At 71.4% G+C, this 111145-nt stretch carries 122 protein-coding genes (2 of these 122 running past the window's edge); 39 read left to right on the top strand and 83 right to left on the bottom strand.

All coding sequences use genetic code 11. The features are described from left to right. The 3 genes from E0H26_RS12070 to E0H26_RS12060 form a co-directional block, all read right to left on the bottom strand. Positions 1–2643: the 5' portion of an ATP-dependent helicase gene (locus E0H26_RS12070; protein ID WP_131303687.1), read on the bottom strand. 879 nt of this gene lie to the left of the window's left edge; only the first 2643 of its 3522 coding nucleotides appear in the window; the start codon lies at positions 2641–2643; its stop codon lies beyond the left edge, outside the window. A 143-nt stretch (positions 2644–2786) separates the two neighbouring features. Next, on the bottom strand, positions 2787–3332 hold the full coding sequence (locus tag E0H26_RS12065; RefSeq protein WP_131303686.1) for an LOG family protein: 546 nt from the start codon (positions 3330–3332) through the stop codon (positions 2787–2789). A gap of 4 nt (positions 3333–3336) precedes the next feature. Then, positions 3337–4173, bottom strand: a complete 837-nt coding sequence (locus E0H26_RS12060; protein ID WP_131303685.1) for an LOG family protein — start codon at positions 4171–4173, stop codon at positions 3337–3339. Positions 4174–4313: 140 nt separating this feature from the next. Here E0H26_RS12060 and E0H26_RS29270 point away from each other — a divergent pair, with 140 nt between their 5' ends. Further along, positions 4314–4466: a hypothetical protein gene (locus E0H26_RS29270; protein WP_165521823.1), complete on the top strand. Its 153-nt coding sequence runs from the start codon at positions 4314–4316 to the stop codon at positions 4464–4466. Between the two features lie 69 nt (positions 4467–4535). Here E0H26_RS29270 and dapE read toward each other — a convergent pair whose 3' ends face one another. Next, positions 4536–5609, bottom strand: a complete 1074-nt coding sequence (dapE, locus tag E0H26_RS12055) for a succinyl-diaminopimelate desuccinylase (RefSeq protein ID WP_131303684.1) — start codon at positions 5607–5609, stop codon at positions 4536–4538. 135 nt (positions 5610–5744) lie between these two features. On the opposite strand from dapE, the gene dapD reads away from it, so the two are divergent. Then, on the top strand, positions 5745–6704 hold the full coding sequence (gene dapD / locus E0H26_RS12050; protein WP_131303683.1) for a 2,3,4,5-tetrahydropyridine-2,6-dicarboxylate N-succinyltransferase: 960 nt from the start codon (positions 5745–5747) through the stop codon (positions 6702–6704). Positions 6705–6817: 113 nt separating this feature from the next. On the opposite strand, the gene E0H26_RS12045 is transcribed toward dapD, so the two are convergent. Further along, complete coding sequence (locus E0H26_RS12045) at positions 6818–10147, bottom strand: S8 family serine peptidase (protein WP_131303682.1); 3330 nt, start codon at positions 10145–10147, stop codon at positions 6818–6820. A gap of 126 nt (positions 10148–10273) precedes the next feature. Here E0H26_RS12045 and E0H26_RS12040 point away from each other — a divergent pair, with 126 nt between their 5' ends. Together E0H26_RS12040 and E0H26_RS12035 are read left to right on the top strand one after the other, a co-directional pair. Then, a complete protein-coding gene (locus E0H26_RS12040; RefSeq protein ID WP_131303681.1) occupies positions 10274–10831 on the top strand; it encodes a sugar O-acetyltransferase in 558 nt (185 codons plus the stop codon). Positions 10832–10935: 104 nt separating this feature from the next. Then, positions 10936–13548, top strand: a complete 2613-nt coding sequence (locus tag E0H26_RS12035; RefSeq protein ID WP_131303680.1) for a hypothetical protein — start codon at positions 10936–10938, stop codon at positions 13546–13548. On the opposite strand, the gene E0H26_RS12030 is transcribed toward E0H26_RS12035, so the two are convergent. The 3 genes from E0H26_RS12030 to E0H26_RS12020 all read right to left on the bottom strand — a co-directional run bounded on the left by E0H26_RS12030 (position 13525) and on the right by E0H26_RS12020 (position 15916). Further along, positions 13525–14172 carry a nucleoside/nucleotide kinase family protein gene (locus E0H26_RS12030; protein ID WP_131303679.1) on the bottom strand — a complete coding sequence of 216 codons (648 nt, stop codon included), beginning with the start codon at positions 14170–14172 and terminating at the stop codon, positions 13525–13527. The two genes, E0H26_RS12035 and E0H26_RS12030, sit on opposite strands and share 24 nt — an antisense overlap. Position 14173: 1 nt before the next feature. After that, positions 14174–14821 carry an SIMPL domain-containing protein gene (locus tag E0H26_RS12025; RefSeq protein WP_131303678.1) on the bottom strand — a complete coding sequence of 216 codons (648 nt, stop codon included), beginning with the start codon at positions 14819–14821 and terminating at the stop codon, positions 14174–14176. A 78-nt stretch (positions 14822–14899) separates the two neighbouring features. After that, on the bottom strand, positions 14900–15916 hold the full coding sequence (locus tag E0H26_RS12020; RefSeq protein WP_131303677.1) for a prephenate dehydrogenase: 1017 nt from the start codon (positions 15914–15916) through the stop codon (positions 14900–14902). Between the two features lie 241 nt (positions 15917–16157). On the opposite strand from E0H26_RS12020, the gene E0H26_RS12015 reads away from it, so the two are divergent. Further along, on the top strand, positions 16158–18002 hold the full coding sequence (locus E0H26_RS12015) for a M48 family metallopeptidase (RefSeq protein ID WP_131303676.1): 1845 nt from the start codon (positions 16158–16160) through the stop codon (positions 18000–18002). 173 nt (positions 18003–18175) lie between these two features. Here the strand turns inward: E0H26_RS12015 and dapC are convergent, their stop codons facing one another. Continuing rightward, positions 18176–19285 carry a succinyldiaminopimelate transaminase gene (dapC, locus tag E0H26_RS12010; protein ID WP_131303766.1) on the bottom strand — a complete coding sequence of 370 codons (1110 nt, stop codon included), beginning with the start codon at positions 19283–19285 and terminating at the stop codon, positions 18176–18178. Next, on the bottom strand, positions 19282–19608 hold the full coding sequence (fdxA, locus tag E0H26_RS29850; RefSeq protein WP_091422126.1) for a ferredoxin: 327 nt from the start codon (positions 19606–19608) through the stop codon (positions 19282–19284). Before fdxA ends, dapC begins: the two co-directional genes overlap by 4 nt. A 79-nt stretch (positions 19609–19687) precedes the next feature. Here fdxA and E0H26_RS12000 point away from each other — a divergent pair, with 79 nt between their 5' ends. Next, complete coding sequence (locus E0H26_RS12000) at positions 19688–20662, top strand: GNAT family N-acetyltransferase (protein ID WP_131303675.1); 975 nt, start codon at positions 19688–19690, stop codon at positions 20660–20662. A 61-nt stretch (positions 20663–20723) separates the two neighbouring features. Here the strand turns inward: E0H26_RS12000 and E0H26_RS11995 are convergent, their stop codons facing one another. The 3 genes from E0H26_RS11995 to mshB all read right to left on the bottom strand — a co-directional run bounded on the left by E0H26_RS11995 (position 20724) and on the right by mshB (position 22648). Beyond that, positions 20724–21188: a hypothetical protein gene (locus E0H26_RS11995; protein WP_131303674.1), complete on the bottom strand. Its 465-nt coding sequence runs from the start codon at positions 21186–21188 to the stop codon at positions 20724–20726. 78 nt (positions 21189–21266) lie between these two features. After that, the gene (locus tag E0H26_RS11990; RefSeq protein ID WP_131303765.1) at positions 21267–21707 is read right to left on the bottom strand and encodes a hypothetical protein; all 441 of its coding nucleotides are present in this window, start codon (positions 21705–21707) and stop codon (positions 21267–21269) included. Positions 21708–21721: 14 nt separating this feature from the next. Next, positions 21722–22648: an N-acetyl-1-D-myo-inositol-2-amino-2-deoxy-alpha-D-glucopyranoside deacetylase gene (gene mshB / locus E0H26_RS11985; protein ID WP_131303673.1), complete on the bottom strand. Its 927-nt coding sequence runs from the start codon at positions 22646–22648 to the stop codon at positions 21722–21724. Between the two features lie 86 nt (positions 22649–22734). On the opposite strand from mshB, the gene E0H26_RS11980 reads away from it, so the two are divergent. Next, positions 22735–24882 (top strand): S9 family peptidase, encoded by a 2148-nt coding sequence (locus E0H26_RS11980; RefSeq protein ID WP_131303672.1) that lies wholly within the window; start codon positions 22735–22737, stop codon positions 24880–24882. Between the two features lie 11 nt (positions 24883–24893). Here the strand turns inward: E0H26_RS11980 and E0H26_RS11975 are convergent, their stop codons facing one another. The 5 genes from E0H26_RS11975 to E0H26_RS11955 form a co-directional block, all read right to left on the bottom strand. Further along, a complete protein-coding gene (locus E0H26_RS11975; RefSeq protein ID WP_131303671.1) occupies positions 24894–26636 on the bottom strand; it encodes an ABC transporter substrate-binding protein in 1743 nt (580 codons plus the stop codon). 127 nt (positions 26637–26763) lie between these two features. Next, entirely contained in the window at positions 26764–27750 is a 987-nt protein-coding gene (locus E0H26_RS11970; RefSeq protein ID WP_131303670.1) for an ABC transporter permease, read from the bottom strand. A gap of 5 nt (positions 27751–27755) precedes the next feature. Further along, a complete protein-coding gene (locus tag E0H26_RS11965; protein ID WP_131303669.1) occupies positions 27756–28757 on the bottom strand; it encodes an ABC transporter permease in 1002 nt (333 codons plus the stop codon). Beyond that, on the bottom strand, positions 28754–29749 hold the full coding sequence (locus E0H26_RS11960; RefSeq protein ID WP_131303668.1) for an ABC transporter ATP-binding protein: 996 nt from the start codon (positions 29747–29749) through the stop codon (positions 28754–28756). Before E0H26_RS11960 ends, E0H26_RS11965 begins: the two co-directional genes overlap by 4 nt. Then, on the bottom strand, positions 29746–30780 hold the full coding sequence (locus E0H26_RS11955) for an ABC transporter ATP-binding protein (protein ID WP_131303667.1): 1035 nt from the start codon (positions 30778–30780) through the stop codon (positions 29746–29748). The genes E0H26_RS11960 and E0H26_RS11955 overlap by 4 nt, the downstream gene beginning before the upstream one ends. 132 nt (positions 30781–30912) lie before the next feature. On the opposite strand from E0H26_RS11955, the gene E0H26_RS11950 reads away from it, so the two are divergent. The 6 genes from E0H26_RS11950 to E0H26_RS11925 all read left to right on the top strand — a co-directional run bounded on the left by E0H26_RS11950 (position 30913) and on the right by E0H26_RS11925 (position 38479). Continuing rightward, entirely contained in the window at positions 30913–31461 is a 549-nt protein-coding gene (locus tag E0H26_RS11950) for a Uma2 family endonuclease (protein WP_131303666.1), read from the top strand. 32 nt (positions 31462–31493) lie between these two features. After that, complete coding sequence (locus tag E0H26_RS11945; protein ID WP_131303665.1) at positions 31494–32930, top strand: TldD/PmbA family protein; 1437 nt, start codon at positions 31494–31496, stop codon at positions 32928–32930. Then, a complete protein-coding gene (locus tag E0H26_RS11940; RefSeq protein ID WP_131303664.1) occupies positions 32927–34366 on the top strand; it encodes a TldD/PmbA family protein in 1440 nt (479 codons plus the stop codon). Before E0H26_RS11945 ends, E0H26_RS11940 begins: the two co-directional genes overlap by 4 nt. A gap of 270 nt (positions 34367–34636) precedes the next feature. Continuing rightward, positions 34637–35443, top strand: a complete 807-nt coding sequence (locus E0H26_RS11935) for a hypothetical protein (protein WP_131303663.1) — start codon at positions 34637–34639, stop codon at positions 35441–35443. Between the two features lie 11 nt (positions 35444–35454). Continuing rightward, a complete protein-coding gene (locus tag E0H26_RS11930; RefSeq protein WP_131303662.1) occupies positions 35455–37407 on the top strand; it encodes a fumarate reductase/succinate dehydrogenase flavoprotein subunit in 1953 nt (650 codons plus the stop codon). A gap of 4 nt (positions 37408–37411) precedes the next feature. Continuing rightward, the gene (locus E0H26_RS11925) at positions 37412–38479 is read left to right on the top strand and encodes a succinate dehydrogenase/fumarate reductase iron-sulfur subunit (protein ID WP_131303661.1); all 1068 of its coding nucleotides are present in this window, start codon (positions 37412–37414) and stop codon (positions 38477–38479) included. A 339-nt stretch (positions 38480–38818) separates the two neighbouring features. Here E0H26_RS11925 and E0H26_RS11920 read toward each other — a convergent pair whose 3' ends face one another. Further along, on the bottom strand, positions 38819–39256 hold the full coding sequence (locus E0H26_RS11920) for a (deoxy)nucleoside triphosphate pyrophosphohydrolase (protein WP_131303660.1): 438 nt from the start codon (positions 39254–39256) through the stop codon (positions 38819–38821). A 182-nt stretch (positions 39257–39438) separates the two neighbouring features. On the opposite strand from E0H26_RS11920, the gene E0H26_RS11915 reads away from it, so the two are divergent. The 3 genes from E0H26_RS11915 to E0H26_RS11900 all read left to right on the top strand — a co-directional run bounded on the left by E0H26_RS11915 (position 39439) and on the right by E0H26_RS11900 (position 41349). Next, positions 39439–39744 (top strand): pterin dehydratase, encoded by a 306-nt coding sequence (locus E0H26_RS11915; protein WP_131303659.1) that lies wholly within the window; start codon positions 39439–39441, stop codon positions 39742–39744. Between the two features lie 138 nt (positions 39745–39882). Beyond that, a complete protein-coding gene (locus E0H26_RS11910) occupies positions 39883–40245 on the top strand; it encodes a PH domain-containing protein (protein WP_013735804.1) in 363 nt (120 codons plus the stop codon). Between the two features lie 369 nt (positions 40246–40614). Continuing rightward, positions 40615–41349: a class I SAM-dependent methyltransferase gene (locus tag E0H26_RS11900; protein WP_131303658.1), complete on the top strand. Its 735-nt coding sequence runs from the start codon at positions 40615–40617 to the stop codon at positions 41347–41349. A 119-nt stretch (positions 41350–41468) separates the two neighbouring features. On the opposite strand, the gene E0H26_RS11895 is transcribed toward E0H26_RS11900, so the two are convergent. Then, positions 41469–41939, bottom strand: a complete 471-nt coding sequence (locus tag E0H26_RS11895) for a hemerythrin domain-containing protein (RefSeq protein ID WP_131303657.1) — start codon at positions 41937–41939, stop codon at positions 41469–41471. A 153-nt stretch (positions 41940–42092) separates the two neighbouring features. On the opposite strand from E0H26_RS11895, the gene E0H26_RS11890 reads away from it, so the two are divergent. After that, positions 42093–42812: a SanA/YdcF family protein gene (locus E0H26_RS11890; protein WP_165521821.1), complete on the top strand. Its 720-nt coding sequence runs from the start codon at positions 42093–42095 to the stop codon at positions 42810–42812. Positions 42813–42853: 41 nt separating this feature from the next. Here the strand turns inward: E0H26_RS11890 and E0H26_RS11885 are convergent, their stop codons facing one another. The 3 genes from E0H26_RS11885 to E0H26_RS11875 form a co-directional block, all read right to left on the bottom strand. Continuing rightward, the gene (locus E0H26_RS11885; RefSeq protein ID WP_131303656.1) at positions 42854–43369 is read right to left on the bottom strand and encodes an SRPBCC family protein; all 516 of its coding nucleotides are present in this window, start codon (positions 43367–43369) and stop codon (positions 42854–42856) included. A gap of 67 nt (positions 43370–43436) precedes the next feature. Continuing rightward, entirely contained in the window at positions 43437–44522 is a 1086-nt protein-coding gene (gene ychF, locus E0H26_RS11880) for a redox-regulated ATPase YchF (RefSeq protein ID WP_131303655.1), read from the bottom strand. Positions 44523–44741: 219 nt separating this feature from the next. Then, positions 44742–45227: a hypothetical protein gene (locus E0H26_RS11875; protein WP_131303654.1), complete on the bottom strand. Its 486-nt coding sequence runs from the start codon at positions 45225–45227 to the stop codon at positions 44742–44744. A gap of 295 nt (positions 45228–45522) precedes the next feature. Here E0H26_RS11875 and E0H26_RS11870 point away from each other — a divergent pair, with 295 nt between their 5' ends. The 3 genes from E0H26_RS11870 (at position 45523) to E0H26_RS11860 (ending at position 48735) form a co-directional block, all read left to right on the top strand. Continuing rightward, entirely contained in the window at positions 45523–47064 is a 1542-nt protein-coding gene (locus tag E0H26_RS11870) for a DNA-3-methyladenine glycosylase 2 family protein (protein ID WP_131303653.1), read from the top strand. A 29-nt stretch (positions 47065–47093) separates the two neighbouring features. Then, on the top strand, positions 47094–47594 hold the full coding sequence (locus E0H26_RS11865) for a methylated-DNA--[protein]-cysteine S-methyltransferase (protein ID WP_131303763.1): 501 nt from the start codon (positions 47094–47096) through the stop codon (positions 47592–47594). A 337-nt stretch (positions 47595–47931) separates the two neighbouring features. Continuing rightward, the gene (locus tag E0H26_RS11860; RefSeq protein ID WP_131303652.1) at positions 47932–48735 is read left to right on the top strand and encodes a tyrosine-type recombinase/integrase; all 804 of its coding nucleotides are present in this window, start codon (positions 47932–47934) and stop codon (positions 48733–48735) included. A gap of 55 nt (positions 48736–48790) precedes the next feature. Here E0H26_RS11860 and E0H26_RS11855 read toward each other — a convergent pair whose 3' ends face one another. The 3 genes from E0H26_RS11855 to E0H26_RS11845 all read right to left on the bottom strand — a co-directional run bounded on the left by E0H26_RS11855 (position 48791) and on the right by E0H26_RS11845 (position 50159). Beyond that, the gene (locus E0H26_RS11855; protein ID WP_131303651.1) at positions 48791–49087 is read right to left on the bottom strand and encodes a hypothetical protein; all 297 of its coding nucleotides are present in this window, start codon (positions 49085–49087) and stop codon (positions 48791–48793) included. Positions 49088–49477: 390 nt separating this feature from the next. Beyond that, entirely contained in the window at positions 49478–49885 is a 408-nt protein-coding gene (locus E0H26_RS11850; RefSeq protein WP_131303650.1) for a GntR family transcriptional regulator, read from the bottom strand. A gap of 52 nt (positions 49886–49937) precedes the next feature. Next, on the bottom strand, positions 49938–50159 hold the full coding sequence (locus tag E0H26_RS11845) for a FadR/GntR family transcriptional regulator (protein WP_131303649.1): 222 nt from the start codon (positions 50157–50159) through the stop codon (positions 49938–49940). A 202-nt stretch (positions 50160–50361) separates the two neighbouring features. Here E0H26_RS11845 and E0H26_RS11840 point away from each other — a divergent pair, with 202 nt between their 5' ends. Genes E0H26_RS11840 through E0H26_RS11830 form a run of 3 tightly spaced genes read left to right on the top strand, consistent with a single transcriptional unit; the run spans position 50362 to position 50931 of the window. Then, the gene (locus E0H26_RS11840; protein ID WP_131303648.1) at positions 50362–50556 is read left to right on the top strand and encodes a hypothetical protein; all 195 of its coding nucleotides are present in this window, start codon (positions 50362–50364) and stop codon (positions 50554–50556) included. Next, positions 50553–50738 (top strand): hypothetical protein, encoded by a 186-nt coding sequence (locus tag E0H26_RS11835; protein WP_131303647.1) that lies wholly within the window; start codon positions 50553–50555, stop codon positions 50736–50738. Before E0H26_RS11840 ends, E0H26_RS11835 begins: the two co-directional genes overlap by 4 nt. Then, positions 50731–50931 (top strand): hypothetical protein, encoded by a 201-nt coding sequence (locus E0H26_RS11830; protein WP_131303646.1) that lies wholly within the window; start codon positions 50731–50733, stop codon positions 50929–50931. Before E0H26_RS11835 ends, E0H26_RS11830 begins: the two co-directional genes overlap by 8 nt. Positions 50932–50990: 59 nt before the next feature. On the opposite strand, the gene E0H26_RS11825 is transcribed toward E0H26_RS11830, so the two are convergent. Beyond that, the gene (locus E0H26_RS11825; RefSeq protein ID WP_131303645.1) at positions 50991–51227 is read right to left on the bottom strand and encodes a MerR family transcriptional regulator; all 237 of its coding nucleotides are present in this window, start codon (positions 51225–51227) and stop codon (positions 50991–50993) included. A 105-nt stretch (positions 51228–51332) separates the two neighbouring features. On the opposite strand from E0H26_RS11825, the gene E0H26_RS11820 reads away from it, so the two are divergent. From E0H26_RS11820 to E0H26_RS11805, 5 genes are all read left to right on the top strand, one after another. Beyond that, complete coding sequence (locus tag E0H26_RS11820; protein ID WP_131303644.1) at positions 51333–52409, top strand: DUF2637 domain-containing protein; 1077 nt, start codon at positions 51333–51335, stop codon at positions 52407–52409. Between the two features lie 67 nt (positions 52410–52476). Next, entirely contained in the window at positions 52477–52647 is a 171-nt protein-coding gene (locus E0H26_RS29265; RefSeq protein ID WP_165521820.1) for a hypothetical protein, read from the top strand. Position 52648: 1 nt separating this feature from the next. Continuing rightward, on the top strand, positions 52649–53023 hold the full coding sequence (locus E0H26_RS11815) for a hypothetical protein (protein WP_131303643.1): 375 nt from the start codon (positions 52649–52651) through the stop codon (positions 53021–53023). A 12-nt stretch (positions 53024–53035) separates the two neighbouring features. Continuing rightward, complete coding sequence (locus E0H26_RS11810) at positions 53036–54964, top strand: FtsK/SpoIIIE domain-containing protein (protein WP_131303642.1); 1929 nt, start codon at positions 53036–53038, stop codon at positions 54962–54964. Between the two features lie 149 nt (positions 54965–55113). After that, on the top strand, positions 55114–55332 hold the full coding sequence (locus E0H26_RS11805) for a hypothetical protein (RefSeq protein WP_131303641.1): 219 nt from the start codon (positions 55114–55116) through the stop codon (positions 55330–55332). An 88-nt stretch (positions 55333–55420) separates the two neighbouring features. Here E0H26_RS11805 and E0H26_RS11800 read toward each other — a convergent pair whose 3' ends face one another. Continuing rightward, positions 55421–55618 carry a helix-turn-helix domain-containing protein gene (locus E0H26_RS11800; RefSeq protein WP_131303640.1) on the bottom strand — a complete coding sequence of 66 codons (198 nt, stop codon included), beginning with the start codon at positions 55616–55618 and terminating at the stop codon, positions 55421–55423. 141 nt (positions 55619–55759) lie between these two features. Here E0H26_RS11800 and E0H26_RS11795 point away from each other — a divergent pair, with 141 nt between their 5' ends. After that, positions 55760–56059: a hypothetical protein gene (locus E0H26_RS11795; RefSeq protein ID WP_131303639.1), complete on the top strand. Its 300-nt coding sequence runs from the start codon at positions 55760–55762 to the stop codon at positions 56057–56059. A 184-nt stretch (positions 56060–56243) separates the two neighbouring features. Here E0H26_RS11795 and E0H26_RS11790 read toward each other — a convergent pair whose 3' ends face one another. Genes E0H26_RS11790 through E0H26_RS11760 form a run of 7 tightly spaced genes read right to left on the bottom strand, consistent with a single transcriptional unit; the run spans position 56244 to position 63501 of the window. Then, positions 56244–56483, bottom strand: coding sequence for a hypothetical protein (locus E0H26_RS11790; protein WP_131303638.1), 240 nt, complete (start codon positions 56481–56483; stop codon positions 56244–56246). An 11-nt stretch (positions 56484–56494) separates the two neighbouring features. After that, entirely contained in the window at positions 56495–56809 is a 315-nt protein-coding gene (locus tag E0H26_RS11785) for a hypothetical protein (protein ID WP_131303637.1), read from the bottom strand. 9 nt (positions 56810–56818) lie between these two features. After that, positions 56819–57196: a hypothetical protein gene (locus E0H26_RS11780; protein ID WP_131303636.1), complete on the bottom strand. Its 378-nt coding sequence runs from the start codon at positions 57194–57196 to the stop codon at positions 56819–56821. Positions 57197–57201: 5 nt separating this feature from the next. Next, positions 57202–58134 (bottom strand): peptidoglycan-binding domain-containing protein, encoded by a 933-nt coding sequence (locus tag E0H26_RS11775; protein ID WP_131303635.1) that lies wholly within the window; start codon positions 58132–58134, stop codon positions 57202–57204. A 7-nt stretch (positions 58135–58141) separates the two neighbouring features. Beyond that, positions 58142–58648, bottom strand: a complete 507-nt coding sequence (locus E0H26_RS11770) for a hypothetical protein (protein ID WP_131303634.1) — start codon at positions 58646–58648, stop codon at positions 58142–58144. 9 nt (positions 58649–58657) lie between these two features. Further along, positions 58658–61474 (bottom strand): hypothetical protein, encoded by a 2817-nt coding sequence (locus E0H26_RS11765; RefSeq protein WP_131303633.1) that lies wholly within the window; start codon positions 61472–61474, stop codon positions 58658–58660. Beyond that, positions 61471–63501, bottom strand: coding sequence for a phage tail tape measure protein (locus E0H26_RS11760; protein ID WP_131303632.1), 2031 nt, complete (start codon positions 63499–63501; stop codon positions 61471–61473). The genes E0H26_RS11765 and E0H26_RS11760 overlap by 4 nt, the downstream gene beginning before the upstream one ends. Positions 63502–63595: 94 nt before the next feature. On the opposite strand from E0H26_RS11760, the gene E0H26_RS11755 reads away from it, so the two are divergent. Further along, on the top strand, positions 63596–63928 hold the full coding sequence (locus tag E0H26_RS11755) for a hypothetical protein (RefSeq protein WP_240742116.1): 333 nt from the start codon (positions 63596–63598) through the stop codon (positions 63926–63928). A 169-nt stretch (positions 63929–64097) separates the two neighbouring features. Here E0H26_RS11755 and E0H26_RS11745 read toward each other — a convergent pair whose 3' ends face one another. Genes E0H26_RS11745 through E0H26_RS11675 form a run of 15 tightly spaced genes read right to left on the bottom strand, consistent with a single transcriptional unit; the run spans position 64098 to position 74605 of the window. Continuing rightward, the gene (locus E0H26_RS11745; protein ID WP_131303631.1) at positions 64098–64685 is read right to left on the bottom strand and encodes a DUF7426 family protein; all 588 of its coding nucleotides are present in this window, start codon (positions 64683–64685) and stop codon (positions 64098–64100) included. Next, positions 64685–65440: a phage tail tube protein gene (locus E0H26_RS11740; RefSeq protein WP_131303630.1), complete on the bottom strand. Its 756-nt coding sequence runs from the start codon at positions 65438–65440 to the stop codon at positions 64685–64687. Before E0H26_RS11740 ends, E0H26_RS11745 begins: the two co-directional genes overlap by 1 nt. A gap of 10 nt (positions 65441–65450) precedes the next feature. Then, positions 65451–65900, bottom strand: a complete 450-nt coding sequence (locus tag E0H26_RS11735; RefSeq protein WP_240742115.1) for a minor capsid protein — start codon at positions 65898–65900, stop codon at positions 65451–65453. Beyond that, positions 65900–66256: a hypothetical protein gene (locus tag E0H26_RS11730; RefSeq protein ID WP_131303628.1), complete on the bottom strand. Its 357-nt coding sequence runs from the start codon at positions 66254–66256 to the stop codon at positions 65900–65902. Before E0H26_RS11730 ends, E0H26_RS11735 begins: the two co-directional genes overlap by 1 nt. Before the next feature lie 3 nt (positions 66257–66259). Then, complete coding sequence (locus E0H26_RS11725) at positions 66260–66601, bottom strand: hypothetical protein (protein WP_131303627.1); 342 nt, start codon at positions 66599–66601, stop codon at positions 66260–66262. A gap of 4 nt (positions 66602–66605) precedes the next feature. Continuing rightward, positions 66606–66998, bottom strand: a complete 393-nt coding sequence (locus tag E0H26_RS11720; protein WP_131303626.1) for a hypothetical protein — start codon at positions 66996–66998, stop codon at positions 66606–66608. 58 nt (positions 66999–67056) lie between these two features. Then, entirely contained in the window at positions 67057–67260 is a 204-nt protein-coding gene (locus tag E0H26_RS11715; RefSeq protein ID WP_131303625.1) for a hypothetical protein, read from the bottom strand. Positions 67261–67263: 3 nt separating this feature from the next. Further along, complete coding sequence (locus E0H26_RS11710) at positions 67264–67635, bottom strand: hypothetical protein (protein ID WP_131303624.1); 372 nt, start codon at positions 67633–67635, stop codon at positions 67264–67266. Between the two features lies 1 nt (position 67636). Next, on the bottom strand, positions 67637–68638 hold the full coding sequence (locus E0H26_RS11705) for a major capsid protein (RefSeq protein WP_131303623.1): 1002 nt from the start codon (positions 68636–68638) through the stop codon (positions 67637–67639). 21 nt (positions 68639–68659) lie between these two features. Next, positions 68660–69400 carry a hypothetical protein gene (locus E0H26_RS11700; protein WP_131303622.1) on the bottom strand — a complete coding sequence of 247 codons (741 nt, stop codon included), beginning with the start codon at positions 69398–69400 and terminating at the stop codon, positions 68660–68662. Positions 69401–69455: 55 nt separating this feature from the next. After that, positions 69456–69662 carry a hypothetical protein gene (locus E0H26_RS11695; protein WP_131303621.1) on the bottom strand — a complete coding sequence of 69 codons (207 nt, stop codon included), beginning with the start codon at positions 69660–69662 and terminating at the stop codon, positions 69456–69458. Then, the gene (locus tag E0H26_RS11690; RefSeq protein ID WP_131303620.1) at positions 69659–71227 is read right to left on the bottom strand and encodes a phage minor capsid protein; all 1569 of its coding nucleotides are present in this window, start codon (positions 71225–71227) and stop codon (positions 69659–69661) included. The genes E0H26_RS11695 and E0H26_RS11690 overlap by 4 nt, the downstream gene beginning before the upstream one ends. Positions 71228–71230: 3 nt before the next feature. After that, a complete protein-coding gene (locus tag E0H26_RS11685) occupies positions 71231–72796 on the bottom strand; it encodes a phage capsid protein (RefSeq protein WP_131303619.1) in 1566 nt (521 codons plus the stop codon). An 11-nt stretch (positions 72797–72807) separates the two neighbouring features. After that, positions 72808–74094, bottom strand: a complete 1287-nt coding sequence (locus E0H26_RS11680; protein ID WP_131303618.1) for a PBSX family phage terminase large subunit — start codon at positions 74092–74094, stop codon at positions 72808–72810. Beyond that, the gene (locus tag E0H26_RS11675; protein WP_131303617.1) at positions 74084–74605 is read right to left on the bottom strand and encodes a helix-turn-helix domain-containing protein; all 522 of its coding nucleotides are present in this window, start codon (positions 74603–74605) and stop codon (positions 74084–74086) included. Before E0H26_RS11675 ends, E0H26_RS11680 begins: the two co-directional genes overlap by 11 nt. A gap of 98 nt (positions 74606–74703) precedes the next feature. Between E0H26_RS11675 and E0H26_RS11670 the strand changes: the two genes are divergently transcribed. Beyond that, complete coding sequence (locus E0H26_RS11670; RefSeq protein WP_131303616.1) at positions 74704–74937, top strand: hypothetical protein; 234 nt, start codon at positions 74704–74706, stop codon at positions 74935–74937. A gap of 158 nt (positions 74938–75095) precedes the next feature. Here the strand turns inward: E0H26_RS11670 and E0H26_RS11665 are convergent, their stop codons facing one another. From E0H26_RS11665 to E0H26_RS11560, 25 genes are all read right to left on the bottom strand, one after another. Beyond that, entirely contained in the window at positions 75096–75323 is a 228-nt protein-coding gene (locus tag E0H26_RS11665; RefSeq protein ID WP_131303615.1) for a hypothetical protein, read from the bottom strand. Next, the gene (locus tag E0H26_RS11660; RefSeq protein WP_131303614.1) at positions 75320–76297 is read right to left on the bottom strand and encodes a tyrosine-type recombinase/integrase; all 978 of its coding nucleotides are present in this window, start codon (positions 76295–76297) and stop codon (positions 75320–75322) included. The genes E0H26_RS11665 and E0H26_RS11660 overlap by 4 nt, the downstream gene beginning before the upstream one ends. Further along, positions 76294–76482 carry a hypothetical protein gene (locus E0H26_RS11655; protein WP_131303613.1) on the bottom strand — a complete coding sequence of 63 codons (189 nt, stop codon included), beginning with the start codon at positions 76480–76482 and terminating at the stop codon, positions 76294–76296. The genes E0H26_RS11660 and E0H26_RS11655 overlap by 4 nt, the downstream gene beginning before the upstream one ends. Before the next feature lie 41 nt (positions 76483–76523). Next, positions 76524–76685 carry a hypothetical protein gene (locus tag E0H26_RS29260; RefSeq protein WP_165521819.1) on the bottom strand — a complete coding sequence of 54 codons (162 nt, stop codon included), beginning with the start codon at positions 76683–76685 and terminating at the stop codon, positions 76524–76526. A gap of 64 nt (positions 76686–76749) precedes the next feature. Further along, positions 76750–77121, bottom strand: coding sequence for a hypothetical protein (locus E0H26_RS11650; RefSeq protein ID WP_131303612.1), 372 nt, complete (start codon positions 77119–77121; stop codon positions 76750–76752). A gap of 25 nt (positions 77122–77146) precedes the next feature. Beyond that, positions 77147–77320 (bottom strand): hypothetical protein, encoded by a 174-nt coding sequence (locus E0H26_RS29255; RefSeq protein ID WP_165521818.1) that lies wholly within the window; start codon positions 77318–77320, stop codon positions 77147–77149. Further along, positions 77317–77967, bottom strand: a complete 651-nt coding sequence (locus tag E0H26_RS11645) for a hypothetical protein (RefSeq protein WP_131303611.1) — start codon at positions 77965–77967, stop codon at positions 77317–77319. The genes E0H26_RS29255 and E0H26_RS11645 overlap by 4 nt, the downstream gene beginning before the upstream one ends. A 56-nt stretch (positions 77968–78023) precedes the next feature. Next, complete coding sequence (locus E0H26_RS11640) at positions 78024–82727, bottom strand: DNA polymerase (RefSeq protein ID WP_131303610.1); 4704 nt, start codon at positions 82725–82727, stop codon at positions 78024–78026. Next, on the bottom strand, positions 82724–83092 hold the full coding sequence (locus tag E0H26_RS11635; protein WP_131303609.1) for a hypothetical protein: 369 nt from the start codon (positions 83090–83092) through the stop codon (positions 82724–82726). Before E0H26_RS11635 ends, E0H26_RS11640 begins: the two co-directional genes overlap by 4 nt. After that, entirely contained in the window at positions 83089–83583 is a 495-nt protein-coding gene (locus E0H26_RS11630) for a hypothetical protein (protein WP_131303608.1), read from the bottom strand. The genes E0H26_RS11635 and E0H26_RS11630 overlap by 4 nt, the downstream gene beginning before the upstream one ends. After that, positions 83583–85361, bottom strand: a complete 1779-nt coding sequence (locus E0H26_RS11625) for a DEAD/DEAH box helicase (RefSeq protein ID WP_131303607.1) — start codon at positions 85359–85361, stop codon at positions 83583–83585. Before E0H26_RS11625 ends, E0H26_RS11630 begins: the two co-directional genes overlap by 1 nt. Before the next feature lie 97 nt (positions 85362–85458). Beyond that, a complete protein-coding gene (locus tag E0H26_RS11620; protein WP_131303606.1) occupies positions 85459–86319 on the bottom strand; it encodes a hypothetical protein in 861 nt (286 codons plus the stop codon). A gap of 14 nt (positions 86320–86333) precedes the next feature. After that, entirely contained in the window at positions 86334–87134 is an 801-nt protein-coding gene (locus tag E0H26_RS11615; protein WP_131303605.1) for a hypothetical protein, read from the bottom strand. After that, complete coding sequence (locus tag E0H26_RS11610; RefSeq protein WP_131303604.1) at positions 87131–87394, bottom strand: hypothetical protein; 264 nt, start codon at positions 87392–87394, stop codon at positions 87131–87133. Before E0H26_RS11610 ends, E0H26_RS11615 begins: the two co-directional genes overlap by 4 nt. Then, positions 87391–87717, bottom strand: coding sequence for a hypothetical protein (locus E0H26_RS11605; RefSeq protein ID WP_131303603.1), 327 nt, complete (start codon positions 87715–87717; stop codon positions 87391–87393). Before E0H26_RS11605 ends, E0H26_RS11610 begins: the two co-directional genes overlap by 4 nt. After that, positions 87714–88025, bottom strand: coding sequence for a hypothetical protein (locus E0H26_RS11600; protein ID WP_131303602.1), 312 nt, complete (start codon positions 88023–88025; stop codon positions 87714–87716). Before E0H26_RS11600 ends, E0H26_RS11605 begins: the two co-directional genes overlap by 4 nt. Further along, positions 88022–88525, bottom strand: coding sequence for a hypothetical protein (locus tag E0H26_RS11595; protein ID WP_131303601.1), 504 nt, complete (start codon positions 88523–88525; stop codon positions 88022–88024). The genes E0H26_RS11600 and E0H26_RS11595 overlap by 4 nt, the downstream gene beginning before the upstream one ends. After that, complete coding sequence (locus E0H26_RS11590; RefSeq protein WP_131303600.1) at positions 88525–88887, bottom strand: hypothetical protein; 363 nt, start codon at positions 88885–88887, stop codon at positions 88525–88527. Before E0H26_RS11590 ends, E0H26_RS11595 begins: the two co-directional genes overlap by 1 nt. Further along, positions 88884–89342 (bottom strand): hypothetical protein, encoded by a 459-nt coding sequence (locus E0H26_RS11585; RefSeq protein ID WP_131303599.1) that lies wholly within the window; start codon positions 89340–89342, stop codon positions 88884–88886. The genes E0H26_RS11590 and E0H26_RS11585 overlap by 4 nt, the downstream gene beginning before the upstream one ends. Continuing rightward, the gene (locus E0H26_RS29250) at positions 89339–89500 is read right to left on the bottom strand and encodes a hypothetical protein (protein WP_165521817.1); all 162 of its coding nucleotides are present in this window, start codon (positions 89498–89500) and stop codon (positions 89339–89341) included. The genes E0H26_RS11585 and E0H26_RS29250 overlap by 4 nt, the downstream gene beginning before the upstream one ends. Next, positions 89497–89997 (bottom strand): hypothetical protein, encoded by a 501-nt coding sequence (locus E0H26_RS11575; protein WP_131303598.1) that lies wholly within the window; start codon positions 89995–89997, stop codon positions 89497–89499. The genes E0H26_RS29250 and E0H26_RS11575 overlap by 4 nt, the downstream gene beginning before the upstream one ends. Position 89998: 1 nt before the next feature. After that, positions 89999–90250 (bottom strand): hypothetical protein, encoded by a 252-nt coding sequence (locus E0H26_RS11570; protein ID WP_420812828.1) that lies wholly within the window; start codon positions 90248–90250, stop codon positions 89999–90001. A 2-nt stretch (positions 90251–90252) separates the two neighbouring features. After that, positions 90253–90888: a coiled-coil domain-containing protein gene (locus tag E0H26_RS11565; protein ID WP_131303597.1), complete on the bottom strand. Its 636-nt coding sequence runs from the start codon at positions 90886–90888 to the stop codon at positions 90253–90255. 95 nt (positions 90889–90983) lie between these two features. Continuing rightward, complete coding sequence (locus E0H26_RS30285) at positions 90984–91115, bottom strand: hypothetical protein (RefSeq protein WP_276320385.1); 132 nt, start codon at positions 91113–91115, stop codon at positions 90984–90986. Positions 91116–91255: 140 nt separating this feature from the next. Continuing rightward, the gene (locus E0H26_RS11560; RefSeq protein WP_131303596.1) at positions 91256–91453 is read right to left on the bottom strand and encodes a MerR family transcriptional regulator; all 198 of its coding nucleotides are present in this window, start codon (positions 91451–91453) and stop codon (positions 91256–91258) included. Between the two features lie 102 nt (positions 91454–91555). Between E0H26_RS11560 and E0H26_RS11555 the strand changes: the two genes are divergently transcribed. Genes E0H26_RS11555 through valS form a run of 4 tightly spaced genes read left to right on the top strand, consistent with a single transcriptional unit; the run spans position 91556 to position 98154 of the window. Next, the gene (locus E0H26_RS11555) at positions 91556–91849 is read left to right on the top strand and encodes a hypothetical protein (RefSeq protein ID WP_131303595.1); all 294 of its coding nucleotides are present in this window, start codon (positions 91556–91558) and stop codon (positions 91847–91849) included. Then, a complete protein-coding gene (locus tag E0H26_RS11550) occupies positions 91849–93693 on the top strand; it encodes an ABC transporter ATP-binding protein (RefSeq protein ID WP_240742113.1) in 1845 nt (614 codons plus the stop codon). The genes E0H26_RS11555 and E0H26_RS11550 overlap by 1 nt, the downstream gene beginning before the upstream one ends. Continuing rightward, positions 93690–95546, top strand: coding sequence for an ABC transporter ATP-binding protein (locus E0H26_RS11545; protein ID WP_131303594.1), 1857 nt, complete (start codon positions 93690–93692; stop codon positions 95544–95546). The genes E0H26_RS11550 and E0H26_RS11545 overlap by 4 nt, the downstream gene beginning before the upstream one ends. Before the next feature lie 43 nt (positions 95547–95589). Beyond that, entirely contained in the window at positions 95590–98154 is a 2565-nt protein-coding gene (valS, locus tag E0H26_RS11540) for a valine--tRNA ligase (protein ID WP_131303593.1), read from the top strand. Positions 98155–98331: 177 nt separating this feature from the next. Here valS and E0H26_RS11535 read toward each other — a convergent pair whose 3' ends face one another. The 4 genes from E0H26_RS11535 to E0H26_RS11520 are packed head-to-tail and all read right to left on the bottom strand — an operon-like array spanning position 98332 to position 101774. Beyond that, on the bottom strand, positions 98332–99042 hold the full coding sequence (locus tag E0H26_RS11535) for an ABC transporter permease (RefSeq protein WP_131303592.1): 711 nt from the start codon (positions 99040–99042) through the stop codon (positions 98332–98334). Next, positions 99042–99989: an ABC transporter ATP-binding protein gene (locus tag E0H26_RS11530; protein WP_131303591.1), complete on the bottom strand. Its 948-nt coding sequence runs from the start codon at positions 99987–99989 to the stop codon at positions 99042–99044. The genes E0H26_RS11535 and E0H26_RS11530 overlap by 1 nt, the downstream gene beginning before the upstream one ends. Beyond that, positions 99986–100867, bottom strand: a complete 882-nt coding sequence (locus E0H26_RS11525) for an ABC transporter permease (RefSeq protein WP_131303590.1) — start codon at positions 100865–100867, stop codon at positions 99986–99988. Before E0H26_RS11525 ends, E0H26_RS11530 begins: the two co-directional genes overlap by 4 nt. After that, positions 100860–101774, bottom strand: coding sequence for an ABC transporter ATP-binding protein (locus tag E0H26_RS11520; RefSeq protein ID WP_131303589.1), 915 nt, complete (start codon positions 101772–101774; stop codon positions 100860–100862). The genes E0H26_RS11525 and E0H26_RS11520 overlap by 8 nt, the downstream gene beginning before the upstream one ends. Before the next feature lie 213 nt (positions 101775–101987). Between E0H26_RS11520 and E0H26_RS11515 the strand changes: the two genes are divergently transcribed. From E0H26_RS11515 to galT, 3 genes are all read left to right on the top strand, one after another. Next, a complete protein-coding gene (locus E0H26_RS11515; protein ID WP_131303588.1) occupies positions 101988–103559 on the top strand; it encodes a glycosyltransferase family 2 protein in 1572 nt (523 codons plus the stop codon). Positions 103560–103647: 88 nt separating this feature from the next. Next, positions 103648–105177, top strand: a complete 1530-nt coding sequence (cysC, locus tag E0H26_RS11510; RefSeq protein WP_131303587.1) for an adenylyl-sulfate kinase — start codon at positions 103648–103650, stop codon at positions 105175–105177. A 52-nt stretch (positions 105178–105229) separates the two neighbouring features. Further along, positions 105230–106306, top strand: a complete 1077-nt coding sequence (gene galT, locus E0H26_RS11505; RefSeq protein ID WP_131303759.1) for a galactose-1-phosphate uridylyltransferase — start codon at positions 105230–105232, stop codon at positions 106304–106306. 537 nt (positions 106307–106843) lie between these two features. On the opposite strand, the gene E0H26_RS11500 is transcribed toward galT, so the two are convergent. Together E0H26_RS11500 and E0H26_RS11495 are read right to left on the bottom strand one after the other, a co-directional pair. Next, entirely contained in the window at positions 106844–108061 is a 1218-nt protein-coding gene (locus tag E0H26_RS11500; RefSeq protein WP_131303586.1) for an NADP-dependent isocitrate dehydrogenase, read from the bottom strand. A 238-nt stretch (positions 108062–108299) separates the two neighbouring features. Continuing rightward, positions 108300–108698 (bottom strand): VOC family protein, encoded by a 399-nt coding sequence (locus E0H26_RS11495; protein WP_131303585.1) that lies wholly within the window; start codon positions 108696–108698, stop codon positions 108300–108302. 84 nt (positions 108699–108782) lie between these two features. Between E0H26_RS11495 and E0H26_RS11490 the strand changes: the two genes are divergently transcribed. Beyond that, the gene (locus E0H26_RS11490; protein ID WP_131303584.1) at positions 108783–109565 is read left to right on the top strand and encodes a TetR/AcrR family transcriptional regulator; all 783 of its coding nucleotides are present in this window, start codon (positions 108783–108785) and stop codon (positions 109563–109565) included. Between the two features lie 76 nt (positions 109566–109641). Here the strand turns inward: E0H26_RS11490 and E0H26_RS11485 are convergent, their stop codons facing one another. Both E0H26_RS11485 and E0H26_RS11480 read right to left on the bottom strand, forming a co-directional pair. Continuing rightward, a complete protein-coding gene (locus tag E0H26_RS11485) occupies positions 109642–110592 on the bottom strand; it encodes a malate dehydrogenase (RefSeq protein WP_131303583.1) in 951 nt (316 codons plus the stop codon). Positions 110593–110768: 176 nt separating this feature from the next. Continuing rightward, positions 110769–111145 carry the 3' end of a bifunctional methylenetetrahydrofolate dehydrogenase/methenyltetrahydrofolate cyclohydrolase gene (locus E0H26_RS11480; RefSeq protein WP_131303582.1) on the bottom strand. Its footprint extends 484 nt past the window's final position, so only the last 377 of its 861 coding nucleotides appear in the window; its start codon lies beyond the right edge, outside the window; the stop codon is at positions 110769–110771.

Raw genomic sequence — 111145 nt, 5'->3', positions numbered from 1 at the left:
TCCGGCGGCGCCCAGCCGGGCCAGCTCGGCCGCCGCGGCCCGCCGCCGGGCAAGCGGCGCGGCGGAGTCGACCAGGGCGGTACGCAGCTCCGCCACCAGTGCGGGCAGGGTGAGCGCCCGTGGCGGCCGGCTCACCGGCAAGGTACGCGGCCCGACCGGCTCGACGTCGGACTCCCCCAGCTCCGCCGACCCGGCGCTGGGCTCCTGGCCCGTTGGCCCATCCCGCAGCCCCTGGCCCATTGGGCCAACCGCCGCGCCCGCCGGGCCGGTCGGCGGCTGGTCCAGCGGGTCGGGTCCCGGTCCCCCGCCGGTCGCCGCACCGTCGGTGGGGGTGTCGGTGGGCCCGAGTTCGTAGAGGAAGCGGCTGGGCTGCTCCTCGTGGTCGTCCCCGCCGACCGCCGCCGACGCGACCGCACTGACCAGCAACCGGCGCCGGGCCCGGGTCACCGCGACGTGGAACAGCCGCCGCTCCTCGTCCAGCAGGGCGGAGGTCTGCCCGACCAGGATGGCCGCCGTGCCTGCCGTGTCGGCCCGGCCGGCCAGCACGTCCACCAGTCGCTCCGAGCCGAGCAGGCTGCCGCGCAGCCGCAGGTCGGGCCAGACACCTTCCTGCACACCGGCGACGGCCACCAGATCCCACTCCAGCCCCTTCGCCGCGTGCGCGGTGAGCAGCCGGACCGCGTCGCCCCGATCGGCGGTCGGCGCGAGGGTGTCGGCGGGTAGCTCCTGGCCGAGCACGTGGTCGAGGAAGACCTCGGTACGCGCGCCGGGCAGCCGGTCGGTGAACCGGGCGGCGGCGTCGAAGAGGACCATCACCGCGTCCAGGTCACGGTCGGCCGCCTCGGCCCGGCGACGCCGGGCGAGATCACCCTCACCGGCCACCGCCGGCCCCCGGGTCAACGCCGCCGACCACAACTCGGCGAGGCCACTGGCCCGCCACACCGCCCAGAGCACGTCCTCGACGGTGGCGCCCGGCCGGGCCGCCGTCTCCCGGGCCACGGCCAACAGCCCCGCCACGGTCTGCGCCGGCTCGGCCCAGCGCCGCTCGACACCGGCCAACTCGGCCGGATCGCGCAAGGTCTCGACGATCAACTCGCCGGAGGGGCGACGGTCGCCCCTGGCCAGGGCAAGGGCCCGCAGGCCCTGCCGCAGCCGCCGCTCCGCCAGCGGATCGGCACCACCGAGCGGCGAGTGCAGCAGCGCGACCGCGGCCTCCTCGTCGAGCCGGTCCGGCTCCAGCGCGCACCGCAGCAGGAGCAGCAGCGGCGCGACCGCCGGTTGCAGGTGCAACGGCAGATCCTCGCCGTGCACCACGGTCGGCACGCCGGCCGCGTGCAGGGCCCGACGCAGCGTGGGCAACTGCCGGCCGGTGGAACGCACCAGCACCGCCATCCGCGCCCAGGGCAGCCCGCCGAGCAGATGCGCCTCGCGGAGCGCGTGCGCCAGCCAGGCCGCCTCACTGGTGGCCGACCGGAAGGTACGGACCTCCACCGCGCCCGGCGGCGCGTCCGGCAGCGGGCGCATCCGGCGGTGCGCCGCCGGGCCACGCAGCCGCCGCGCCAGTCGGGCGGAAGCGGACAGCAGCCGCTGCCCGCAGCGGTAACTGGTGGTCAGCAGCACCTGCGCGGCCGGCGCGCCGGAAGCGGTCCGGAAGCGGTGCGGGAAGGTGGTCACGCCACTCGGGTCGGCGCCCCGGAAGGCGTACGTGGACGAGTCGGGATCGGCGAACGCGACCAGGGGCAGGCCGCCACCCGCGACCGTCTCCAGCAGATCGAGCTGGGCGGGATCGGTGTCGGCCAGTTCGTCGACGTAGACGTACGCCAGTCGGCGCCGCTCCACGGCCAGCAGCTCCGGATCGTCCCGCAGCATCCCGGTGGCGGCCCGGACCAGCTCCGCCGGGTCGTACGCGACCGAACCCCGGTTGGCCACGTCCCGCAGGGCCAGCACGGCGACGTACTCGCGCAGGAACCGCGCGGCGGCGGGCCAGTCGGCCCGACCCAACCGCTCGCCGAGCCGGGCCAGCTGGACCGGCCCCACCCCGCGCTCGGCCGCCCGCATCAGCAGGTCGCGTAGCTGGGCCGCGAAGGCCCGGGTGCGCAGCGCCGGACGCAGATCCGCCGGCCAGCCGACCGGGTCGTCGCCGGGCTCCTCGCCGACCACGTCCAGCAGCTCACGGATGATCAGATCCTGCTCCGGGCCGGTGAGCAGTCGGGGCGACGGCTCACCCCGCTCGGCGGCGGCGCGGCGCAACAACCCGAAGGCGTACGCCGGGAAGGTCCGGACCAGCGGCTCGCGCAGCACCCGCTGGCCGTCGGCGGCGATCCGGGCCTCGATGCGGTGCCGCAGGTCGGCGGCGCCCCGCCGGCTGAAGGTGAGGACCAGGATCCGTTCCGGATCGACTCCCTCGGCGACCCTGCTGGTGACCGCCTCGACCAGGGCGTGCGTCTTTCCCGTGCCCGGTCCACCGAGGACCAGCATCGGCCCGTTGGTGTGCGCGACCACCTCCGCCTGCCCGGCATCGGACCCAGCTGGACTCGGGGCCGGGTCGGCATCCGAGGAAGCCTCGCCCGGGGAAAACCCGTCGGGCGGGCCGTCTCCCTCGGTCGGCCCGGCGGGCCGACGCACCAGTCGGTACGCCTGCATCCCGACATCCCATCACGGCCCTGCGACACCCCCGGCCGCGCCACACCCTCGCCGAGCCCCAGCTCACGTCGAAATCCCGGCCCAGCACCGCGCCGGCCGCGCCACCGCTGCCGAACCGAAAGCGATCGTTGGCGGGCGAGCGGTCAGGGGAGGCGGGATTCGAGGACGTCGAGGGCGGTGGGGACGGTGTCGGCGAGCTGGAGCAGGTTGAAGCCGGCGGGCTTGAGGAAGGTCTCGGCGGTCAGCTGGCGTAGCCAGTCCAGCAGCGGGCCGTAGAAGCCGTCGGTATCCACCAGGACCATCGGTTTCTGGTGCAGCGCCAGCGTGGCGGTGGTCCAGACCTCGAAGAGCTCGTCGAGCGTGCCCAGGCCGCCGGGCAGCGTGAGGAAGGCGTCCGATTTCTCGATCATGAGGATCTTCCGGCTGGCCATCGAGTCGGTGACCACCAGCTCGTCGGAGCCGAGGTCGGCCACCTCCAGGTCGACCAGCGCCTGCGGGATCACGCCGACGGTACGGCCGCCCGCCGATCGGGCGCCGTCCACCAGCGCGCCCATCATCCCGACGCAGCCCCCGCCGCTGACCAGGGTGTGCCCGCGCCGGGCGATCTCCGCGCCGGTGGCCGCCGCGAGGTCCAGCCAACGCTGGTCGAGCGTGCGGGAGGAGGCACAGAACACGCAGATCGCCGCCACCTGCTCAGCGCTCCGACTCGCTGGCGGCTGCCTGCTGGTCGGCGGCGGTACGAGCCACGGCGTCCTCGCGTACCGCCTCCTGCTCGGAGCTGAGCGCGGCCTCGGCCTCCACGATGTGCCGCACCGCCGCCGCGACGTCGTCGGTGACGCAGATCAGCTCCAGGTCGACCGGCCCGATCTTGCCTTCGGCGGCCATGGTGTCGCGCAACCAGTCGAGCAGGCCCTGCCAGTAGTCGACGCCCATCAGCACCACCGGGAACCGGGTGACCTTGCCGGTCTGCACCAGGGTGAGCGCCTCGAACAGCTCGTCCATGGTGCCGAAGCCGCCGGGCAGGACGACGAACGCCTGGGCGTACTTGACGAACATGGTCTTGCGGGCGAAGAAGTAGCGGAAGTCGATCGCCAGGTCGACCCAGTCGTTGATGCCCTGCTCGAAGGGCAGCTCGATGCCGAGGCCGACGGAGCGGCCACCGGCCTCGCTCGCGCCCCGGTTGGCCGCCTCCATCACACCCGGGCCACCACCGGTGATGACCGCGTAGCCGGCCCGGGCCAGTGCCGCACCCAGCGCCTCAGCGAGCTGGCACTCCGGGCTGTCCGATTTGCTCCGGGCGGAGCCGAAGACGCTGACCGCTGGCGGCAGGTCAGCGAGGGTGTCGAAGCCCTCGACGAACTCGGAGAGGATGCGCAGCGCCCGCCAGGAGTCCTTGGTCCGCCAGTCGGCCCGCGCCCGCGAGTCCAGCAGCCCCTGGTCTGCGGTACTGGCGGGAATCGCCTGCCGGCGCATCGTGACGGCGCCGCGATGCCGCTCCTGTCCTGGTTCGCGGTGGTTGCTCTGCCTCATGGGAGCCACCGTAGTGGAGTGGCGCCGCAGAACTCGGCAAACACTTCGTGATCTTGTGCAACCAAATCGCTTTCCCGTACGTCTTACTATTCATATACCGGGTATGCCCGGGCACGCGGCTTCGGGGGAGGAGACAACGCGTGATCACCAACAACGAACGAATCCGGATCCGACGACAGATGCAGCGGCGCATCCGTGACGTGGTGGCCGAGCGCCGCCGCGCTCGGCTGCTTGAGAACACCCCTGAGCCCGCCGCCGAACCCGCCGCCGACTCCCAGCTCACCGCCGCCTGACCGGATCGGCCGCCGCCTTCCGGTCGGGCCGCTGGGCACGAAGCGAGCCAGGCGCTGAATCCGGGCCGCTCAGACAGCGGCCAGCCAGCGGTGCAGGGTGGCGGCACCGTCGCGGATCTTGCCGATCTCGACGTGCTCGTCCGGGTGGTGGGCCAGGTTCGGGTCACCCGGACCGAAGTTGAGTGCCGGAATGCCCAGCGCCGCGAAGCGGGCCACGTCCGTCCAACCCAGCTTGCCGATCGGCGCGGCACCCACCGCCGCCAGGAACTCCTGCGCCGGCGCGGCGTCCAGGCCGGGCAGGGCGCCGGCCGCGCAGTCGGTCACCACCAGCTCGTAGCCGGCAAGGACCTCGCGCAGGTGTGCCTCCGCCTCGGCCGGCGTACGGTCCGGCGCGAAGCGGTAGTTCACCTCGATCTCGCACCGGTCCGGCACCACGTTGCCGGCGACCCCACCGTGGATCCGCACCGCGTTCATGCCCTCGCGGTAATCGCAACCGTCGATGGTCACCCGTCGAGCCTGGTACTCGGAGAGTCGACGCAGCACCTCGGCGGCGCCGTGCACGGCATTGACCCCGTGCCAGGAACGCGCCGAGTGGGCCCGGATCCCGGTGGTCACCACCGACGCCCGCATGGTGCCCTGACAGCCGGCCTCCACCACGCCGTACGTCGGCTCCAGCAGCACCGCGAAGTCGGCTTCCAGCCACTGCGGGTGCGCCTCGGACACCAGGCTGAGGCCGTTGTACCTGGACTCGATCTCCTCCGCCTCGTAGAAGAAGTACGTCACGTCGTAGCGCGGGTCGGGCAGCGTCGCGGCCAGGTGCAGCGCGAAGGCCACCCCGGACTTCATGTCCGAGGTGCCGCAGCCGTACATCAGGTCGCCGCGCAGGGTCGACGGGAAGTTGTTGTTCAGCGGGACCGTGTCCAGGTGCCCGGCCAGCACCACCCGGGAGGCCCGACCCAGCTCGGTACGGGCCATCACCGTGTTCCCGTGCCGGTAGGTGGCCAGGTGTGGCACCGCCCGCAGCACCTCCTCGACGCAGTCGGCGATCGCCTTCTCGTTGAGGGACACGGACTCGATGTCGACCAGGGCGCGAGTCAACGCCACCGGATCGGCGAGGACCTCGGGGGTGAGCGGGTTCTCCATGGTCCGCACGGTACCGTCAAAACCGGTGATCGCGAGACGCGAGCCCGCTCGCCCTTCGGCGAAGCGCGAGGCGTGAGCTTGCGAGCCCGCAGTCGCGAGCAGCAGCCAACGCAGCATGGAACGAGAGGTGAGCACGTGACGTCGACAGAATCCGCGTGGGGCATCGGCCTGGCCACCGTCACCGCCGATGACCAGGTGCTCGACACCTGGTACCCGACCGGCAAGCTGGGCTTGGGCGAGCTGCCGCTGGTGCCCGGCGAGGACGAGGCCGACGTGCTGGATCTGCCGCCGGGCGCGCTCGGTGACCGGGCGCTGCCAGGTCTGCGTACCGTCGCGGTGGTCACCGTGATCGGCTCGCTGGACGACCCGATCAAGGACGCGGGCGACGCGTACCTGCGGCTGCACCTGCTCTCCCACCGGCTGGTCCGGCCCAACGAGCTCAACCTCGACGGCATCTTCGGCAAGCTGGCCAACGTGGCCTGGACGTCTGCCGGGCCGTGCCCGCCCGAGCGGGTGGACGAGCTGCGGGTGATCGAACGGGCCGCCGGCCGCCACCTGGCCGTGTACGGGGTGGACAAGTTCCCCCGGATGACCGACTACGTGGTGCCCTCGGGCGTACGCATCGCCGACGCCGACCGGGTCCGGCTCGGTGCCCACCTGGCCGCCGGCACCACCGTCATGCACGAGGGCTTCGTCAACTTCAACGCCGGCACCCTCGGCACCTCCATGGTCGAGGGCCGGATCGTGCAGGGCGTGGTGGTCGGCGACGGCTCGGACATCGGCGGCGGCGCCTCCATCATGGGCACCCTCTCCGGCGGCGGCACCGACAAGGTGCGCATCGGCGAGCGCAGCCTGATCGGGGCGAACGCCGGGGTCGGCATCTCGCTCGGCGACGACTGCGTGGTGGAGGCGGGCTGCTACATCACCGCCGCGTCGAAGATCAGTCTGCCGGACGGCCGGGTGGTCAAGGCCCGTGAGCTGTCCGGCGTCGACGGGCTGCTGTTCTGGCGCAACTCGGTCACCGGAGCGCTGGAGGCCCGCCCGCGTACCGGCCGGGGCATCGAACTCAACGCCGCCCTGCACGCCAACGACTGAGCCGCAAGGAAGGGCACCTTATTAACGCCTCCGGTATAGGAAGGGCCCCTTCCTAACATTCGAGGTGCCCCCGGTGGGCCCGGCGCCAGCCGTGCCGGGCCCACCGGTACGGCTCACCGCAGGCGGTACGCCTGGATGGTCCGCTGGGTCACCGTGTTGCCGGCGCTGTCCTCGGCGCTGGCACGCAGCGACACGTGACCGGCGCCGCGCGGGTGCTGCACGGTGGCCTGCCAGCCGCTACCGGCCTTGTGCACCTTGGCCCGCTGCCAGGTCTTCCCGCCGTTGTAGGAAACCTCGACGGTGAGCGACCTGGTCCGTGCCGCCGGGGCGCCGTCCTGGCGCTCCACCTGCACCGGGATGACGAAGCTCCGGCCGCCCGGTGCGGAGTTGGCCGCGTCCAACCGGGGCGCGAACCTGATCACACTGACCGGCAGCCGTACCGGATCGTCGCCCCGGACGTGCCGGGACCGGAAGGTCCACGCGGTGCTGACCTCCGTGCTCAGGTCGGTGAAGCTGCGCTTGACCGACGTCTCCAGCCGGTACGTCGCCGCGCCGGCCGGCACCTCGAACTGTGCCCATCCGTGCTCGGGGCGCTCCCCGACCAGCTTGCCGTTGCGGTACAACGCGGTACGCGAGGTGTCCGCCAGCGAGACACCCGCGTGGCCCGCCCCGTCGCTGTGCATCGGCACGGCCAGCGTGATCAGGTCACCCTGGCGGGTCACCCCGTCCTCCGGCCAGCGTGGCGTCGGGAACGACGGCCCGTAGGGTGCGCCGTTCCAGGTCTCCTGGTAGTGCCGGCCGGCCCGGTACGCCGTCGGCTCGGACCAGAACGCGGCCACCAGGTCCAGCCACGGCCGGTCCTCGACCGGCTTGCCGAACGCCAGCTCGGTGCCCCAGCGCACCTGCCTGGTGTTGTAGTACTCGACCCGCTGTCCCGGTACGCCGACCTGAAGGATGGCTGCCCAGCCGCCCAGGTCGGGTTCGAAGCTGGGGAAGACGAGCCGTTCGGCGAGCATGCCCGGATAGCCGCCGTGGAACCGTTGGGTGACCTTGGCCAGGTCACTGCTGCGGTAGTGCTTGACCAGGCCGTTGGGCAGCCGGCCAGGGAAATTCTCGGCCAGACCGTAGAAGTACGGACTGCTGGCCGCCTCCCGGTCGGCGAACTGGCTGGCCACCGAGCCGACGAAACGATCCGCCGGTACGGGCTGGCCGAGCTGGCCGATGGCGAGACCACTGAAGTCCTCGGCAAGCGCGCCGAAGCCGGCGATACCGAGGTCACCGAGCAGGTAGGTCGCCTCGGCGACGACCAGCACCGGCGTCGCCGAACGGTCCGGCACCGACAGTCGTACCGGGCCCGCCTTGCGCCCGTCGATGATCACCTCGGCGTCCCCGTCCACCTCCAGCTCCGGGCCGACCAGCATCGTCACGCTCTCGGTCGCCCCATCCAGCAGGTAGCTGGCCAGTCCGTACCGGCCCTTGGGTACCCGGACCTCGACGGTGCCCGACGGGTCGTACACGTAGATCTCGTTGAAGTCCGCCAACCCGAGCAGGAAGGTGGCGTAGTCGTCCGGTGCCGTGCCAGCGCGATCCAGGTGCCGCACGGTCAGGTCGTAGCTCTCCACCTCCTTGTGGACCGCCAGCGGGGTGGTCGCCACCGTGTCACCGGAGCGGGCGTACACCCGGCCGGTGTAGTGACCGTCCGGGCTGTCGACGCTGGTGTCGGCCGTGACGGTGACCGACGCCGTGCCGCCGGCCGGCACCACCACCTGCTCGGCGCCGAGCGCGAACATGCCGGCCGGCGCCGGTTCCGCGTCAGGGCCGGTGGCTTGCAGGGTGAGATCCAGGGTGACCGCCGTGCTGCCGGTGTTGCGCCAGCTCAGCTCCCGGGTGACCGGTTCGTCGTCGTCATGCGGCCAGAGCGTACGGCCGAACGAGACGCTCACCGGCTCGCTGACGATCGACTGGTTGATCGCCCGCGCCACGTCCACCCGGCCGGCTCCCTGCTGGTACGCGGTCAGCTCGGGGTGCGGCTGGGCCGACGCCATCAGGATGGACTTGAGCTGCTCCGCGGTCGCGTCACCACGCTGCTGGGCGACGAGGGCCGCCGCCCCGGCGACGTGCGGCGCGGACATCGAGGTGCCGGAGAGCGAGACGTACTGCTCCCCGACCGGCTCGCCGAGCAGGGTGCCCGCGCCCCGGGCCGCGACGATGTCCACCCCGGGCGCGGTGATCTCCGGCTTCAGTGCGTCGTCGCCGGTGCGCGGGCCCTGGCTGGAGAAGTCGGCGAGTTCGTCGTCCCGGTCCACCGCCCCGACGGCGAGCGCGGCGTCCGCGCTGGCCGGCGAGCCGACGCTGCCGGCCCGGCCGCTGTTGCCGGCCGAGATGACGAAGAGGGCGCCGGTCTGCTCGGTGAGCGTGTTGACCGCCTCCTCCAGCGGGTCGATCTCCGGGGTGTCCATCCCGCCGAGGCTCAGGTTGACCACGTCGGCCTGCTGGTCGACAGCGGCCCACTGCATGCCGGCCAGGATGGCCGACTCGGTGCAGCCGTACTCCTCGCAGACCTTGCCGGACAGCAGCGTCGCGTCCGGTGCCACGCCCCGCTGCCGGCCACCGGAGGCGGCACCGCTGCCAGCGATGATCGACGCGACGTGGGTGCCGTGTCCCACGATGTCGCCCGGGTTCGCCTCCTCGGTGAAGTTGTGGGCCTGCGCGACCCGCCCGGCCAGGTCCGGATGCGCGGCGTCGACGCCGGTGTCCAGCACCGCCACGCGTACTCCTTGGCCGGTGTAGCCGGCCTGGTGGGCGGCGGGCGCCCCGATCTGCGGCACGCTGTGCTCCAGCGTCAGCTGTCGCCTGCCGTCGAGCCAGATCCGCTCGACACCCCCCGCCACGTCGAGCCGGGCACCAGCGCCGGCCAATGTTGCCCAGAGTTGACCGGCCTCCCGCTTGTCGGCCCTGGCCGCGACACCACCGATGGCGGTCAGGTCACGGGTGACGGTCACGCCGTCGGGTGCGGCGGTGCGGCGTGCCGCGCCCGCCGGGTAGGTCATCAGCAGCGGAAGGTGGTCGCGGCGGGCGTCGTCGTAGCCGGCGGCGATCAGCCCGGCCACGTCGAACAGCCGCCGGTCGACCCGGCCGTCGCGGATCAGCGGCAGGGCGTCCTGCGGCACCACCCAGAGGTGGTCCTGCTGCCGCTGGGTGATGAAACGGATGTCGGACCGGCCCTCGGCCGGACGTACGCTCGCCGCGCCGGACGCGCTGACGGTGACCCGGTCACCGGTGATCAGCGTGACGGTCGACTGGCCCACCGCCGCCGGTCGAGCGTTGAGCTGGGCGGACTGCGGCGCGGTTGCTGGGGACGGGGCGGCCGTGGCGGCGCCCGGTAGCCCGAGCACCAGCGCCAACCCCAGTCCGATGGCGGTCAGTTTGCTCCTTCGTTGCAACTGATCCTCCTCTTGAGGCGTCTATATCGATGTAGGACACATCGATACTCCTAGACTTGCATACTGAGTATGTAAAAGGAGTCCAGAATTCGACGAATCTGAGTCCGGGTACGGCATGATCGGCGGATGGGATCCATGAAGGAGCGGATGCTCGCGGGCGAGCCGCATCTCGCCGACGACCCGGAACTCGTCGCCGACCACCGCCGCGCCCTGCGGCTGATGGAGCAGTTCAACACCAGCGCCGCCGACGAGCCCGAAGCCCGGCTGGCCGCCCTGCGTGAGCTGCTCGGCGAACTCGGCGACGAGACCGGGATCCGGCCGCCCTTCTACTGCGACTACGGCTACAACATCCAGATCGGACCGCGCAGCTTCGTCAACTACCACGCGGTCTTTCTGGATGTCGCGCCGATCACCCTCGGCGCCGACGTGCAGGTAGGGCCGAACGTGCAGTTGCTCACCCCGACCCATCCGGTCGATCCGGAGCAGCGTCGGGCCAAGTGGGAGGCGGCCAAGCCGATCACCATCGGTGACAACGTCTGGCTGGGTGGCGGCGCGATCGTCCTCGCAGGAGTAACCGTGGGTGACAACACGGTCGTCGGCGCCGGCGCCGTGGTGACCCGGGACCTGCCGGCCAACGTCGTGGCCGTCGGTAACCCCGCTCGCCCGGTACGCCAGATCAACTAACCCCCCAACCCTTCCTCACCTGCAAAAACTCCGCCCCGGCGGGTGGCACTCGATCCCAAAGTCGAGCACTCTGGGTATCAGAGCTATCACCGGGAGGTGTCACTGTGGCCGGTCGGATTCTCGAACTCCGCGTACATGGAGTGTCCAACACGCCGCCCGCCGACACCCTCGGACTGGCGTCGTCCCCCGGTGGCGAGGACCCTCCGCCACGGCTGGTCGCCGGCGGCCCGGTCACCGGCTTCTACCGCTCCGCGACGGCCTCACCACTCGACCCGGTCGCGGTCGAGGCGTACAGCTGGGGGCAGTTGACCTCAGGTGCCCGGACGGCACGGGACGTGGAGCGGGCGCTGTGGACGCTGTTGCTGCCGTTCACACTGGCCAACGTGGCGCTGCACGCGCGCCCCGGCATCCCGCCGGACCCCAACACCGAACGACTGGCCAGCCGGTCCGGTATCACCGCCTGGCTGATCCGGCTGTTCTGCCTCAGCCTGACCTGCATGCCGGTGCTCGCGCTGACCACTGTCGGCGTCGACCTCATCGCCTGGCAGTGCGTGGACTCGGCCTGTCTGAACCGGCTGCCCGGACGGTGGGATTTCCTCGCCAACGCCTGGTGGCAGCAGAGCGGCCGGGCCTTCGCGGTCGGCCTGACCGTGCCGCTGGCCCTGATCGCGGTGCTCGGCATCGTCGCCTGGCGGACGTACCAGTACGAGGCGGTGATGCCCGCCGACCCGATGGACCCACCGGTGCACCACACACCAGGCCCGGTCGACGCCGACCTACCGGCGGCACAGCCGGTGCCGGAACCAGCGCCGGTACCCGAGCCGACCGGACCGCTCGCCAACCCGTTGCAGGATCCCACCTTCTGGTGGGGTGAAGGACAGCTCCGGCGGGCCGCCGTACTGCACCTGTGCACCGGCACGGTGGTCGCGGCGGCCATTCCACTCGGCACCGTCATCGTGCTGCACCCACCGTACGGAGTCCGTGCGGTGCTCGCCTGGACCAGCGTGGCGGTTCTCGTCGCAGTGCTGGTGATCACGTTGGTGGCACTCGCCCGGCCCAACCTGACCCGGCGCGACGGTGCCACCCCCCTCGGCCGGTGGAGCATCGCGGTCATCATGCTCACCGGGACCGGGCTGGCCGGCACCATCCTGGTGTTGATCCTGCCCGACGGCGGCACCCCGCTCGCCGCGCTGCGCCCGCCACCCGGCTGCATCGACGTCCCCACGCTGCCCGGCTGCCTGGAGGACCGTTCGCTGCCCGGCTTCGACCGGATCGCCGCGTGGTTCGTCACCGGTCAACTGCTGCTGCTCATCGCCATCGGTGGCACCGCCCGCTCCGGCCGCCGGGGTGGCACCACACCGGCCGCCGCCGGGGTGCTGTTGGCCATCGGAGCAGCCTGGTGCCACGGCTGGCTGCCCGCCGTCCCGCCCGCGCCGTTGCCGGTCTGGCAGCTCGCACTGGGGCTACTGCCGCTCGCCGCGACCGGCCTGCTGCTGCCCCGGACCCGCACCGCCGCAGATCAGCAACCGCTCGGCCCGTACACCGACCTGACCTGGCGCGGCCAGGCCCCGGCCGTGATCGCCGGCTTCGGCTGGCTGCTCTGCATGGCCTACTGCGTCGGACTGCTCTACTGGGTCACCAACCGGCTCAACGGCGGTGACACCAGTGGTCGCACGCTGGTCACCCCACCGACGCCGGTGACCTGGGGCGGTCTCCTCTTCGGTGCCGCGCTGCTGATCCTGACCGTGGTCGTGGTCCGGGCCATCGTGCTGTTCCGCCGGCTCCGCCGCGTGGAGTACGTCGAACTGACGACCAGCGGGCCGCTGTCCGCGCACGACCTGCGCCGGGCCCGGGACGTCAGCACCCACCGGGCGCTGCATCGGCTGGTCGGCGAACACGCGCTGGGTCTGATCGGCTGGTACGCCGCCGCGCTGCTGGTCCTGGCCATCCTCGGCTGCGTCGCCGCCCTCTCCCCGGCCGCCGTGCATCCGCAGCCGGTCGCCGGCAGCGCCGTCCTGGTCAAGCTCCTCGCCGACGTGGGCGACGCACTGCTCGGTTGGCTGCCGGTGGCGATCGCCGCCATCGGGCTGCTGGTCTACCGCAACAACACCGTCCGGCGGTCGGTCGGCGTGGTCTGGGACGTGGGCACCTTCTGGCCCCGCGCCGCGCACCCGCTCGCCCCACCGAGCTACGCCGAGCGCGCCGTACCCGAGCTGCTCACCCGCACCGCCGGCCTGCTCGCGTTGGCCGAACACGATCCCCGCCGGATGGAGGGCATCATCCTGTCCGGGCACAGCCAGGGCACCGTGATCTGCACCGCCGTCCTGCTCCAGCTGCCGGAACGCTGGCGACGGCAGATCTGGTTCTTCTCGTACGGCTGCCAGCTGACCCGGCTCTACGGCCGGATCTTCCCCGCGTACTTCGGGCCGGACCGGCTGCCGGTGCTGACCGAGGCGATGTCCCGCCCGTCCGGCGCGACCGGCTGGACGAACTTCTGGCGGGACACCGATCCCCTCGGCTGGCCGGTCAGCGCGGGAGAACGCGACGTCCCGGTGACCGACCCCGAGGCGCTGCATCCCAGCGACGGGGAGGTGGCCGATCCACCGATCCGCAGTCACAGCGGCTACCCGGAGGCTGCCGAGTTCCAGCGGGAACGATCCCGGGTCGCCTGGCTGCTCCGGCGGGCGGTGCCGTCACCCCGGCGGCGGCTCAGCTAGGCGTACCACCAGGTCGGCCCGGTGGGCGGTGCCGGCCACCAGCGCGGCGTTGACCTCGTCGCTGCCCAGCGCCCAGGCGTGCGCCTCCTCCGTGGAGCGCCCGTACTCGACGTGCCGGGCGACCAGCCGACGCTGCCGCAGCCCGGCGTCCAGGTCGAGGAACCAGGCCTGGTGCAGCAACGCGCGCACCTCTTCCCAGGGCCATTCCGGAATCAGCAGGTAGTTGCCCTCGGTGACCACCAGTCGGACCTCCGGCGGCACCTCGATCGCCCCGGCGATCGGCTCCTCCAGATCCCGGCGGAACTCCGGCGCCCAGACCGAGGTCGGCTCCTTGCGCCGTAGGCGACGCAGCAGCGAGACGTAGCCGTTGGCGTCGAAGGTGTCGATGGCGCCCTTGCGCATGGCCCGCCCGAGCCGGTGCAGCTCGGCCTGGGCGAAGTGGAAACCGTCCATCGGCACCAGCCGGGCGGCCGGACCGACCGCCGCCACCACCTGTGCGGCCAGGGTGGACTTGCCGGCGCCCGGAGCACCGGTGATGCCGAGCAACTGGCGGGGGCCGGCCGCGGCCAGCGTACGGGCCCGCTCCAGCAACTGCTCGACGGGCAACACCTCGGCCGTGGGCATGTCAGGACAGGACCGGCCTGGTGATCGCGAACCGGGCTCGTACGGCCGCGTGCACCCCCTGCGGCTGCGGGTCGAACTCCAGCACCGGGGCCCCACCGCCGGCGGCACCCCCGGCGTCGAACGCCATCCGGGCCATCATCGGCTGCGCGGTGCCGCCCTCGTCGGCCAGTTCGATCAGGTCGGTCACCTGGGCACCGAGCGCCTCGGCGTACTCGCGGGCCCGTTGCAGCGCGTCGGTGATCGCGTCGTGCCGGGCCTCGCGGTAGGTCGGGCTGTCCGGCCGCAGCGACCACCAGGGACCGGCCACCTCGACCTGATCCTGATCGGCCAGCCGCAGCATCAGCTCGCCGAGCGTGGTGAAATCACTGACCGTCACCGTGGTCACCACCGAGCCGTGCCAGGCCACCACCCGCTCGCCGGAACGCCGCGTCTCGGGCCACACCCGCAGGTCACCGGTCTCCCGGCGATCGATCGACGACTCGGCCGAATCCAGCAGCACCCGGACCGCGGCGGCCCGCTCGGCCAGCCGGCTCAGCACGGCCTCCCGATCGCGGTCCCGGGCGAGCGCGGTGACCGAGAACCGTGCGATCTCCGGATCGGCCTCGCGGTAGCTCTCACCGCGTACCGTCACCACCGGTCCGTCCACCATGCCCTCACCCTAGCGGCGAGGCCCCCGCCACGCCCACCGATGCGGGCGCACGAGCAGCCGGGGCGCCCGCCCGCAGGGTCAGTCGGACTGCGGACGGTGCGCGACGTAGGAGACGGTTTCGCCAGCCGTCCGGCAGCCGCTCAGATGTCCACCGGCCGCCCCCAGCGCAGACAGCCAGGCCACCTCGTCGGCGGGCTCGCCGGTGGCCGGGAACGACCGGATCTGCTCGTCGTAGCGCCGACCGGCCAACGCCTGGCGAGCGGCGGCGGCCTCGGCGTACCGGGCGGTGAGCAGGTCGGGCTCGTCGGCCCGCAGGGCAGCGGAGAGCTCGTCGAGATACCCGGCCACCTCGGCCAGCGCGGCCACCACCTCGTCCCGGTTGCCGCGCAGCATGTTCGTCGTACGCTGCGGCGGGGTGCCGGCGACCCGGGTGCCGTCCCGGAAGCTCCCGGCGGCCAGGGTGAGGACCGCGTCGCGCAATGAGGACCGCTCGGCCGCGCCGGCCAACGCCCCGGCGAGCAGATGCGGTACGTGCGAGGCGAGCGCGACCACCGCGTCGTGCCGGTCCGCCGCCATCGGCACCACGCGGGCCGCGAAGACCTCGGTGATCAGGGCCACCAGCCGACGGAACGCGGCCAGCCCGTCCGGGGCGGGGCAGAGCACCCAGGCGGCGCCGGTGAACAGCTCCGGTACCGCCGCGGTCAGCCCGGCCCGGTCGGTGCCGGCCATCGGGTGGCCCGGAACGAAGCGGTGGGTGAGGCCCTGCGCCGCGGCGAACGCGGCCAACTGCGCCTTGGTGCTCCCCACGTCGGTGAGCAGGCAGTCCTCGCCGGTCAGGGCAGCGACCTCGACCAGCGTCGCCGGCAGGGTGGGCAGCGGCCCGCCGAGGAAGACCACCGCCCGGTCGGCCACCGCGTCGGCCAACAGATCGGCCATCGGTACGCCGAGCGACCGAGCCTGCCGGCGGGTCGCCTCGTCCGGGTCCCAGCCGATCACGTCCAGTCCGGCGGCGTGCAGCCGGAGCAGCACCGAGCCGCCGATCAAACCGGTGCCGAGCACCGCCGCTCGCAGCCGTGCGCCGGTCCTGACCACCATCGCGTACCTCGGCGTCCCGTGTCGGGCGCGGGCCCGGCCGGCCCCGCGCACAGTCGGGCCGAGGATATCGCCCGGACCGGTGCCACCGGGTCCGCCGCCGTGGGCCGGCAGGGCCGGCGGTGCACCGGTCGCGGCCGGTCCGAGGTTGGGCCGGACGGGGGATGTCCCGGTCAGATGATCTACCCGTAGCGTGCCTCCGCCACCGCCATGCTGGGCGGATTCTCACGGGGAGGACACAATCATGGCCGCGACGTACCGGGCCCTCGCCTCGGTGCTCATGTTGATCGGTTTCTACGTGGTCGCGCTGCTCCAGCTCGCCGCCGTCGGCGGGCTGTTCTACTTCATCGCCAGCAAGACCAACGGTTTGGCGGCCACCAAGCTGCTGCTGCCGCTGATCGTCGCGCTGGGCGCGGTAGCCGTCGGACTCTGGAAGGCGATCCGGACCAAGCACGAGCCGGCGCCCGGCCTGGTGCTCGACGAACGGGAGGCGCCGCAGCTCTGGTCCACCGTCCGTGAGCTGGCCACCGCCGTCGGCACCCGGGCACCGGACGAGATTCGGCTGGTGCCCGAGGTGAACGCGGCGGTCGGTGAGCAGAGCCGGCTGCTCGGCCTGGTCGGTGGCCGGCGCACCCTGTACGTCGGGATGCCGCTGCTGCTGGGTCTGCGGGTCGACCAGCTCCGCTCGGTGCTGGCCCACGAACTGGGCCACTACTCGGGCAAGCACACCCGCCTCGGCGAGGTGGCCTACCGGGGCCGGGTGGCGATCGGCAGCACGATCGAGCGGATCAAGCCACGCAACCCGGTCGGGCTGATCTTCAAGGGCTACGCCAAGCTGTACCTGATGGTCGACAACGCCGCCTCGCGGCGCCAGGAACTTGAGGCGGACCGCGCCTCGGTCCAGCTCGCCGGCCACGAGGCGGCCACCTCCGCGCTGCGCAGCCTGCCCGCGCTCGACGCCGCCTGGAACTTCTACATGGGCGCGTACGTCGAGTCCGGTTGGCAGGCCGGGCTGGCTCCGGACGACCTGTTCGGCGGCTTCGGGCACCTGCTCCAGGGGCGGCGGGAGCAGATCGAGCAGCTTCGGCAGGAGGCGCCCGAACGGGAGGCGTCGCGCTGGGACACCCACCCGCCGATCGGCATCCGGATCGACGCGATGGCGCAGCTACCGGCCGGGGCCGGCTTGGCGGACGACCGCCCGGCAGCGATCATGCTCACCGACGTTCTGGCCGCCGGCCGGCGGCTCCAGAGCGTCGTGGTCGAGCAGGGCGACCGTCAGGTGCTGCCCTGGTCCGAGTTCACCCACGCGTCGATCGCCGCCAGCCTGCAACGGCAGGTCGACGGGATCTACCGGGCGGCCGGGCGGTTCGCCGGCACCCCCGAGCCGGGGCTGCCGACCATCCTCGACCTGGTGCGGCAGCGCCGGCTCGGCGAGTTCGCCGAGCAGTTCTTCGACAACGCCACCCGCAAGGAGGCGGCGGTCCGGTTCGCCGGACCGATGGAACTGTTGCTGAACAACGCCGCCGTGCGCGCCGGCCAGGCCCGCTGGCTGCTGTCCTGGACCGGTCCGGCGCAGTTCGTCGGCGCCGACGGCGCACCGCTGGACCTCGCCGAGGTCGCCAAGCTCGCGGTCGACCCGCAGACCCTGCACGAGGCACTGGCCCGGCTGACCGAACTCGGCATCGACCCCGCTCTGGCGACCGTCGTACAGGCCCGCGCCAGCGCCGACAACGCCGGAGTGATCGGCGCGATCGGCAACGTGAAGATCGACGGTACGGAACACGACCTGCTGATCCTCGACCGTGGCCTGATCCTGGTCGGCAATCCGGGCAAGGCCGGCAACGGGGAGAAGCGGCTCACTGCCCTGCTGGAGTCGACGCCGATCGCCGAGTTGGCCGGCCAGCACCGGTTCCTCCCGTACGAGGAGCTGACCTCGGTGACGGTGACCAGGGAGATCCCGCTCAAGGCCGAACTGACCCTGCACGACGGCCACGTTCTCGCCATGCAGGAGCTGTACGGCAGCGTCCTGCTGGAGCGCCGCAGCCGGGACAACCTGCTGCGCGTCTTCGCCCGCATCAACGAGGACTGACCTGCCGCCCGGCTGTCAGCGCAGCCGGAGTGATCCGCCGTTCCACCCCGTCGATCCCGGGACGACCGCCGTCCGGTGGTCATCAGCAAGAGCCCGGAATCGGCGGGGTGGGGCGCACCTGTGGATCTCGCCCGGCTCGACCTGGCGGGCGCGACGGCGCCATCGCCCGTCGGTCAGGGCTGGGCGAGCCGGGCGGCGACGGACGCGATCCGCTCGTCGGACTCGGTGAGCGCCGCCCGGACGTACCGGCGGGCGCCCGGACCGTAGAAGACCCCGGCGGCCACCAGGATGCCCCGCCGGGCCAGCCAGTCGACGGTGTCCCAGCAGTCCTCGTCCCGGGTCAGCCAGAGATAGAGCCCCGCCTCGGAGTGCTCCACCCGGAAACCGGCACCGGTGAAGGCCGCCCGCAGCGTGTCGCGCCGCGCGCGGTAACGCTCCCGCTGCTCGTCGGCGTGCCGTTCGTCGTGCAGGGCCGCCACCATGGCCGCCTGCACCGGCGCCGGCACGATCATCCCCGCATGCTTGCGGATCTTGAGCAGCTCCGCCACCAGGGCGGGATCACCGGCGACGAACCCCGCCCGGTAGCCGGCGAGGTTGGAACGCTTGGACAGCGAGTGCACCGCCAGGACCGAGTCGTACGACCCGCCGCAGACCTCCGGCGACAGCACCGACACCGGTTCCGCCGCCCAGCCCAGCGGCAGGTAGCACTCGTCGCTGGCGACCACCGCACCGCGCTCCCGGGCCCACTCCACCACCTTGCGCAGGTGGCTGGCGGGCAACACCCGGCCGGTCGGGTTACCGGGTGAATTCACCCAGACGAGGCGTACCCGGGAGGTGGGCCCGACGGCGGTCAGCGAGTCGGTGCGTACGGTGGTGGCGCCGGCCAGCCGGGCGCCGTCCTCGTAGGTCGGGTAGGCGATCGACGGCACCACCACGACGTCGCCCGGCCCCACCCCGAGCAGGGTGGGCAGCCAGGCGACCAACTCCTTCGAGCCGATCGTCGGCAGTACCCCGAGCCCGTCCACCCCGGCGCCGCAGGCTCGGGCCACCCAGGCCGCGATCGCCTCCCGCAGCGCGGGTGTGCCGGCCGTCAGCGGATATCCCGGGGCGTCGGCCGCCTCGGCCAGAGCCCGGCGGATCACCTCCGGCACCGGGTCGACCGGCGTACCCATGGAGAGGTTGATCAGGCCGCCCGGGTGCGCCGCGGCCAGCACGGCCGCGGCGTCCAGGGTGTCCCAGGTGAAATCGGGTAGCCGTGACGAGACCGGCGCGGGCCGGTTCAGTGCCCCTCGCCGCGCGGCGGCTGCGCGGCGACGAAGGTCGCGTCCTTCTCCACCTTGCCGATCTTCGAGGCGCCACCGGGCGAGCCCAGCTCCTCGAAGAACTCGTAGTTGGCGCCGGTGTAGTCCTTCCACTGCTCCGGAACGTCGTCCTCGTAGAAGATCGCCTCTACCGGGCAGACAGGCTCACAGGCACCACAGTCGACGCACTCGTCGGGGTGGATGTAGAGCATCCGGTTGCCCTCGTAAATGCAGTCGACCGGGCATTCCTCGATGCATGCCTTGTCGAGCACATCCACGCACGGCTCGGCGATGATGTAGGTCACCGGTCTTCTCCTCCGCAAGACACGCCGCGATCACCCGCGACGCTAAGAGCCTAGTATCTCGCTGGGGAGGAGGTCGATCGTGCTCCGAGAGCAGGATTTAGGACACCGGATCGTGGTCCGCCGCGTGGTGGGGTTCCGCGCCGGTCGCCCGGTCTTCTCCGATGCCCTCGGCGAGCTGGTCGAATTGACCGAGACCCATCTCACGTTGACCACCCGCACCGGGCGGTTGCGCGTGCCGATGGCGCAGGTGCACCGGGCGAAGCGGGTACCGGCGACCCGCCGGCCGGCCGCCGACGCCGTGGTCGAGCTGGAACTGGCCGCCGACGAGGCGTGGCCCGCTCCCGTCCGCGCCCGGCTCGGTGACTGGCTGCTGCGCGCCGCCGACGGCTGGACCGGCCGCGCCAACTCCGCCCTGCCGGTCGGTGACCCGGACCGGCCGCTGCCGGCCGCGCTGGACGCGGTCGAGCGCTGGTACGCCGACCGGGGGCAGCCGGCACTTGTCAACACTCCCCTGCCGCTGGCCGCGCCGGTCGGCGCCGAACTCGACAAACGCGGTTGGGACAGCCGCCCCACGGTACTGGTGCAGACCGCCCCGCTGACCGCCCTCCAGACCCCCACTGCGGGCCCGGCCGGTGGGGCGGCACCGGCGGCGGACGTGGTCGAGCTGGACGGCGGTCCCTCCGACGAGTGGCTCGCGGTGGCGGCCGGCCGCAAGGGCGGGCTGCCGGAGGCCGCCCGACACGTGCTCACCGCCGTGGACCAGGTCCGCTTCGCCCACGCGTACGCCGACGGCACGCTGGTGGCGGTCGGTCGGGGCACCGTGACCGGGCACGGCCGCTGGCTGGGGCTGTCGTTGATCGAAGTGCTGCCCGCCGCCCGTGGTCAGGGTCACGCCACCGCCGTGGTCCGGGCGCTGGGGCGGTGGGCCGACGCGACGGGCGCCACCGACGCCTTCCTCCAGGTCGAGCAGCACAACGCGCCCGCTGTGGCGCTCTACCGCAAGCTGGGCTTCGTCACCCACCACACCTACCGGACCCGGGTCGCCCCGGGCTGACCCGACCGCACGGCAGCCGCCGGGCCCAGGGAGGCCCCGGTCGGGGTACGGGTCGACGGCGTCAGCGACGGACGATGCGCCGTGGCTTGGCGGCGCCGCTCTCCGCGTACCGTTGCAGGCTCCGCGAGCGGTAGTCCCGGCCCAGCGTGGTGAGCAGCAGGTGACCCAGAATCGCGCCGGCGCTGGCCGCCACGAGGTAGAGCAGGATCTGCCAGAAGAAGGTGGCGCTGCCGCCACCGAACGGGTTCTGGCCGACCAGCAGCGGCCCGACCAGCATGGTCAACGCGAGGGCGACACCGATCGCGGCGGCCACCTCGGCGCCCCACTGTGCCGGCGGGCGGGCCTGCCCCCAGGCGACGGCGGTCCCGGCCAGGATCACCCCGATCACCACGAACATCCCGAGGGTCACCCGATCCGCCGCCGCCTCGTCACCGTCGAAGCCGAACCGGATCACCAACCGGGCGACCACGTTGACCGCGAACAGGCCGATCGTGAGTGCTCCGACCGCGCGCCACCGCTGACCCATCGCACGCCTCCCGCCGTACCGCCCGCCCCGATGGCGGGTCTCCTGGCAGGAATATCTACCACTCGTGACGGGGCCGCGTCAGTACCGGCCGGGTGTCAACGGCCCCGCCACGATCGACCGGAACCCCATCACCGCGAAAGCCATCACGCCCGCCACCACCAGGGTGAGCCCGACCCAGTCGCCGGCCAGCAGGACGTCGCCCTCGGTGGTCCGGTCGGCGGCAGCCACCATGATCACCACCCAGGGCAGTGCCGGCAGGGCCACCGCCCAACGCCGGCCCACCGTCTCGATGGCGAACCAGCTCAGCGCGATGTTCGCGACCACGGCCACCAGCGCCGCGACCCCGACCAGGTATCCCCCGATCCGCAACGGGGCGAGCAGCAGCTCCAGCATCGCGGTGGCCGCCCCGGCGACGACGGCGACCGTCCCGCCGGCCACCCGCAGTCCGACGTCCAGAAACCGCCGCGCCCGGGCTGGCCGGGGCGGCTGCGGCAGCTGCTCCTGCGGGGCGACCGACATCGCGGCGGGCGACGTCACCGGTGGCCGGCCGCGCTGACCGATGACAGGTGCGGGCTCTCGCCGACGCCCAGCCCGGCGAACAGGTCCGACTCCCAACCGTACGGGCCGCTGCCCGGCCCTTTCGTGCCCACCGCGAGGGTGAAGTACTCCACGCCCATGAACTCGGCACCGAAGTTGCCGGCGATCGAGTAGAGCCATGAGGTGGCGGGGATCTGGGTGGCGTGGGCCCGCATCGCGGCCTCCTTCGCCGCGTGCTGCTCGGTGGCGTCGATCCGCGCCGCGATCTCCTTGTCCGGAGTGCAGAACGGCAGCTCCGTCGCGTCGGAGATGCCGGCGAAGGGGTTGTCCGACGCCTCCTCGAAGTGCGTCATGCCCGCCTCCAGGACGCTCTGCGGCATCGCCGTCCAGTAGACCTTCGCCGGGGCGAGGCCCTCCCGCGCGGCCAACTCGACGGCGCGCATCGTCACCCGGTGCGCCTGGATGTGGTCCGGGTGGCCGTAGAAGCCGTTCTCGTCGTACGTGATGACCACCTGGGGGCGTACCTCACGGATGGTCGCCAGCAGGTACCCGGCGGCCTCGTCGAGATCGGCCTGCCAGAACGCGCGGGGATGCTGGTTGGTGGACAGGCCCATCATGCCCGAGTCGCGGTAGCGTCCGGCGCCGCCGAGGAAGCGGTGGTCGGTGACGCCGAGTTCGGCACAGGCCGCCGCCAGCTCGGCGACCCGGTACCCACCGAGCTGGTCTGCCTCGGCGGCGGCGAGACCGGCCAGCTCCGGTACGTGGATCTCACCCTCCTCGCCCAGCGTGCAGGTGACCAGGGTGACGTGGGCACCGGTGGCCGCGTAGTGGGCCATGGTCGAGCCGGTGCCGATGGACTCGTCGTCGGGGTGCGCGTGGACCAGCAGAAGGCGGCGGTCAGGCAGCGTCGTCACGACGGTCACTCTAACCGGCGGTTTGTCCGCACCGGCCCCGACGCGTCCGCGTAGGTCGGTCACATCGCACTGCGTGCCGGCCTACGATCTGGCCTGTGGACTTTCCCGAGCTGGCCGCCCGCACCCGCCGGTTCAGCCACGGGGCGCCGCGCGCCGTCACCGTGGCCGACGACGGTGCCCGGGTGGTCTTCCTCCGCTCCGGTGGCCCGGAGGACCCGGCCGACGCGCTCTGGCAGTTGGACGTCGCCACCGGCGAGGAGCACCTGGTCGCCTGCCCGGTCACCCTGCTCGGCGCGGACGCCGACCCGGCCGCGCTGAGCCCCGGGGAGCGGGCCAGCCGCGAACGGCTGCGGCTGACCGCCTCCGGCATCGGCTCGTACGCTCTCGACGCCGCCGGGCGGGTGGCGGTGTTCGCGCTGGCCGGCCGGCTGTTCCGGGCCGACCTGGTGCACGGCGACGTGATCGAGGTGCCGGCCGTCGGGCCGGTCCTGGATCCCCGACCCGACCCCACCGGCCAGCGGCTGGCGTACGTGACCGACGCGGCCGAGGGCGTACGCCGGGGGCAACTGCGCGTGGTCGACGCCGACGGCACCGACAACATCCTCGCCGGCGAGGACTCCGGGGTGGTCTGGGGACTGGCCGAGCACATCGCGGCCGAGGAGTTCCGGCGGCACCGGGGCTACTGGTGGGCGCCGGACGGGCGGTCGGTGCTGGCCGCCCGGGTCGACGAGTCCCGGCTGCCGCACTGGCACCTGCACGATCCGGCGCAGCCGGCCAGCCCGCCGGTGAGCGTCGCGTACCCGGTGGCCGGCGGCCCGAACGCGGAGGTCAGCCTGCACCTGCTCGACCTCGACGACGGTTGGGTCGACGTGCACTGGGACCGGGAAACCTATCCGTACCTGACCGCGGTGCACTGGACCGAGGGCGCTCCGCTGATCACCGTGTTACGCCGCGCCCAGCAGCACGGGCTGGTGCTCGCCGTCGACCCGCGTACCGGCGAGACCCAGGTGCACGCCGAGCTGGCCGACCCACGCTGGGTGGAGCCGATCCCGGGTACGCCCGCGCACCTGCCCGACGGGCGGGTGCTGGTCGGCGGCGAACTGGCCCACGACGGGTACGACGCCCGCTGCCTCTTCGCCGACGGCACCCTGCTCACCCCGCCCTCGCTGTACGTACGCCGGGTGGTCGGCCGGCTGGCCACGGCGAGCGGCCCGGCGGACCTGCTGGTGGAGGCCAGCGACGGTGAGCCGAGCGAGCAGCACCTGTTCCGGGTCCGCACCAGCATCGGCGGTGGGGTGGACGCCCGCCGGCTGACCAACGACTCGGGCTGGCACACCGCCGCGGTCGGCGGCGACGTGCTCGTCGTCGGCACCGCCTCACTCGACCACGCCGGGATCCGGTGGACGGTACGCCAGGCCGACCGGGAGGTGGGCCCGCTCCGGTCGCTGGCCGCCACCCCGAGCTACTCCCCGCTGCCGCTGCTGGAACGGGTGACCGACCGACGGCTGCCCTCGGCGGTGCTCTACCCCGACAACCACGTCACCGGCCGGCGGCTGCCGGTGCTGCTGGACATCTACGGCGGGCCGGGCCACCAGGAGGTGGTCGCCGCGCGGGCGGCCTGGCTGGAACGGCAGTGGTGGGCCGACGCCGGCTTCGCGGTGGTGGTCGTCGACAACCGGGGTACGCCGGGCGTCGCACCGTCGTACGAGAAGGCCATCCACCGACGGCTGGCGGATGTGATCCTGGCCGACCAGGTGGAGGCGCTCAACGCGCTCGCCGACAAGCATCCGGATCTGGACCTGGATCGGGTGGCGGTGCGCGGCTGGTCGTTCGGCGGCTGGCTGGCCGGCCTGGCGGTGCTGCGCCACCCGGAGCTGTTCCGGTGCGGCATCGCCGGTGCGCCGGTCAGCGACTGGGCCCTGTACGACACCGCGTACTCCGAGCGCTATCTGGGCCTGCCCGACGACGGCACGGACGTGTACGCCCACCATTCGCTGATCGAGCTGGCCGCCGAGCCGGTCCTCGACCCGGCCGAGGCCCGGCCGCTGCTGCTGGTGCACGGCATGGTCGACGACAACGTGGTGGCCGCACACACGCTGCGACTGTCGGCGGCGCTGCTGGCCACCGGCCGCCCGCACTCGGTGCTGCCGCTGCCCGGCGCGACCCACCTGGCCGCCGGGGGCCTCGCCGAACGCCTCCTCCGTCTGGAACTCGCCTTCCTCCGCACCCACCTGGAGATGTGAGGAGGGGCACCTCAGGGCTTGACGTGGGCGTTGACGAAGGAGGGGTAGCCGAAGACGCTGGAGACGAAGACGCCACCCACCTTCGAGCCGTGGACCAGGTACGCCACGTCGACGTAGAGGGGCACCACGGGTGCGTGCTCACGCATGATCCGTTCGTCGAGTTCGGCCCACTCGGCGGCCTGCTCGGCCGGGGGCAGGGCGAGGATCCGATCGAACTCGGCGTTGATCGCCGGGTCGTCGAAGTACGCCTGGTTGCTGTTGCCCGTGGCCTTGATGCTGCGTCCGTCGTAGAGCACCGGCAGGATCGAGGCGCCGCTCGGCCAGTCGGCGGCCCAGGAGCCGAGGTACAGGTCCCAGGGATTGTCCTTCCTCTTGATCTCATCGAGCTTGGCGTCGGCCGGGATGTTCCGGATCGTGATCCTGAAGCCGGCCCGCTCCAGGTTCCCCTTGAGCTGTGTCGCCTGCCGCTGCTCGGCCGAGCTGTCGGCCGCGCCGAGAACCAGTTCGGGAGTCTGCCCGCCGAGCAGTTCCCGGGCCTTGTCCAGATCGCCGTTCGGGCCCGCCGGATAGGCGTCGTACGGCTGGTGGCCGATCGTCGCGGACGGCATGAGCGTGCTCATCGGCGCGGCCACGTGCTGCCCGCCGAGCACCTTGACCAGGCCCTGACGGTCGATGGCGTAGTTGAGCGCCTGACGTACCCGCAGGTCGGTGACCCGCTGGTTGTTGATCAACAACTGGTTGGCGCTGGGCGTCGGCGAGAGGACCGTCCTGGACCGCAACCCGGCGTCGCCCGCGACCCGGGAGACCAGCGAGGCGGGCACGTAGTCCCACGACAGGGCACTCTGGTCGGTGCCGTTGTCGGCGATCACCCGGTTCACCGCCGCGTCCGGGGTCGAGCCGAAGGTCCACACGAAGCGGTCCGGGTACTGGTGACGGACCGGGTCGGTGGCGGCGTCCCAGTGCTCGTTGCGTTCCAGCACCACCTCGACGCCCGCCTGATAGCGGCTCACCCGGTACGGACCGGAGGAGAAGGGCGCGTGGCCGAGGTTGATTCCGGTGTCCCGGTCCGGCGGCAGCGGCGCGGTGGTCGGCAACGACACCGCGAACGGCAGGTCACAGCGCGGCTTGGCGAACTCGAAGCGCAGGGTCTTCTCGTCCGGCGTGCTCAGGCCCGGTGGCAGCGCGTTGCGGTTGGCCCGGAAGTCCCACGCGGTGTCGTACTGCGGGGTGTCGGCGAGCCATTCCTGGAGGTAGGTGGGGCCGCCGGTGAGGTCCGGGTCGAACGAGCGGGCGATGCCGTACCCGATCTCCTTCGCGGTGACCGGGCGCCCGTCCTCGAACTTCACCCCGTCCTTGATGGTGAATTCCCAGACCTTGCAGTCGTCGTTGACATCGGTGCCCGGCGTCTCGGCGAGATCGCCGACCAGGACCAGGTTGCCCTCGCCGTCGTCCTTCCAGGTGGTCAGGAAGCGGGCGAACAGCGGCGAGACCATCAGGCCGACGAACGAGTACGTCCGCTGCGGGTCCAGATGGGAGATCGGTGTCTCCCTGATGACGGTGACGGTGCCGCCGGCCCGCGCACCCGCCACCGCCGGTGCCGGCCCCAGCGAGTCCTTCGGGTCGGTGGCGATGACACCGGTCTGCTGCCGGCCAGTGTCCACCGTGGCGCTCTCACCGGTGTTCTCCGAGCACGCGCCGAGCGTCGCCACCAGCGCGACCGCGACACCCATCGCAGTCGCCACGTGTGGTCTCATCTGCTACCTCCGCCATCCAGATGCCGCCGGCCCGGCACCACCGTCCCGAGGATCGTAGAGAAGAAAAGCTTCGATGTGAGGGCTGGCGAACGATAAATTCCACCGCCACCGGCCCGACGTGCCACGCTCAGCCGAGCCGCACGCGCGGGTCGATGACCGCGTACAGCAGGTCCACCAGCAGGTTCGCCAGCACCACGAAGACCGCCGCGACCAGCACCGTGGCCATGATGGTCGGCAGATCACCGGCGCGTACCGCGTCGACCGCCGTCCGACCCAACCCCTGGATGCCGAAGGTCGTCTCGGTGATCACCGTGCCGCCGAGCGCCGCGCCGACGTCCAACCCGGCGACGGTGACCACCGGCGTGATGGCCGCGCGCAGCGCGTGTCGCCCGTACACCCGGGTCCGGCCCAGGCCCTTGGCCCGCGCGGTACGGACGAAGTCCTCGCTCAGCGTCTCCAGCATCTGCGCCCGGAACAGCCGGGCGTAGATCGCGGAGAACAGGAACGCCAGTGAGCACCAGGCGAGTACCAGGCCGCTGGCCCAACGCAGCGGATCCGCCGACAACGGTGTGTAGCCCGGCACCGGCAACCAGCGCAGCGTGTAGACGAAGACCAGCAGCAGCACCGCGCCGACGAAGTAGAGCTGCAACGAGGCGCCGGTCAGTGAGAAGCCGATCGCCGCGCGGTCCCACCAACTGCCGGGCCGCAGCGCGGAGACCATGCCCAGGCCCACCCCGAGCAGCAGCCACAGGATCGCCGCCGGGATGACGATGCTCAGCGTCACCGGCAGGACCCGGGCCAGGGTGTCGGTGACCGCCTCGTTGTTCACGTACGACCAGCCCAGGCAGGGGGCGTCACACCGGCCGCCCTGCGCGCCGCCCAGGTCCCGCCCGGTGACGATGCCCTTCAGGTAGCCCGCGTACTGGCTGACCAGCGGATCGCGCAGGCCCAACTCCTGGCGTACCCGCTCCAGCCGCTCCGGGTTGCAGTTCTTCGGGCACATGCCGCTGACCGGGTCGCGCGGCAGCGCGAAGAACATCAGGAAGGTGAGCACGCTCACCGCGAAGAGGGTGAGCACGGCGGAGAGGATTCGCCGCACCAGGAACCGCAGCATGTCGGCTACCTCGACGACTTCGGGTCGAGCGCGTCGCGCAGCGCGTCCCCGAACAGGTTGAACGCGAACACCAACGCGAAGATGGTGGCGCCGGGGAAGAAGACGAACGCCGGATCGGTCTGGAGGTAGTCCAGGCTCTGGTAGATCATCCGGCCGAAGCTCGGGGTGTCCTCGGTCAGCCCGACGCCGATGAACGACAGCGCCGCCTCGCCGGTGACGAACTGCGGCACCGCGAGCGAGAAGGACACCAGGATCGGCGCCCAGATGTTCGGCAGCAGCTGCCGGAACAGCATGTGACCGAGCCCCGCCCCGCTGGCCCGGGCCGCCGCCACGAACTCCCGCTCGCGCAGCGCGATCACCTGGCCGCGGACCAGCCGGGCGGTGCTCGTCCAGCCGAACCCGGCGAAGATCGCGATCAGTACGCCGACCCCGAAGGCCGGCGGCACCGCGTCCCGCTGCCCGTAGAAGCGCAACGTCAGGGTCGGGGTCAGGGCGAGCGCGATGACCAGGAAGGGCATCGCCAGGGTCAGGTCGGTGAGCCAGTTGACCACCGCGTCGAGCCAGCCACCGAGGTAGCCGGCCAGCGCGCCGAGCACCACCCCGATCGCGGCGGTGAGCACCGCCGCCGTGCCGGCGATGAACAACGAGGTACGCAGGCCGTACACCAGGCGGATGAAGATGTCCCGCCCGAGTCCGGGCTCCAGCCCGAAGAAGTGTTCACCGGAGACACCACCGGCATAGCCGAGCGGCATGCCGGCCCCGTCGAGCTTGCCCTGGAACTGGTCCCGGGGGCCGATCCCGTACGCCAGCTCGATCAGCGGCGCGGCGAGCGCCACCAGGACGAACAGCACCAGCATCGCGCCGCTGACCTGGGCGGTACGGTCCCGGCGCAGCCGCATCCAGGTGAGCTGTCCGGGCGAACGGCCGACCACCGGCCCCGCACCGCCGGCCGACCCGCTCGCCCCGATCTCGGCCGGCGCCGCCCCGTCGACCGGCGAAAGACTCACGCGGGCACCCCGCCGCGCTCCACGCCCAGCGGGCCGCTCTGCGGGAAGTGACAGGCGGTCGCCTGGTTGCCACCGTCGCGCCGGAGCAGGGCCGGCTCCTGCTCGGCACACCGCTGCCGGGCGTTGGGGCAGCGGGTTCGGAACCGGCAGCCCGACGGCGGGTCGAGCGGGGTGGGCAGGTCACCGGCGAGCCGGATCCGCCCGGCCGAGCCGAGCCGGGTCACGTCCGGCACCGCGGCCAGCAGCGCCCGGGTGTACGGGTGCTGTGGGCGCCGGTAGATGTCGTCCCGGTCGCCGATCTCCACGATCCGGCCGAGATACATCACCGCGACCCGCTGGCAGAAATGCCGGACCACGGCCAGGTCGTGGGCGATGAGGACGAACGCCAGGCCGAGTTCGCGTTGCAGCCGGCGCAGCAGGTTGACCACCTGGGCCTGGATCGACACGTCCAGGGCGGAGACCGGCTCGTCCGCCACCACCAGCCTCGGCCCCGGCGCCAGCGCGCGGGCGATGCCGACGCGCTGCCGCTGGCCACCGGAGAACTCGTGCGGATACCGGTCGTAGTGCTCCGGGTTCAGGCCGACCAGTTCCATCAGTTCCCGCACCCGGGCCCGCGTGCCACCGGGCGGCGTGATCCCGTTGACCTGCAACGGCATCGCGATGATCCGGCCGACGGTGTGCCGGGGATTCAACGAGGCGTACGGGTCCTGGAAAATGATCTGTAGCTGCGATCGGAGCGGACGCAGCGCCCGCCGCCCGGCGTGGGTGATGTCCTGCCCGGCGAACTCGATGCGGCCTCCGGTCGGCTCCAGCAGCCGCACCAGCAGCCGGCCGGTGGTGGTCTTGCCACAACCGGACTCCCCCACCAGGCCGAGGGTCTCGCCCGCCCGGACCTCGAAGTCCAGCCCGTCCACCGCCCGCACCAGACCGCCGCGTACCCGGAAATGCTTGGTCAGCCCCCGGACCCGCAGCAGAGGGTCGCCGGCCGTCATCGCGCCACCCCCACCCGGACGACGTCCTCGGCGTACCGCCGGGCGCGCTCGACGGCGGGAAGGTGGCAGGCCATCCGGTGTCCGGGCGTTCCGCCCGGGGTCAGCTCGGGCCGCTGCGTCCGGCACCGGCCACCGGCGTGTTCGGCGTACCGGCAGCGCGGGTGGAAGGCACAGCCGGCCGGTACGTCGATCAGGCTCGGCGGGTGGCCCGGGATCGCTGCCAGGTCCACCGCCGCGTCGCCGTGCAACGACGGCACACTGGACAGCAACCCCCAGGTGTACGGGTGCTGCGGCCGGCGCAGCACCTGCTCGGCGCTGCCCTGCTCCACGGCCCGGCCGGCGTACATCACCAACACGTCGTCGGCGACCTGGGCGACCACACCGAGGTCGTGGCTGATCAGGACGATCGCGGTGTCGAACTCGGCCTGAAGGTCGGCCAGCAGGTCCAGGATCTGGGCCTGCACGGTGACGTCCAGCGCTGTCGCCGGTTCGTCGGCGATCAACAGGGCCGGGCCGTTCACCAACGCCATGGCGATCATCGCCCGCTGCCGCATGCCGCCGGAGAACTCGTGCGGGTACTGGTCGTAGCGCCGCTGCGGCTGCGGGATCCCCACCCGGCCGAGCATCTCCACCACGTGCCGTCGCGTCTGCGCCCGGCCAGCCCGGGGATGGTGCACCCGGTACGCCTCGGTGACCTGCCGGCCCACCGGATAGTACGGGTGCAACGCCGACAGCGGGTCCTGGAAGATCAGCGCCATCTCCTGGCCACGCAGCCGGCGTACCTCCGTCTCCGGCCGCCCGACCAGTTGGTGCCCACCGACGGTGATCTGCCCGGTCACGGTGGCCCGTCGAGGATCGTGCAGACCGAGGAGTGCCAGCGAGGTGACGCTCTTACCCGAGCCGGACTCGCCGACCACGCCGAGGGTACGCCCGCGCGGCACCGCGAACGACACACCGTCGACGGCCCGCACCGTCCCGTCGGCGGTGCCGAAGCTGACCCTCAGGTCGTCCACTCGTAGGTAAGGGTCCACGACCGCCTCCCTCCGCGCCCCGAGGAAGGGAAACTACAGCAGCACCGCCACCCGCCCCACCCACCGCACAACTGGTGCGACCATGAAGACGGCCAGCAGATCAGGATCCCGACGGTACGAGTGGAGGTGACCATGACCGTGGCGGTGTTCGACCACGAGGGCCCGTGGACCGAGGAGGAGTACCTCGCCCTGGGTGAGACCTCCCAGCGAGTCGAACTCTTCGACGGTAGCCTGCACGTGACACCCGCCCCCACCCCACGTCACCAGCGGATCTCTCGCAAGTTGGGCAACATCCTGGAGACCGCGGCCGAGTCCATCGGACTGGAGCTGCTGGAGGCGGTGAACGTCCGGCTTCGGCCAGGACGGGTACCGGTGCCGGATCTGGTGATCACCGCACCGGTGAACCTGGACGCCCCGTTCATCGAGGCGAGCGACGTGCTGCTCGTCTGCGAGATCATTTCACCGAGCAACGCCGCCACGGACAACGTCCTCAAGATGCACTACTACGCCGCCGCCGGCATCGAGTGGTACCTGCTGGTCGAGCAGACGACTGGCGCCCTGCGCCTGCACCGGCGACGTGGCCGGCACTACGTCGAGCAACAGTCCGTCAAGCGGGGCGAGACGTTGCGGCTGGAGTCGCCCGTCCGGGCCAGCATCCGACCGGAGGATCTCATCCCCTGACGGTTGTCGGTGGACTCGCCTAGGGTCGGCGCATGAGCGAGTTCGACGTGGCCGGTGCGGCGGTGCAGGCCGCCCTGGACGCGGGCGCCCGGTACGCCGACGCCCGAGTGATGCACCGGCGCTACGAGTCGATGTCGGCCCGCAACGGCGAGGTCGAGGCGCTGACCCAGGACGAGAGCGTCGGGCTGGGCGTACGCGCCCTGGTCGGGGCGAGTTGGGGCTTCCACGCCGTACCGGAGTTGTCCGACCGCGCCGCCCGCGATGCCGGCCATCGGGCCGCGCGGACCGCCGCCGCGAGTGGCCTGGTGCCGGGCCCGGGGGTCGAGCTGGTCCCGGTCGCGCCGAGCACCGCGAGTTGGTCGTCTCCGTGCACGGTGGATCCGCTCGGCGTCTCCCTTGCCGTCAAGGGCGACCTGCTGGTGGCCGCCACCAGCACGATGGCCGACCATGGCGCCGACCTCGCCGAGGGGCTCTACCAGGTCTGGGACACCGCGAAGTGGTTCGTGTCCAGCGAGGGCCACCGGATCGACCAGCACATCCGCGAATGCGGCGGCGGCATCTCGGCCACCTCCATCGGCGACGGTGAGACGCAACGCCGCTCCTGGCCGAGCTACCGCGGCCAGTACGGCACCACCGGCTGGGAGCTGGTCGACTCCCTCGACCTGGTCGCGCACGCGGCACGGATCGCCGAGGAGTCGCGGGAACTGCTGACCGCACCGCTCTGCCCGGCCGGCGAGACCGACCTGATCCTCGGCGGCGAGCAGTTGGCGTTGCAGATCCACGAGTCGGTCGGGCACGCCATCGAGCTGGACCGCATCCTCGGCTGGGAGGCCGCCTTCGCCGGCACCTCGTGGCTGGATCTCGCCCAGCTCGGCTCGCTGCACTACGGCTCCGAGCTGATGAACATCACCATCGACCCGACCATCCCCGGCGCGCTGGGCAGCTTCGGCTACGACGACGAGGGCTCGCCGGCGGTCAAGCGGGACGCGGTGCGTGCCGGACGGTGGGTCGGCGTGCTGGCCGGGCGGGACTCGGCGGCGATGGCCGGCCTCGACTACGGCGGCAGCGTACGCGCCGACGGTTGGGCGCGGCTGCCGATGGTCCGGATGACGAACGTCGGCCTGGAGCCGGGCCCGCACACGCTGGAGGAGATCGTCGCCGCCACGGACGAGGGGGTGCTGATGGACGTCAACCGGTCCTGGTCCATCGACGACAAGCGACTGAACTTCCAGTTCGGTTGCGAGATCGGCTGGGAGATCCGCAACGGCCGGCGCGGACGGATGCTGCGCAACCCGACGTACACCGGCATCGGCCCGCTGTTCTGGCGTTCGATGGACATGCTCTCCTCGGAGATCGTGCCGTGGGGCACCCCGAACTGCGGCAAGGGCCAACCCGGCCAGGTCGGGCACACCGGTCACCCGGCCGCGCCGGCCCGCTTCCGCAACGTCCGAGTGGGGGTACGGGCATGACTGAGCTGGACCTCGCCGGTCAGGTGATGCAGTTGGTCGCCCGGCTCGCCGGGCCGGGCGGGCAGGCCGAGGTGACGGTGAGCCGGGCGGAGCTGGCGTTGACCCGGTTCGCCAACTCGGCGATCCACCAGAACGTCGCGGAGTCCGCCGTGGAGGTCCGGCTGCGGATGCACCTGGACGGGCGTACCGCCGCCGGTAGCGGCACCACGGTCACCCCCGACGGACTGCGTACGCTGGTGGAGCGGGTGCTGGCGGCGGCGCGGTTCGCGCCACGCGATCCGGCCTGGCCAGGGCTCACCCCACCCACCGCGGTGCTGCCCTCGCCGCAGTGGGATGCGGCCACGGCACAGGCCGGGCCGGCCGACCGGGCCGCCCTGGTCCGGGCGTTCGTCGACGCGGCCGGCGGCCTGGAAACCGCCGGCTACTGCCGTACGGCGGTCCGCGCGGCGGCGTTCGCGAACTCGGCCGGACACACCGTGCAGGGCCGCACCGTCGAGGCGGCGATGGACGGGATAGCCCGGGCCGGCGGCGCCGACGGCACCGCCCGCGACTGTGCGGACCGGTTGGCCGATCTGGACGGCGCCGAGCTGGGGCGACGGGCGGCCGCGAAGGCCCGGGCCGGGACCGATCCGGTGGAGCTGCCACCCGGGCGGTACCCGGTGGTGCTGGAACCCGCCGCCGTGGCCGACCTGCTGGAGAACCTGGCCTGGTACGGCTTCAACGGCAAGCGGTACGCCGAGGGGCAGTCCTTCGCCGAGCCCGGCGTGGCCCAGCTCGACCCGGCGGTGACCCTGGTCGACGATCCCCTCCGCGCCGCCGGGCTGCCGTTCGACCTGGAGGGCACACCGACCCGCGCACTGACCCTGGTGGACGCCGGCACCATCGGCGCGGTGGTGCACGACCGGCGCAGCGCCGCCGAGGTGGGCGGCGAGTCCACCGGTCACGCCTGGACCGGCAGCAGCACCTTCGGTCCGATCCCGCGCAACCTGCGCCTGGCGCCGGCCCGGGCCACGGGCACGTCGGGCGGCGGCGAGGTCGGCACGGCCGGGCCGGCGGGCGGCACCGCAGCGGTGGCCGGGCTCGCCGAGCCGCTGGCCGGCGCGGTGCCCGACGCGGACACCGCCGCCCTGGTGTCCCGGATGCCGCGCGGACTGCTGGTCAGCGACCTGTGGTACACCCGGGTGCTCGACCCGAAGAGTCTGGTGATCACGGGCCTGACCCGCAACGGGGTGTGGTTGGTCGAGGACGGCCAGGTCACCCGCGCGGTCCGCGACCTGCGGTTCACCGAGTCGTACCCGCGAGCGCTCGGGCCCGGCGCGGTGTTGGAGCTGGGTCGGCGTACGGCCCGCCAGCCGAACCGCTGGGACGGTGTCTGGTGGGAGGCGCCGGCGTTGCGGCTGGCTTCCTGGAACTTCACCGGCGGGGCGTCCGGCTGACCAGTCATCCGCCGCTGGTCGATCTTTTTCGGACGCTCGCATATTGATCATGGCGAGAGGGTTTCCAAAGGGCGGGACACACGGGACACTGCCTTGCGCGGACGGCCCGCCTAGATCGGCGTAACGTGTGTCACTTAGCTGCTCCGGTACGCCCGGTGCGGTCGTTGGTGTGCGCATGACGTGGCAAGCGGGGTCGGCATCGCCGGTCCGCGTGCCGACCGGAAAGTGTTCCGCCGCCCGTGAGAGGGCCCCGTCAGGGAGACGACGCGAATGACATCATCGGCAACGAGACCGCGGGGGGCGCGGGCACGCGCCGCCATCGCGGCCAAGACGTTGCGTACGGACCGTTGGTGGCTTGCCCCGCTGATCACCGTCATCGGGCTCGGTGCGTGGATCACGTACGCGACGGTCCGGGTCTTCATGCACGACTACTACTGGGTCGAGGAGTTCCACTACCTCACCCCGTTCTACTCGCCGTGCGTGACCGACCGGTGCATCGCGGAGGCGTCGCACTTCGGGCAGTACCTGCCCGGCTGGTGGATCATCCCGGACGCCGCGTTCACCCTGCCGTTCCTGCTGCTGTTCCGGCTGACCTGCTACTACTACCGCAAGGCGTACTACCGGTCGTTCTGGCTCTCCCCGCCGGCCTGCGCGGTGCCGGACGGTCACGCCTCCTACGGCGGCGAGACCCGGTTCCCGCTGATCGTGCAGAACTCGCACCGGTACTTCTTCTACTTCGCCGCGATCATCTCGCTGATCAACACCTGGGACGCCATCGCGGCCTTCCGCAGCCCCGAGGGCTTCGGGTTCGGCCTGGGCAACCTGATCCTGGTCGGCAACGTGGTGATGCTCTGGGCGTACACGATCTCCTGTCACTCCTGCCGGCACATCATCGGTGGGCGACTGAAGCACTTCTCCAAGCATCCGGTCCGGTACCGGGCCTGGGGCTTCGTCTCCTGGCTGAACGTCCGGCACATGCAGCTCGCCTGGATCACCCTCGGCACGTTGGCGCTGACCGACTTCTACGTCATGTCGGTCGCCGCCGGGTGGATCTCCGACCTGCGGTTCATCAACTGAGGGCCCCTGACATGACTACCGATTCTCACCGCGACACGAGCGCCACCACGCGCATCGAACGACACCACTACGACGTCGTCGTGATCGGGGCCGGCGGCGCCGGCCTGCGCGCGGCGATCGAGGCACGGCTGGCCGGCAAGAAGACCGCCATCATCTCCAAGTCGCTGTTCGGCAAGGCGCACACGGTGATGGCCGAGGGCGGCGCCGCTGCGGCCATGGGGAACGTGAACAGCCGGGACAACTGGCAGGTGCACTTCCGCGACACCATGCGCGGCGGCAAGTTCCTCAACAACTTCCGGATGGCCGAGCTGCACGCGAAGGAGTCGCCGCAGCGGATCTGGGAGCTGGAGACGTACGGCGCGCTGTTCGACCGTACGAAGGACGGCAAGATCTCGCAGCGCAACTTCGGCGGCCACGAGTACCCCCGACTGGCCCACGTCGGCGACCGGACCGGGCTGGAGCTGATCCGCACCCTCCAGCAGAAGATCGTCTCGTTGCAGCAAGAGGACCAGCGCGACCACGGCTCGTACGACGCCCGGATCAAGGTCTTCTCCGAGACCACCATCACCGAGCTGCTGCTCGACGGCGACCGGGTGGCAGGCGCGTTCGGCTACTACCGCGAGTCCGGCGAGTTCATCCTCTTCGAGGCGCCGGCCGTGGTGCTGGCGACCGGCGGCGTCGGCCGCTCCTACAAGGTCACCTCGAACTCCTGGGAGTACACCGGGGACGGGCACGCGCTGGCGCTGCGCGCCGGGGCGACCCTGATCAACATGGAGTTCCTCCAGTTCCACCCCACCGGCATGGTCTGGCCGCCCTCGGTCAAGGGCATCCTGGTCACCGAGTCGGTACGCGGTGACGGTGGCATCCTGAAGAACTCCGAAGGCAAGCGGTTCATGTTCGACTACGTCCCCGACGTCTTCCGCAAGCAGTACGCGGAGACGCCCGAGGAGGCGGACCGCTGGTACACCGACCCGGACAACAACCGGCGCCCACCGGAGCTGCTGCCCCGCGACGAGGTCGCCCGCGCGATCAACAGCGAGGTCAAGGCGGGCCGGGGTACGCCGGCCGGCGGCGTCTACCTGGACATCGCCTCCCGGTTGCCGGCCGAGGAGATCCGTCGCCGCCTGCCGTCGATGCACCACCAGTTCAAGGGACTGGCCGACGTCGACATCACCAAGGAGCCGATGGAGGTCGGCCCCACCTGCCACTACGTGATGGGTGGCGTCGAGGTCGACCCGGACAGCGGTGCCGCGTACGGCTCGGTGCGCGGCCTGTTCGCCGCCGGTGAGGTCTCCGGCGGCATGCACGGCTCCAACCGCCTCGGCGGCAACTCGCTGTCCGACCTGCTGGTCTTCGGCAAGCGGGCGGGCGGGCACGCGGCCAGCTACGTCGACCAGCTCGCCGGCCGCCCCCGGGTGGAGGTGAGCGCCGTGGAGACCGCGGTGGAGACCGCCCTGGCTCCGTTGCAGCGGGACACCGGCGAGAACCCGTACACCCTTCAGCAGGATCTCCAGGCGGTGATGGGCGACCTGGTCGGCATCATCCGACGCGAGGCCGAGCTGGCGGACGCGCTGGTCCGCCTGGCCGAGCTGCGCGAGCGGGTGGCGAAGGTCAGCGCGGCCGGTGGCCGGCGCTACAACCCGGGCTGGCACCTGGCACTGGACCTGCGCAACATGCTGGTCGTCTCCGAGTGCACCGCCAAGGCGGCGCTGGAGCGCCGCGAGTCGCGCGGCGGCCACACCCGCGAGGACCACCCCACCATGGATCCGCAGTGGCGGCGGGTCAACCTGGTCTGCTCGCTCGACGGCGACACCGTCCGGCTGGACCGCAAGCCGCTGCCGAAGATGCGCACCGAACTGATCGGCCTGTTCGACCGCGCCGAGCTGGCCAAGTACCTCACCGACGAGGAACTCGCCGAGTTCGACGCCCTCGCCGCCGCCGACGCCGCCGGAAAGGAGAGCTGAGGGTATGGGCACGAAGCGTACGTTCCGGATCTGGCGGGGTGACGCCGACGGTGGCGACCTCCAGGACTACTCCGTCGAGGTGAACGAGGGCGAGGTGGTCCTCGACGTCATCCACCGGTTGCAGGCCACCGACGCGCCGGACCTGGCCTGCCGGTGGAACTGCAAGGCGGGCAAGTGTGGCTCCTGTTCCATGGAGATCAACGGGATGCCCAAGCTCGGCTGCATGACCCGGATGTCGACGTTCGAGGAGAACGAGACGGTCACGGTGACCCCGCTGCGCACCTTCCCGGTGATCCGCGACCTGGTCACCGACGTCTCGTTCAACTACGAGAAGGCGCGGGAGACGCCCGCCTTCGCTCCCCCGGCCGACCTGGCCCCCGGCGACTACCGGATGCAGCAGGTCGACGTGGAGCGCTCACAGGAGTTCCGCAAGTGCATCGAGTGCTTCCTGTGCCAGACCGTCTGTCACGTGGTCCGCGACCACGACGAGAACAAGCAGGCGTTCTCCGGGCCGCGCTACTTCATCCGGGCCGCCGAGCTGGACATGCACCCGCTGGACGCCAAGACCGACCGCAAGGAGTACGCGCAGTCGGAACAGGGCCTGGGCTTCTGCAACATCACCAAGTGCTGCACCGAGGTCTGCCCCGAGCACATCAAGATCACTGACAATGGGATCATCCCCATGAAGGAGCGGGTCGTCGACCGCAGGTACGATCCACTCGTATGGCTCGGTAGCAAGATCTTCCGGAGGGGTCAGGTGCCTCAGACCAGCGTGACCAGCGAACACTCCCCGGGCGCCGTGCGCTCCAGCGCCACGGCCCACGGTGTGCACTCGCACGCGGGCGGCTCGCACGACACCGCCGCCGAAGTGCAGGCCCAGCAGGGCGTCAACTGGCACCGCGAGGTGCCGAAGCCGACCGCCCCGGCCGTCGACGCCAGCGGCAAGCTCCCCCTGACGGAGCTCACCTTCGACCGCGCCGCCGCCCCCTCCCCCTTCGGCGACGACGTGACCTTCCCGCTCCCTCCCGAGCACCTCAACTTCGCCCACCCCGAACAAGACGAAAAGCACTAACCACCCAATAGAGGAGGGGGCTGCGGCACACGCCACAGCCCCCTCCCCCATTCCCCCTCCCACCCACCGCCCACCGCCCACCCGCCCGCCGCCCGAGCCGCGTTGATCAAGAGATTTGCGTCGGAGAGCACCCCTCCCCCCGACGCAAACCTCTTGATCAACACCAACCACCGGGCCGCGCCCCGCCCAGCTTCGCCCGAGTGGGTTGATCAAGAAGTTTGCGTCGGGGGTGGGGGGCGTGTAGACGCAAACCTCTTGATCAACGCGGGATAGGCGGGCCGGCGGAGGGGTGTGGTGCGGGACAGTGGGGGGTGGGGGGTGGGGGGGTGGGGGGTGGGGTTAGGGGGTTAGGAGGGGGCGGAGGGCGGCGACGATGGGGGCGTCGGCGGGGAGCCAGGTGACGGAGTCCAGTTCGGCGGCGGAGAGCCAGCGCAGGGCCCGGTGTTCCAGCGCCTGCGGGCGGTCACCGTGCAGCAGGCGGGCCGCGTACACCTTGAGCACCGACCGGCCGTGCGCCATCCGGACGTTGCGGCCGACCCGCTCGCCGATTTCCACGCGTACGGCGAGTTCCTCGGCGCATTCGCGGGCCAGCGCCGCCGTCTCGCTCTCCCCCGGCTCGACCTTGCCGCCGGGAAACTCCCACATGCCCGCCACCTCGGGTGGCGCAGAGCGGGCACAGGCCAGCACCCGGCCACCCTCGATGATTGCCGCCCCAACGATCACCTTCGGGTCCCGCTTAGCGGCCTGTCCGCCGCCATTCGCCCGTTCGGTCCGCACGGGCGTCCAGCGTGCCAGATCAATCGGCGGTTTGGGTAGCTTGGTCGGCCATCAGGCCAGGAATACCCAGAAGTGTGGGCGTGGACACACCATCCGTGCGACGTAAGACTAGAGGCACCGACAAGACACGGGGCGGCGACGATTTGGCCACAAGCCGGCAACGAAGCCTGGGAGGTGCGGTGATGCGTGCGCTGTTCGGCGGTCGAGCGAAGCACGACTACCTCAGCGACGCTCTCACCCTACTGAACGGTTGGACTCGTGAGGGCGAACAGATCCGGCGCACGCTAGTCATCGACGACACCCAGCACGCCGCGTTGACCGAACGGGTCAAGGTGGTCGCCGACGCGCTTCACCTACGGCCGGAGATCAGCCGGCTTGCCGACCACACCCAGATCCGGGTCGGCCACGGCAACACCCCGCTGTCCGAGGGTGAGGTCCTGCTGGCCGCCCGCATCGAGGACGCGTACCGGGCGGTGACCGAGTCCTGACCCCGCGCGGGCGGACCACGACGTCAACGGCGAGGCCCTTCCGCCGGAACGGCGCTGTCCCCGGCACCCCGACCCCGCCATACCGGCGGAACAGCGGGCGCCCGCTGCGGGTGGCAGCGGCCTCCTACCCTGTGGCGCATGGCGAACCCGACGTACGACCGTAAAGAGCAGTTCCAGCAGATCCAGAGCGGCCTGCTCGACGGAGAACAGATCATCGCCGTCTACGACGCCGTCGGCACCGGCACCGGGTTCATCGGGCTGACCGACCGGCGCGTGATCATTCAGGACCGCTCCTTCATCGGCAAGCGGTACGCGATCACCAGCATCCCGTACTCGAAGATCACCAGCGTCAGCGTGGTCAGCAACAAGTCGTGGGGCGGCTCGTTCTTCTCCACCGGCGCCATCGCCATCCACGTCGGCACGCACACCTACGAGGTGGAGTTCCGGGGCGACCAGAAGAGCCACCACGTACACAACGTGATCCTCCACTACATCAGCTGACCAGCCCCAGCCGGCCCGGAACAGCCCGCGCCAGCGCGCCCAGGGCAGCCCGCGCAGCCTCAGCCCGCGCCCGAAACAGTCGCGGGCTCACGACAAGCCGGTACCTAGGATCCAGCCCGAGGTAACCGCGGTCGATCACGCTGTGCACGCCGGACGTGAGCGGTAGGCCGCGCGGAAAAAGTGTTGCCGGGGTGCCCTGATGCCGATTGGCTGGGCGGGTAGCCGAACGGAAGGAGCAACGACATGAGGCACGCGAGGCAGGGCCAGCGAGCAATCACCGTCGACTCCTTCGAATCGAGGCTTTGTGCGTACGTGGAAAACAACGGACCGGGCGCCGCGCGGCGCTGGTAGTACCGACGGGGGCCGCTGATGTCGGTCTTCGATGATCCGGGGCACTTCGGCCGACTCTGGGCCGACACCTACGACCTGCCGGGCGGGCTGCCCGACCCGGCGCTGGCGGTGGAGTTCCTCGCCGATCTGGGCGGCGGCGGCCGGGTGTTGGAGTTGGCCATCGGCACCGGGCGGGTCGCCCTGCCGCTCGCCGCGCGTGGCGTCACCGTCGAGGGGGTGGAGGCGTCACCGGAGATGGTCGCGAAGCTGCGCGCCAAGCCCGGCGGCGAGGACCTCCCGGTGGCCATCGGCGACATGGCGGACGTGCCGGTGACCGGCCCGTACGGCGTGGTGTACCTGGTCTTCAACACGCTGTTCAACCTGGTCCGCGAGCAGCGGCAGGCGGACTGCTTCCGTAACGTCGCGCGGGTGCTGGCGCCCGGCGGGGCGTTCGTCATCGAGACGTACGTGCCGGACCCGGCGGGCATCGACCGGGACGAACAGGTCCAGATGCGGGAGGTGACCGAGGACTCGGCCACCATCCGACTGCACCGTTACGACCGGGCGGCTCAGACGTTCGTCCGGCAGACCGTCACCTTCGACGCTGGCGGGGTGCACCTGCACCCGTTCGCGATGCGGTACATGTGGCCCGAGCAGATCGACGAGATGGCCGGGCAGGCCGGGTTCCACCTGGCCGAACGGTACGCCGACTGGGACCGCACCCGGTTCGGCCCGGACAGTACCTCGCACATCTCCGTCTACCGGCTCGGCTGATCCGAGTAGGGCGCCGGGTCCGGCATCCCGCCCGGCCCGACGCCTGCCCGGAGCCGGGACCGGAGATCGCCGAGACGCCGATCGTCGCGGCTGGCAGCCGACGAGCGCTTGACCATCGGTCACAAAGGCCCCAGCACGGCGTCGGGTTCGGCCTCCAGCGCCAGGGTTTCCAGCACGGTCAGGAGTTGTCGTTCCTCGTACCTGAAGTGTGACTCCATGATGGCCGCCAGGCCCTCCAGGTGCCGATTCAACTCGACGGGCGGCGCGGCCCGCAGCACGGCGGCCTGCAGCCCGGCCAACAGGTGCGCGATCATCGAGTGGTCCTGCCGCAGCTGGTACAGCGTGTCCCGCAGGTCCGGGTGCTGCTCGGCGATCGCGGGAAACAGGTCACGGTCCTCGCCCTCGTGATGGGCGGTCAGGGCGGCGCAGAACCCGTGGCAGAACAGCAGCAGATCGCGGGTTGCCGGCTCTGCCGGTACGCCTACGGCCAGGGCATCCCGGGTCAGGGTCAGTGCGTCGCGCAGCCGGTCGTGCACGCGGCGTAACTCATGGCTCCAGGCCACCAGCCTGGTCTTCTCGCCCTCACCCACAGGTGAGAGACGAAGGTACGACGATCATCATCGACATCCTTCAGCCCGGCGCCTCCATGCCTGACACGGCCTGCCACCGGCACGCGACGCTGAGGCGGAAGGTACCACGCTCGGCCAGCGGCCGGCTTGGTGCCGCCTGGGATACTGATCCACATGCCGATTCGAGCCGCCGCGCTGGCCAGACTGCGTCAGATCAGGAAGAACGGTCGGGGCCGCTGGTGGCGCCGGGCAGCGGTGGCGGGTGCGGTCGGCGCGGTGCTGCTGGTCGCCGCCAGCTGGGGCAGCGTGAGCTGGATCCGCTCCGGCGCCGAAGGGCGGATGCACACGGCGCAACTGGTCCCCGACACCCCGGTGGCCCTGGTGTTGGGCACCCGGGTCCAGCCGGACGGCACCCCGGCGCCGTTCCTCACCGCCCGCCTGGAGATCGCCCGCGAGTTGTACGCCACCGGCAAGGTCCAGGCGATCCTGGTTTCCGGCGACAACATGCGCCAGGAGTACAACGAGCCGGAAGCGATGCAGCGCTGGCTGATCGAGCACGGGGTACCGGCCGACAAGGTGGTGTTGGACTACGCCGGCTTCGACACGTACGACTCGTGCGCCCGGGCCAAGCGGATCTTCGGGGTGGACCGGGCGACGCTGGTGACCCAGCAGTTCCACCTGGCCCGCGCGGTCACGGTGTGCCGGCACGTCGGCGTGGACGCCGTCGGCGTGGGTGACGAAACCGCTCGCGAGTACGGCCGGACCTGGCAGTTCGCCGCCGCCAGGGAGTACGGCGCCGGCGTGAAGGCGGCGCTGGACGTGCTGTCCGGCCGCGACCCGGTGCACCTCGGCCCGCGCGAGACCGGCGTGCACGACGCCCTTCGCACCGGCTGACCCGTCCCCCGACGCGCCATCTCATCGGGCTTCTGTCGGGACTACGCCCCGGCGTCACCGGCTCCCTCCACGCCCGGTTCCTCATCCGCCGCGCGAGCAAGCCCGGCCAGGGTGGCCGCGAGATGGGCGTTGCGGCGGGCGATGAGGCGTTGCAGGTACGGCCGCAGGAGCACGCTGGCCACCACACCGCCGACCGGTCCCAACGGCGCGGTGAACTCGATGACGTCCCGCATGACGGTCGCCGAGGAGTCGACCGGGCTCGGCGTGAAGCGGTGCTCGTGGCGCCATCGACCGAACGGGCCGCTGACCTGCTCGTCCGTGAAGCCGTACGGCCGCCGGTAATCGGTGATCCGCACGGTCATCCGCCAGGGCAGGCCGAAGTGCCGGGCCTGCCACGTGACCGCATCGCCGGCCGTCAGCCGGCCGGTCGTCACGCCGCCGATCGCCCGCTCGGCGCTGGCCCCCATGGACTCGGTGTGCAGATCGACGTCGAGGCAGGCGTCGAAGACGGTTTCCGGCGTTGCCTGCACGTCCGTCGTCAGCTCGATGCGCGGCATGCCGCCACCGTAGGCCCCCGGTCGCACCGCAAGCGCACCGCACTCGTCGCAGGGCGAACCGGCCGGCTCAGACGTTGAAGCGGAACTCCACCACGTCGCCGTCCTGCATGACGTACTCCTTGCCCTCGATGCGGACCTTGCCCGCCGCCTTCGCCGACGCCATCGCACCGGCCTCTACCAGGTCGTGATACGAGACGACCTCGGCCTTGATGAAGCCGCGCTGGAAGTCGGAGTGGATCACCCCGGCGGCCTCCGGGGCGGTCGCGCCGATCGGGACCGTCCAGGCCCGCGCCTCCTTGGGCCCGGCGGTGAGGTACGTCTGGAGTCCGAGCGTACGGAAGCCGACCCGGACCAACTGGTTCAGGCCCGGCTCGGACTGGCCGATCGACTCCAGCAGTTCGCGGGCCTCCTCCTCGGGCAGGTCCACCAGCTCTGATTCGATCTTGGCGTCCATGAAGACCGCTTCGGCCGGGGCCACCAGCGCCCGCAACTCGGCGAGGAACTCGGCGTTGTTGAGTTCGGCCTCGTCGACGTTGAAGACGTACAGGAACGGCTTGGTGGTGAGCAGGTGCAGCTCACGCAGGTGCTCCAGCTCGATGCCGGCCGCCGCCGCGCCCGCGTACAGCGTGGTGCCGCCGTCCAGGACGCTGGCCGCCTTGCGCGCGGCCTCCACCGCCGCGGCCCGGTCCTTGCGGAGCTTGGCTTCCTTCTCCAGCCGGGGCAGCGCCTTCTCCAGGGTCTGAAGGTCGGCGAGGATCAGCTCGGTGTTGATCGTCTCGATGTCGTCGGCCGGGGAGACCTTGCCGTCGACGTGCACCACGTTGGGGTCGGAGAAGGCCCGCACCACCTGGCAGATCGCCGAGGCGTCACGGATGTTCGCCAGGAAGGCGTTGCCGCGCCCCTGCCCCTTGGAGGCACCGCGGACCAGCCCGGCGATGTCGACGAACGACACCGGGGCGGGGATCACCTTCTGCGAGGCGAAGATCTCGGCGAGCTTGTGCAGCCGCTCGTCCGGCAGCCCGACCACACCGACGTTGGGCTCGATCGTGGCGAACGGGTAGTTCGCCGCGAGCACGTCATTCTTGGTCAGCGCGTTGAACAGGGTGCTCTTGCCGACGTTGGGCAGGCCGACGATGCCGATGGTGAGACTCACGACGAGCCAGCTTACGCCGCAGCCCGGCGCCACCGGGCAGCGGTGGGTCAGCTGCCGTGGGCGGGGCGAGCCTGGCGGGACAGGGGTGGATCAGCTTTCGTGCGTGGGGCGAGCCTGGCAGGACAGCGGTGGATCAGCTTTCGTGGGTGGGGCGGGCCTGGCAGGACAGCGGTGGATCAGCTTTCGTGGGTGGGGCGAGCCTGGCAGGACAGCGGTGGATCAGCTTTCGTGCGTGGGGCGAGCCTGGCGGGGCAGCACCGCGTCGACGCAGAGCACGCCCGGGGCCAGTTCGGCGGCGGCGGTCAACGGCAGGGTGAACCGTGCGGCGGCCGCGACGCTTGCCTGGTGCGACTCGCCGATCATCCAGTGGACCTCGTCGGCCGTCCAGCCGAGTGACGGCCGGCCGGCGATGGCCCGGAGCAGGCGCAGGGCGGCTCGGGTGTCGTCGTCGTAGAAGCGCATGCACCAGTGGTGCACCCACATGCCCAAGGCCCGCACACCGTCGTCGTCGAGCGAGCGCAGCAGCCGGCCGCAGGCGGTGTCGGCGAAGGCCCGGCCCGGGTCGCCAACGCGGTCCCGCTCGATGGCGCCGACCGCTGCCGGCGCGACCGCGCGCATCCGGTCGTAGAAGCGTTGGACCACGGCTTCGTCCAGCGGCGGGTGCCCCTGTCTCGATTCCGCCGCCCGACCCGCCACGCTCCCCATCGCCGCGCCCCTTCTTGAGTTGGTTGGCGCGCACGCTACCGACCACAACCGACACTTTCCCGACCCCCTCCCACACACCCCGCGCCCCCGGCCCACCGCGCCGCGCCGCGCCGGGGCCCACGCACCGCGTCGTCGATCATGGAGTTGCGGTCGCCGATTGGTCCGCTTACACCCGTTTTAGGGAGACAAGAACTCCATGATCGGCGCGGGGCGGGGCGCGGGCGGGGGGCGGGGGGGCGGGCTCGGGTCCGAATTCCGCCAGCAGAGGGCTGGTGGGTGGGCGGATGATCGGGGTGTGGAACTGGACTTCGAGCGGTGTTATCGGGCGGTGGACAGCCGGGACCAGCGGTTTGACGGGTGGTTCTACACGGGTGTGACGTCGACCGGGATCTACTGTCGGCCGTCTTGCCCGGCGATGACGCCGAAGCGGCAGAACGTCCGGTTCTTTGCGTCCGCGGCGGCGGCTCAGGGCGCCGGGTTGCGCGCCTGTCGACGCTGCCGTCCGGACGTCTCCCCCGGTTCGCCCGAGTGGGACGTACGCGCCGACGTGGTGGGCCGGGCGATGCGGCTGATCGCCGACGGGGTGGTGGACCGGGCCGGCGTACCTGGGCTGGCCACCCGCCTCGGGTACACCGAACGGCATCTGCACCGGATGCTCCGGGCCGAACTCGGCGCCGGGCCGCTGGCGCTGGCCCGCGCGCAGCGCGCCCAGACCGCCCGTACGCTGATCGAGAGCACCGAACTGGGTCTGGCGGAGGTCGCCTTCGCCGCCGGATTCGGCAGCGTCCGACAGTTCAACGACACGATCCGAGAGGTGTACGGGGTACCCCCGTCGCAGCTTCGCGCCGGTCGCCGGCCGGCGACCGGTGGGGCGGGCACGATCACTCTCCGGTTGGCGTACCGTCCACCGTTGCACGCCGCCGCGCTGCTCGACTTCCTCGCCCGGCGCACCCTGCCCGGGGTGGACGAGGTACGCGACGGCACGTACCGCCGGGGGTTGCGGTTGCCGCACGGCACCGCGCAGGTCGCCCTCACCCCGGCCGACGGGCAGGTGACCGCGGTGCTGCGCCTGACCGACCTGCGCGATCTGGCGCCCGCCGTGGCCCGCTGCCGGCACCTGTTCGACCTCGACGCGGATCCGGTCGCCGTGGACCAGACACTCGGCGCCGATCCGGCGCTGGCCGCCGCCGTGGCCGCCGAGCCCGGGGTACGCGTGCCGCACGCGGTGGACGGCTTCGAGCTGGCCGTCCGCGCCATCGCCACCCAGCAGGTCTCGCTGGCCTCCGCCCGCACCACCCTCACCCACCTGCTCGCCTCGATCCCGCCACCCACCCCTGTTGATCAAGAGGTTTCCGTCGGAAACGCCGCCCCCGGTGACGCAAACCTCTTGATCAACGGCGCCGAGGACGGCGTGGAGGACGGTGCGGAGGGGGGTGGGGGGTTGCGGGGGTTGCGGGGGTTGCGGGGGTTTGTGGGGGCGGAGGAGGTGTTGCGGGTGCCGGATTCGGGGTTTCGGATGCCGGTGGGGCGGCGGGAGACGATCCGGCGGGTGGCCCGGGCGGTCGCCGACGGTGGGCTCGACCTGGCACCGGGTGGAGACCGCGCGGAGACCACGCGACAGTTGGCCGCGATCCCCGGGATCGGCCCGTGGACGGCGGGTTACCTGGCGATGCGGGCGCTCGGCGACCCGGACGTCTTCCTCGCCACCGACCTGGCGGTCCGCCGGGGTGCCGCCGCCCTCGGGCTGCCCGACACCCCGAAGACCCTCGACGAGTACGCCGCCGGCTGGCGCCCCTGGCGCTCGTACGCGGTGATCCGACTGTGGAGAGCAGCGTGAACCCAACTCTGGAGCAGAGCGTGAACAGCATGACCATCGACAGCGCCACCATCAGCACCCCCGCCGGGCCGTTCACCGTGCTCGCCGGTCCGGACGGTGCGGTCCGGGCCGCCGGATTCACCGCCGACCCGGCGGACCTGCTGCCGCTGATCCACCCGAGGCTGCGTGGCGAGCCCCGGCAACGTCGCGAACTCGGCCGGGTGACCAGCGCCGTCACCAGGTACCTCGACGGGGACCTGGCCGCGATCGACGTGGTCCCGGTCGAGCAGCACACCGGCGGGACGTTCCTGTCCCACGCGTGGCAGGTGCTGCGTCAGGTGAAGCCCGGCGACCCGATCACCTACACCGCGTACGCCGGGCTGTCCGGCCGCCCCGCCGCGGTACGGGCCGCCGCAGCCGCCTGCGCCCGCAACGCCGCCGCCCTCTTCGTCCCCTGTCACCGGGTGCTGCGCACCGACGGGTCGCTCGGTGGCTACCGCTGGGGGCTTCCGGTCAAGGAGTGGCTGCTCGCGCACGAGCGCCGGCACTGAAAGGGTGCCTGCTCGCACCGAGCCGACCGCCGTCGGCGGATGGCACGGCGCGACGACAACGAAGCTGACAAGAAGCCGACATCCGCGATGCTCCAATTTGACGCTACCGTCGGGTACCGGCGAGCGACCAAACGCATGATCCCCGCATCGGCCGAACGGGTGACCGTGCCGGCACTGGTCGCCCGAACGGACGGGGCACGCCCAGGGCGCCCCCCGTCCAGCCAGAGGCGCCGACCCAAGGCGACGATGCCGGACGCCAGCACCCGTCGACCTGCCCTTCTGCTCCGCCCGTCCGGGGCATAGGCAGGTAGTGGTGCCCAAGCCGACGATCGAGGGCATGGCGACCCCCGAAGACATGATCGACGCCCACCTGCGCTACCTGCGCGCTGCGCGTTACGCCGCCCGGACCATCGACGACGCGCGCAAACTGCTGCACCGGGCGCACCGCCAGCTGCCCGAAGGGCTGCACGGGGCCACCGTGACCGAACTTGAGGAATTCCTCGCCGATCCGCTCTGGTCAACGGAGACCGCGCTCACCTACTTCAAGCACCTCCGCCGGCTCTACAAATGGGCAGCTCGTCCCTCCGATCCCTGGATGAGCTTCGACCCGTCCGAAGAGCTGGTCCGCCCGAAGTCCGCGCCAGAACTGCCCCGGCCGGCGCCGGACGAGATCGTGCGGGCGTGCATCTTCGACACCGACAACCCGTGGCGGCTGTACTGCCGGCTCGCCGCCCTGGCCGGCCTGCGGCCGTGCGAGATCGCGACCGTGCGGCGCCAGGACATCGGCGAGGTCATCCGGGTCAAGGGCAAGGGTGGTCGGTCGCGCACCGTGCCGACGCATCCGCTCATTGCCGAGCTGGTGGAGCCGCTGCCGCCCGGGGTGATCGCGTCCAGGCCGTCAGGCAAGCGGGTCACCGCCTACTGGATGTCGAAGAGTACGGCGCACTACCTGCGTACCGTCGGGATCGGGACCACCCTCTATCCCCTGAGGCACGCCTTCGCCACCAAGGTGGAGGAGAGGCATGACGTGCGCGCTGCTCAGGTGCTGCTCGGGCACGCCTCCATCACGACGACGACCCGGTACACGCTGATCTCTCGCAAGCGGCAGCAGGCCGCGATCGACGACTTGGACTTCGGCTGACCGGAGACGCGAGACGGCCCACCTCCTCCTGGAGGTGGGCCGCTCTACGTACGGATCAGCGGATCAGGCGTGGCCGGCACGTTGACCGGCCGGTGCCGAGCCGGCGGCGCTGCTCGGCCACCACATCGACACGCGGTGTGCGGTCGGGCGGCAGCTCGTCGCGGTCGGCGACCACGACGACTTGGACGGTGCCGTCCATGAGCATCTGGGCCACCTCAGGCCACCGGCCGCCGTCCAGTTCATCGACGACGACAGCGGCGAGGCGCAACCCGAGCCGGTTGCAGTATTCTGCGCAACGATCGGTGTAGCGGTCTAGATTCTCGGCTGTTACGTAGATCAGAGCGGTCTGCATGCGGACCCCCGTTCCTTCCCTGGTCACTGGCTGTAGGAGGCGTTGCTGGCCAGGGGAGGTGTCGGGCGGGCAGGGTCGGTCATGGGCAGCTCCTTCCGGTTCGACGCAGTGAGCTGTTGGTGGTGTTGTTGGCGCACGGTGCTGCCAGAACGCCTCCCCCCACGGTTGGCGATCTCCATTGGTCCTGGTGATGGGACTGTGGAGATCGCCAATGGTTACGTACGGAAAACGCTTTCGCACCTGGTGTGCGAACAGGCACGCGCCCGGTTCGGACAATATTGACCCGTTGCGATGCGATTATCGGGGCCGTGACTTTGCGCGATATGCAAATTGCTGCTCGCAACCGCAACCGGGATCGACTACGCGAACCCGCCAAGATCGCCGATCTTGTTAGGACGTCGACAGCTCGACCCGGTCGCCCGGATACACGCCCCGCACCCGGCCCCCCACCGTCACCACCTGCACGTGCACACCCTCGGGGATGTCGAGTCGCGCTCGCTCATCCGGCGTCGGCGGCCGGCACACGATCAGCGCACCGCGCGGCACCGCCACCCGCTCCCGGTCGGCCGGCTCCCGCACCCGCAAGCCCACGCCCCGCTCAACGTCGATCAACCCCTCAGCGCGCAATGCCGCGACCGCCGCGAGCACGGTCGCCTTGCCCACCTCGTACTCGTGGGCAAGGCGAGCCTGCGCGGGCAGCAGCGCGCCCGGTGGCCACTCGCCAGCGGCGATCCTCGCACGCAGCGCGGCAGCCAGCTGCCTGTGCAGCGGCATGCCGGAGCGCGGATCGAGCGTCACCCGGCGGACGCTACGGACGGCCCGGCGGTGAGCAGGTGGACCGGTTAACCGGCTAACCTGTAGGCCGCTCCCGGACGTATACACCCTCGCCGGGGCGGCCTTCGATGAGCCTCTCGGCCTTCAGCACGAGCATGGCGCCGCGGATGCTGCCGTAGCTGACCTCGTACTGCTCCTGGAGCTGCGACAGGGACGGCAGTTTGTCGCCCGGCTTCAGCTGGCCAGACCGGATCTGTTCACGGATGGCGTCAGCCACCCGCTCGTACTTGGCGGGCATGAGTCTCTCCTCGGGTCGCACCCCGAGTAGATCACCCATGATTCTCCGCATCAACCTGGTCGCTGTACGTAGACCTAGTCTACCTAGTCGATGTAGCCTACGGACGCTCCCCTCGGGTCGCACCGGTGGAGCACCTCGCCGAGGCGGGGGCGGTTCCCCCGTTCTGCCCCGCCTCGGCGTCCATCCCTCTGTGGAGGCACCGATGGATGAGCGTCCGCACCCCGGCCCGTGCCCGCTCGCGCGTCCTGTCGCCCACGGCCGGCCACCCACCCCGGACGGCACCGCCAGATACCCGGTCACCCCACCCCTGCCCCGGCGGCAGCTGCTGCCCGGGCTGATCGTTGCTGGGCTGGTCCTGGTCGTGATGGTCGCCGGCATCGCGGGAGCGTTCGGATGACCTCGATGTACGACGAGCCGCCCTTGATCGAGGTAGAGCAGGCCGCCGCCGTCATCGTCGCCCGACACCGTGACGGCCGCTGCGACGCCTGCACCCCGCACGGATGCCCCGAGCTGGCCCGCGCCCGGCCGGTGCACACCCGGGCCGAGCAGCGGTGGCTGGCCGCAGCCCGCGATGGCTGACCTGGCCGCCCAGGTCCGCGCCCGGCTGATCCTCTCCGCGCGGGTGATCATCACCGACCACTGGCCGACGCCCGCCCGCCGGGACTGGTGCCCGATCTGCCATTCGCCGTGGAAGTGCTGGCCCCTGATCACCGCGTATGCCTACCTGCGGCTGGTCGGCGCGCACTGGTGGATCCCGCCGCACACGCGGTGACCGGGGGTCAGCAAACGCCCCACCAGCCCGGAGGCAGGTGGGGCGAAGTCGTGTGTGGGCTACTGGTCGCCGTGGACCTGGCGACGCTGCTCCAGGGCCGCGATCACGTCGTCTGGATGGCACTCACGGTGCCGGCCGCTACCTGGCTTGATCCGGTAGCGGAGTGCTGGCGGGTCAGCGTTGAGCATCCGCACCACCGCGGTGCGGGACACGCCGAGGACGAGCGCCACGTCGCCGGGACGCAGCCACTCGCCGGTGCGGGCTGCGCTCTCCAGATCTTCCACGCTTCTCGCCATCGTGCCGATCGTAGCGGTCGGATCGAGCGTGGCGGTGATCGACACCAGGGCTCCCCTCATCGTGCTTAATGTGCTCTACGTACTTACTGTGCCATACTGGCGGGCATGAGCACCGGCACCAAGACCCGGCCGACCAAGCGGCAGCGCTTCATCGCCGCCCTCCCCGTCGGCCTGGCCCTCACCCTCATCGGGGCCGTCTGGGCCGCCGGAGCGGTCTGGAGCTTCGAAGAGCAGACCGCCTTCGCCAACGCCGCCGGCTTCCACATCCCGCAGTTGCTGCCGCTCGTCCTCGACGGCATGGCCGTGGCCATGGCCGCCGTTGCCTACGCCGCCAGCCTCGACGCACGCCCCGCCGTCCTCGCCCGCCTTGGCACCGCACTCGCCGTCGCCTGCTCCGCCGCCAGCAACGTGGCCTGGGCGTGGGAGCGGTCCGGCGGCGACCCACAGACCATCGCCCTCGCCGGAGGCGTACCGATCGTGGCCAACCTGGCCTTCGAGGTGTTGCTCGGCGAGGTCCGCCGCCAGGTGCTGCGCCGCCGTGGCCAGCCCGGCCCGGTGGCCATCACCTACCCACGGCTGGTCCGACTGGCCTTGGCACCGTGGCCAACTTTCGTGGCATGGCGGAGGCTCGTCCTCGCGGCCACCGACCCGGCCAAGGCCTTCACCGGAGAGGGCAATCACCAGCCGATCCGGGCCGAACTGGTCGACGAGTCCGACCCCGACATCCAGGCGTGCCGGCAACTCCAGCGAGAGACCGCCACCGCGATGCAGAGCCTCGCCCCCCGGGTGGCGCGCATCGGGCTCGCGGATGCCATGACGCACTGGTCAGCGGCGACGGACCGGCCTCACTCTGCGGGCATCACGCGCCCGGCCGTGGCCACCGCACCCCGACCCGAACTGCCCGCCGTGGCCAGCCCGCCGCCGGCCACGCAGCCGACCACCGTGGCCACTTCACGGCCGACCACGAAGCGCCCCACCGTGGTCGCCAAGACGAGCCGGCGGGTGACCACGAAGTCCACCCGAAAGCCGGCCACCGAGGCCGACCGCACGGCCGCCGCCTTCGCCGCCCTTGTGGCCGAACTGGGGCGCCCACCGACCGGAAGTGAACTGGCCACGAAGGCCGGCGTCAGCCGGTCGTACGCCAACGGGTGGAAGCGCGACAACGCCCCACCGTCCCGATAAGCAGCGGGCCCCGGCCACACCTTCCACAGCCGGCCGGGGCCCGCATCTCCCAGAGGAGGCACCCATCATGCCCACCGTCCACATGGTTCGCGGGCAGGTGCCCGTGGACTCGCCCGCGCGGGCGCTGGCCGGCCGCACCGTCACCACGCCCGCCCGGTCGCTGAAGCAACTCGCCGTCCGAATCCGCGAAATGCGCGCCGCCCACGCCACCCCCGTTCTCGCAGTGAAGGAGATCTGACATGCCGAACCAGCAGCAGGCGAAGACCGCCCGGAACTTCTTCGCAGGCGCCGACAGCCTCACCGACAACATCGCCCTCCTGGAGTGGTGCGAGACCAGCCGGCGCATCCTCCACGCGGGCGCCCTGGAACTGGGCATCGTGGCGTCCGAACTGGACGCCCGTCTGCGCGCCATCCGCTCCGGACCGATGGGCGGCATGACCGGACGTGCCCGCGCCCGCCAAGTCGCCCGCCCCATCCAGCAGGCCAGCGAGGCGCTCGTGATCGGTGGCCGGTACATCGTCACCGCCGCCACCCGCTTCCAGGCCGTCTACATGCCGGAACTGGAGCAGGCCGGGCACCGGCCGCGCCGCAACGAATTCAAGTTCAAGGCCTAGGAGCGCACCATCATGGCGAAGACCACGACGAGGATGCCCCGCAACGCCGGATACGACGGCGTCGCCACCGTCCACACCGTGCGGATCCCCCTCTGGCCGTACCTGGTCACCCCAGCCAGCGCGGTCGGACTGTGGGCGGCCACCGCCGGAGCACACGCCTACTGGGCGGACAGCCCCGCCGTGGCCGGCGCCGCAGCCGCCGGACTCACCCTCGCCGGCACCGCGCTCACCGGCCTGACCTGGCGAGCGGCAGCCGCTCGCGGCATCGTCCGCCAAGCCACCGCCACCCTGTCCTGCGTCGCCGGCAGCGCCTGGACCATCGGCGCGATGCTCGCCGGACCGTGGGAACGCCCGTGGCTGGACATGTGGCTCATTGGCGCGCCCGTGGCGTCGATCGCCATGGCGGTGGTGCGGGTGATGCGCTCCGGTGGCAGCGACGAGCAGGCCGACAACGGCAGCCTCAAGGAGGCCGTCAAGAGCCTGCGGAGCGCCCGGATCGGCCAGCCGAAAGTCGACGGGGCGCGTGCTACCGCCCCAGTTGTCCTGGAGCCCGGCGTCACCGCCAGCGACTTGGCCGGCGAGCGAGGCGCACTGGCGTCCGCCTTGGACGTGTCCCCGACCGCCGTGCGGGTTATCCCGAACCCCGATTCGGCGCGGCGGGCGACGGTGTCGGTGGTGCCCGTCGACCAACTCAAGGAGACGCGATACTGGCCTGGCCCGTCCGCGCCCGGAGCGTCGATCGCAGACGCGCCGACGCGGCTCGGTGTGATGGAGGACGGGGAGCCGCTGGAGATCTGGCTCCCCGGCGATCACTCAAAGGGCCGCAACTCGGCGCACCTATCTGTGGTGGGCATGTCCGGCGCGGGCAAGACCGAGTTGGTGTTGAACCTGTGCGCTGACCTGCTTACCCGCACCGACGTGCGACTCATCATCACCGACACCCGCAAGGGCGACCAGTTGCCCGAGTGGCTACGGAAGGGTGCCCACGAGACGCACCTCGACGCGGTCAGCGCGGAGGACTTCATCGAGTCGCTGCCGCAGGTCATCGCACAGCGGGCCCGGCACCTCGGCCAGCGCGGCCTGAAGCAGTGGGTGAAGGGTTGCGGGCTCGACTACTGGGCGGTGGTGAACTTCGAGGCCGCCCGGCTTGTGTCCGAGTCCGACAGCTTCGTGGACATCACCGAGTCCGCCCGGTCGGTGGGCATCTTCTTGCTGGTCGAGCTACAGCGCGCCACTCACGACCGCTTCCCGACCAGCGCCCGGGCCAACATCTCGGCCCGGGTCTGCCTCGGCGTGGCCAGGGACGACGACGCTGAGGCGGCCCTGTCGGAGAGCACCCTAGATTCGGGCGCGGCGCCGTGGGAGTGGAAGAACGGCAGGCCCGGCTACCTGTACGCCGAGCTGCCCGGTGTGGATCAGGAGCGCTGGTCGATGCCGGCGAGGGCGTTCATCGCCCGCAGCGAGGACGACCGGGCGGCGGTCGTTGCCCAGCACCGGCAGACCTCGGCGAACCGACCGTCGCCCACCCCCCGCCGGGAGGACCCTGTGGACCCGCCCGCCACCCCGCCGGCCGGCGAGGACCAGGAGGAGCGCGTGCTCAACCGTGCGCTTGATCTGACCGACCCGCCGGACGACGTGGACCCCAGCCAGCCCATCGCCATCCCCGCCGACATGCCGCGGCTCGCCCTTGGTCAGCTCCGCACCCCGCCGATGGGTACCGAGGAAGCGCGGGCGTGGATGCGGGATTACCTGCTGCGGCTGCACGACGCTGGCACCGACCAGATCCGGCCGGCGGAGCTGGGCGACGTCATCGAGGCGACCGGCCTCACCGCAGCGTGGGTGGGCAAGGAGCTGCGCCGGCTGTGCTCCGGCCCGGGTGCCCTGCTCCAGAAGACCGACCGGGGTGTCTACCGGATCCGCATCCCGGAACCCGCGCAGTGACTCACCGTGACAGCCGGATGGCGTACGGACGGTCCGTACGCTGCCCGTCCGTACGCCATCCGTACGCCCCTCTATCTGGACCCGGCGAGAGTCGTGCGGACGGTCCGTACGGCCCGCACGAGCCGCCCGCAGATCACGGAGAGTGAGTCATGAGGCATCTTGTCATCGCCTACGGAGCGGGGGTCATCACCGGCGTGCTCGCCACCTGGGAGGCGGCTCGGCGGTGGGAGCGGGCCGCCTGGGCGTGGTCCTGGGCGGCTGGCTGGCTGTCCGAGGCCGCGTGGCTGGCCCGGGAGGCAGCCGGCTGGATCGCGGGCGTGGTGCTGGTGCTCGCTGCCGCTGGTGTCGCGGTGTGGCTGGCGCTGTAGCCCCCCGTAGACGCGCTGCGGCCCCGGCAACCCTTGGTGGGTGCGGGGCCATTGGCGTTGAAGAGGCAGCGGAGGAAAGCGCGTTCCCCTACCCGTCCTTGCCTGAGGCGACGGCGGCCTCGACAAGGGCGCGCCGGAACACCCAGGCGCTGCCGACCCGGGCGCCGAGGAGCTGCCCGCGCTCGGCGCGCTTGTGGGCGGCCTGCTTGCTGATGCCGAGCATGTCGGCAGCCTCCTGGAGGGAGACGAGGTCGGGGATCTTCGCGTCGCGCGGCGGAGTGGTCATGCGTCCAGGATAGACAGGGCGGTTGACGTGCGTCAACTCGCTCTGCGCAAGAAAAGTGCCCCTGACCCGCTAATTCCGGTTGACGAACGTCAACCATGCGTGCTAGACTTTAGGCACAGCAAGGGAGACAGGGAGAAGGAAATGCAGATCACGGAGATCCGGATGATGAACGACGAAACCGCCGCCGACGAGATCCGCTGGGCCCACCGCACCCTCAGCAACGGCCAGACCGGTCTGGCCGCCTGCGTCAGCTTCGCCGCGATCGCCGCGATCACCGGCCTCACCACCGCCGACATGACCGCCGGAGCCCTCTGGCTGGTCCGCAACGACCCCAACGTCTACGTCATCCCGGAGAGCAACCAAAAGGTCCTCCGCCCCGAGGAGCGGGCCGCAGCGGTGAGCATCGGCGGGCAGCACAAGCACTGGATCACCTGGCTGTGACGGGTGGAGGGGCCGGGTGACCGGCCCCTCCACACCTCGCTGGGGAAACCTCAGGCAAGCGCTTTCCTTCGCGCCATCTCCCGCGCACACAGAAAGGCCCCCGCCCTCCCACCAGGGGAGAGCGGGGGCCTTCGCACGTGGTCGGTCCCGACGCTGCGCGGGCATCGACACCGCACTGTGGAGTCTACCGGCGCAGCAGTCGCGCCACCGTCGCCGGGGCGTACGCCGACCGCCGCGCCCACCACCCGGCCACCAGCGGCCCCACGACAGCCACGACACCCAGGATCGCGGCCGTCTGCCCCTCGCTCAACTCCAGGCCGAACGCGACCAACAGCGCGATCACGGCGGTCACCGCAGCAGTGATGGTGGCAGCCGACATGACCGGCTCGGACTGGTCGGGGTTGGGGCTGTAGTTGTTCTGCATGACGAGCCTCCTCAGACTCTCTCGACACGGTCCCGCGCAGACGGCGGGACAGGATCCGGCGGGATCGGCTCCTCACCGGCACGACGCAGCTGATAGGCGTAGCCGCCCGCGACGTTGCGCCAAAAATCCCGGTCGGCCTCGGCCCGGGCAGCCCGGTCATCGGCAGCGTCCCGGGCCTTGGACAGGTCCCGCACTGACTCCCGCTCATGCGCCCGCGCGCCCTGGCGCAGGCTTCCGATCCCGGAGAACACGGCCTGAAGGAAGGCGAGACCGCCACCGCCGAGCAGGGCTGCAATCACAGCGGTGATCACCTCAGACGTGGACACGAGCCCCCCTTACTCGGCCTGACGGGTCGCCTCCACCCGGACCGCACCAACATCCCGCCAGCGGCCGAACAGCAGCAGCGCGAACCCGCCGAGCGCCAGGCTCGCCACCACCGACGCGGGGGCGAGCGCCGATGCGAGCACGACGGCGTACACCCCGAACGCGGCCCACAGCAGGGGTAGCCCGAGGTGCTCGCCGATCCACCGGTCCGTCGCCGCGCCGAACGCCGCCAGTGCGCCACCCATGGCGAGGAAAGCGGCCCAGAGGTAGACCAGCCTCCCTGTGGCGTCTTGGACGCTGGGGGTGGGGTACGCGGCGGCGCCGAGGCCTGCGCCGGACATCATCGTGTAGCCGGCGACCCTCGACCATCGGCGCGGCTGCGACGGCACCCGGCTCACCCCTGGTTGCCGGCGCGCTGTTCGGCGGCCAGGTCGACGGCAGCCCGGGCCAACTGCCGGTAGTCGATCGGGTTCGGCTGGCCCGGGTCGCCCTTCGACCCCTGCGGACCCGCCGGGCCACGCTCACCGGCCGGACCGCGCTGCCCGGCGTACTTGCGGGCCAGCAGCGTTTGCAGGGTGAGCCAGGCAGCCGGTGTGTACGCGCTGCCGTCGGTGACGCTGTTGCCGGCAGCCTTCCGGGCGGCCGACAGCGCAGCCTCCGTCGCCGGCCCGTACTCGCCGTCGATCTTCCCCGGCGAGTAGCCCAGCTCGGCCAGCAGCCGCTGCAACGCCTCGACGGCCGGCCCCTTGTCGCCCTTGCGGCAGAACATGTCGTCCCCTCCCGTGCTGGCCGTGATGAGTCCGATGCTGGTCAGGTAGCGGCGGAACAGCGGCGTCTGGTCGCGGTTCGCCTTGATCGAGTCGCGGAAGAAGCTGAAGTGGGTGTGCCACAGGTGGGACCGGTCGCCGGTACTGCGTCGGCCGAGCCGATCCCAGCGGAGCACCCGCTGGCCGTCGGGGCTGTAGATGATTTCCCGAATGTCTCTGGTGTCCGGGGCGTTGGCGGTGCACTGCGCCACACACCAGACGGAGAACGTCTGGAGGTTGTGCATTCGGCCGAGCGGATCCCGCCACTCGAACATGCCGACGTCGAGGGCGGCGGCGTCGAGGGTCAGGCCGTTGCGGTCCCGGGGCGACTCGACCACCGAGTAGTCGTTGGTCACCACCCGATCCGAGCCGCAGTGGTAGCCGCCCCGGTGGTTGGGATCGCCGACGATGCCGACCTCGTTGGGTTCGAGATCCTCGTCTCGTACCCGGTTCGGGTCGCGGTTGAGGTGTTCGAGGAGCAGCCGGCGGACGGCCAGCAGGTTTTCCGGTGCCCGCGTCATAGCGCTCCTATCCGATCCGTAGCCACTCAAGCCACGACAGGCTGCGCAGGATCGTCGCCGTGGCGTCGGAGGTCTGCTGCGCGAACTGCACCTGACAGTTGCCGCTGGACACCGTGGTCAAGCGGCACTCCTCGAAGTACGAGAGGAACCCCGCCGCGACCGCGCCCGCGCTCTGCTCGGTGGTGCCGCCACGGCGCCTCATCACCACATCCGAGCCGCTGTCGGCCGAGCTGATCCCCGACGCCGCGGCGATGATGTTGCGTTGCAGGCTGGCGCCGCTCGGGATCGACCACGCGACCTTGATGTCGCCGGCCGGCGGACCCCCGTAACACAACCTGGCCTTGATCAGGTAGATGGCGTTCGCTGCCACCGGGATCACCAGCTCGGGCACCGGCACCAACGTCGTGCTGGCCGCCACCGACTGATCGGCGGAGGTCTGGAGGAACTCCCACTGCGACGCGCGCATGCGTCCGGCGGTGATCACGTCCCCGGGTAGCCAGTCAGGCCACGGCATGACGCCTCCTCACAGGGCGACCCGGGCGGGCCGCAGCAGACGGACAGGGGCACCAGCAGGCTGGGCCAGGATCGGCAGAGTCCGGGTCACGGTCAGGCGTTGCGGCTGGTGCACCACCAGGTCCCGGTAGGTGACGGTCACCGGCAGCGTGTTCGTGTTGCCGGTGTCGAGCTGGCTGCGCAGACCCAACCGGCCAGGGCCGAGCAGCGTCGTCACCGGCTCGTCGTACATCCAGCCCCTGGGGCGTGGGCCGGCGGCTGGCCAGGCCATCCCGCGTAGCCGGTTGCCGGCCACCTGGCCGCGCACCCGGATCGGTGTGCCCGGCGTCCAGCCGACCGCCATCACCACCTGCCGGTACACCTGGCCGACACCGGCGAGCCGCTCGACCGCCCGCACCTCGATGCGGGAATCCGCGTGCTCGGCCAGGCTGATGAACTCCAGCTCGACTTGCAGGTAGTTGCTGGCGTCCTGGTGGCGCAGCATCCACCCGGCGCTGATGCTCTCGCCCACAGCCTGGACAGGCACCACCACGGTGATCTCGGCGTCCATGTCCGTCCACACGTGCGGCAGCAGGCACCGCCGAGACGACCCGACCGCGTCGATTCGCACCGTGGCGTCACCCGCCGACACCTGGTAGTCGGTGGCGGCGCCACCTCCGTGGGTCCACGCACCCACCGGGCCCGTCGTCCAGGTCGACGCCGACGACCGCACGAAAGCGTCCGTGCCGAACGGGGCCACGGCGGTCGCCAGCACTGGCTCACCGCGTGCCAGCAGCGGCAGCGGCAGCGCGGCAGGATCCGACGTCCACGGCAGACCAGCACCAGCCGACGCGGCCACCAGCAGCTCCGTAGCCCACGGCGGCGCCGAGGCGGCGATGCGGGATCCGTCGGTGTCCACGCGGTGGACGCCATCAGCGGCGCCGACCAGCCACGGGCTGGCCGGTTCGACGTTGAGCACGACGTTCCAGCTCCGGCGGCCCTGGAGCGTTTCGACGGCACCCACAACAAGCTGATCGTCCAAACCGCCAGCCTGCGGAGGAGGGTTGAGCACCTGCACCCGAGCCCCCGGACGTACGTCACACCACGCCGCCGCCAGGCCGCGATGGCTGCTCAGGTTGACAGAGAGGGTGTCGCATCGAGGTTCCCGTGCCGTCGATAGACGCAGCAACCAGCTCGCCCGGCTGGGCAGTGCGTCGTCGCTGGCAAGGTTCAGGGTCGGGGACGTGGGGATCCGACCCTGCGTACGCACCAGGTCCAGATCGGCGGCGACCGCCGACGCGCCGCCTTCACGGCTGACCGTGACCACGTTACGTAGCCGCTGGGCGTCGGCCTTCAAGTTCAGGTCATCACCGATCTGACCGATAGCCCCGTCCAAGGTCAGCGCGACGTCCGGGTTGTACCGCAGCACCCTCGGCACATACGCCACAGCAAAGCCCGACTCGTAGATGAGTCCACCATCCGCCGCCTCACACTCCCGCCAGAGCGGCAGGGACTGCCCGATGGGCTGCCACCCCATTCGTGGAGTGGCCTGACCTGCCGGCAACGCCGGCAGGCTGATCCTGACCCCATCCTCGGCAAGCAGCCGCGCCAGCCGTTCGTGGGCGGTCTCGTAGTAGTACGAGTCGCGGGCCCCCCGGTGGCCGCCCGGCCACTCGGGGAAGCCGTCCTGCCGTGTATCCCGCAGCGTGTAGGGCTGGCCGGCAAACAGGGCGAGGTGCCCCATGGGCAATATCTCGCTGCTGGTCGCCCCCAGGGTGTTGGTGCCGACCCCGGTCACGCCGGCCACCGTGCCAGGCGCCGTGACCGTGGTGACCCACTGCGCCGTCGGGCCGCGCCACTGGTAGCCGATCCGGATGTTGGCGCCGTCTTGCCAGACGGAGATGTTGAAGGTCAGGAAGTTCCCCGCGATGCTGTCCGAGGTCATCTCCGTCGCCGTGCCGTCCGCGGTGATGCCGTAGATCTTCATGCCGAAGTCGGGGCCGACAAGGTGCGGGTTCGCCTGGAGCCTCCACCGGGCGTACGTCCCGCCCGGAGTGTCCACCTCCAGCAGGACGACTGCACCGGAGTACGCGGCCATGTTGTTTCCCAGCTCCGCGCCGATCATGGCGGACCAGCCCTGAGCCGTGCCGGTGGCCAACGTGACATCAGGTGGAACCGATGCGTACAGACGGGCGCCCCCGGACAGGTCCGCGATGCGGTCGGTGCCGTACCGCCAGGTCTGTGCGGTAAGCGCGGATCCGACATCGGCGAACGCGAGCGCCCCGCCCTTGATCGTGAGCGGCTGGTGACCGGCCAGCGCCGAGCCTGCGATGGTCGCCCCGTCGCCGTCTTCCATCGGCCAGTACGCGGCGGCGAGGTGCGTGAGGGTACGGCGCATCGGTGAGACGGCCGGAGGGGTGCCACGGCCGGCCTTACCCAGCTCGCCGACAGCGGCGATGGTGACAACGGAGTACCGGCTGGACCCGCCCGGCCAGGCGACCGGCCACGAGTTGACGTAACCGGAGTAGCGGTTGCGCCAGCCTTCCCCGTCGCTGAGGTCGACGTCGAACTCAATGGGGGTCCACGGTTGCACGTGCGGCCAGTACGGGCTCATCGCATACCCGCTCGTGAATCGCCCGTCGGAGTTCTTCAGGCCCAGGCTGAGCGTCGAGGTTTCGGCCTCCTCGGCGCCGGAACTGCGCCCCCAGCCGATCGTCACCTCGGTGGGCACGTGCCACCACTCGGTGATGTCCGTCCACTCCCAGGTGTCCGGGTCGGCGTACACGTCGGCACCCCATGCGACCCGGATCCGGACCAGCAGGCTGTCGCCGTCGACGTAGCCGCTCACCGGTTCGTCCCCACCGTTTTCTGCACGTCGCCACCAAGGTCCGCGATCGTCTCGCGGAGCACCAGCACCAAATCCTTCCCCCGGATCCGGAACTCACCGGTGAGCACGATCCGCAGCAGCTCCATCGCCGCCGCACCGAGCCGACCGCCGGGGCCGAGGGGCTGCACGGCGGCGCCAGCCTTGAAGTGGTGCAGCTCGGGGCCGCGCTCACCGACCACGGCGAGGCCGTCACGGATGATCCGGCCACCGTTGGCCAGCATGGGCAGGTTCGGAGTGTCGATGGTGGCCCCGCCCCAGATCTGGCCGATGCCTGGGACCGAGATCCCCGGGATGCGGAAGCTCAGGTTGTTCCACCGGCCGATGATCCAGTTGATGGCGGAGCGAAACGCCCACTTCCAGCCGTCAAAGGCGCCCTTGGCCGCGTTACCGATCTTGCGCGGTAGGCCACGCAGCCAACCCATGAACTTTTCGCCGCGGTCGGAGATCCAGCCCCAGACGGCCGCGCCCAAGTCGCCGACCTTGCGCCAGACGTTGGAAAACAGCGCCCACCAGTTCTTCGCCCCCGAGACAAGCGCGTCGACCAGCCACCAGAATCCGGCCACGATCTTGTCGGCGGCCCACATCACCCAGTCGACAATTCCGTTCCACACCGACGTCCAAAAAACACGGAAGTCTTCACTGTTTTTCCACAGCAGGACGATGCCGGCGACAAGGGCGATGATCGCCAGGACGACGAGCCCGATGGGGCTAGCCATCATGGCGATATTCCAGGCAACCTGGAGCGCGATCGCACCCTTCGTAAGAGCCGCCCAGATGACGGTAATGGCGTTCCAGGCCGCGATGGCGCCTCGGACGGCGTAGATGCTCACCGCCAGCCCACCGATGACCGCGCCGATGGTGAGCAGCGTGCCGGCGTTGTCGAGGGCCCACTTACCCACCTTCTCCAGGTAGGGGACAGCCTGACCCACCTTGTCGATCAAGGCGGACTGCACCTGGCGCTTGAACGCCTCCAGCTTCTGCTTGTTGGTCTGCTCCAGGGTCTCGCCCGCGCGCTGGGCGGCGCCGGAGACGTCGCCGAGCCCGCCCTCGGCACCCTTCAGGGACCGCAGGAACTCCGGGATATCCGCGACGTTCAGATCTTCCAGCGGCGTACCGAACAGGCCGATCGCGTGGTTGGCTCGCTCCGTCGGGTCCTCGATGGAGAGCAGCCCGTCAACGATTTGGTCGAACGCCTTCTTGGCGGTGGTGCCGCCCTTCAGGATCCGGTTCGACATCGTCTCCGCGTCGAGCCCAAGGGCCTCGTACACATTGACGGAGGTGTTGCTCATGTCGGTTGCGCGGATCGTAAATTCCTTGATCGCGTCACCGGCCTTGTCGATTCCGTACATGCCCTTCTCTGCGCCCTTCACGAGCAGCGAAAACGCCTGCTCGCCGGAGAATCCGAGGGTGCGGAAGAACTGGCTGTACTCGTCGGCGGCGTCGAGCACGTCCTCGCGCAGCTCGCGGGGCACCTTGCTGGACGCGACAGTGATGAGGTCCATCGCCTCTTCGGCGTCCTTCACCAACCCCGAACCGAGGACGGTGCTCGCATACTTCGCGGCCTGGGCCACGTCGGTGCCCCACGTCTTGGCGTACGCCTGGACCTGGACGGTCATCCGCTCGACGGCGCCCGCGTCGTTGATGGAGGCGAGTTTGCCGCTCACCACGGCCTGGACGGCGTCCATGTTCTCGGCGGCGCTCTCGCCGAAGCCGCGGGTGTAGACCTGCCCGGCGACCTTGCCCAGCTTCTCCGCCAGCGCCGGGTCACCGACCTGGTTGGTGAGCTTGGCCTGCGCCTCCTCCAGGTCCAGGCCCTTAACGAACCCGGCTCCGATACCGGCGGCGAGGGCGGCACCGACGATTGGCGCGTACTGCCGCGCCTTCTGCCCGGCCTGGCGCATCTTCCCGTCCATCGCTGCGAGACCGCGGGCGAGGTGGGTGTCGTCAGCGCGCAAGTAGGCGACCAGGGTGCCGAGCTTCAGAGACATGATCACCTGCCTGTGTCGGATCAGTGACGGTCCGGGTTGCGGGTGGCCAGTACCGTGCCCGGGTCACCGACCGAACGTGAAAGGACGTGGGGGAATGCGCAGGACAACCGCCGGAGTCGCGGCAACACTCGTCACAGCGGCGGCGCTGGCCGGCTGCTCGGCCGACCCGGTTGACCCGGTCGCCGACGACCAGTCGACCAGCGCCGAAGTGATGTGCGAGGAGTTCATCGAGCGCCGACTGAAGGCACCGAAGACTGCCGAGTACAGCGGCACCCAGACCGCGAAGAACGGGGCCGAGTACACGGTCAGCGGGGCGGTCGACAGCGAAAACGCCCTCGGTGTGGCACTCCGGTCCGAGTACACCTGCGTGGTCCGGTCCGACGGCGACGACAAGTGGACGCTGGTCGACCTGAAGCTGGGCGACTAGCGCCGCCAGCCCTCCGGCACCTCAGGCTCCGGCGACAGCGCCCGCGCCAGCCGGGTGTCCGCAGAGAGCAGGCCGGCGATGCGGGTCGACAGCCACCGCCAGGTCCGCTGCTGGAGGATGCCCGGCTCGTCGAGGTCGACGCCGTACTCGCTGTGCAGATCGGCCTCGATCAGGTCCCAGTGGTCGAGGATCTCCCCCCACGACGTCCCCGACCCCGTCCGCCCCTCCGGGAGTTCGTAGTACGACCAGAGGCCGGACGCGGGGTCGTAGTCGCCCCGCCCGTACTCGTGGTCGGGGAGGATCCGGCCCTCTGGTTGGCCCTGCGGTCGGCCCGGTTCATCGCCGGGCCGACCGCTTCCCCCGGGACACCCCCCGACGTCCAGTAACGTTCGGCGGCCTCGTCCCCGCCGAGGATCCAGGCGTATGCGGTGGCCGCGCAGTAGGCGATGTGCTGGTGCGACACCCCGTCGGTCATCATCTGCGTGTAGGCATCGCCGAGCACCCGCCGCTCCAGCGAGGTTCGGTCGTCCATCTCGGGCAGATCCTCGATCAGCGTGACGGCCTGCTGGATGTCCTCCGGCGTGGATGCCCGGTGGATCTGCATCGTGGCGTTGGCGATGGTCTGGCACCAGAGGCCCAGCTCGGCAGATGCGAGGGGCACGGTGTACTCCCGCTCGACCCCATCCCGGCCGGGCACGTCGGCCAGGATGAGGCCGGGGCTGAAGTGCTCGCTGAGCTTGGTGAGCCGAGCAGCCATCAGGCGGTGTACACGAAGTCGTCGGCGGGCACGTTCGGGCTGACGCCCTCCGGCGTCTCCACGGTTACCCGCACGGTGCCCGCGGTGCCGGCCGGCGTGATGGCCACGATGTGGGAGTCGTTGACCACCACGAAGTCGGCTGCGTTGGCCCCGAAGTCCACGTCCGTGGCGTTGGTGAAGTGGTTGCCGAAGATGCTGACCAGATCTCCACCGCCGTCATCGCCGGTGGCCGGCATCAGCCCGGTGATGGCCGGCGTGAGGTCGGCGTTGGGGTTGGTGATCGGGATACGCCGGCCCTGGCCCTGGAGGACGACGGTGACGACCTCCAGGTCCGCGCTGGCGTTGCTGTCGCGAGACCACTGCTTGACGTAGCAGCGTCCCGTGAACTCCTCGCCGGAGCTGATGCCGTTCTTGTCGTACCAGCGGACCGGGAACTCGCCGGCAGCGACGTTCTGCGTCTGTGCGGCGAGGTGCTTAGCCCGGAGGAAGGCGTGCACCGGGTTGAGCGAACTGCCGTCGAGGTTGGTGGAGTGCGAGAGCTTGAGTTCGAGGCGCCAGTTGTATCCGGTGGTCGCTTCCCTGCCCGCGCCGTCGTCGTCGTAGTTCTCGTCGTCCTGGGCGCGCGTCTCTGAGATCGGGTTGAGTTCCCGCTTACCCAGCAGCTCCTGGAAATTCACGACGGGATAGGTGCCGAGGTCGATGTCGACCCGGAGTCGCCGGGCCAGCAGGGTCGCGCGGTCGGTTGGCTGGGTCACGGCGTACTCCTCAGTCGCTGTTCCGCGCCGTGGGGCGCATGGTGTCCAGGTAGTAGTTCTCGCTTCGGCTCCAGCGGCCGTTGGTGTCGTCGCCGAGGCTCGTGTACGACTGCCGCCACACCTGCACCACGGCGATCCCGCCCCAGGTCACGCCCGCAGCGCCGTCGTACCGGTCGTGGACCGCGTCGGCGAGGTCGTCACAGTCGCGGGGGTCTTGGCCGGCGCGTACGCGGATCTGCACGGCGAGCTGGTGGTCGGCGAGGCCGGCCAGTGCGGTGCCGAGCGGGTACGCCGCGAGGGTGATCAGCCGATCCGGCCGGTCCGGCACGGCGCGGATGACGATGCCGGTCTCATGGGCCTGGTAGACCCCGCCGTCCGGTCGCCACACGCCGATACCGGCGGCCTGCATGTCCTCCGCCCAGCCGGTGAGGAGCCGGGACGTCCAGCCCTCGCCCGCCATCAGGTGCCGCCGAGGGGCTTGCCCGCGGCCTTCGCCATCAGCGCGAGCATCGTGTCCTTCTCGGTGCCCATCGGGTCCTCCAGGTACTTCGCCTTGCGCCCGTCGTCGTGGCGGAGGGTCTGGTCCTCGTGCTGCCGGACGGCGTACGGCCGGTCATAGCTGACCGCGACCGTGCCGGTGGCCTTGTCTGAGCTGACCTCGCCGCTGCGCTCCAGGTCGCCCTCCTCGTGCGGGGCGAGCGCGCTGGAGACCTGGAGCAGGTGCTCGGCGGCCAGCTCGGCGCCCTCGAAGGACGATTCCTTGAGAGCGGCGAGGACCTTGTCACCGTCCCACTCGATCCGGACCTCGTCAGCCATCGGTCACTCCAGGCTGATCTCCAGGTGCTCGGGCAGGGGCAGGCCATGCGCCTCGACGCGGGAGACGGCCAGGACGCGGGCGGTGCGGCCGTTCCAGGTGACCCGGCTCCCGGCCGGGCAGGTCGTGTCGAGCGGCGCAAACACGGTGGTGGAGCTGACCTGCTCGCGGCCGGCGGCGTCCTGCGTCTGCACCCGCACCAGCCGCCGCGTTTCCTCGACGATGCACGGGGTCACCTCGACGGGCTCGCCGTACACGTCGCCGTACGCCCCGCTCCCCGCGTACGGCTCGACCAGCACGGTCGACGGCTCAGGGATGTGCGCGGCGATGAACTCGGCCCAGTTCACGGCATCACCACGTCTGCGGCCCGTGGCCGGTCAGCCCGGCGGCCTGAAGGATCTGCCACGCTTGCGGCCACAGTGGGCCGATCCGGGACGCCTGGGCGGCGCTGCCGCCAGCGCCCTGCCCGCCCCTCACGACGCTCACCTTGCCGATGCTGAAGCTGGCCGTCGGCGGTGCGGCGCCGGTACCCGTGCGGTCGCCCGAGTCGAGGATGCCGGCGACCTGCTCGCACGTGGCCTCCATCAGCGCGGTCACCACGGCGGGATCCTCCGGGTCGTAGACCGCGCAGAGCAGCGCCTGGTCGACATCCCGGCTGGCCCGCCGGAGCAGCAGCTCGGCGTTGGAGCCGGCCGGCACGGTCACCGGGTAGTCGGCGAGCTGCTCGGGTGTCGCGTACGCCATCTCGCCTCCCTCCCGGGGTTGGCGGGGGCGGCCGGTGCGACCCGACCGCCCCCACGAATCACTCGTCCAGGACCCCGGCAGCCCGCAGCGAGGCGAGCAGCGCGTTCACCTTCGTCTTCAGCTCGTTGATGAGCGCCGCCTCTTCGGTGCCGTACGTGCCGTCCGCGTTCGCGGTGGTCACGTTGGCGACCGGGGCTGCCGGCATGCCGGACAGTGCGGGGTGGTTGCGGACGACACCGGTGTATTCGCCGTGGACCGTCATCGGTCAGTCCTCCTTCGGGCCGAGGTACTTCTCGGCGAGCTGGTCGCGGGTGAGCTTCTCAGCGTCCTCGACGGAGAAGCGGTTGCCGCCGGCCTCGGAGGTGACGTAGGTGACCCACGCCGCCTTGGACGCCGACCGGGAAGGCGGGTCGGCAAGCGCGGGGCCCTGGCCCTCGGGAGTCCCGCCGTCGGGCTCCGGTGCAGGTTCGATGGCCGGCGCGGGCAGCTCGGCGATCTCCTCGACCTTGTAGCCGTGCCGGCGGAAGTACGCGAGAGCGCCCTCGTTGTCCGTCTCGCCCTGGCCGTCGACCAGGGCGACACCGGCGACCGTGCCGGTGGCCGTCTTGACCGGTGCTGTGATCTTGTATCGCTGCATGTCAGGCCACCTTGATGTTCCGGAAGACGGCCGCCGCCTTGGTTGCCTTGAGGGCGACCGCGACCGGGCCGAGCTCCACCTCGCCGGACTTGACCGCGCCCGGCGTCGAGAAGTCGGGCAGCCACGTCGCGACGAGCTGCGAGCCGACGGTGGTGACGCCGTGGAAACCGTCCAGGCCGACCCGGTAGGCGTACAGGTCGGTTAGGTTGGTCGTCGAGACGCCCACGGTGCGGGTCTCGACCGGGATGATCGGCGAGTTGGATCCGGCCTTGTCACCCGGGTCCGCGAAGGTGATCCCGCCGTAGCTCTCGCGGGTGATCGGCCGACCGTTCGCCCCGATGAGCCCCTGGATCGGGTCCCGCACGTACATGCCGGTCCGGCGGACGATGCCCCGGACCTTGGCCAGGAGCCGCCGGTTGCCGAGCAGGATCGTCGGGGTGCCGTCGAGCAGGCTGAGGAACTCGTCGAGGTCGTCGAGGGCCTTGTGCTTCACGCTGGCGTCGGTGTCCAGGTCGGACCAGTTGGTCACGCTGTTCGCCCGGAACTCGGTGGACGTGCCGACCAGGGCCTTGTCGAGGCCGTCGAAGCCGTGGGCATCGACGTTCGTGTCCCCGTTGATCACCTCGTCGGCGAAGCGGGTCCTGGTGGCCTTGACCTTCTGGGCCATGTTCAGCGCGACGGCACCGGATGCGGCCGGACCGATCCGGGCGATCACCCGGTCGATCGTGAACGCGCCACCCATCACGGCCAGTTCGACGTTGTGCTTGGTTGTGGTGACGTTCTGGGCCTGGTACTCGTGGTTCAGCTCACGGGTCGCCGCGGTGGCCTGGGTGGCGAGCCGCCGGTACCCGTAGGTCATGGTGGCGCCGCCGCCGGCCGGGTTGACCGCGTCGTCGAAGGTGAGGGTGTCGAGGATCGTCGACTCCTTGCGGAACTCGTCGATCACGGTGGCGTCGAAGTCCTCCTGCGCGTTGTTCGACGCCTCGGCCAGGGTTACAGGCATGAGGTTCTACCTCCGGTTGGGTCAGCCACCGAGCTTGCGCTTGACGGCGTCGGTGAGGGAGGCCGAGCGGCTACGTCCGCCGCTGCCTCCGGTGTGGTCGGCTCCCTGGCGACCGGTTCCGGACCCTTGGCCGGCGGTACCTGCGGCGAGCTTGGGGTTGGCCTTCACGGCCTTCTTCATGGCGGCCACGACCTGGTCGTCGTAGTCGTCCGCGTCGGGGTCCAGCTCCTTGACGGAGTCACGGAAGCTGGCGGAGTCGATGACGGCCACGGGGTCGGCACCGGCCTTGCTGGCGTTCTCCCGGATGGCCAGGCGGAGGCTCTTGTCGCGGAGCTTCTGCTGGGCCTTGTCGGCCGTCTCGCGGGCGGCCTTGAGCTGCTCGGCCGGGTCTTCCTTGCCGTCGGGGGTGAGTCCGGCGGCCTTGAGGATCGCGGCGACCCGCTCGTCGGCGGCCTTCGCCTTCTCCTTGGCCTTCTTCTCGGCCTCGCGGGCGGATGCGAGGGCCCGGGCGTGCCGCTCGGGGTCGAATTCGCCCTTGATCTCCGGCGTCTTGGTGCCGGTGTCGTCGCCTTGGCCGCCCTCGGCGCCCTGGTCTCCGCCGCCGTCGGTACTGCCGGTTCCGTCTCCACCTCCGGTGCCGCCGTCTCCACCGCTGGAGCCTTCTCCGCTGCCGCCTGCGGCGAGATGGATGGGCTGGCCGTTGCGGCGGTAGCCGATGATCTGGCCGGCGAGGGCGCTGAGGCCGGGACGGGTGTTCTGCACGATCCACTCCTTGAGTGCTCGGTTGGGTGGTGCTGGCCCGGCCTTGCCGGGGGGTCTACGGGCGGCGGCGGATCTGTAGGTAGCCGTTGGCCCAGCCCTCCGCCAGTTGGCGGGCAGCCTCGGCCTGGCTGACCTTCCGCCGTCGGGACTCCATCGCGACGACCGCCTTGGCCGCGCCGGTCGCGTACTCGACCTGGTCTCCGGTGACGGTGATGGTGTCGAGTACCTCGTCGGTCGCGACGACGAGGTACTCGGCGATCACGTGAGCCTCCTACGGGTGCCGGTGGCGTGCTCGGCGATCACGTCGAGGCGGGCGAGCATCCGCTCGTACCAGTCGAGGTGGCCCAGCCGGGCAAACTCCGAGCGGAGCCCTTGCAGCTCCTCGGCATCGTGCTGGACTTTCGCGGGCGTCCCCTCGACCGACTTCGCGATCTTCAGCACGGCCCGAGATCCGTCGGCGAACTCGACCATCTCGATTCCGGCGTTGTTGACGCCACCGGTGAGGCTCTTCCGCGAGGTGACGGGTTGCCGTACCTGCTCGGCGAGCGTGCGGGCCGCCGGTGCCGGCGCGGGAGCTGGTGGTGGCGCAGCAGGCGCGGGTGCCGGTGACGTTGCCTCACGCGCGGGTGCCGCTGGCCCGTCGTTGAGCGGCCGCGGAGCCGACCCGGGGGTGCCGGCAGGCCGCGGGCGTGGGAGGTTGCCGCCGCCGATCTGCTCGCGGTACGACAGCCGCTTCAGCTCCGGGTTTTTCGCGAGGTGGTCGCGCATCGCGCCTTGCCACTGGCGGACCTTTGCGCCGGCACCTACCTTCGCCTCGGGGGTGAGCGCAGCGGCTTCGCGCTCCTTCCAGTGGCGGATCCCGCGCTCGATCTCCCGCTGCCGTTCCTTGGCCTCGTAGCCGCGCGGGTTGGGCGTCGGCTTGGCCGGGCGTCGGGTCGCCCCCGGCAGGTACGCCCTGAGGCTGTGCGTGCAGTTCGGGTGCTGGAGACCAGCACCCCTCGCCTCGTCGACCGTGCCGGCGATGTCCACGGTCACCGTGCTGGCGCCGACCATGCTGGGCAGCTCCACGCGACCGCGCTGGCCGCCGGAGATGCTCAGTACCTTGCCCTCCCAGGGCCGGCACCGTGGGCACTCTCGCGGACTGTCGGACACGATGACCGTGTCCACGCCGAGCGTGCTCAGCCGGTCCGTTTGGCCCTGGACGGCGGCGCGTTGGGTGACGGTCCGGACGGCCATCTCCACATACGAGGAGAGCCGCCAGCGACGCCCGGCCACGTCGGTGAACGACACGACACCCTGGTCGACGAACCGCGCGTACGCCCACTGGCTCGCCTGCCTGCGGGTCATGCCGCCCGCCACACTGACCCCGGTCGCCTGCGCGATGACCAGCCGGTACACGTCCAGCACCCGGCGCAGCACGCTGGAGTGTGTCGCCTCGATGTCGGTGACCAGCGCGGCAGCGAGCGACTCCACCACGGCGATCCGCGGTACGGTTCCGGCCGCCCGGACCGCCGCCGCAGCGTCCAGATCTCGGGGCAGTAGCTGGGCGGGCAGGTCCCGGGTGGCGATGCCCTGCCCAGACCGGTACGCCCGGGCGAGCAAATCCCGTAGCCGCTCCGCGCTCTCGCCGGCAACCAGGCCGAGGATCCGCTCCACGGCGGTCCGCAACGAGGAGAGGGCACCGAGCCGGGTGACGGCCCAGTCGGGGGCGTCCTGGCCGGCGGCCAGCCGGCGGGTCACCTCGTCGAGGATGGCCTGCTCGGCGTTGCGGTAGAGGTCGACGGCGCCGCGGCTGATGGCTTCGATCTGGTCCCCGGTCAGCGCCATCGACTACTCCTCGGCCGGCGGTGGCTCCTCGTCGCCCTCGGGCTCAGGCTGGTTGCCGGCCAGGGCACCGAGCGCGCCGCCAACCTCGATCGGCTCCGGCTGGTCGCCCTTAATGAGCTTGACCTCGGCCTCTACCTGCTTGTCGTCCCAGTCGGGGTGCACCATGCGCACCCGGGTCTCGACCGACACGGCCTCGGCGGCGTGGAGCAGCTGCACCGTGCGTGCCACCTGCTCCGGGCTCTCCGTCACCGAGTCGCCGAACTCGACGTTCGGCCGCTCCTCTTCCGGGCCGCCGAAGTGGATGCGCTCCAAAGCAAGATGGATCTCGGTGTACTCAGCCAGCGCGGGCGCCCAAGTGGTCACCCGGTCACCTCGGCTGACGAAGGTCTGCCGCTCCCTGCTTTGGGCCTCGGTCGCGGTCATCGCGACGTCGCCTTCATCGCCGAGGGTCTGCGCGGAGAGCCCGGCATGCCGCATCGCGGTCTGCATCAGCTCGTCCAGGGTGGCCTTGTGCTCGACGTGACGGATCGCGAACTGCGAGATGGTGAGGCCGACGTTCTGGTCGGGCAGGGCGTTGATGGCCGAGTAGACCTCACGGTCGGCGTCCCAGGTTGCGCTCTGGCCGGGGCCGTTGGATTGGAGCATCCAGTCCGGCACGGTGATGCGGCCTCGGCCCAGCCGGATGTCCTGCAGCCAGCTCGTCCACACTTCGTCGATCCGGTCGAAGAGTGGCTCGTTACCGTCCAGGTCGGAGCGGCCGTGGTACTTGAGCGGCCCGAGTTTGCGCCAGAGCCGTTGGGGGCCGGCGTTGGGGATGCGGACCACGTCGAGCCGGTCGAGGCCGGTCGGCTGCGATCCGGTCTCGTCGAGCAGCTCGGCCAGGTGCTTGGTGTCGGGGTGCTCGGTGAGCGGGATCGCCAGGCCCAGCTCGTCGGCGGCGCCCTCGTGGAGCGCGTACGTGATCCGGCCGACCTTGCCGACAACGTCATGGTGCTCCAGCAGTCGCAGCACCGTGCCGGACGACTCGTGGATCGTGCTCCAGAAGGTGACCTCGACGAGTCGGCCCCAGCGGATGGTGGGGATCGCGGCGTCGGCCGGCACTGCGGTGGCGATGGCCCGGTCCGGAGCGACGTCGCGGTCGATGACGGGGCGGAGGTAGACGTCGCCGAGGGTGGAGCCGATCTCGGCGCCGTGGCGGAGGACGGTCATCAGGCCGTGCTCGATGAGCCGGTCGACGGCTTCCTGCGCCTTCGTGTCGTCACAGGCGAGCGTCGGGGGCTCGGCGAAGAGTAGGCCGGCGGACGTGGCGGCCAGGTCGGCCGGGACCGGGACGTGGAGGCGGGTGTCGCGCTGACCGATCCGCGGCGGGGAGCCCCAGAGGAAGCGGGACAGCATGCCGACCACGCCGCCCGCGAGCTGGCTGGGCCGAACCTTGGCGGTAGGGCGCTCGGTGTAGACCTTGACCAGTTCGGCCGGGTCGCCGACGTACCAGGCGTCCCAGGTGCGGTACGCCGAGTAGGCGGGGGCGTGTGCGGGGGGCGGCCAGGCGCCGCCGGTGGGGATCGGCACCAGACCCTCCTTCAGGCTGCGAGTGCGTGGGCGGACCGCAGAAGCGGGCGCCACAACACTTCGGGTGTCTTGATCGCGTACCTTGCGGCGTCGATGCTGTGGTCGTCCGCCTTGATCGGCGCGTCCTCGCCCCGCTCCGCGGCCTTGTCGTCCCAGCTGTAGCCGGGGATCTCGTCGATCAGCCCCTTGCACGAGGCATGGATCCGGAGTTGGTCGTTGCCGAGCAGGCTCGACATGAGCCGGATCCCGTCCAACACGCTGTTGTCGGCGAGGGCCGGGGTCATGCCGTCCTCGTGCAGCTGGAGCCGCAGCGAGGCCGCCGACGGGTCGACGACGGTCCACTCCGGCCGGAGCCCGCGCAGGCCTGCGCCGCCGGGTGCCTCCAGGCCGTCCAGCCAGGCACGCAGCTCCCGGGACAGGCTGGAGTCAGTGAGCTGCCGGCGGGCGGTGGCCGGGTCGTGCCGCCACTCGTGCGTCAGGTGCAGCCGGCCGTCGACGCCGACAGCCAGCACCAGGGCGGCGGTGGCGTTGCGGGTGCCGTAGTCGATGCCCAGGCTGATCCAGCGGTGGATCGCGGGCAGCACCGGGACGACGTGGCGGTCCTCGTCCCACATGTCGAAGACGGCACCCTCGGCCTGGACCCAGCGGCCCTCGATGAACCGCTTGTACCAGAGCCCGACGTACTCGACCTTCAGGTCCGCCACGTACTGCGGATCCAAGTGCGGGTTGTCGTCGAGCGTGGAGTGCCAGGTGCGGAGGTTCAGCTCGCCGACCCGGAGGAGGTACTTCTTGCGCAGCCAGTGGTTGGGTGCGTCCGGGTTGGTGGTGCCGAACAGTTGCGCGCCGGCCACCGACAGCCGGGCGAGGACCTGGGTGAAGAACGCTTCCGGCACGGTGGTCAGCTCATCGCCGTACGCCAGGCACAGCGTCAGGCCGCGCACCTTCGGCTCGGCCTTGGCGTCGTTCGCGCCGATCACGTCAACGACGCGACCGAGGATCGTGGCGGTGGGCGCGCCGGGGTTGTAGTGAACGAGGCGCGCGAGAGGTCCGAACAGGGCCGGATCCTGGAGGACGCCGAACACGTTGCGGGCGATGCTCTCGCGAGTCTTGCCGAAGATCACGATCCGGCCGGACGTGGGGGCGACGGCGACGGCCAGCAGGAACCGCAGCAGGCTCGCGACGGTCTTGCCGGATCGGACGCTGCCCTGCCAGATGTTGATCCGGGCGGTGGACTCGACCACGCTCCGCAGGTGGATCGGTGACAGGGTGCGGCTGACGGCGTCGAGGTCAACCGCCATCGGCGTCGGTCTGGTTGAGCTGGTCGTACGCCGCGCCCAGGCCCTTGGCGAGGGCGCCGAGCATGGACTTCGCGGCGTCGATGCCGGGGTCGGCGTCGTACTCGTCGAGCTTGACGGCCCGGTCGACCATGATGCCGAGCGACTGCGTGATCTTCAGCTTGTCGGCGAAGGTCGGCTCGGGTGTCGTCCAGTCGACGCGAACGTACTCCTTGCCGCCGTGGTCGACGTAGTCCGCGGGCTGCCAGAGCTGTTGGCGCATCCGTTCGGCGTCGTCGAGGAGGGCGTTGGCGAGGGCGGCCCGCTTCGCCCGGGCGTCGATCTTCCGGGCCTCGGTGGCTGCCTTCACCTGCTCGCCGCGTTCGAAGCTCAGCTCCAGCTCGGCGGCGATCCGACTGACGGTGCGTCCGGACCGGCCGATGCGGCGGGCTATCTCGTTGCGGCTGAGGTCCTGGGCGTGCAGCTCGCGGACCAGCGCGTAGTCCTCGGGGCCGACGGGCTTGGGCTTGGCCATGGGTCACCTCACAGGCGGCTCACCTCGCCAGGTTTGGGGACATGCATCGATCCGATCGGAGGTACCGGCCGATTGCGCAGGGTGGTCACGATGGCCGGATGTATCCTCACGACCCGCACAAGCAGCAGTACCCGCCACAGCCGCCGCCGGTGGTGTACGTCCAGCAGCAGCCGCCCAGCAAGGCGACTGCGATGGGCGTGTGGGCGATCTTCCTGTGGATCGCGGGACCGGCCATCCTGATCGTGCTGTGTTGCGTGGGGTGCTTCGCGACAGGCTTCGCCGCGACTGTCCTGGAGGGCGTCTCGGGCGGTTCGCCGTCACCTTCGCCGTAGCTCCGGGGTGCGGGCAGGCCAGAGCACCACTTCCGGCCTGCCCGCTCTCCCCGCCCCTGCATGCCGGCCGTCCCCCGGACACGCGACAGCCCGGGCGGACCCTGTGGGTCTCCGTCCGGGCTGTGGGCACACTCCGCCTGTAGCGGTAGGTGAACAAATCATGCGACCAGGGCGGCCCCAACGTCAACTCGACGCGGCCGGCCACGTGGGTTGAGTCGCGCATCCCGCTCGATCCGGGCGGCCTCGTCCAGCGGGGAGTAGCCGGCCCGGGTGGTCAGGCCCTTGCGGTCACGCCACCGGCGGATCATCGCCTCGGTGACGTCGGGGCCGAGTGCTGCGGCCAGCTCGGCGGCGGTGCCCCACTCGCGGCCCTCGATCGTGATCACGTCTCGACGCTACCTGCGGTGAACCGTTGCATCAGTCGGTAGGCCGGGCTGCGATCCGGGCTGAGTGTCGACCGGTCGTAGCCTTCCGTCGTGACCGGGCTGGCGTGCCCCATCGCGTACTGGACATCCCGCACCGGCACTCCGGCGTCGAGGGCGGCGGTGGCGTACGTGGCCCGGGTCGAATGTGGCCGAATCTGCTCGGCGAGCACCTCGGGCAGCCCGGCGGCCTTGGCGAGCCGGCGGAGCAATCTCCGGATCTCCTTGCGGTCGAGCGGGTTGCCTCGGGTGGTGGCGATGAGTGGCCGGGGTCCACCCGCTCCGGCTTGCCCGGCGGGCACCAGCTCGGTCCCGGCGACGTCGGGGCGCTCGGCGAGGTAGGCGTGCAGGCGCAGCATCACCGGCGGGACGAGGCTGGCGACCCGGGCCTTGCCGCCCTTGCCCCGGACGTGGAGCACGCTGTGGCCTCGGTCCTCGCCCAGATCGGCGGTGGTCGCCCCGAGCAGCTCGCCGACGCGGATGCCGGTGTAGAGCAGCAGGTGGACGATGGCGGCGGCGCGTCGGCTGTCGAGGTCGGCGGCGGCGAGTAGCGCGGCGGTCTGCTGGTCGGAGAGGGCGGGCGCTTTGCGGGGTGCGCGGACGGGGCGTTCCTCGCGCTCCAGGAGGGCGGGGTTGCGGGGGGCGGCCTGGTGGCGGATGAGCCAGCCGTACCAGCTGGAGACGGCACCGAGGCGGCGTGCGCGGGTGTTGCCGGCCTCGCCCCGGTCGTTGGTGAGGTGCGTGAGCCACATCTGGACGTGGGCGGGCCATGCGTCGAGCGGGTCGACGGTGTTGGTGGCACACCAGGTGAGCCAGCTCTTGAGGTCGCGGGCGTACGCCTCGGCGGTGAGGCGGGAGCGGCGGCCGTCGAGGAACGCGGCGACCAGGCGGCCGATATGGTCCGCCTGGTCGCGCTGGACGGGTACGAGGTCGGTCACGGCTGCTCCGGGCGGGGCAGCTCACGCAGCCTCTTGGCGCCCGACTCGGCTCCGGCGAGGGCCTCCGCGCCGGTGGTTCCGGCCAGCCTCGCGCGGGCCTGCACGCGGGCAGCAAACTCCTCGCCCGTCTCGCCCGCTTGGTTGGCGAATTCGCGGACTCGCTGTCGGATCATCTCGTCGTCCATGCCCTCCATTGTATGCCCTCAGAACGGAACTTCTGTTGGCATCAGGGATTGCGTGGCCACTCGGCGAGCATCTCGCCATCGAGGTCCGCGCGATGCGGTCCCGCGTGCCCGTACGGCTGGGTGCAGCGGTACGGCTTCATCTCGCGCGGCGGGTGCGCCTGGAATGCCCCGCAGAGCCATTCGCTGTCGTCGTTCCACGCCATCGGTCGGTCCTTTCGGGTCGGTCGTGGGCCCAGGGTGTACGGCCACACCCCGGGCCATGTCGGGTCAGGCGGCAGACGGCGTGAGCACTTCGAGCGACAGGTGGCACTGGTCGTCGCCGCTGTCGAAGTCGACCTCGTAGGTTCCTGCGGGCAGTTCCAGGTCGCCGGCGGCCTCGTCGAGCTGGTCGTTGTCGCGGACGAAGCAGTCGTCGGTGCGCACCATCCACCGGTCGTCGATGAGCCGGTGCTCTTCGCCGTGGACGATTTGCTGGTCCTCGTCCTGGTCGAGGTCGAACGACAGCGCCGCGTCCTTGGCGCAGTCTCGCCACATGCGGCAGGCGTCGGTGACGCCGGGGCACTGGACGGCGTACTCCTGCTCGGTGATGCCGCCTTCGACGGTCTCGGTGATGGTGAGGGTGTGGGTCTGACGCTTCACGGTGCTCTCCTTCGGTCGGTGCGGGTCAGTTGATGCGGGCTTGGTTGGGCGCGGCCCCCGCGACCGCGCCGATGACGAAGGGCTCGTACCAGGCGCGCACACCGTTGCCGTTGTCCTGGTAGTGGGCGGTGCCTGGCGGGTGGGGCTCGCGGTCGCAGCGGAGTCCGAGCGTCGGGTTGGTTGCACCGCACTTCTTCACCGGGCACCTCCGGCGACCGCGCCGATGACGTCTGCGCGCCGCCAGATGTGCGGCACACCCTCCACCGCCCCCACCACCCCGCACCGGCAGCCGACACCGGTGCAGCGGCAGACGCAGACGACGGTCCAGGCGTCGACCGGGCCGGCGCACTGCACGGTGAGTTGTCGGGTGGCGCAGGCGGGGCAGTCGACGCCGGTGAGGGGGCGGCGGACCGGGGTCCAGTCGATCGGCAGGGCGGACACCCAGGCGAGTTCGTCGACGAGGTGCCGGTGGACGACGCGGGCGGTGCCGGGCGCCAGGCGCGGGATGACGTCGATGACCCGCTCCAGTGGCCTCACAACCCTCGGGGTGCCCCCGACCTGTCGGGCGAGCCAGCCCAGCCGGCCGTCGAGACGCGAGATCAGCTCACCCCATGACCCGACACTCGGCGGGGTGTGATCGAGCGTCAGCGTGGCGCTGACCGGGTCGCCGTGCCCACCCACGGCGTGGCGGGTGCCGTAGGTGGGCGACGAGATCGGCCCGGCGGCGATGAGCGCCTCACCGCGCTGGAGGGCGGCGTCGGTGGCGCGGCGGACCAGGGCGCCGCGCGTATGGTGGAGGGACCAGGCGGCGGCGGTGGCGTGCCAGTGGTGCGGGGTCAGGGCCATGGTGCTCCTCGGGTCGTGCGGTACCTGTGCGTGCGCGGGAGGAACCGGGGCGGCGGTCATACCGAGTCCCTCCAGGCGAAGGACGGCTCACTGGCCTCGGCCACGATCGAGATGCCGTGCAGTTCGCGGGTCATGCAGCGGACCAGTTCGGCGGTGGCCTGCTCGGCGTCGGCCTCGGGGACCATGGCCACGATCTCGTCGTGCACCGGCAGGACCACGCCTCCGGCCCAGCGGGTCTGGTCCCAGGCGAGCAGGGCGTCCACGAGCAGTTCTCGCGCGGTGCCCTGGATGGCGTAGTTGGGTGCCTTGTGCGGGTACTCGCGGGGCAGGTGGATGGTCCGGCCGGAGTAGGTGGGCATCTGGGTGGCGCCGGAGCGCACCATGCGCTTCATCTCGTCGGCCCAGGCCACGTAGTCGGGGGCGATCTGCCGGAGGGCGTCCACGATGGCCTGCATGACCTCGGCGGTGACCCCGAGCTGGCGGGCGAGGCTCTCGATGCCGCCGCCGTAGGCCCATCCGAACACGCCTCGCTTGGCGGTGTACCGGTTGGCCTTGGTCCAGCCGGCCCCGAAGGCGATCTCGGCGACCATGGCGTGCAGGTCAACGCCCTCGCGCAGTTGCCGGATCAGTTCCGGGTCCTGACTGAGCGCGGCCATGACCCGGATCTCGACCCCGCTGAAGTCGGCGCTGACGAGGACGTGACCGGGGTCGGCGGTGATGCAGGCGCGGACACCGCCCTCGCGGGGAAGCTGCTGGAGGTTGGGGCGGACGCAGGACATGCGGCCGGTGTCGGTGCCGAGGGTGTAGACAGTGGGTCGGGCCCGGCCGTCGCCGGAGTCGCAGAGCACCCGGTACGGCTCCAGGAACGTCGACAGGACGGTCTCGTGGTGCCGGTAGTCGAGTACGGCGGCGATCAGGTCACCGGCCTCGCCCGGGGTCGCCTTGAGACCCTCCAGGACGCCAGCGGCCACGCTGGGTTGTCCCTGAGGGTGCCGGGTGCTCGGCTGGGTGCGGGGCAGGGTCACGCCCAGCGCGGTGAGTCGCTCGGCGAGTTGCCGGTCGCTGCCGGCGCTCTCCACACCCAGGGTGTGGATCCGTTCGGCGGCGGCGTGCATGGCCGGGGTGTGCTCGGCCTCCAGCCGGGACACCTGCTCCCTGTCCACCCGCACGCCCCGGTGGGTCACCCGGGCGGTGATGCGCTGCACCGCCCGTTCCCGCTCCACCACCTCGGCGGGCAGCTGCGGCAGCCTGACGGCGAGGGCGGCGGTGTCGAGTACGTCGGAGGCGGCGTAGCGGATCATCGTCGTGCACGAGGAGTCGACCTGCGCCCATCCCGACCGCTCCACCGGGGTCAGCGGCTTGGTGTCGGTCAGCCAGCCGTTCGCCTTGAACAGGGTGGCGCGGGCCTTGTCCGCCGTCGGGGCGGTGGCCGCTGCACCGAGTACCGCCTCGGCGAGCTGCTTGAGTGCCGGGTCACTGCCGGTGCTGCTGGGGTCGGCGAGCTTCGCGGGGATGACCGTGTCGTACATCCGGTCCCACGCGGACTCGTCGAGCAGTCCGGCGTACGCCAGCGGGACCAGGTCGGCGGTGGCCGAGTGGGCGTGCAGCCGGGGTGCGGCGACCAGGGCCGTCCGGATCACCTCGGCCTGCGCCGGGTCAGCCGGGTCGAGCACCACGGCGGTCTGCTCGTCGCCGAGCTGGACGGTGCGCAGCGCGTAGTCCGCGTGACCGACCGGGTACCCGGAGGTTTCCACGTCCACGGTCAGCGCGCCCGCCCGGGTGATGGCCTCGGCGATGACCGGACCGGCAGCCGCCAGCGTCAGGCTGGTGATGACGCCAGACCGGTCCACGGCTACCGGCAGTGGTACGGATTCGCCCGCGGCGGCCCGCCGAGCCTCGGCCCGCTCCGCCTCTTTCTGGGCTGCCTTGGTGATCTTGGTTTGTTTTTTTGTGGTGACGGGTGTGACGGGTTGGTGGAGTTTTCCCCCTGGGCCTTCCTGTGCGTGTGTGCGCGCGTGTGTGTAAGGGAGGGAGGTCAACCCGTCACACCCGTCACGGACCCCCTCAATTTCGGTACTGACCTGGGGTTCTGTCTGTGACGGGTTGGCGTTTGAACCCGTCACCAACCCGTCACCAGAAGGGCCCAACCCGTCACGCGAGGGCGAGATTGGGCCGATCGGCTGCGTCTGCGGCGGTAGGTCGGGGGCCAGCGGTGACGGGTTGGGGGTCTGGCGTGACGGGTTGGGCCCTTCTGGTGACGGGTTGGTCTGGACCCCGATCGGCCCGTTCCCGACCGTCGGCAACCACCCTCCGCCGTGCTGCCGGAGACGGAGCGCGCGCCGCTTGCCTGTCCTCGTGTGCTGGGTCGGATACCCACGCTCGTTGAGCTCGCGGCCCCACTTCGTCTCGCTCGGGGGTGTCCACCCACCGGGCTTGCCCACCCGGGCCCATGCCACGAACGCCTCGTAGAGGGTCCGGCTGCGCTCGCCGTACTCGTCGGGTTCGGTCTCCTCGGACAGCCAGGTGGCGATCGGGTCCTGCTCGGCGGCGATCTCCTCGGCTCGGAACCGGTACGCCTCGGGTGCTGCCACGGTGAGCGCGCTGGCGGGGTCGGCCAGCCACGCCGCGGCCTCTTTCATGAGCTGGGCCAGCACGCCGGGGGCCTCGGCCCGCCAGGCGCGTCCGCTCGGGTGTCCGATGGCGGCGCGTGCGGCGATGACCTGCTCCGGGTCGCCCTCGCAGGGGATGAGCCGGACCCGGCTGCGGACGGCGGGGTCGGTGAGGATCGGCTCGTCGTTGGCGGTGAGTACCAGCGTGTGGGTGGGTGCCCAGGTGACCGGGTTCTGGTTCATCGCGTTGCCGGTCAGCTCTCCGCCGCCGGTGAGCTGCTTGAGCCGTTCCTGCCCGAGTCGGCCCTCGCGGGGGCCCTCGTCGATGAAGCTGAGCCGGCGGCCCATCAGCGCGTAGATGATCGAGGCGTGGGCCTTGTCGGCACCGCCGAGCAGACGGGCGTCGGCGGCGTGGGCGTAGGTGCCGAGCACCGACATGATCAGGGCGACCACCTGCGTCTTACCGCGGTCCTTCTTGCCGATCATGATGGGCAGGGCTTTGTCGCTGTAGCCGGTCGCGGTCACCGACAGCACCCGCAGCGCCCAGGCCCGCAGCGCGGGGTCCGGCCACACCGCCGCCAGGAAGGCGTCCCACAGCGGCGTGGGCCGCACGTCCGGGGCCATCGCGGCGCTGTGCAGGTGAGGTGTCCCCGGGTCCACCCAGGCCGGGACGGGGGCGTTCAGGCTGGCGCGCAGGTCCCACGCCGTACCGCCCGCCCAGAGCAGCCAGGGCTCCCGGTCGAGGTTGCCGAGCTTGAGCGCGTTGGGGTGCACGCCGCCGGCCACGCGGTCACGCATCTTGGCGGAGATGCCCCGGGCCGACGAGGCGGTCATGAACTTCTTACGCCGCTCCGCCTGACTACGAGGCTCGCTACCTTTCTCCGCCTCGGGGTCGCCCTGGGGCATCCGGTCGGCGAGCAGGGCGACCGCCCAGCCGGACAGGTCGTGTCGGACGTCCCAGACGTCGGGTCCGCGTAGCAGCCACACCCGGGCGTCGTGGGCGTACCGCAGCACCAGCTGGGTCCGTGCGAGGACGGCGTCGGCGAGGGTCTGGTCGAGGTAGCCGGGTGGGTTGAACTCGTGCGCGCCGATGACCTCGAACGGGTGCATCTCGCGGTCGGGCTCGATCGGCTCCGGCACGTCGTAGCCCGGTTGTCCGCCGCCCGGCCGGTTGTCCACAGGTGCGGGGGCGGCCATGGGGATAACCCCGACGGCGAAGCACGGGTCCCGGTCGACCGGCACCGGGCCGACCACGGTGACGGCCTTGCGCGCGGAGGTGAGCAGCATCCGGTCGAACTCGTCCTCACGGCCCTCTCCAGCCGTGAGGGTCGCCCACTGCTCCCGCAGTTCCAGTAGCGCGCCGGCCGCTCCGGGGTGCCCGGTGGCGCCGAGCTGGACGAGGTGGTGGGTCCGGGCGGTGGCGGTGTCGTGCCGGGACCCGGACGTTGCGGCGACCAGCTCGGCGGTGGCTTTGCGGGCGGCGTCGGCGACCTCGGCGCAGGCCGCGCGCTGGTCGGCCATCAGGGCGGACAGCAGCATCTGCCCCCGCCCGATGTCCGAGGCGACCGGCCCGGCCTCGGTGGCGCCCTCGCGTAGCCCTGCCACCCACGCTTCGGGCAGCTCCGGCAGCTCGTTCGGCTTCGGCACGGTGGCGCTGACCGCTCCGGCCGGGTCGTACCAGAGGTACGGGGCTCCGACCTCGTGGTGCGGGCTGGGCCAGACCACGGCGTACCGGTGGTGCCGCTGGATGATCTCGATGGACTCGCCGAGCTTGGTGGCGTACCTGCCGGCCGGCACCCGGTAGAACCGGATCCCCGACGGCAGCGCGCGGGCGCTCGACCGCCAGGTGGCGGGCAGCGTGCCCCACCGCTGCTCGTACCCGGCCAGGCTGTCCCCGCCACGCTTCTCGACCGACCCCTTGGTGTAGTGGTCGACGTCGATCCCGATCACGCCGTCCGGCATCCGCAGGGCGATCGAGTGATCGGCGTGCGTGACCGACCAGAGCACGAGGGTCTGCGGGTCGGTGTCGCGTCCGTCCGCGCCGGTGTACCCGACCGGTGGCGGGTGCTTCGCGGCTCCGGGGACCGGCAGGATGCACGGCCACCCCGCGAGGGAGTAGTCAGCAACACCATCGGCGTAGGGCTTGGTCACTGGTCACCGGCCTTCCGGATCCATGGCAGGCGGATGGCTGTGTGGCCACGCTCCCGGCTGGCGTTCGCGTAGCCCGGCTCGATGAGACCCACGACCACCAGGGCGTCGAGCAGATGGAGGTACGCCTCCCACGACATCTCTCGGTCGATCAGCAGGTGGAAGTGTCCGGGTGTGCTCGACGGCAGCAACTTCGCCGGCAGATCGATGTCGAGTACAGGCTTGTGCATCTCGCTACCCGACACCTTGGACGTCAGGAGGTTGGCCACACCGAGGTCGTCGGTGAGTTCGCGCTGCCCGTCGTCGTAGGCGCTGTCAAGGTCAGCGACAGCGAGGACCTGCCCCGGCAGGGGCGATTCCCGGTTCACAGGGCACCAGCCCGGCGGCTCAGCGGGTCGGCCAGGCCGAAGTCTCGGACGGCGCAGAACAGTGCGTGCCGGGCGGCGTCGCGGGCGTGGCGCATCCCCTTGGTCACGTCCAGCAACCCGGCCTTGGTGAGCCGGTCGTCGGTGGCCCAGGGCTTCACCTCGGCGGCGGAGCGCTCGCGGCACGTCAACTGGTTCCGCTTCGCCCAGTGCGCGATGACCCCGACCAGCTCCCGGGTGACCTCGCCGGAACCGGCGTGCGCCGACCGGGCGGCCCGGGGACCAACGACGAACCGCTCGACGGCCACGACGGTGGACTGCGGCACCACGACGTTCAGCAGACCGTCCAGGACGTACGTGGTGAGGCCGTGGGTCACCTGGAGGGCCTCAGCGCCCAGCAGACGGGGGAACCATGCGCCACCGATGTCGGCGGGCTGCCCGATGAGCAGAGCGATGCCCGCTACGGGGCCCGGGTCGATGCCGATGACGTACATCAGGCCGCCTTTCGAGGGGTTGATCCACCCAGGAGCTGGGTGACGAGTCGCGGATCTTTGAGCAGGTCGGCCAACTGGCCCGCCTTCTCGTGCAGCACCGAGCGCACGCGGGCGTCGATGGTGTCGGTGGCGACGATGTCCACCACCTCGATGGAGTCGTGGATCTCGCTGCCGATGCGGTGGCAGCGGTCCTCGGCCTGGGTCGCCTCGACGAGCGACCAGGGCCGCTGGAGGAACACCACGGTCCGCGCGGCGGTCAGGGTCAGGCCCACCCCGCCGGCTCCGGTGGTGACGCAGAGCAGGTCGAGCTTGCCCTTCTGGAACCGTTCGACGGTCTCGGTGCGCTCGCGCATGGACTGTCCGCCCATCACGTAGCCGACCTGCAAGCCCACCTTGGTGGCCTGCTCGCCCGCGAGGGCCATGAGCTGACGGGACGGCGCGAAGGCGACCACCGGGGAGCCGGGCCGCTCGGCGAGCACCTCCAGGAGCGCGTCGACCTTCCAGCTCGGAGCCTTGAGCCGCACCTCGGTGCGCCCCTGCATCTCCCCGTCAGGACCGGGCTCCCGGGTCACGGTGACGTCGGCCGCCGCGCTGGCGAGCTGGGACAGCCGGGTGAGCTGGGCGAGCACCGACATGACCGACAACTCCTCCCCATCGGGCAGTTGCGCGATCATCTGGCGCTCCAGCTGGTCGTACGCCTTGCGGTACGCCGGAGGCAGCTCGACCTGGCGGACGCTGTAGACCTTCGGCGGGAGTTGGGTGAGGACGTCGGCCTTGGCGACCCGGCGGTGCTGGCCGAGCAGCGTGGCCCGGAACTCCGGCTCGGCGGCGTCGTTGAGGCCGATCACCCGGGCGCTGTAGTCGCCGGGGATGGTCACGCAGTACCGTGCCTTCCACCGCTCCCCGGACGGCCACGCCGTGGGCGCGAGGGCCTCCAGGGTCGGCCAGAGGTCGCCCGGGTGGTGGGTGATCGGGGTACCGGACAGCGCGACGAAGTTGTCGGCCCGCTTCGCCAGCCTGCGGGCGGCGATGGACCGGGCGGCGCTCGCCGACTTGATCAGGTGGCACTCGTCCACGACGACGGTCCGGGCGCCGAGCCGGTCGAGGGGCTTGCCCTTGGCGGCGTCCATCCGCGCGGTGTCGTAGCTGGCGACCACGACGTGCGCCGCCGTGCCGGCCGGACGAGCCGCGAGCCGCCGCCGGTGGTCCGGGGTACCCCGCCAGGCGTTGACCCGCCAGTCGGGAGCCCAGGTGCGCCACGCGTCGATCCACGGGTCCACGACCGACGCCGGGGCGATGACGACGACCGGAGCGACCTGGTGCCCGGCGGCGGCCCGTTCGAGCAGCCCGAGGATGGTGGTGATGGTCTTGCCCGCACCGGGGTCGTCGAAGAGCAGCGCCCGGCCCATCGCCGCGATCATCCGCGCGCCCTCGACCTGGTACGGGCGGAGCACCAGCCCCTCGGGCAGGGTCACGGTCAGCTCGGTGCCGGGCTGGGTACGCAGTCGCATTTCCTCGGCCAGCCAGCCGAGCAGACGCGGCCCAGGTCGCCAGACGGCGCCGAACAGGTGGGAGAGCTGCACGACGGCCGCCCAGGTCGCCGGGAGCACGAGCGCGCCGGGCGGGTTGCTCGGCTTGATCAGCGGGGTGGCGAGCTGGAGCCGGTCCGCCATCTGGGCGATGGCCGGGTCGGGGCCGACGCCGATCAGGACGATTTGCGTACCGTCGGCGGTCAGCTCACCGTGGAGCGCGGCCGACGGAGGATCTACGTACGTCACGGTCACCTCCGTGGTGGGAGTCGGGTGCAGGGAAGGTCCGGGAAGGTCACCGCCCGGCCCGAGGCGGGGAAGGGCCCCGGGCCGGACAGTCACCCGCTCAGACCGCCGCCGGCTGGCCACCGGTGAGCCGGGCGAACAGGGCCGCCTGCTCCTCGTTGAAGCCGGCCGGAGCCGCCGCCGGAGCGGGCTGCTGGGCGGGCATCGGCTGCTGCGGGGCCTGCTGTACCGCGACGGGTTGCGGCATGGGCTGCTGGACCGGCGCCGCCTGGGCAACCGGCTGCGGCATCGGCATCTGCACCGGGGCCTGGACCGGGGCGCCGGGCTGCTGCGGCACCGGGGCCACCCCGTCCGGCCGGACGTACTCCACCCGGTAGAGCAGCTGTGGGTTCATCCCCGGCACCGCGCGCTCGCCGATCCGCGTGACCCGGATCGCCGCGCCGGCCTCGGGGGCACCCGCCGGGGCACCCGCCTCGGCCATGGCCCGGGCCAGCTCGTCACGCGCCTGACCCTTGACCCACCACCCGGCCACGCCGTCCGGGTACTCCGGGGAGGGCTGGACCTGCATCGGCACGACCATGACCAGCTTCGGCCGACCGTCCTTGTAGGTCTGCGGCACCCCGGCGTTGTTCGTCTGCGCCCGGACGTCGGCGTTGGTCACAGTGCGCGCCACGATTCCGGCGTAGCTGGTGCCGATCGGCCTGCCGTTGAACTTCCAGCTGGGGCCTCCGCCGCTGCTCGGCTGCTCGAAGAAGCCGTCCAGGGTGCCCTGCGGCAGCGGCTGGGCAGGAGGCCCGTACTGCTGCGGCTGCTGCGAGGCGTACCCCTGCTGAACCGGGTAGGCGGGCTGCTGGACGGGGTAGGCCGGGGCCTGGGGCTGGGCGTACCCCTGCTGAACCGGGTAGGCGGGCTGCTGCGGGAACTGCGGCATCATCGGCTGGGTCGGGTACTGAGGCTGCATTTCTTACTCCTTGATCAGTTGTTCGGGCCTGGACACCCAGGGCCGTTGTCGCGCTTGGATTGCGGTCGGTAATAGGGGCAGAAGAAGCAGGTGTCGTCGTCGGCAGTAATAGGGATGTCAGTGAGCGTTTTCGATCCGTTGAGGATTTCTTCTGCCATGGCCTTACGTCGGTCGGTGAGCTTGAACACCTCCTCGATGAGTGCGTCATCCTGCGGCCCCGTGGCCCGCTCCCAGACGTATAGGCCGTCCAGGCTGGCGGAGGTCCGGGGGTAGGCGGCCAGCGCGACGCGCGTCACGGGCAGCCCGAGAATGCGGTAGCCCTTGCCGTAGAGCAGGAGCTGAATCTGGTAGTGAATGGGTGGCCCGGAATTGCTGCGGACCTTCGCCATGGACGATTCGCCGAGAATCTTGTGGTCAACGACGGCGGTTTCCACGGCGTCGTACAAGTCGGCGGTGCCGGGGTGCTCCGGGTGCGGGGTGACCCGCTGCTCGGCCAGCCACCGGGGGAAGTCCAGCCCCGCGTTGGCTGCGGTGAACGCGTCGGCCAGCCAGGCGTGCACCGCGGTCCCGACGATCGACGCCCACGGGTCCACGACGTGGTTGGTCGCGGGCAGCCCGGCGAGCTTCCCGACCACTTGCCGGTCGCACGGCACACCCAGCTCGCTCGGGCCGAGGTGCCGCTGCCGGTTGCGGGCGGACCCGTTGGCCTGCTCGACCACCACCCGCCGGAGTTCCGAGGCGTACCGGCTGGCCCAGGGCGAGTTACCCCCGAGCCGGGCCGGGGCCGCCTTCATGAACTCCTCGACGGTCGTCATCCGACGATCTCCAGGCCGTACGGGGAGCTGATCTGCACGGCGTTGCCGTTGGCGTCGACTTCGATGGTCAGCCCGTACGCCTCGACCGTCTCGACCGTGACGCGGGCACCGGTCACCTCGACCGTGTTGACGGTCCCGTCGAGGATCAGCCCGTGCTCGTCCAGGGCCCCGTAGATCGCGTCGGACAGCTCGTCTTTCTTGTTCTGCGGCCAGCGCTCGGGGAGGCTCGCGCCGATGATGCCCCTGTATTCGGTGCTCACGGCAGCGGCCTCCGGTCCGGCTCAGCGTCGAAGTTGTGCACCTGGCGCGCGTCGGGGTGGACGAGGCAGTCGCCTCCGTGTGTGCACTCCTGCGCGGTCAGGCTGCTGTCGAACCAGCCGCGGACTGCCGGGTGGACGTCATCGCCGGGGTTGTAGGTGACGCTCCCCGCGTCGATGACGGCCTGAGTCAACGTGCTGATCGACGACCTGTGGTGGAGGTACTCGGCCAGCTGGATCTTCAGTGCCTCCAGAGCCCGCGGGCTGAACTCGCTCCGCAGCGCTGCCACCAGGGCGACGTACGAGGGTCGGTTGTTCTCGCTCACGGCTGGATCCCCCGCAACTCCCACTTGCCACCCTTGACCGCGAACCGGACGTAGATCTCCGGGGCCTCGGCCTTGAGTTGCTTGGTGTTCAGCCGCCAGCTCTCCACGTACGACAGCCGCAGCGGCTGCGCCAGGGCCTCGTGCGTCACGTCGATGCGCTGCTCGCCCGGCGCCGCCTCGGTCAGCTCCGCCTTGATGGCGTCGGTGACCGTCTTCAGTCGCGCTGCTGCCTCGTCCGCCGCTGGTTTCAGCTCGGCGTACGCCGCCAGCAACTCGTCCAGCCGGCTACCCGGCTTCGCGGTGATCACTGCTGGAACGCCTTCCGCGCACGCGCGCCGAGCTTGTCCAGCGCTTTGAGCATCGCGTCGACCAGCTTGGCGGTGGTCGGCACCTCGCCTCCGACCTTGGCCCGCATCTTGATCTGGCCGAGCTGGTTGATGAGGTCGTGCGTGCCGCTGACGTACGTGACCCGGGCAGCCTCGCTGCGGCGCCCCAACGCCTCAAGGCGCTCGAACAGTCCGGCGTCGTCGGCGCACATCGTGCAGGTGTCGGCGTGGATGGCGTGCCCGAACTGGAGGTCGCTCCGGGCCGGCAGGGTCGGGTGGAGGGCGGTTTCGTCGAGGAGGTACTGCTCCCGGCGGCCCAGGTGGGCGCGCAGCCGCAGGATCTCCTCGGCCATGGCCAGCAGCGCCTCGTCGGCGTGGTGGCCGTGCTCCCACATGGTGTGCTCGATCCAGTTGAGCAGCTTGGTGCCTACGTGGTTGAGGCGCGGCGGTAGCTCGGTGAGCTTCTCTCGGACGTCACTCATCACTTCTCCTCCGGGGTGTTGTCGGTGAGGGCGTCGGCGACCAGCGCGGCGGCCGGTCCGGCGAGGTCGGCGCGCATCTCCGCGAGCACGTCCACCCGGGATCCGCAGGCCTGCGCCGGGCCGCCCTGGGTGCTGGCGGCGCGTACCTGCTCGGGGTCGAGGTGGCCGGTGCGCTCGTCGGGGCCGGCGGGGAGGTGCCGGTCGGCGTAGTGGTGGGGGGCGAGGGCCTGCCGGTCGGCGGGGTGTAGCGGGGACCAGTCGGCGGTGACGGGCTGGATGGTGTCGGCGCGGTGCCGGCCCACGTACCGGTCGGTGGGCTGGTTGCGGCCGGTGAGCCGGCGCAGAACGGTGGCGGCGGTCACCGGGTCACCTCGCGGACGTACAGAGGCCGCCAGGTGCCGTCAGGCGCGCACTCGCAGGCGTCACAGCCCTGCTCGTTGATCGGCCCGTACGCGGCCTCGTCCCACGGCTCGACGTTTCCGCAGCTGTGCATGAAGTGCTGGTAGCGGCCCTTGACGGCGGGCTGGTAGGCCGCCAGTTCGGTGAGCAGCAGCGGGATGTCCTGCCGGGCGTGGGCGATGAACTCGGCGTCCGCCCGCGCGTCGGCGTGCGGGAACTGGAAGGCGCCGGCGTGGTACCGGATGAGCGCGACGCGGTCGGGCTGGTGCGGCTCGTCCTCGTTGGTGCTCGCCGTGTTGATCGGCAGCCAGTAGGTGTCGTACGGGTCTTCCCACCGGACGCCGGTGGCCCACGGCCCTCGGGTGGCGTCGTGCTCTCGCTGGCGGATGGCCTTGAGGGCCTGCTCGATGTCGGTCACAGTGCTGCTCCCGTCAGCTGGAGGAGGACCCACGTCAGGCCGGCGATGACGGCGGCGAGGAGGGCCCAGAGGGCGAGGCAGGTCAGGAGGAGGAGGCCGAGGGCGGCGAGGCCGCGCAGGGCCTCGTGGACCGGGTCGTGGCGGTCGATGGCGGTCACTCGACACCGACCCGGGTGACGGTGAACGTGCCGAACCGGCCACCCTCGATCCAGCCCTTGCCTGCGGCCAGGTCCACGTCCACGTCGAAGAACCGGGAGTTGAGGTGTCGGCCGGCGTACCGGTGCACCGCCTCAGCGATCCGCTCGGCGTGGTCCGGTCCGGAAACGATCGGCCCGAACGGCGCCACGTGGTGCTTGCGGCCGATGCGGGCGAACTCGACCCGGTACCGGGTGGCCTCGCCGTCGAGCACCTTCCGCCCGGCGTCGGTCAGCCGCCAGTACCGCACCAGGAGTCCCTGAGTGCCCGTCGAGTACGTCTTCTCCTCCAGCTCGACCCAGCCGGCCTGCTCGGCGGCGGCGATGCGGGCGTTCACCCGTACTTCGGCCTGGATGTCAAAGTCGCGATCCGGAGACTCCGTGCGGTACTCGCGCCGGATGTGACTGGCGCGCACCTCGTCGAGCAGGGCGATGCGGGTCTTGGTCGGGTGGAGAGCCATCTCAGGCCACCTCCCGCAGCGCCGGGTCGGTCAGCGCGGGGATGTCGGCGTGCGGCGGCAGGGTGATCACCGGGGCGGCGTACTCCCCGGCCGCGACCCCCCACCAGTAGGCGCACTCGCCGTCGTGGAGGTCCCCCGGGATGTGCCCGCACGGCAGGTCCGGCACGGTGACGGCGAGGGTCTGCGCGGGGAACACGGTCTTCGTCTCGGTCTGGCGGGGGTGCCAGGGGCCCTGCGGGGTGCCGTCGGGCATCGTCACCGGGCACCGCCGGTGGACTGCTGCGCTTCCAGCTCGGCGACGCGGGCGCGCAGCCGCTCCACCTCGGATCGGGTGTCCTTCGGGGCCTGCGCGGTGACGTTCAGCGACGCGCCGTACGGCCCCTCGGGCAGGGGCGTCGAGTGCGTGGTGTGCGGGATGCCGTTGCTGTCCACCTCGACCGTGCTGCCGAGGTGCTCGGCCCAGCGGTCGAGGTCGGCCCGGTTGTCGAGCACGCCGATGCCCAGGTTCATGCACCGGCCGAGCGGCAGGTCCAGGCGGACGACGGCGTGGGCGAGGTGGATCAGTTCGGCGGCCAGCTTGTGCTGGAGGGTCTGCGGGCCGGCGGGCTCGCCCGGGGCGCCCTGCGCGGCCTCGGCGGTCGTGGTGAGCCCGGCGGCGGTGATCGCGTCCGCCACGTCCTCCAGCGACAGGCCGGTCATGGTCAGGTCGTGGCTGTCGCCGTCGCGGCTGGTGACGACGATCTGCCGGCCCGCCGGGTGCAGCAGCAGCCGCTCAACGGTGCCGTCGGTCATCGGGGTGTTGCCGTCGTACACCCAGCCGGCGGTGAGCAGCTCGCGGCCAACGCGCATCGCGGCGCTGATGCCGGGGCTGATGGTGGTGCTGCGGTTCATGGGATACTCCCTGGGATCTGGCGCTCCGCTTACGTCCTTGCCGGGATGGCGGGGCGCTAGTGCTGTCCGGACCCGGGATCGGGCCGGGGTGGTGCTCAGGCCGCCAGGGGGTGGCGGGACAGCTCGCGCTGGAGCTGCCAGATGCCGGCCGTGGTGATGAGCAGGCCGAGCCAGATGGCGGCGAGGGCGGCCCGGCCGGTGCGGGTGGTGGAGGCGTGGGCGACCATCGCCTGGACGAAGCTGGGCTGCGGGGCGCCCGGCGACGGCTGGATCGGCGCGGGGATCTGCGGCGGTCCGCCGCGACGTCCCGGGCCGGTTCCTGCGCCTCCACTGGGGGCAGGCCCGGCAGGGCCGATGGGGTGCGACATCACGCGGCCGTGGTGCTGGAGAGCAGCCCGTCGACGACGTCGCGGTGAATGAGGTACTGGCCGCTGGGCGTGCGGATGCGCTCGATCTGCCCGATCCGCGCCCAGCGTCGTACGGTGTCTTCGGTGATCTGAAGCCCTGCGGCAGCCAGTCGCTTGGCGGCCTGCCGTGGCGTGAGGAACAGGGGATCCTGTGTCATGCACAGGAATCTAGGGCGCCGTGCATCGCATGTCAAGTCGTGTAATTCACAGGTCCAGTAGCAACCCCTTGGATTCCGTGTCCTTCCGTGTAACCTGTGGCTATGACAGCGATCGATGAGGGACGCGAGCTTCAAGGCTGGATCGCCGACGACTCGACCTTCGGAGCCCGGCTGGCGCTGATCAGGCAGCGCATGAAGTGGGGCAACGTCAAGGAGGCGGCCGAGGCCTGTGGCCTGCCGACTGAGTCGTGGCGAACCTGGGAGCGTGACGGCGTGACGCCGCGCAAGATTGTGGAGATCGCCGCGACGATCTCGGAGCGCACCGGATGCGATTACGGGTGGCTTCTGGCGGGTAGGCGACTGTCGACGAACGCGAATGCAGCTACCGTCGGGTAGTGGCTGCGGGGAGCGACGGCGGCCCGGCAGACCGGGGCGAGGCCAGGCGACATCCGCTGAACAACCTGTGGCGGCTGCGGCGCTACCTGCGCCCGCACGCCGTCGAGTTCAGCGTCCTGCTGCTGGCCGGGCTCGCCGCCACCGGGGCGGGCATCGCCGTACCGCTGGTGGCCCAGCGGGTCGTCGACGGGCCGGTGGCCGACCGGGATCTGCCCGGGTTGTTCCAGCTGGCCGGCCTCGCGCTGGCGCTCGGCCTGGTCGAGGCGCTGCTGATCTTCATTCGTCGGTGGGTGCAGTCGTCGTCCTCGGTGGCCATGGAGGCGGCCATCCGCGACGACATCTACGCCCACCTGCAACGGCTGCCGGCCAGCTTCCACGATCGGTGGCCCTCCGGGCAGTTGCTCTCCAGGATCACCAGTGACCTGTCGGTGCTACGCCGGTTTCTCTCCTTCGGACTGTTCTTCCTCATCCTGAACCTGACCACCTACCTGGTCGTGGTGGTGCTGCTGGTCCGGCTGCATCCGGCGCTGGGCCTGCTGGTGGCGGCCAGCGCGGTGCCGTTGTTCCTGATCACCCGCCGCTTCGGGCGGCATTACCACACCGCGTCCCGGCGGATGCAGGACCAGCAGGGTGACGTGGCCACCCTGGTCGAGGAGACCGCGCAGGGCCTGCGCACCATGAAGGCGTACGGGCGGGGACCCCAACTGGCCGCCCGGTTCGTGGCCGGCACCCGGACCCTGCACGACACCGGGGTCGGCAAGGGACGGCTGCTGGCCCGGACCGCCGCCCTGCTCGACCTGGTGCCGAACCTGACCCTGGGGGTCGTGCTGGTGGCCGGTGCCGCAGCGGTCGCCAACGGCCGACTCACCATCGGCCAACTCGTCGCCTTCGCCAGCCTGCAACTGATGCTGATCTGGCCGGTGCAGTCACTGGGCTGGATCATCGCCAACGGGCAGGAGGCGGCCACCGCCGCCGACCGCATCCTGGAGGTGCTGGACACCCCGCCGGCCATCGTCGACGCGCCCGGTGCCATCGCGCTGACCCGCGCGGCGGTCCGCGGCCGGCTCCGCTTCGAGGCGGTCGGCTTCCGCTACCCGGGCGCCACCACGCCGGTACTACGCGGTATCGACCTGGCCGTCGAGCCCGGCGAGACGCTCGCCGTGGTCGGCGCCACCGGCAGCGGCAAGAGCACACTGCTGTCCCTGGTGCCCCGGCTGCACGAGGTCGAGACGGGTCGGATCACCCTCGACGGGCACGACCTGCGCGACCTGCGGTTGACCTCGCTGCGCCGGCTGGTCGCGGTGGCCTTCGAGGAGCCCACGCTGTTCTCCATGTCGGTCTGGGAGAACCTCACCCTGGGCCGGCCCGACGCCGGTGAGGACGAGGTACGGGCGGCGCTCGCGCTGGCCCGCGCCGAGTTCGCGTACGACCTGCCGTGGGGCCTGCGTACCCGGCTCGGCGAACAGGGACTGTCGCTCTCCGGTGGGCAGCGGCAGCGGCTGGCCCTGGCCCGGGCGGTGCTGGTACGCCCGGCGGTGCTGGTCCTCGACGATCCGTTGTCCGCGCTCGACGTGCACACCGAGGCGCTGGTGGAGTCGGCGCTGAAGCGGGTGCTACGCGACATGACCGCACTGCTGGTGGTGCACCGGCCGTCCACCATCGCCCTCGCCGATCGCGTCGCGCTGCTGGAACACGGCCGGATCACCGCCGTCGGCCCGCACGCCGAACTGCTGGCCAACGTGCCGGCGTACCGTGCGCTGCTCTCGGCCGAGCCGGCCGTCGCACCGCCGCCCCGGTCGCCGGCCGGCCCGGCACCGGGCAGTTCCCCGCTGGTGCTCTCGTGACCGCCGTCGAACCGGCCGACCCGGCGCAGTGGCGGGGGCTGGCCGCCGATCCGCATGCCGATCGCAGCCTCGCCGAGGACACCGAGCCCGAGGCGGTGGCCCGGCTACGGGTACGCAGTCGAGCGCTGCTGGCCGACGTGCTGCGCCCGCACCGGGCAAGGCTGGGCGCGGCGGTCGCGCTGCTGCTGACCCAGAACGCGGCGGCGATGTCCGGGCCGTACCTGGTCATGCTCGGCATCGACCGGGCGATCGAGCCGTTACGGGCCGGCGACCCGGGCCCCCTGGCGGCCGTCGCGGTGGCGTTCGCCGCCGCGGCCGGAGTCGAGTACGGGGCCCGGCGCGGGTTCCTCACCCTCTCCGCCCGCATCGGCCAGGCCGTCCTGCTCGACCTGCGCCAACGGGTGTACGCACACTTCCTGCGCCTGCCGGTGGCCTTCCACGAGCGGTACACCTCGGGTCGGATGATCTCGCGGCTGACCAGCGACATCGACTCCATCGCCGAACTCGTCGACGGAGGCGTGGAGAGCCTGGTGATGGCCGCCCTGACGATCGTGTCGGTGGCCGGCATCCTGCTCTGGCTGGACCTGCCGTTGGCCGCGGTGACCCTGCTGGCCTTCCCGCTGCTGTTCTGGCTGTCCCGCTGGTTCGCCCGGGCGTCAGCCGCCGCGTACCGCCGCACCCGGGAGGCGATGGCCCTGGTCATCGTCCACTTCGTGGAGTCGATGCGGGGCATCCGGGCGGTGCAGGCGTACCGCCGGGAGGCCCGCAACCAGGACATCTTCGCCTCGGTCAACGACGAGTACCGCCGGTCCAGCCGGCACGCGTTCCGACTGATCGCGACGTACTCGCCGGGGATCAAGCTGATCGGCAACGTCACCGTGGCGGTGGTGCTCTGCTACGGCGGCGCCCGGGTGCTCGGCGGCGACACCGGCGTGGGCGTGCTCGCGGCGTTCCTGCTCTACCTGCGCCGGTTCTTCGAACCGATGCAGGAACTGAGCCAGTTCTACAACTCGCTCCAGTCGGCCACCGCCGCCCTGGAGAAGCTCGCCGGGGTGCTGGACGAACGGCCCCAGGTGGCCGATGCGGCCCGTCCGGTGCCGCTGCCCCGGGGCCCCGCCCACGGTGCCGTCACCTTCCGCGCGGTGTCGTTCGGATATCGGCCGGACGCACCGATCCTGACCGGGCTGGACCTCACCATCGAGGCGGGGCAGACCGTGGCGCTGATCGGACCGACCGGCGCCGGCAAGTCCACCCTCGCCAAGCTGCTCGCCCGCTTCCACGACCCGGTCACCGGCACGGTCAGCCTGGACGGCGTGGACCTGCGGCAGGTCGCCGACGCGGAGCTACGCCGCACGGTGGTGCTGGTGACCCAGGAAACGCACCTGTTCGGCGGCACCGTGGCGGAGAACATCCGGTTCGGTCGACCGGACGCCGACGACGGCGCGGTCGAGGCCGCCGCGCGGGCGATCGGCGCGCACGACTTCATCGCGGCGCTACCCGACGGGTACGCCACCGAGGTGCACCGGCGCGGCGGGCGGCTCTCCGCCGGGCAGCGGCAACTGGTCGCCTTCGCCCGCGCGTTCCTGGCCGATCCGGCGGTGCTGATCCTGGACGAGGCCACCTCGTCGCTGGACATACCGACCGAGCGTCTGGTGCAGCACGCGCTCGGCACCATCCTGCGGGACCGGACCGCTGTGGTGATCGCGCACCGACTCTCCACGGTGGAGATCGCCGATCGGGTGCTGGTGCTCGACGACGGCCGGATCGTCGAGGACGGCCCACCGGCCGAGCTGATCGCCGACGGCGGCCGGTACGCCGCCCTGCACCACCAGTGGCGCGACTCGCTGCTGTAGGTATTTCGATGCCCGGCGGCGCGACGCTGCCTACCATCGACGGATGACTGATACGGCGAGGACGGCCCGCACCGGCGTCCCCGAGCGTCCGACCCTGGACGGACTCGAGGACACCTGGTCGCGCCGCTGGCAGGAGGAGGGCACGTACGCGTTCGACCGCTCCAGGGAGCGCTCGAACGTATACGCGATCGACACCCCGCCGCCGACCGTATCGGGCGAGCTGCACATGGGGCATGTCTTCTCGTACACGCACACCGACCTGATCGCCCGGTTCCAGCGGATGCGTGGTCGGACGGTCTTCTACCCGATCGGGTGGGACGACAACGGGCTGCCCACCGAGCGACGGGTGCAGAACGTCTACGGCGTGCGTTGCGACCCGTCGCTGCCGTACGACCCGGACTGGCGGGCGCCGGACACTCCGGTGGACGACGCCGCCCGCAAGAACCCGAGCCCGATCTCCCGACGCAACTTCATCGAACTGTGCGAGCGGTTGACCCTCGCCGACGAACAGGTCTTCGAGGCGCTGTGGCGCCGGCTCGGCCTGTCGGTGGACTGGTCGCTGATGTACACCACCATCGGCCCGGTCGCCCGGGCCACCTCCCAGCGGGCCTTCCTGCGCAACGTGGCCCGGGACGAGGCGTACCAGGCGCAGGCACCGACGTTGTGGGACGTCGGCTTCGCCACCGCCGTGGCGCAGGCGGAGTTGGAGGAGCGGGAGCGGCCCGGCGCGTACCACCGGTTGCGGTTCCACGCCCCCGGGAGCCAGGAGGTGCTGATCGACACCACCCGCCCGGAGTTGCTGCCGGCCTGCGTCGCGCTGGTCTGCCACCCCGACGACGAGCGGTACGCGGACCTGGTCGGCGGCAGTGTGCGTACCCCCGTCTTCGGCGTCGAGGTGCCGGTGTGCGCGCACGCGCTGGCGGACCCGGCCAAGGGCACCGGCATCGCGATGGTCTGCACGTTCGGTGACCTGGCCGACGTGACCTGGTGGCGGGAACTGCACCTGGACACCCGGGTGGTGATCGGCCGGGACGGTCGACTGCTGCCGGAGCCGCCGGCCGGGGTGCCGGCGCAACCGTACGCGGCGCTGGCCGGACAGACCGTCAGTGGCGCCCGGCGGGCCGTGGTGCAGTTGCTGACCGACGCGGGTGATCTGGTCGGCGAGCCGCGTCCGATCACCCATCCGGTGAAGTTCTACGAGCGGGGCGACCGGCCGCTGGAGATCGTCTCGACCCGGCAGTGGTACCTGCGCAACGGTGGCCGCGACACCGATCTGCGGGAGGCGCTGCTGGCCCGGGGCCGGGAACTGCGCTGGGTGCCGGAGCACATGCGGCACCGCTACGAGCACTGGGTGGGCGGCCTGACCGGTGACTGGCTGGTCAGCCGGCAGCGCTTCTTCGGCGTGCCGGTGCCGGTGTGGTACCGGCTCGACGACACTGGCGAGCCGGACTGGTCCCACCCTCTCACGCCCGACGAGTCTTCGCTGCCGATCGATCCATCCGAGGAGGCACCACCCGGCTACGACGAGTCCCAGCGCGGCCAACCGGGCGGCTTCGTCGGCGACCCGGACGTGCTGGACACCTGGGCCACCTCGTCGCTGACCCCGCAGATCGCCGGCGGTTGGGAGACCGACCCGGAGCTGTTCGGCCGGGTCTTCCCGATGGACCTGCGTCCACAGGGGCAGGAGATCATCCGGACCTGGCTGTTCGCCACGGTGGTCCGGGCCCACCTGGAACACGGTGCGCTGCCGTGGAAGACCGCCGAGTTGTCCGGCTGGATCCTGGACCCGGACCGCAAGAAGATGTCCAAGTCCAAGGGCAACGTGGTCACCCCGATGGCGTTGCTGGAGGAACACGGCTCGGACGCGGTGCGCTACTGGGCCGCCACCGGACGACCCGGCGTCGACCTCGCCTTCGACCCGGCCCAGATCCGGATCGGTCGGCGGCTCGCCACGAAGCTGCTCAACGCGTCGAGGTTCGCGCTCGGGCTGGGCGCCGCCGACGCGCTGCGTGCCCCGGCGACCGCGCCGCTGGACCGGGCCATGCTCGCCGGACTGTCCGACGCGGTGGCGACCGCGACGGCGGCCTTCGAGGCGTACGACCACACGGCGGCGTTGCAGACCGCCGAGTCCTTCTTCTGGCGGTTCTGCGACGACTACATCGAGTTGGTGAAGGAACGCGCCTACGGCACCGGCGCCGGTGCCGACTCGGCCCGGGCCGCGCTGGCCACCGCGCTCTCGGTGCAGTTGCGGCTGTTCGCCCCGGTCCTGCCGTACGCGACCGAGGAGGTGTGGTCCTGGTGGCGGTACGGCTCGGTGCACCGGGCGCCGTGGCCCACCACGTACGAGGTGGGCCGGGCCGTGCAGGGCGAAGGTGATCCGGAGTTGCTGCGGTTGGCCTCCGACGCCCTGGGGCAGGTCCGCCGGGCCAAGTCCGAGCGGAAGCTGTCGATGAAGGCGGAGGTGCCGCTGGCCGAGGCGCTCGGCCCGGCCGCCCTGCTCGACCAGCTCACCGAGGTCGCCGACGACCTGCGCGCGGCGGGCCGGATCGGCAAGCTCGACCTGCTCCCCGACCGCACACCCGAACTCGTCATCGCCTGCGCGTTCTAGGTGCCCTGCGCGTTCCAGGTGCCCGGCGCGTTCTGGGTGCAAGGAAGGGCACCTTGTTAACGCCTGGTGTAGAGGAAGGGCCCCCTGTTAACAACGCCGGCCGCCACGACCGCCGGACTGTTAACAGGGGGCCCCGCCTCTACCGGAGGCGTTAACAAGGTGCCCTTCCTTACGGGCTCAGCTGGTTTCGCCGGCGACGGAGAAGGCGCGGAGGCGATCGATCGCCAGTACGGTGAAGCCGATGCTGACCAGCGCCGTCATCACCACCGCCACCGGTACGGAGACGGTCGTTTCGAGCAGGTTCGTCGGGGCGAGCCGGTCGGCCAGGGCGATCACGTAGTGCTGGATGGACAGCACCCGGGTGCCGGTGATCACGTTGCCGAGCAGCCCTTCCCAGATCAGCACGTAGACCAGGCCGAGCAGGACCGGCCGACGGGTGAGCAGGCTGGCGGCCACGAAGAGCGCCGAGTAGGCCAGCGCACCGATCGAGGCGGCCACGGCCAACGCCAACCCGAGGCGTACCGAGTCGGCCAGCAGGCCCGCCACGAACAGCGGCACCGCCACGGTGATCGCGGTGACGCCGGCCGCCACCGCCAGCTTCGGCAGCACGATCTGCCAGCGCGGCAGCGGCGTGGTGAGGACGTGCACCACGGTTCCGTCGTCGATCTCGGCACCGAGCACGCCGGTGCCGACGATCAACGCGACGACCGGCAGCACCACGGCCAACCCGAGGCCGACCAGCACCGGCGGTCCCCACGAGGAGGGCGGCACGCCCAGTCCCCGGGAGAGCACGGCCAGCACCACGAGCAGCACCGGCAGGGGCAGCAGCAACAGGAACCGGCGACGCCCGAACAGCCCGCGCGCGGTGATCCAGCAGACAGTGGACATCAGGCCTCCACCAGGTAGGAGAAGACGCTCTCCAGGGACTCGTCCTCGGGCAGCAGTTGCCGCACCCGTATGCCCCGGGCCAGGGCCACCTTCGGCAACACCCGGGTGAAGGCGCCGTAGTCGCCGGCCCGTACGGTCAGCCCGTCACGGCCCAACTCGACCCCGCTCACCGACGGCTCGGCCATCAGGGCGACGGCCAACGCGCGATCGTCGGTGGAGCGGACCGCGAAGACGTGCGGCCGGTTGGTCATCAGCCGGCGGATGGTCCGGAAGTCACCGGAGGCGGCGAGCCGGCCGGCGACCATCACCTGCACGGTGCCGGAGACCTGTTCGACCTCCTCCAGGATGTGCGAGCTGAACAGGATGGTGCGACCGGCGTCGCCGAGCGAGTGCAGCAGCTCCATCATGTGCAGCCGCTGACGCGGGTCCATGCCGTTGAACGGCTCGTCCAGCAGCAGCACCTGCGGCTCGTGCACCAGGGCCGCCGCCACCCGGGCCCGCTGCCGCATGCCCTTGGAGTAGGTGCCGATCCGGCGGTCCTGCGCGCTCTCCATCTCGACCATGGCGATCGCCCGGCGGGCCGCCGCCTGCGGGTCCGGCAGCTTGTGCAGCTTCGCGGTGGCCAGCACGTACTCGTACGCGGTGAGGAAGCTGTGCACCGCCTCCCGCTCGCTGACCAGCCCCAGCTGGCGGTAGACGGCCGGGTTGCGCCAGGTGGGCCGGCCGTCGAGGGTGACCTGCCCCCGGGAGGGGGCGAGGAAGCCGGCCATCATGTGCAGCAGGGTGGTCTTGCCGGCGCCGTTCGGACCGAGCAGTCCGGTGACGCCGGGCCCGAGGCTCATGCTCACGTCGTTGACCGCGACCACGTTGCCGTACCAGCGGGAGACCCCGGTGAGGGTGAGGGTGCTGGTGGTGGTCGGTGGGGCGGGATTGCTGGTCGTGGTCATCGGGCGGCCACCTTCCGGTAGCGGGCGAGCAGCAGGGCGACGCAGGCCGCGACGAGCGCGACGGCGGCCAGCGCGTACGCCGGGCCGAAGGCGCCGATGTCGGGACCAGCCGCCTCCGGGCTGGTGATCAGCTGGTCGCGCATCGTCCAGACGCCGATCCCCTGCACCAGAGTCGACGGTGAGGCGAGACCGGCCAACTGGTTCGCGGTCTGCGACGGCAGGATCGACAGCACGCCGACGATCGGCGTGGTCATCAGGAAGACGGCCACGATGCCGCCGGCGGCGAAGGCCCGCTTGCCGGTCAGCGAGGCGACCAGCAAACCCACCGCGGCGAAGACCACCGCCCACAGCCCGGCGTAGAGCAGGCCGGGCAGCAGGTCCAGCACCTCGTCCCAGACCGCGCGCATCCCGTCGGCGGTGAACGCGCCGCCGAGGAACATCACCAACTGCGGGGCGCCGAGCAGCAGCCAGAGCGCGGTGACCAGCGCGAGGAGCTTGGCCAGCGGATAGTCGGCGTGCGGCAACGGCCGGGAGAAGTACAGCGGGAGCACCCCGCTGCGCAGGTCGCGGGAGACCAGTTCGGGCGCGGCCACCGCGACGAAGAAGATGACCAGCCAGCTCATCGCGTCGGCGAACTGGGCGTACGTCATGATCGATTCGCCGATCTGGCTGCTGATCGCGGTCACCGCGGCGGCCACCATGATGACGATGCCGACCACCAGCCAGGGGAAGATCTTCGCCTTGGCGCTGCGGCCCAACCCGAAGGCGGTCCGTACGCCGTGCAGGTACAGCGCGCCGAAGACGTGCCGGCGGCCGAGGCGCAGTCCGGTGTAGCGCTGGTAGCCGATGTCGTGGATGACGCCCGTCGGTTCAGACATGACTGCCCTCCCTCCGGGCGAAAAGCTCGGCCACCCGGTGCCGGCGCTGGTCCAGCCGGTGCAACGGCAGGTCCAGGTCGGCGACCGCGCCGATGATCAGGTCGTACGTCTGCTGGTCGGCGAGCGGGACGAGCAGCAGCCGTCCCTCCCGGCTCACCGGCAGGTCGAGCGCGGCCAGCCGGGCGGCCAGCGCCTCGGTGCCCTCGCTGACCTCGACGGCGAGCACGTCGGTGGCCGAGGTCATCGCGGCGATGTGGTCGGCGCGCAGCAGCCGCCCGCCGTCGATGGCGACCAGGGTGTCGCAGATCCGCTCGACCTCGCCGAGCAGGTGCGAGCAGACCAGTACGGAGATGCCGAACTCGGTGCCGATCCGGTGCACCAGGGCCAGCATGGCGTCCCGGCCGGCCGGGTCGAGGCCGTTCGTGGGTTCGTCGAGCAGCAGCAGGTCGGGATCGTGCACCAGCGCCTGGGCGAGCTTGACCCGCTGCTTCATGCCGGTGGAGTAGCCACCCACCGGACGATGGCGCTCCTCGTGCAGTCCCACGTGCCGCAACGCCTCGGAGGCCCGTTCCCGGGCGACGGTGCGCGGTAGGCCGCTGATCCGCCCCAGATGGGTGACCAGTTCGGCGGCGGACAGGTCGGGTGGCAGGCAGTCGTGCTCCGGCATGTAACCGACCCGGGCGCGGACCGCCGCCGGGTCGGTGGTCGGGTCCAGGCCCAGCACCCGGACCCGGCCACGGGTCGGGGTGAGCAGGCCGAGCAGGATCTTGATCAGGGTCGATTTGCCGGCGCCATTGGCGCCGACCAGACCGACGATTCCCGGCTCGACCGCGACCGTCAGCTCGGACAGCGCGGTGACCCCACCCCCGTAGACCTTGGTCAACGACTCGGTTGCGATCAGTGTCACGGCGACAGCCTAGAGACGGTGGGCAACGCCGTCCGTCCGGCACGCGCCCTGGATTTCCCTGATCCTGCCCGCCATCCGCCCCCTAAGGAGCGAAGGCGACCTGGGTTTTCACGACTCGCCGTGGGCGTACCCCGGGCCCCGAAGATCGAATGTTTGGTACACACTGGAGCCCACCATCCGTTCTCCCGACGGCACGATGGGTAGTGCAAAGCCATGACGACTGGCCTGCTCAAGGTAAGTGTGGTGGTCCCGACCTACAACTCGGGCGAGCACCTCCAGCAGCTCTTCGACTCGCTGCTGCGCCAGTCGATGCCGGCGACGGAGTTCGAGGTGATCGTCGTCGACGACGGGTCGACCGACGACACACCGGCCCGGCTGGCGGAGTGGGCCGCCGCCCACCCGCACGTCGAGGTGCTGCGGGCTGAGCACTCCGGCTGGCCGTCGCGCCCCCGCAACCTGGGTCTCGCCCGGGCTCGCGGTGAGTACGTCCAGTTCGTCGACGACGACGACTGGCTCGCCGACGAGGCCCTGGCGCGGCTGTACGGCTACGCGGTGGCCAACGGCGCGGACATCGCCATCGGCAAGATGACCGGGCACGGCCGGGCGGTGCCCCGCGAGCTGTTCCGGGTCAACCGCCCCGACGCCAGGCTGGACGATTCGCCGCTGATCGAGAGCCTCACCTGCCACAAGATGTTCCGCCGCGCGTTCCTGCTGGAACACGACCTGCGCTTTCCCGAGGAGCACCGCAAGCGGTTGGAGGACCATCACCTGGTCGCCCGCGCGTACCTGCTCTCCAAGCGCACCTGCGTGCTGTCCGACTACACCTGCTACCACCATGCCCGGCGGCCGGACGGCGGCAATCTCACCGCCAGCCGGATGGAGCCGGCCGGGTACTACAGCAGCCTGCGCGAGGTACTCGACATCGTCGACACGCACACCGAGCCGGGACCGCTGCGCGACAAGCTGCACCGGCGGTGGCTGCGCAGTGAGATGATCCGCCGGTTGCGCGGCGCCCGGCTGCTCAACGCCCCCCGTGACTGGGTCGATCAGGTCGCCGCGGAGGTGCAGAAGACCGTCGAGGAGCGGTTCACGCCGGCGGTGGCAGGTCGCCTGCCGGCTGTCGAGCGCACCGTCGCCGGCCTGGTCGCCGAGGGCCGGGTCGAGGACCTGCTCCGGTTGGCCGAGTGGGACGCGGGCATCCGCGCCAAGGCCCGCCTGAAGGCGTACGAGCTGACCGGCCTGACGTTGACCCTCATGCTCAGCGGCCAGCTCCACAGCAACGATCAGCCCGTGTCGTACGCCCCGAGCGACGGGCGGTACCGGCTCGTGGTGCCGATCGACGACGTGCCCGCCGAGTTGCTCGACTGCACCGCCGAGCTGGGCAGAGCCCGCCTCGACGTGATCGCCCGGCACGACACGCAGCACGACGAGTTCTTCCTGCCGGTGCACTTCGAAGTGGATCGTGTCGTCGGGCCCGCAGGCGAGCTGCAGTTGCGCTACCGGGGCACGGCCATGGTCGACTTCGGCACCCTGAACGGTGGACGTACCCAGGGCGAGTGGATTCTCAAGGCCCGGATCAGCGGCTGCGGGTGGACCCTCGACGCGAAGCTGCCGCTGGCGGTGTCCTGCGCCGCCGACGGTGCCCGGCCGGTGGTGGTCGACAAGCGGAAGAAGAAGGCGCCCGCCAAGCCGCCGCAGCCCCGGCCCGGCGGGTGGCGGCGGTTGGCGCGTGCCGTCCGCCGCCGGCTGGGCCTGGCCAGGCCGCAAGCGGTACGGCTTTCGTAACCCCACTCGGCCCCCACGGCAGTGGTGCTCTCGACCGATTGGCGGGCGGCTGCGAAACTGTGTGCCGGTCGCCGGAGTTGGGGGTCTGATGAGCAACGGGTGGGTGCTGCCCGACGAGGTGCTGCGGGACGCACCGGCGTACACGCCGCGTCCCGGCGAGCTCGCGGATCTGGAGCTGCTGTTGACGGGTGCGTACGCGCCGTTGACCGGCTTCCTGACCCGGGCCGACCTGGTGTCGGTCAGCCGCCGGGGCAGACTCGTCGATGGCACGCCGTGGCCGGTCGCGGTCACCCTCCAGGTGCCGACCGCCCTGCTGCGCGACGTCGACCTGACCGACCCCAACCGGCGCACGCTGGTGCTCACCGACGGCGAGGGCGCGCCGATGGCGGCCCTGGAGGTCGCCGACACCTGGCAGGTACGCGACGGGGTGGCCGGGGTCGGCGGCAGCGTACGCCGGCTCGGTGACGGCGGGCGCGGGCCGTTCCAGCGGTTGCGGCGTACCCCCGAGGAGATCCGTGGGTTGCTGCCCCCCGGACGGGTCCTCGGTGTCGTCGCCGACCGGCCGTTGCACCGGCCGCAGCTGGCCCAGATCGCGCACGCCGTGCGTACGCTCAGCGCGCACCTGCTCATCATGATCCCGGTCGGTGAGGACGGCACCGGCGGGATGCCGCCGGAGGCGCTGGTGCGCAGCGTCTTCGCCGCCCGCGATCGGATGCCACCGGCGACCCTGGTCGCCGTGCCGCTGGCCCGTCGTCGGGACGAGATCGGCGACGCCCTGCTGCGGGCCCGGGTCTCCGCCGCGTACGGCGTCACCCATCTGCTCTCCACCGGCGAGATGCTCTCCGGGGCCGGGCTGCGGGTGCTGGTGCCGCGCGAGTTGGCGTACGACAACCGGGACGGCCAGTGGCGCTGGCGCGAGGACATCCCGCCGCGCAACCGGCGTCTCGCCCTGACCCACGACGAGATCGAGGATCTGCTGGACCGGGGCTTCCCGCTGCCCGAGTGGCACACGCCCCCGGCGGTGGCGAAGGAGCTGAGCCGGGCTCGGCCACCCCGACGGCACCGGGGTCTGGTGGTCTTCCTCACCGGGCTGTCCGGTTCGGGCAAGTCGACGATCGCCCGGGGCCTCGCCGACGCGCTCCGCGAGCAGGGCGAGCGGACCATCACGCTGCTCGACGGCGACGTGGTGCGCCGCGAACTGACGGCCGGGCTGGGCTTCAGCAAGGCCGACCGGGACACCAACGTACGCCGGATCGGCTGGGTGGCCGCCGAGATCGCCCGGCACCGGGGCATCGGCATCTGCTGCCCGATCGCTCCGTACGCGCAGGCGCGGGCGACGGCCCGGGAGATGGCCACGGCAGCGGGCGCCGGGTTCGTGCTGGTGCATGTCGCCACGCCGCTGGAGGTCTGCGAGCGTCGCGACCGCAAGGGCCTGTACGCGCGGGCGCGGGCCGGGCTGCTCACCGGGATGACCGGCATCGACGATCCGTACGAGGAGCCCACCGACGCGGACCTGGTGATCGACACCAGTGACCTCGACGTGGACGAGGCGGTCCAGAGCGTGTTGCACCACCTGACCGAGACCGGCTGGGTCGAGCCGCGTCTACCGTCGCTCTGATGAGGGAGCCGTCCTTCCGATGGTTGATGCTGCGCCCCGGCCGGTCGCCGCGATGAGGCGTACGGCGCTCACTCTGGCCGACGGTCGTGAGCTGATCTACTTCGACGAGCGCGACGACGTCGTGCGGGACCAGCCGGACCGGCGCGAACTGCCGCCTCCCCCGCCCGCCTCCCAGTTGCGCTACGACCCGCTCACCGACGAGTGGGTGGCGCTGGCCGTGCACCGACAGACCCGCACCTTCCTGCCACCGGCCGACCAGTGTCCGCTCTGCCCCTCGACCGCTGACCGGCTCAGCGAGATCCCGGCGCCGGACTACGCCGTCGCGGTCTTCGAGAACCGGTTTCCGGCGTTCAGTGAGCGGGTGGTCGAGGAACCGGCCGAGATCACCCCGTTCACGCCGGTCCGGCCCGGGCTCGGCCGCTGCGAGGTGGTCTGCTTCAGCGACGACCACCACGCCAGCTTCGCCGGCCTGCCGCCGCACCGGGTACGCACCGTGCTCGACGCGCTCGCCGACCGGACCGAGGTCCTCGGCGGTCTGGCCGGGGTCGAGCAGGTCTTCTGCTTCGAGAACCGGGGCGTGGAGATCGGCGTGACCCTGCACCATCCGCACGGGCAGATCTACGCGTACCCGTTCCTTCCGCCGCGTACCCGGTCCCTGCTGGCCGCGGCCCGACGGCACGCGGAGCGCACCGGCGGTCGCAATCTCTACGCCGACGTGCTCGCCGCCGAACGCGCCACCGGCGACCGAGTGGTGGCGACCAACGAACACTGGACGGCGTACGTCCCGGCAGCCGCCCGGTGGCCGTTCGAGGTGCACGTCGCGCCGCACCGAGCGGTGCCGGACATCCCGGCGTTGACCGCGGCCGAACGGGACGCCTTCGGCCCGCTCTACCTGGACCTGCTGCGGCGCTTCGACGGGCTGTTCGACAGCCCGATGCCGTACATCGCCGCCTGGCACCAGGCTCCGGTACGCATCGACCGCGAACTGGGCCATCTGCACCTGCAGTTGTTCAGCATCCGGCGGGCGGCCGACAAACTGAAGTACCTGGCCGGGTCGGAGTCCGGGATGGGTGTCTTCATCAACGACATCGCCCCGGAACGCGCCGTCGCCCTCCTCCGCGCCGCCTGACCCCCACCCCACCCCTCCTCCAGCCGTCCCGGACCGCGCCGGCCGTACCCCTGACCGTGCGCCCCTTTGCTCTGCTTCAACTGACGCAACGGTTTCAGCCGGCGCCGCACCGCCCGGGCGGCGTCCGGCTGCTATCGGCCAGGTAATGCGTGGGTTGAAGCAGAGCAAAGGGCGCGGTGGGCGGTCCCTCCGACCGGAGGGCGGAAGGTTTCGGTGGCGTGGCAGCAGCCCCGGGAAGAGGATTCCGGGGACCAGACAGCAGGGCGCGGGGGGCCCGGGACAGGGCCCCCCGCGGGGAAGGGACGGCTGGCTGTGCTCGACAGCCGGGAAGGCTGGCTGCTGGGCACTCGTACCGCGACGGCGGTCACGGTCAACCTTCCAAGGACGGGACTGGCATCTCGTCCACCCAGGTCAACGAGGCGCGCCGGGGCAGGTGACGCTGGCTGGCGTGGCTTCGTACGACACGCGGGGTGCGCCGGGAAGCACCGAGCCCGCCGGGCCATGGTGGCCGGCGGGCTCGGTGGCTGCTGACGGGACTCAGGCGGCGAGGCGACGCGCCAGGTTCTCGTCGAGGGCGTTCATGAACTCGTCGGTGGTCAGCCACGGGGCGTCCCGCGAGATGAGCAGCGCGAGGTCCTTGGTCATCTGGCCACCCTCGACGGTGTCGACGATGACCTGCTCCAGGGTGTTGGCGAACTCGGTGACCGCCGGGGTGCCGTCCAGCTTGCCCCGGTGGGCCAGGCCCCGGGTCCAGGCGTAGATCGAGGCGATCGGGTTGGTCGAGGTCTTCTCGCCCTTCTGCCACTGCCGGTAGTGCCGGGTGACGGTGCCGTGGGCGGCCTCGGCCTCGACGGTACGGCCGTCGGGCGAGAGCAGCACGGAGGTCATCAGGCCGAGCGAGCCGAAGCCCTGCGCGACGGTGTCGGACTGCACGTCACCGTCGTAGTTCTTGCACGCCCAGACGTAGCCGCCCTCCCACTTGAGCGCGGCGGCGACCATGTCGTCGATGAGCCGGTGCTCGTAGGTGAGGCCGGCGGCGTCGAACTCCGCCTTGAACTCGTTCTCGAACACCTCGGCGAAGATGTCCTTGAACCGGCCGTCGTACGCCTTGAGGATGGTGTTCTTGGTCGACATGTAGACCGGGTAGCCACGGTTCAGGCCGTACCGGAACGACGCCCGGGCGAAGTCCCGGATCGAGTCGTCGTAGTTGTACATGCCCATGGCGATGCCGCCGCCGGGGAAGTTGGCGATCTCCATCTCGACCGGGTCCGAGCCGTCGGCCGGGGTGTAGGTGATGGTGACCGTACCCGGGCCGGGAACGACGAAGTCGGTGGCGCGGTACTGGTCGCCGTGGGCGTGCCGGCCGATGATGATCGGCTTGGTCCAGCCGGGGACCAGCCGCGGCACGTTGGACATGATGATCGGCTCGCGGAAGACGACGCCGCCGAGGATGTTGCGGATGGTGCCGTTCGGCGACCGCCACATCTTCTTCAGCCCGAACTCCTCCACCCGGGCCTCGTCCGGGGTGATGGTGGCGCACTTGACGCCGACGCCGTGCTCGGAGATGGCGTTCGCGGCGTCGACGGTCACCTGGTCGTCGGTGGCGTCACGGTGCTGAATCGACAGGTCGTAGTAGTGCAGGTCGACGTCGAGGTAGGGCAGGATCAGCTGCTCGCGGATCTGCTTCCAGATGATCCGGGTCATCTCGTCGCCGTCGAGCTCCACGACCGGGTTGTTTACCTTGATCTTCGCCATCGGCCGGCGCTCCTCTCGGGGGACACATGCTCAAGCAGTACGAGCGTACTGGACCGGCCGGAACCAGGAACGGCGCGGCCACCGGTTGGCCACCACCCACAGCTGACCGGCCCGCCGACGCCCGGCGCCGACCACTGGAGTCACCGGCGAGCGGACCGCCAGACCTGGCGGCCGGCGAGCGGGCTGCCGGGCCCGGTGCGGAACTACCCCACCGGGCCCGGGACATGCCCTCAGCGCACTAGCCGACCTGCTCCGGGGCGTGCATCCACTGCACCAACTGCACGATCACCCCGTTGGGGTCGGTGACCTGGAAGAAGCGCTCCCCCCACGGCTCGGTCTGGATGGCTGTGGTGATCGGCACACCGGCGGCCTGGATCTGGGCGTACTCGGCGTCGATGTCGTCCACCACGAAGGCGACGAGCACGCCCTCGGCGCGCTGGTTCTTCAGGCTCGGCGGCTGGAGGCTGGCCAGCCCGGTACGAAGGAAGATCAGGTTGAATCCCACCCCGTCACGGGCCAGCGACACGAACCCGTCGGCGGCCATCTCCTCCCGGAACCCGAAGTGCCGCTTGACGAACTCGGCCGAGGCCGACACGTCCTGAACGTTGAGCGAGATGGCCGATCCGGTGATCTGCACGTGCCCTCCCTGAGTGCGGGGAACTCATCGCCGTACATTGTACAACGTACTGCGTACGACGATTTGAACTGCGAAGATCGGAGGGTGACCACCCACCGCACCGGCGGCGGCGATCCCGCCCACACCCTGCGACTGCTCTGGCGTCGGACCGAGGACGGCCCGCGTCGCGGCCCGCGCCAGGGCCGCTCGCTGGACGACATCGTCCGTGCCGCCATCGGGCTGGCCGACGGCGAGGGGTTGGACGCGGTGACCATGCGGGCGCTCGCCACCGCCGTCGGCGTGGCACCGATGACCCTCTACACGTACGTGCCGGGCAAGGCCGAGCTGCTCGACCTGATGCTGGACGCGCTCTACGCGGACATGCCCCGACCGGACCGTTCCGGCGAGCCGTGGCGCACCCGGGTGGCCGCGCTGGCCCACGACAACCGGGAACTTTTCGCGGCCCATCCGTGGGCCGCCGAGGTCGCCACCGGCCGGCCGCCGCTGGGGCCGGGCCTGATGGCCAAGTACGAGTACGAACTGCGCGCCTTCGACGACACCGGCCTGGACGACGTGACCCGGGACGCCGCGTTGACCTTCGTCCTCGACTTCGTCCGGGCCGCGGCCCGATCCGCAACCGAGGCGCGGGCCGCCCGGCAGGCCAGCGCCTGGACCGACGAGCAGTGGTGGACGGCGAACGGCCCCCTGCTGGCCGAGATCCTCGACGAACGGCGGTACCCGACCGCCGTCCGGGTCGGCGCCGCAGCGGGCGCCGCCCACAACACCGCCTACCACCCCGACCACGCCTACAACTTCGGCCTAGCCCGAGCCCTAGACGCCCTAACCGCCCTAATCCCCACCCCCACCCCACCCCCCACTTCGCCATGATGATCAAGAGGTTTGCGTCTCGGACGGGCTTCTCCGAGACGCAAACCTCTTGATCAACTCAGCTGGAGCTTAGGGCTCACATGTTGGCTACGTCGGCCTGCTTGGCGCGGACGGCCTCGGCGGCCTCGTTGAGGGCGGCCACCTCGTCGGCGTCCAGGTCGGTCTCGACGACCCGCTTGATGCCCTGGGCACCGAGTTCGGCCTCCACGCCGAGGTAGACGCCGGAGATGCCGTACTCGCCGTCGACCCAGGCGCAGACCGGCATGACCTCGCCGGAGTCCTCCGCGACGGCCTTGGCCATCCGGGCGGCGGCGGCCGACGGGGCGTAGTACGCCGAGCCGGTCTTGAGCAGCGCCACCACCTCGGCGCCACCGTTACGGGTCTTGACGACCAGTTCCTCGATCTGCTCGGCCGGCATGACCTCGCGCAGCGGCTTGCCGTTGACGGTGCTCTGCGACGGCACGGGGACCATGGTGTCGCCGTGCGAGCCGAGGGTCAGCGTCTTGACGGACTTCACCGGTACGTTCAGCGCCTCGGCCACGAAGTTGGTGAACCGGGCGGTGTCCAGCATGCCGGCCTGGCCGAGCACCCGCTGGTGCGGGAACTGGGTGGCGAGCTGGGCCAGCGCGGTCATCTCGTCCAGCGGGTTGGAGACCACGATCACCACGGCGCTCGGGGCGTACTTCGCCACGTTCTCGGAGACCTGCCGGACGATCTTCGCGTTGGTCTCCAGCAGGTCCATCCGGCTCATGCCCGGCTTGCGGGGCAGGCCGGCGGTGATGACCACCACGTCCGAGCCCTCGATGGCCTCGTAGCCCTCACCGTTCGGGCCGGTGGTCACGCCGACGACCTTGGTCTCGAAGCCCTCGACGGCCCGCGACTGGTTGAGGTCCAGGGCGAGACCCGCGGGCTTGCCCTCCACGATGTCGGTGATCACGACGGTGTCGAAGACGTCGTACTCGGCCAGGCGCTGCGCGGTGGTGGAGCCGTAGAATCCGGCGCCGACGACAGTGACTTTCTTACCCATGGTCGTCCCACTCCCTGATACCAGTCGGTTTTCCGGACCGTATCAGCCATGGTGGCACCGTTCGGGCCAGGGGCGGACGGTTATGAGCACCTCGGGGGTTTCGTTCCACCGCCCCAGGTGTTAATAGGGGGCCCCTGCTCTACCGGAGGCGTTAATAGGGTGCCCTTCCTTACACCTCAGCCGCGTTCGGCGCGTTCTACGACGTTGGTGAGCAGCATGGCGCGGGTCATCGGGCCGACGCCGCCGGGCATCGGCACCAGTTTGCCGGCCACCTCGGCGACCTCCGGGTTCACGTCGCCGGTGTAGCGGCCCTTGCCGTCGGAGCCGATCACCCGGGTGATGCCCACGTCGACCACGACCGCCCCCGGCGTGATCATGTCGGTGGTGAGCAGGCCGGGTACACCGGCCGCGACGATGACGATGTCGGCGGCCCGGGTGTGCGCGGCGAGGTCGAGGGTGCCGGTGTGGCACAGGGTCACGGTGGCGTTCTCGCTGCGCCGGGTGAGCAGCAGCCCGAGCGGGCGCCCGACGGTGTTGCCCCGGCCGACCACCG

It is taken from the genome of Micromonospora zingiberis, assembly GCF_004331455.1.
Lineage (GTDB): Bacteria > Actinomycetota > Actinomycetes > Mycobacteriales > Micromonosporaceae > Micromonospora > Micromonospora zingiberis.
The sequence above is the reverse complement of the archived record's forward strand: the minus strand, read 5'-3'. Positions and strand labels throughout refer to the sequence as shown.

Coding starts and splice junctions, on each gene's coding strand:
- E0H26_RS12060 (WP_131303685.1), bottom strand. CDS start 4,173: ATGAGGCAGAGCAACCACCGCGAACCAGGACAGGAGCGGCATCGCGGC.
- dapE (WP_131303684.1), bottom strand. CDS start 5,609: ATGGAGAACCCGCTCACCCCCGAGGTCCTCGCCGATCCGGTGGCGTTG.
- E0H26_RS12040 (WP_131303681.1), top strand. CDS start 10,274: ATGGGATCCATGAAGGAGCGGATGCTCGCGGGCGAGCCGCATCTCGCC.
- E0H26_RS12030 (WP_131303679.1), bottom strand. CDS start 14,172: ATGCCCACGGCCGAGGTGTTGCCCGTCGAGCAGTTGCTGGAGCGGGCC.
- E0H26_RS12025 (WP_131303678.1), bottom strand. CDS start 14,821: ATGGTGGACGGACCGGTGGTGACGGTACGCGGTGAGAGCTACCGCGAG.
- E0H26_RS12020 (WP_131303677.1), bottom strand. CDS start 15,916: ATGGTGGTCAGGACCGGCGCACGGCTGCGAGCGGCGGTGCTCGGCACC.
- E0H26_RS12015 (WP_131303676.1), top strand. CDS start 16,158: ATGGCCGCGACGTACCGGGCCCTCGCCTCGGTGCTCATGTTGATCGGT.
- E0H26_RS11995 (WP_131303674.1), bottom strand. CDS start 21,188: ATGGGTCAGCGGTGGCGCGCGGTCGGAGCACTCACGATCGGCCTGTTC.
- E0H26_RS11990 (WP_131303765.1), bottom strand. CDS start 21,707: ATGTCGGTCGCCCCGCAGGAGCAGCTGCCGCAGCCGCCCCGGCCAGCC.
- E0H26_RS11975 (WP_131303671.1), bottom strand. CDS start 26,636: ATGAGACCACACGTGGCGACTGCGATGGGTGTCGCGGTCGCGCTGGTG.
- E0H26_RS11970 (WP_131303670.1), bottom strand. CDS start 27,750: ATGCTGCGGTTCCTGGTGCGGCGAATCCTCTCCGCCGTGCTCACCCTC.
- E0H26_RS11960 (WP_131303668.1), bottom strand. CDS start 29,749: ATGACGGCCGGCGACCCTCTGCTGCGGGTCCGGGGGCTGACCAAGCAT.
- E0H26_RS11950 (WP_131303666.1), top strand. CDS start 30,913: ATGACCGTGGCGGTGTTCGACCACGAGGGCCCGTGGACCGAGGAGGAG.
- E0H26_RS11945 (WP_131303665.1), top strand. CDS start 31,494: ATGAGCGAGTTCGACGTGGCCGGTGCGGCGGTGCAGGCCGCCCTGGAC.
- E0H26_RS11940 (WP_131303664.1), top strand. CDS start 32,927: ATGACTGAGCTGGACCTCGCCGGTCAGGTGATGCAGTTGGTCGCCCGG.
- E0H26_RS11935 (WP_131303663.1), top strand. CDS start 34,637: ATGACATCATCGGCAACGAGACCGCGGGGGGCGCGGGCACGCGCCGCC.
- E0H26_RS11930 (WP_131303662.1), top strand. CDS start 35,455: ATGACTACCGATTCTCACCGCGACACGAGCGCCACCACGCGCATCGAA.
- E0H26_RS11925 (WP_131303661.1), top strand. CDS start 37,412: ATGGGCACGAAGCGTACGTTCCGGATCTGGCGGGGTGACGCCGACGGT.
- E0H26_RS11915 (WP_131303659.1), top strand. CDS start 39,439: ATGCGTGCGCTGTTCGGCGGTCGAGCGAAGCACGACTACCTCAGCGAC.
- E0H26_RS11910 (WP_013735804.1), top strand. CDS start 39,883: ATGGCGAACCCGACGTACGACCGTAAAGAGCAGTTCCAGCAGATCCAG.
- E0H26_RS11900 (WP_131303658.1), top strand. CDS start 40,615: ATGTCGGTCTTCGATGATCCGGGGCACTTCGGCCGACTCTGGGCCGAC.
- E0H26_RS11890 (WP_165521821.1), top strand. CDS start 42,093: ATGCCGATTCGAGCCGCCGCGCTGGCCAGACTGCGTCAGATCAGGAAG.
- E0H26_RS11885 (WP_131303656.1), bottom strand. CDS start 43,369: ATGCCGCGCATCGAGCTGACGACGGACGTGCAGGCAACGCCGGAAACC.
- E0H26_RS11875 (WP_131303654.1), bottom strand. CDS start 45,227: ATGGGGAGCGTGGCGGGTCGGGCGGCGGAATCGAGACAGGGGCACCCG.
- E0H26_RS11865 (WP_131303763.1), top strand. CDS start 47,094: ATGACCATCGACAGCGCCACCATCAGCACCCCCGCCGGGCCGTTCACC.
- E0H26_RS11860 (WP_131303652.1), top strand. CDS start 47,932: ATGGCGACCCCCGAAGACATGATCGACGCCCACCTGCGCTACCTGCGC.
- E0H26_RS11855 (WP_131303651.1), bottom strand. CDS start 49,087: ATGCAGACCGCTCTGATCTACGTAACAGCCGAGAATCTAGACCGCTAC.
- E0H26_RS11845 (WP_131303649.1), bottom strand. CDS start 50,159: ATGCCCGCCAAGTACGAGCGGGTGGCTGACGCCATCCGTGAACAGATC.
- E0H26_RS11840 (WP_131303648.1), top strand. CDS start 50,362: ATGGATGAGCGTCCGCACCCCGGCCCGTGCCCGCTCGCGCGTCCTGTC.
- E0H26_RS11835 (WP_131303647.1), top strand. CDS start 50,553: ATGACCTCGATGTACGACGAGCCGCCCTTGATCGAGGTAGAGCAGGCC.
- E0H26_RS11830 (WP_131303646.1), top strand. CDS start 50,731: ATGGCTGACCTGGCCGCCCAGGTCCGCGCCCGGCTGATCCTCTCCGCG.
- E0H26_RS11825 (WP_131303645.1), bottom strand. CDS start 51,227: ATGGCGAGAAGCGTGGAAGATCTGGAGAGCGCAGCCCGCACCGGCGAG.
- E0H26_RS11820 (WP_131303644.1), top strand. CDS start 51,333: ATGAGCACCGGCACCAAGACCCGGCCGACCAAGCGGCAGCGCTTCATC.
- E0H26_RS29265 (WP_165521820.1), top strand. CDS start 52,477: ATGCCCACCGTCCACATGGTTCGCGGGCAGGTGCCCGTGGACTCGCCC.
- E0H26_RS11815 (WP_131303643.1), top strand. CDS start 52,649: ATGCCGAACCAGCAGCAGGCGAAGACCGCCCGGAACTTCTTCGCAGGC.
- E0H26_RS11810 (WP_131303642.1), top strand. CDS start 53,036: ATGGCGAAGACCACGACGAGGATGCCCCGCAACGCCGGATACGACGGC.
- E0H26_RS11805 (WP_131303641.1), top strand. CDS start 55,114: ATGAGGCATCTTGTCATCGCCTACGGAGCGGGGGTCATCACCGGCGTG.
- E0H26_RS11800 (WP_131303640.1), bottom strand. CDS start 55,618: ATGACCACTCCGCCGCGCGACGCGAAGATCCCCGACCTCGTCTCCCTC.
- E0H26_RS11795 (WP_131303639.1), top strand. CDS start 55,760: ATGCAGATCACGGAGATCCGGATGATGAACGACGAAACCGCCGCCGAC.
- E0H26_RS11790 (WP_131303638.1), bottom strand. CDS start 56,483: ATGCAGAACAACTACAGCCCCAACCCCGACCAGTCCGAGCCGGTCATG.
- E0H26_RS11775 (WP_131303635.1), bottom strand. CDS start 58,134: ATGACGCGGGCACCGGAAAACCTGCTGGCCGTCCGCCGGCTGCTCCTC.
- E0H26_RS11770 (WP_131303634.1), bottom strand. CDS start 58,648: ATGCCGTGGCCTGACTGGCTACCCGGGGACGTGATCACCGCCGGACGC.
- E0H26_RS11760 (WP_131303632.1), bottom strand. CDS start 63,501: ATGTCTCTGAAGCTCGGCACCCTGGTCGCCTACTTGCGCGCTGACGAC.
- E0H26_RS11755 (WP_240742116.1), top strand. CDS start 63,596: ATGCGCAGGACAACCGCCGGAGTCGCGGCAACACTCGTCACAGCGGCG.
- E0H26_RS11745 (WP_131303631.1), bottom strand. CDS start 64,685: ATGGCTGCTCGGCTCACCAAGCTCAGCGAGCACTTCAGCCCCGGCCTC.
- E0H26_RS11735 (WP_240742115.1), bottom strand. CDS start 65,900: ATGGCGGGCGAGGGCTGGACGTCCCGGCTCCTCACCGGCTGGGCGGAG.
- E0H26_RS11730 (WP_131303628.1), bottom strand. CDS start 66,256: ATGGCTGACGAGGTCCGGATCGAGTGGGACGGTGACAAGGTCCTCGCC.
- E0H26_RS11720 (WP_131303626.1), bottom strand. CDS start 66,998: ATGGCGTACGCGACACCCGAGCAGCTCGCCGACTACCCGGTGACCGTG.
- E0H26_RS11715 (WP_131303625.1), bottom strand. CDS start 67,260: ATGACGGTCCACGGCGAATACACCGGTGTCGTCCGCAACCACCCCGCA.
- E0H26_RS11710 (WP_131303624.1), bottom strand. CDS start 67,635: ATGCAGCGATACAAGATCACAGCACCGGTCAAGACGGCCACCGGCACG.
- E0H26_RS11705 (WP_131303623.1), bottom strand. CDS start 68,638: ATGCCTGTAACCCTGGCCGAGGCGTCGAACAACGCGCAGGAGGACTTC.
- E0H26_RS11690 (WP_131303620.1), bottom strand. CDS start 71,227: ATGGCGCTGACCGGGGACCAGATCGAAGCCATCAGCCGCGGCGCCGTC.
- E0H26_RS11680 (WP_131303618.1), bottom strand. CDS start 74,094: ATGGCGGTTGACCTCGACGCCGTCAGCCGCACCCTGTCACCGATCCAC.
- E0H26_RS11675 (WP_131303617.1), bottom strand. CDS start 74,605: ATGGCCAAGCCCAAGCCCGTCGGCCCCGAGGACTACGCGCTGGTCCGC.
- E0H26_RS11670 (WP_131303616.1), top strand. CDS start 74,704: ATGTATCCTCACGACCCGCACAAGCAGCAGTACCCGCCACAGCCGCCG.
- E0H26_RS11655 (WP_131303613.1), bottom strand. CDS start 76,482: ATGGACGACGAGATGATCCGACAGCGAGTCCGCGAATTCGCCAACCAA.
- E0H26_RS29260 (WP_165521819.1), bottom strand. CDS start 76,685: ATGGCGTGGAACGACGACAGCGAATGGCTCTGCGGGGCATTCCAGGCG.
- E0H26_RS11645 (WP_131303611.1), bottom strand. CDS start 77,967: ATGGCCCTGACCCCGCACCACTGGCACGCCACCGCCGCCGCCTGGTCC.
- E0H26_RS11630 (WP_131303608.1), bottom strand. CDS start 83,583: ATGTACGTCATCGGCATCGACCCGGGCCCCGTAGCGGGCATCGCTCTG.
- E0H26_RS11620 (WP_131303606.1), bottom strand. CDS start 86,319: ATGCAGCCTCAGTACCCGACCCAGCCGATGATGCCGCAGTTCCCGCAG.
- E0H26_RS11615 (WP_131303605.1), bottom strand. CDS start 87,134: ATGACGACCGTCGAGGAGTTCATGAAGGCGGCCCCGGCCCGGCTCGGG.
- E0H26_RS11595 (WP_131303601.1), bottom strand. CDS start 88,525: ATGAGTGACGTCCGAGAGAAGCTCACCGAGCTACCGCCGCGCCTCAAC.
- E0H26_RS11575 (WP_131303598.1), bottom strand. CDS start 89,997: ATGGCTCTCCACCCGACCAAGACCCGCATCGCCCTGCTCGACGAGGTG.
- E0H26_RS11570 (WP_420812828.1), bottom strand. CDS start 90,250: ATGCCCGACGGCACCCCGCAGGGCCCCTGGCACCCCCGCCAGACCGAG.
- E0H26_RS11565 (WP_131303597.1), bottom strand. CDS start 90,888: ATGAACCGCAGCACCACCATCAGCCCCGGCATCAGCGCCGCGATGCGC.
- E0H26_RS30285 (WP_276320385.1), bottom strand. CDS start 91,115: ATGGTCGCCCACGCCTCCACCACCCGCACCGGCCGGGCCGCCCTCGCC.
- E0H26_RS11560 (WP_131303596.1), bottom strand. CDS start 91,453: ATGACACAGGATCCCCTGTTCCTCACGCCACGGCAGGCCGCCAAGCGA.
- E0H26_RS11555 (WP_131303595.1), top strand. CDS start 91,556: ATGACAGCGATCGATGAGGGACGCGAGCTTCAAGGCTGGATCGCCGAC.
- valS (WP_131303593.1), top strand. CDS start 95,590: ATGACTGATACGGCGAGGACGGCCCGCACCGGCGTCCCCGAGCGTCCG.
- E0H26_RS11535 (WP_131303592.1), bottom strand. CDS start 99,042: ATGTCCACTGTCTGCTGGATCACCGCGCGCGGGCTGTTCGGGCGTCGC.
- E0H26_RS11530 (WP_131303591.1), bottom strand. CDS start 99,989: ATGACCACGACCAGCAATCCCGCCCCACCGACCACCACCAGCACCCTC.
- E0H26_RS11525 (WP_131303590.1), bottom strand. CDS start 100,867: ATGTCTGAACCGACGGGCGTCATCCACGACATCGGCTACCAGCGCTAC.
- E0H26_RS11515 (WP_131303588.1), top strand. CDS start 101,988: ATGACGACTGGCCTGCTCAAGGTAAGTGTGGTGGTCCCGACCTACAAC.
- cysC (WP_131303587.1), top strand. CDS start 103,648: ATGAGCAACGGGTGGGTGCTGCCCGACGAGGTGCTGCGGGACGCACCG.
- galT (WP_131303759.1), top strand. CDS start 105,230: ATGAGGCGTACGGCGCTCACTCTGGCCGACGGTCGTGAGCTGATCTAC.
- E0H26_RS11500 (WP_131303586.1), bottom strand. CDS start 108,061: ATGGCGAAGATCAAGGTAAACAACCCGGTCGTGGAGCTCGACGGCGAC.
- E0H26_RS11485 (WP_131303583.1), bottom strand. CDS start 110,592: ATGGGTAAGAAAGTCACTGTCGTCGGCGCCGGATTCTACGGCTCCACC.